Origin of the sequence: Paraburkholderia ferrariae NBRC 106233 (assembly GCF_000685035.1) — a bacterium.
Classification (GTDB): domain Bacteria; phylum Pseudomonadota; class Gammaproteobacteria; order Burkholderiales; family Burkholderiaceae; genus Paraburkholderia; species Paraburkholderia ferrariae.
The window spans coordinates 113413-225476 of the sequence record NZ_BAYB01000011.1; the positions used below are offsets into that span (position 1 = coordinate 113413).

Annotated in this window: 109 protein-coding genes, 1 tRNA gene, 1 pseudogene and 1 riboswitch (2 of these 112 only partly in view); of the genes and pseudogenes, 58 read left to right on the forward strand and 53 right to left on the reverse strand. The window is 66.0% G+C overall.

Annotated elements, in window-relative coordinates:
• Positions 1-703, forward strand: the 3' portion of a protein-coding gene (locus tag BFE01S_RS12785) for a CoxG family protein (RefSeq protein ID WP_028225844.1). The gene continues 41 nt to the left of window position 1, outside the view; only the last 703 of its 744 coding nucleotides appear in the window; its start codon lies beyond the left edge, outside the window; its stop codon occupies positions 701-703.
• Between the two features lie 69 nt (positions 704-772).
• On the opposite strand, the gene BFE01S_RS12790 is transcribed toward BFE01S_RS12785, so the two are convergent.
• Together BFE01S_RS12790 and BFE01S_RS44235 are read right to left on the reverse strand one after the other, a co-directional pair.
• Positions 773-1816, reverse strand: a complete 1044-nt coding sequence (locus tag BFE01S_RS12790; RefSeq protein WP_156966995.1) for a helix-turn-helix domain-containing protein — start codon at positions 1814-1816, stop codon at positions 773-775.
• A 111-nt stretch (positions 1817-1927) separates the two neighbouring features.
• Positions 1928-2068 (reverse strand): hypothetical protein, encoded by a 141-nt coding sequence (locus tag BFE01S_RS44235; RefSeq protein WP_156966996.1) that lies wholly within the window; start codon positions 2066-2068, stop codon positions 1928-1930.
• On the opposite strand from BFE01S_RS44235, the gene BFE01S_RS12795 reads away from it, so the two are divergent.
• Positions 2067-2705 carry a cysteine hydrolase family protein gene (locus BFE01S_RS12795; protein ID WP_028225846.1) on the forward strand — a complete coding sequence of 213 codons (639 nt, stop codon included), beginning with the start codon at positions 2067-2069 and terminating at the stop codon, positions 2703-2705. The genes BFE01S_RS44235 and BFE01S_RS12795 overlap by 2 nt on opposite strands.
• A gap of 1 nt (position 2706) precedes the next feature.
• Here the strand turns inward: BFE01S_RS12795 and BFE01S_RS12800 are convergent, their stop codons facing one another.
• Complete coding sequence (locus BFE01S_RS12800; protein ID WP_028225847.1) at positions 2707-3357, reverse strand: TetR family transcriptional regulator; 651 nt, start codon at positions 3355-3357, stop codon at positions 2707-2709.
• 433 nt (positions 3358-3790) lie between these two features.
• Here BFE01S_RS12800 and BFE01S_RS12810 point away from each other — a divergent pair, with 433 nt between their 5' ends.
• The 3 genes from BFE01S_RS12810 to BFE01S_RS12820 are packed head-to-tail and all read left to right on the forward strand — an operon-like array spanning position 3791 to position 9893.
• A complete protein-coding gene (locus tag BFE01S_RS12810; protein ID WP_028225849.1) occupies positions 3791-5065 on the forward strand; it encodes an efflux RND transporter periplasmic adaptor subunit in 1275 nt (424 codons plus the stop codon).
• A gap of 15 nt (positions 5066-5080) precedes the next feature.
• Positions 5081-8365, forward strand: a complete 3285-nt coding sequence (locus BFE01S_RS12815; protein ID WP_028225850.1) for an efflux RND transporter permease subunit — start codon at positions 5081-5083, stop codon at positions 8363-8365.
• Position 8366: 1 nt separating this feature from the next.
• The gene (locus tag BFE01S_RS12820) at positions 8367-9893 is read left to right on the forward strand and encodes an efflux transporter outer membrane subunit (RefSeq protein WP_028225851.1); all 1527 of its coding nucleotides are present in this window, start codon (positions 8367-8369) and stop codon (positions 9891-9893) included.
• 232 nt (positions 9894-10125) lie between these two features.
• On the opposite strand, the gene BFE01S_RS12825 is transcribed toward BFE01S_RS12820, so the two are convergent.
• The gene (locus tag BFE01S_RS12825; protein WP_028225852.1) at positions 10126-11550 is read right to left on the reverse strand and encodes a nucleobase:cation symporter-2 family protein; all 1425 of its coding nucleotides are present in this window, start codon (positions 11548-11550) and stop codon (positions 10126-10128) included.
• A gap of 527 nt (positions 11551-12077) precedes the next feature.
• Between BFE01S_RS12825 and BFE01S_RS12830 the strand changes: the two genes are divergently transcribed.
• The 3 genes from BFE01S_RS12830 (at position 12078) to fghA (ending at position 15654) form a co-directional block, all read left to right on the forward strand.
• Positions 12078-13553 carry a xylulokinase gene (locus tag BFE01S_RS12830; RefSeq protein WP_028225853.1) on the forward strand — a complete coding sequence of 492 codons (1476 nt, stop codon included), beginning with the start codon at positions 12078-12080 and terminating at the stop codon, positions 13551-13553.
• A 134-nt stretch (positions 13554-13687) separates the two neighbouring features.
• The gene (locus tag BFE01S_RS12835) at positions 13688-14794 is read left to right on the forward strand and encodes an S-(hydroxymethyl)glutathione dehydrogenase/class III alcohol dehydrogenase (RefSeq protein WP_028225854.1); all 1107 of its coding nucleotides are present in this window, start codon (positions 13688-13690) and stop codon (positions 14792-14794) included.
• A 14-nt stretch (positions 14795-14808) separates the two neighbouring features.
• The gene (fghA, locus tag BFE01S_RS12840) at positions 14809-15654 is read left to right on the forward strand and encodes an S-formylglutathione hydrolase (RefSeq protein WP_028225855.1); all 846 of its coding nucleotides are present in this window, start codon (positions 14809-14811) and stop codon (positions 15652-15654) included.
• A 93-nt stretch (positions 15655-15747) separates the two neighbouring features.
• Here fghA and BFE01S_RS12845 read toward each other — a convergent pair whose 3' ends face one another.
• Genes BFE01S_RS12845 through BFE01S_RS38455 form a run of 3 tightly spaced genes read right to left on the reverse strand, consistent with a single transcriptional unit; the run spans position 15748 to position 18468 of the window.
• Positions 15748-16536 carry a metal ABC transporter permease gene (locus BFE01S_RS12845; protein WP_028225856.1) on the reverse strand — a complete coding sequence of 263 codons (789 nt, stop codon included), beginning with the start codon at positions 16534-16536 and terminating at the stop codon, positions 15748-15750.
• Entirely contained in the window at positions 16529-17500 is a 972-nt protein-coding gene (locus BFE01S_RS12850; protein WP_245621097.1) for an ABC transporter ATP-binding protein, read from the reverse strand. Before BFE01S_RS12850 ends, BFE01S_RS12845 begins: the two co-directional genes overlap by 8 nt.
• Before the next feature lie 38 nt (positions 17501-17538).
• Positions 17539-18468: a metal ABC transporter solute-binding protein, Zn/Mn family gene (locus tag BFE01S_RS38455; protein ID WP_084169786.1), complete on the reverse strand. Its 930-nt coding sequence runs from the start codon at positions 18466-18468 to the stop codon at positions 17539-17541.
• Positions 18469-18807: 339 nt separating this feature from the next.
• On the opposite strand from BFE01S_RS38455, the gene BFE01S_RS12860 reads away from it, so the two are divergent.
• From BFE01S_RS12860 to BFE01S_RS12885, 6 genes are all read left to right on the forward strand, one after another.
• Positions 18808-19611 (forward strand): L-iditol 2-dehydrogenase, encoded by an 804-nt coding sequence (locus BFE01S_RS12860; RefSeq protein ID WP_028225858.1) that lies wholly within the window; start codon positions 18808-18810, stop codon positions 19609-19611.
• 102 nt (positions 19612-19713) lie between these two features.
• The gene (locus BFE01S_RS12865; RefSeq protein WP_042337601.1) at positions 19714-21039 is read left to right on the forward strand and encodes an ABC transporter substrate-binding protein; all 1326 of its coding nucleotides are present in this window, start codon (positions 19714-19716) and stop codon (positions 21037-21039) included.
• Positions 21040-21190: 151 nt separating this feature from the next.
• Positions 21191-22111, forward strand: coding sequence for a carbohydrate ABC transporter permease (locus BFE01S_RS12870; RefSeq protein WP_322787824.1), 921 nt, complete (start codon positions 21191-21193; stop codon positions 22109-22111).
• Positions 22108-22986 (forward strand): carbohydrate ABC transporter permease, encoded by an 879-nt coding sequence (locus BFE01S_RS12875; protein ID WP_028225861.1) that lies wholly within the window; start codon positions 22108-22110, stop codon positions 22984-22986. Before BFE01S_RS12870 ends, BFE01S_RS12875 begins: the two co-directional genes overlap by 4 nt.
• A complete protein-coding gene (locus BFE01S_RS12880) occupies positions 22983-23669 on the forward strand; it encodes an HAD family hydrolase (protein ID WP_028225862.1) in 687 nt (228 codons plus the stop codon). Before BFE01S_RS12875 ends, BFE01S_RS12880 begins: the two co-directional genes overlap by 4 nt.
• A 94-nt stretch (positions 23670-23763) precedes the next feature.
• Positions 23764-24873 carry an ABC transporter ATP-binding protein gene (locus BFE01S_RS12885; RefSeq protein WP_028225863.1) on the forward strand — a complete coding sequence of 370 codons (1110 nt, stop codon included), beginning with the start codon at positions 23764-23766 and terminating at the stop codon, positions 24871-24873.
• A 132-nt stretch (positions 24874-25005) separates the two neighbouring features.
• On the opposite strand, the gene BFE01S_RS12890 is transcribed toward BFE01S_RS12885, so the two are convergent.
• The 5 genes from BFE01S_RS12890 to mutL all read right to left on the reverse strand — a co-directional run bounded on the left by BFE01S_RS12890 (position 25006) and on the right by mutL (position 32513).
• Positions 25006-25953 (reverse strand): sugar-binding transcriptional regulator, encoded by a 948-nt coding sequence (locus tag BFE01S_RS12890; protein ID WP_028225864.1) that lies wholly within the window; start codon positions 25951-25953, stop codon positions 25006-25008.
• A 65-nt stretch (positions 25954-26018) separates the two neighbouring features.
• Positions 26019-27500, reverse strand: coding sequence for a xylulokinase (xylB, locus tag BFE01S_RS12895; protein WP_028225865.1), 1482 nt, complete (start codon positions 27498-27500; stop codon positions 26019-26021).
• A 235-nt stretch (positions 27501-27735) separates the two neighbouring features.
• The gene (dalD, locus tag BFE01S_RS12900; RefSeq protein WP_028225866.1) at positions 27736-29148 is read right to left on the reverse strand and encodes a D-arabinitol 4-dehydrogenase; all 1413 of its coding nucleotides are present in this window, start codon (positions 29146-29148) and stop codon (positions 27736-27738) included.
• A gap of 306 nt (positions 29149-29454) precedes the next feature.
• Entirely contained in the window at positions 29455-30459 is a 1005-nt protein-coding gene (miaA, locus tag BFE01S_RS12905; RefSeq protein ID WP_042337603.1) for a tRNA (adenosine(37)-N6)-dimethylallyltransferase MiaA, read from the reverse strand.
• A complete protein-coding gene (gene mutL, locus BFE01S_RS12910) occupies positions 30456-32513 on the reverse strand; it encodes a DNA mismatch repair endonuclease MutL (RefSeq protein WP_042337636.1) in 2058 nt (685 codons plus the stop codon). The genes miaA and mutL overlap by 4 nt, the downstream gene beginning before the upstream one ends.
• Before the next feature lie 251 nt (positions 32514-32764).
• On the opposite strand from mutL, the gene BFE01S_RS12915 reads away from it, so the two are divergent.
• Positions 32765-33454, forward strand: coding sequence for a DedA family protein (locus tag BFE01S_RS12915; RefSeq protein ID WP_028225869.1), 690 nt, complete (start codon positions 32765-32767; stop codon positions 33452-33454).
• A gap of 189 nt (positions 33455-33643) precedes the next feature.
• Here BFE01S_RS12915 and BFE01S_RS12920 read toward each other — a convergent pair whose 3' ends face one another.
• Positions 33644-34459: a mechanosensitive ion channel family protein gene (locus tag BFE01S_RS12920; protein ID WP_028225870.1), complete on the reverse strand. Its 816-nt coding sequence runs from the start codon at positions 34457-34459 to the stop codon at positions 33644-33646.
• A gap of 322 nt (positions 34460-34781) precedes the next feature.
• Between BFE01S_RS12920 and BFE01S_RS38460 the strand changes: the two are divergent.
• Positions 34782-35396: pseudogene (locus BFE01S_RS38460) on the forward strand (ParB-like protein); the annotation flags it as partial.
• Between the two features lie 267 nt (positions 35397-35663).
• Here the strand turns inward: BFE01S_RS38460 and BFE01S_RS12930 are convergent.
• Positions 35664-36581, reverse strand: coding sequence for a LysR family transcriptional regulator (locus tag BFE01S_RS12930; RefSeq protein ID WP_028225871.1), 918 nt, complete (start codon positions 36579-36581; stop codon positions 35664-35666).
• 130 nt (positions 36582-36711) lie between these two features.
• Between BFE01S_RS12930 and BFE01S_RS12935 the strand changes: the two genes are divergently transcribed.
• From BFE01S_RS12935 to BFE01S_RS12945, 3 genes are all read left to right on the forward strand, one after another.
• Positions 36712-37275 carry a cytochrome b gene (locus BFE01S_RS12935; protein ID WP_028225872.1) on the forward strand — a complete coding sequence of 188 codons (564 nt, stop codon included), beginning with the start codon at positions 36712-36714 and terminating at the stop codon, positions 37273-37275.
• A gap of 88 nt (positions 37276-37363) precedes the next feature.
• A complete protein-coding gene (locus BFE01S_RS12940) occupies positions 37364-37948 on the forward strand; it encodes a YceI family protein (RefSeq protein ID WP_028225873.1) in 585 nt (194 codons plus the stop codon).
• 87 nt (positions 37949-38035) lie between these two features.
• On the forward strand, positions 38036-38617 hold the full coding sequence (locus tag BFE01S_RS12945) for a YceI family protein (protein ID WP_028225874.1): 582 nt from the start codon (positions 38036-38038) through the stop codon (positions 38615-38617).
• A 142-nt stretch (positions 38618-38759) separates the two neighbouring features.
• On the opposite strand, the gene BFE01S_RS12950 is transcribed toward BFE01S_RS12945, so the two are convergent.
• The 3 genes from BFE01S_RS12950 to BFE01S_RS12960 form a co-directional block, all read right to left on the reverse strand.
• Positions 38760-39521 carry an SDR family oxidoreductase gene (locus BFE01S_RS12950; RefSeq protein WP_028225875.1) on the reverse strand — a complete coding sequence of 254 codons (762 nt, stop codon included), beginning with the start codon at positions 39519-39521 and terminating at the stop codon, positions 38760-38762.
• 80 nt (positions 39522-39601) lie between these two features.
• A complete protein-coding gene (locus BFE01S_RS12955; protein WP_028225876.1) occupies positions 39602-40495 on the reverse strand; it encodes an alpha/beta fold hydrolase in 894 nt (297 codons plus the stop codon).
• A gap of 26 nt (positions 40496-40521) precedes the next feature.
• On the reverse strand, positions 40522-41364 hold the full coding sequence (locus tag BFE01S_RS12960) for a DMT family transporter (protein ID WP_028225877.1): 843 nt from the start codon (positions 41362-41364) through the stop codon (positions 40522-40524).
• A gap of 135 nt (positions 41365-41499) precedes the next feature.
• Here BFE01S_RS12960 and gcvA point away from each other — a divergent pair, with 135 nt between their 5' ends.
• The 7 genes from gcvA (at position 41500) to BFE01S_RS44245 (ending at position 45689) form a co-directional block, all read left to right on the forward strand.
• A complete protein-coding gene (gene gcvA, locus BFE01S_RS12965; RefSeq protein ID WP_028225878.1) occupies positions 41500-42411 on the forward strand; it encodes a transcriptional regulator GcvA in 912 nt (303 codons plus the stop codon).
• A 378-nt stretch (positions 42412-42789) separates the two neighbouring features.
• Positions 42790-43458 (forward strand): hypothetical protein, encoded by a 669-nt coding sequence (locus tag BFE01S_RS45325; RefSeq protein WP_174464448.1) that lies wholly within the window; start codon positions 42790-42792, stop codon positions 43456-43458.
• A gap of 9 nt (positions 43459-43467) precedes the next feature.
• Positions 43468-43887, forward strand: coding sequence for a DUF4279 domain-containing protein (locus BFE01S_RS42960; protein ID WP_084169792.1), 420 nt, complete (start codon positions 43468-43470; stop codon positions 43885-43887).
• A gap of 65 nt (positions 43888-43952) precedes the next feature.
• Positions 43953-44222 (forward strand): hypothetical protein, encoded by a 270-nt coding sequence (locus BFE01S_RS44240; RefSeq protein WP_156966997.1) that lies wholly within the window; start codon positions 43953-43955, stop codon positions 44220-44222.
• Positions 44223-44256: 34 nt separating this feature from the next.
• A complete protein-coding gene (locus tag BFE01S_RS42965; protein WP_084169794.1) occupies positions 44257-44667 on the forward strand; it encodes a DUF4279 domain-containing protein in 411 nt (136 codons plus the stop codon).
• Positions 44668-44739: 72 nt separating this feature from the next.
• A complete protein-coding gene (locus BFE01S_RS46390; protein WP_322787825.1) occupies positions 44740-45468 on the forward strand; it encodes a DUF4279 domain-containing protein in 729 nt (242 codons plus the stop codon).
• A 65-nt stretch (positions 45469-45533) separates the two neighbouring features.
• Positions 45534-45689 (forward strand): hypothetical protein, encoded by a 156-nt coding sequence (locus BFE01S_RS44245; protein ID WP_156966998.1) that lies wholly within the window; start codon positions 45534-45536, stop codon positions 45687-45689.
• Positions 45690-46626: 937 nt separating this feature from the next.
• Here the strand turns inward: BFE01S_RS44245 and BFE01S_RS13000 are convergent.
• On the reverse strand, positions 46627-47403 hold the full coding sequence (locus BFE01S_RS13000; protein WP_028225881.1) for a hypothetical protein: 777 nt from the start codon (positions 47401-47403) through the stop codon (positions 46627-46629).
• A 669-nt stretch (positions 47404-48072) separates the two neighbouring features.
• Positions 48073-49524 carry an IS1182 family transposase gene (locus BFE01S_RS13005; protein ID WP_028225882.1) on the reverse strand — a complete coding sequence of 484 codons (1452 nt, stop codon included), beginning with the start codon at positions 49522-49524 and terminating at the stop codon, positions 48073-48075.
• Positions 49525-49923: 399 nt separating this feature from the next.
• Here BFE01S_RS13005 and BFE01S_RS13010 point away from each other — a divergent pair, with 399 nt between their 5' ends.
• The 3 genes from BFE01S_RS13010 to BFE01S_RS13020 all read left to right on the forward strand — a co-directional run bounded on the left by BFE01S_RS13010 (position 49924) and on the right by BFE01S_RS13020 (position 52600).
• Complete coding sequence (locus BFE01S_RS13010; protein WP_169742624.1) at positions 49924-50700, forward strand: transporter substrate-binding domain-containing protein; 777 nt, start codon at positions 49924-49926, stop codon at positions 50698-50700.
• A gap of 20 nt (positions 50701-50720) precedes the next feature.
• Entirely contained in the window at positions 50721-51380 is a 660-nt protein-coding gene (locus tag BFE01S_RS13015; RefSeq protein WP_028225884.1) for an amino acid ABC transporter permease, read from the forward strand.
• 164 nt (positions 51381-51544) lie between these two features.
• Complete coding sequence (locus tag BFE01S_RS13020) at positions 51545-52600, forward strand: porin (protein ID WP_052420869.1); 1056 nt, start codon at positions 51545-51547, stop codon at positions 52598-52600.
• 111 nt (positions 52601-52711) lie between these two features.
• Here the strand turns inward: BFE01S_RS13020 and dapB are convergent, their stop codons facing one another.
• Positions 52712-53515, reverse strand: coding sequence for a 4-hydroxy-tetrahydrodipicolinate reductase (dapB, locus tag BFE01S_RS13025; RefSeq protein WP_028225886.1), 804 nt, complete (start codon positions 53513-53515; stop codon positions 52712-52714).
• A 225-nt stretch (positions 53516-53740) separates the two neighbouring features.
• Between dapB and BFE01S_RS13030 the strand changes: the two genes are divergently transcribed.
• The 8 genes from BFE01S_RS13030 (at position 53741) to BFE01S_RS38485 (ending at position 61529) form a co-directional block, all read left to right on the forward strand.
• A complete protein-coding gene (locus BFE01S_RS13030) occupies positions 53741-54904 on the forward strand; it encodes an NAD(P)/FAD-dependent oxidoreductase (protein ID WP_028225887.1) in 1164 nt (387 codons plus the stop codon).
• A gap of 71 nt (positions 54905-54975) precedes the next feature.
• The gene (locus BFE01S_RS38480) at positions 54976-55236 is read left to right on the forward strand and encodes a 2Fe-2S iron-sulfur cluster-binding protein (RefSeq protein ID WP_042337606.1); all 261 of its coding nucleotides are present in this window, start codon (positions 54976-54978) and stop codon (positions 55234-55236) included.
• Positions 55233-56540, forward strand: coding sequence for a (2Fe-2S)-binding protein (locus BFE01S_RS13040; protein WP_028225888.1), 1308 nt, complete (start codon positions 55233-55235; stop codon positions 56538-56540). The genes BFE01S_RS38480 and BFE01S_RS13040 overlap by 4 nt, the downstream gene beginning before the upstream one ends.
• Before the next feature lie 19 nt (positions 56541-56559).
• Positions 56560-57930, forward strand: coding sequence for an aldehyde dehydrogenase family protein (locus BFE01S_RS13045; RefSeq protein ID WP_042337607.1), 1371 nt, complete (start codon positions 56560-56562; stop codon positions 57928-57930).
• A 92-nt stretch (positions 57931-58022) separates the two neighbouring features.
• Complete coding sequence (gene dapA / locus BFE01S_RS13050) at positions 58023-58928, forward strand: 4-hydroxy-tetrahydrodipicolinate synthase (RefSeq protein WP_028225890.1); 906 nt, start codon at positions 58023-58025, stop codon at positions 58926-58928.
• A gap of 26 nt (positions 58929-58954) precedes the next feature.
• Positions 58955-59683 (forward strand): aspartate/glutamate racemase family protein, encoded by a 729-nt coding sequence (locus BFE01S_RS13055; RefSeq protein WP_028225891.1) that lies wholly within the window; start codon positions 58955-58957, stop codon positions 59681-59683.
• 7 nt (positions 59684-59690) lie between these two features.
• Positions 59691-60512 carry an amino acid ABC transporter ATP-binding protein gene (locus BFE01S_RS13060; protein WP_042337608.1) on the forward strand — a complete coding sequence of 274 codons (822 nt, stop codon included), beginning with the start codon at positions 59691-59693 and terminating at the stop codon, positions 60510-60512.
• 78 nt (positions 60513-60590) lie between these two features.
• Complete coding sequence (locus BFE01S_RS38485; protein ID WP_042337643.1) at positions 60591-61529, forward strand: LysR family transcriptional regulator; 939 nt, start codon at positions 60591-60593, stop codon at positions 61527-61529.
• Here the strand turns inward: BFE01S_RS38485 and BFE01S_RS44250 are convergent.
• On the reverse strand, positions 61507-61803 hold the full coding sequence (locus BFE01S_RS44250) for a hypothetical protein (protein WP_156966999.1): 297 nt from the start codon (positions 61801-61803) through the stop codon (positions 61507-61509). The two genes, BFE01S_RS38485 and BFE01S_RS44250, sit on opposite strands and share 23 nt — an antisense overlap.
• Positions 61804-61840: 37 nt before the next feature.
• Between BFE01S_RS44250 and BFE01S_RS42980 the strand changes: the two genes are divergently transcribed.
• A complete protein-coding gene (locus BFE01S_RS42980) occupies positions 61841-62386 on the forward strand; it encodes a cache domain-containing protein (RefSeq protein WP_084169798.1) in 546 nt (181 codons plus the stop codon).
• 140 nt (positions 62387-62526) lie between these two features.
• Positions 62527-63486, forward strand: a complete 960-nt coding sequence (locus BFE01S_RS42985; protein WP_245621100.1) for a methyl-accepting chemotaxis protein — start codon at positions 62527-62529, stop codon at positions 63484-63486.
• A 618-nt stretch (positions 63487-64104) separates the two neighbouring features.
• Here the strand turns inward: BFE01S_RS42985 and BFE01S_RS13075 are convergent.
• The 9 genes from BFE01S_RS13075 to BFE01S_RS13115 form a co-directional block, all read right to left on the reverse strand.
• Positions 64105-64180, reverse strand: a tRNA-Lys gene (locus BFE01S_RS13075).
• A gap of 189 nt (positions 64181-64369) precedes the next feature.
• Positions 64370-65119, reverse strand: coding sequence for a tol-pal system protein YbgF (gene ybgF / locus BFE01S_RS13080; protein ID WP_028225893.1), 750 nt, complete (start codon positions 65117-65119; stop codon positions 64370-64372).
• A 21-nt stretch (positions 65120-65140) separates the two neighbouring features.
• Positions 65141-65650 carry a peptidoglycan-associated lipoprotein Pal gene (gene pal, locus BFE01S_RS13085; RefSeq protein WP_028225894.1) on the reverse strand — a complete coding sequence of 170 codons (510 nt, stop codon included), beginning with the start codon at positions 65648-65650 and terminating at the stop codon, positions 65141-65143.
• Positions 65651-65668: 18 nt separating this feature from the next.
• Positions 65669-66961 carry a Tol-Pal system beta propeller repeat protein TolB gene (gene tolB, locus BFE01S_RS13090; protein WP_028225895.1) on the reverse strand — a complete coding sequence of 431 codons (1293 nt, stop codon included), beginning with the start codon at positions 66959-66961 and terminating at the stop codon, positions 65669-65671.
• Between the two features lie 124 nt (positions 66962-67085).
• The gene (gene tolA, locus BFE01S_RS13095) at positions 67086-68111 is read right to left on the reverse strand and encodes a cell envelope integrity protein TolA (protein WP_028225896.1); all 1026 of its coding nucleotides are present in this window, start codon (positions 68109-68111) and stop codon (positions 67086-67088) included.
• Positions 68108-68554 (reverse strand): protein TolR, encoded by a 447-nt coding sequence (gene tolR, locus BFE01S_RS13100; RefSeq protein ID WP_028225897.1) that lies wholly within the window; start codon positions 68552-68554, stop codon positions 68108-68110. Before tolR ends, tolA begins: the two co-directional genes overlap by 4 nt.
• Positions 68555-68572: 18 nt before the next feature.
• Positions 68573-69250, reverse strand: coding sequence for a protein TolQ (tolQ, locus tag BFE01S_RS13105; protein WP_028225898.1), 678 nt, complete (start codon positions 69248-69250; stop codon positions 68573-68575).
• Between the two features lie 130 nt (positions 69251-69380).
• Complete coding sequence (gene ybgC / locus BFE01S_RS13110; protein WP_028225899.1) at positions 69381-69899, reverse strand: tol-pal system-associated acyl-CoA thioesterase; 519 nt, start codon at positions 69897-69899, stop codon at positions 69381-69383.
• Between the two features lie 88 nt (positions 69900-69987).
• Entirely contained in the window at positions 69988-70734 is a 747-nt protein-coding gene (locus BFE01S_RS13115) for an SDR family NAD(P)-dependent oxidoreductase (RefSeq protein ID WP_028225900.1), read from the reverse strand.
• A gap of 170 nt (positions 70735-70904) precedes the next feature.
• A riboswitch (ZMP/ZTP riboswitch) is annotated at positions 70905-71030 on the forward strand.
• Between the two features lie 160 nt (positions 71031-71190).
• Here BFE01S_RS13115 and glyA point away from each other — a divergent pair.
• From glyA to BFE01S_RS13150, 7 genes are all read left to right on the forward strand, one after another.
• Positions 71191-72438, forward strand: a complete 1248-nt coding sequence (glyA, locus tag BFE01S_RS13120; RefSeq protein ID WP_028225901.1) for a serine hydroxymethyltransferase — start codon at positions 71191-71193, stop codon at positions 72436-72438.
• Positions 72439-72456: 18 nt separating this feature from the next.
• Positions 72457-72939, forward strand: coding sequence for a transcriptional regulator NrdR (nrdR, locus tag BFE01S_RS13125; RefSeq protein WP_028225902.1), 483 nt, complete (start codon positions 72457-72459; stop codon positions 72937-72939).
• 166 nt (positions 72940-73105) lie between these two features.
• Positions 73106-73642, forward strand: coding sequence for a GspH/FimT family pseudopilin (locus BFE01S_RS13130; protein WP_028225903.1), 537 nt, complete (start codon positions 73106-73108; stop codon positions 73640-73642).
• A complete protein-coding gene (locus BFE01S_RS38495; RefSeq protein WP_169742626.1) occupies positions 73639-74061 on the forward strand; it encodes a type IV pilus modification PilV family protein in 423 nt (140 codons plus the stop codon). The genes BFE01S_RS13130 and BFE01S_RS38495 overlap by 4 nt, the downstream gene beginning before the upstream one ends.
• Complete coding sequence (locus BFE01S_RS13140; protein ID WP_028225904.1) at positions 74058-74855, forward strand: PilW family protein; 798 nt, start codon at positions 74058-74060, stop codon at positions 74853-74855. Before BFE01S_RS38495 ends, BFE01S_RS13140 begins: the two co-directional genes overlap by 4 nt.
• Positions 74852-75376 (forward strand): pilus assembly PilX family protein, encoded by a 525-nt coding sequence (locus tag BFE01S_RS13145; protein WP_042337609.1) that lies wholly within the window; start codon positions 74852-74854, stop codon positions 75374-75376. The genes BFE01S_RS13140 and BFE01S_RS13145 overlap by 4 nt, the downstream gene beginning before the upstream one ends.
• A 24-nt stretch (positions 75377-75400) precedes the next feature.
• Positions 75401-75829, forward strand: coding sequence for a type IV pilin protein (locus tag BFE01S_RS13150; protein WP_028225906.1), 429 nt, complete (start codon positions 75401-75403; stop codon positions 75827-75829).
• 20 nt (positions 75830-75849) lie between these two features.
• Here BFE01S_RS13150 and BFE01S_RS13155 read toward each other — a convergent pair whose 3' ends face one another.
• The 3 genes from BFE01S_RS13155 to BFE01S_RS13165 form a co-directional block, all read right to left on the reverse strand.
• On the reverse strand, positions 75850-76317 hold the full coding sequence (locus tag BFE01S_RS13155; protein WP_028225907.1) for a DUF3318 domain-containing protein: 468 nt from the start codon (positions 76315-76317) through the stop codon (positions 75850-75852).
• Between the two features lie 33 nt (positions 76318-76350).
• Positions 76351-76737, reverse strand: coding sequence for a phage holin family protein (locus tag BFE01S_RS13160; RefSeq protein ID WP_028225908.1), 387 nt, complete (start codon positions 76735-76737; stop codon positions 76351-76353).
• Positions 76738-76915: 178 nt separating this feature from the next.
• Positions 76916-77218 carry a DUF883 family protein gene (locus BFE01S_RS13165; protein WP_028225909.1) on the reverse strand — a complete coding sequence of 101 codons (303 nt, stop codon included), beginning with the start codon at positions 77216-77218 and terminating at the stop codon, positions 76916-76918.
• Between the two features lie 392 nt (positions 77219-77610).
• On the opposite strand from BFE01S_RS13165, the gene BFE01S_RS13170 reads away from it, so the two are divergent.
• Entirely contained in the window at positions 77611-78249 is a 639-nt protein-coding gene (locus BFE01S_RS13170; protein WP_028225910.1) for a peroxiredoxin, read from the forward strand.
• A gap of 129 nt (positions 78250-78378) precedes the next feature.
• Here BFE01S_RS13170 and BFE01S_RS13175 read toward each other — a convergent pair whose 3' ends face one another.
• Positions 78379-79569, reverse strand: coding sequence for an acyl-CoA dehydrogenase (locus BFE01S_RS13175; protein ID WP_028225911.1), 1191 nt, complete (start codon positions 79567-79569; stop codon positions 78379-78381).
• Between the two features lie 105 nt (positions 79570-79674).
• Here BFE01S_RS13175 and BFE01S_RS13180 point away from each other — a divergent pair, with 105 nt between their 5' ends.
• Positions 79675-80478 carry an IclR family transcriptional regulator gene (locus tag BFE01S_RS13180; protein WP_042337610.1) on the forward strand — a complete coding sequence of 268 codons (804 nt, stop codon included), beginning with the start codon at positions 79675-79677 and terminating at the stop codon, positions 80476-80478.
• Between the two features lie 119 nt (positions 80479-80597).
• Here the strand turns inward: BFE01S_RS13180 and BFE01S_RS13185 are convergent, their stop codons facing one another.
• A complete protein-coding gene (locus tag BFE01S_RS13185; protein WP_028225913.1) occupies positions 80598-81827 on the reverse strand; it encodes an argininosuccinate synthase in 1230 nt (409 codons plus the stop codon).
• A 130-nt stretch (positions 81828-81957) separates the two neighbouring features.
• Positions 81958-82887, reverse strand: coding sequence for an ornithine carbamoyltransferase (argF, locus tag BFE01S_RS13190; RefSeq protein ID WP_028225914.1), 930 nt, complete (start codon positions 82885-82887; stop codon positions 81958-81960).
• A 623-nt stretch (positions 82888-83510) separates the two neighbouring features.
• Here argF and BFE01S_RS13195 point away from each other — a divergent pair.
• Positions 83511-83861: a DUF3579 domain-containing protein gene (locus BFE01S_RS13195; protein ID WP_028225915.1), complete on the forward strand. Its 351-nt coding sequence runs from the start codon at positions 83511-83513 to the stop codon at positions 83859-83861.
• Between the two features lie 177 nt (positions 83862-84038).
• On the opposite strand, the gene rpsT is transcribed toward BFE01S_RS13195, so the two are convergent.
• Entirely contained in the window at positions 84039-84311 is a 273-nt protein-coding gene (rpsT, locus tag BFE01S_RS13200; protein WP_028225916.1) for a 30S ribosomal protein S20, read from the reverse strand.
• Positions 84312-84781: 470 nt separating this feature from the next.
• Here rpsT and murJ point away from each other — a divergent pair, with 470 nt between their 5' ends.
• Both murJ and BFE01S_RS13210 read left to right on the forward strand, forming a co-directional pair.
• Positions 84782-86332 carry a murein biosynthesis integral membrane protein MurJ gene (gene murJ, locus BFE01S_RS13205; RefSeq protein WP_028225917.1) on the forward strand — a complete coding sequence of 517 codons (1551 nt, stop codon included), beginning with the start codon at positions 84782-84784 and terminating at the stop codon, positions 86330-86332.
• Between the two features lie 5 nt (positions 86333-86337).
• Positions 86338-87183, forward strand: coding sequence for a SirB1 family protein (locus BFE01S_RS13210; RefSeq protein ID WP_042337646.1), 846 nt, complete (start codon positions 86338-86340; stop codon positions 87181-87183).
• Positions 87184-87266: 83 nt separating this feature from the next.
• Here the strand turns inward: BFE01S_RS13210 and BFE01S_RS13215 are convergent, their stop codons facing one another.
• The 5 genes from BFE01S_RS13215 to lpxK all read right to left on the reverse strand — a co-directional run bounded on the left by BFE01S_RS13215 (position 87267) and on the right by lpxK (position 91286).
• Positions 87267-88025, reverse strand: coding sequence for a 3-hydroxyacyl-CoA dehydrogenase (locus BFE01S_RS13215; protein ID WP_028225919.1), 759 nt, complete (start codon positions 88023-88025; stop codon positions 87267-87269).
• A 190-nt stretch (positions 88026-88215) separates the two neighbouring features.
• A complete protein-coding gene (adk, locus tag BFE01S_RS13220; protein WP_028225920.1) occupies positions 88216-88878 on the reverse strand; it encodes an adenylate kinase in 663 nt (220 codons plus the stop codon).
• Positions 88879-89161: 283 nt separating this feature from the next.
• A complete protein-coding gene (gene kdsB, locus BFE01S_RS13225) occupies positions 89162-89965 on the reverse strand; it encodes a 3-deoxy-manno-octulosonate cytidylyltransferase (protein ID WP_028225921.1) in 804 nt (267 codons plus the stop codon).
• Between the two features lie 120 nt (positions 89966-90085).
• Positions 90086-90289, reverse strand: a complete 204-nt coding sequence (locus tag BFE01S_RS13230) for a Trm112 family protein (protein WP_028225922.1) — start codon at positions 90287-90289, stop codon at positions 90086-90088.
• Positions 90270-91286 (reverse strand): tetraacyldisaccharide 4'-kinase, encoded by a 1017-nt coding sequence (gene lpxK, locus BFE01S_RS13235; protein WP_028225923.1) that lies wholly within the window; start codon positions 91284-91286, stop codon positions 90270-90272. Before lpxK ends, BFE01S_RS13230 begins: the two co-directional genes overlap by 20 nt.
• A 565-nt stretch (positions 91287-91851) precedes the next feature.
• Here lpxK and xseA point away from each other — a divergent pair.
• Complete coding sequence (xseA, locus tag BFE01S_RS13240; RefSeq protein WP_028225924.1) at positions 91852-93249, forward strand: exodeoxyribonuclease VII large subunit; 1398 nt, start codon at positions 91852-91854, stop codon at positions 93247-93249.
• A gap of 362 nt (positions 93250-93611) precedes the next feature.
• Entirely contained in the window at positions 93612-94190 is a 579-nt protein-coding gene (gene sodB / locus BFE01S_RS13245; protein WP_028225925.1) for a superoxide dismutase [Fe], read from the forward strand.
• A 119-nt stretch (positions 94191-94309) separates the two neighbouring features.
• Here sodB and BFE01S_RS13250 read toward each other — a convergent pair whose 3' ends face one another.
• On the reverse strand, positions 94310-94885 hold the full coding sequence (locus BFE01S_RS13250; RefSeq protein ID WP_028225926.1) for an isochorismatase family protein: 576 nt from the start codon (positions 94883-94885) through the stop codon (positions 94310-94312).
• A 64-nt stretch (positions 94886-94949) separates the two neighbouring features.
• Here BFE01S_RS13250 and BFE01S_RS13255 point away from each other — a divergent pair, with 64 nt between their 5' ends.
• The gene (locus tag BFE01S_RS13255) at positions 94950-95579 is read left to right on the forward strand and encodes a TetR/AcrR family transcriptional regulator (protein WP_042337611.1); all 630 of its coding nucleotides are present in this window, start codon (positions 94950-94952) and stop codon (positions 95577-95579) included.
• Between the two features lie 33 nt (positions 95580-95612).
• On the opposite strand, the gene clpP is transcribed toward BFE01S_RS13255, so the two are convergent.
• Positions 95613-96257 carry an ATP-dependent Clp endopeptidase proteolytic subunit ClpP gene (gene clpP / locus BFE01S_RS13260; RefSeq protein ID WP_028225928.1) on the reverse strand — a complete coding sequence of 215 codons (645 nt, stop codon included), beginning with the start codon at positions 96255-96257 and terminating at the stop codon, positions 95613-95615.
• Between the two features lie 276 nt (positions 96258-96533).
• Here clpP and BFE01S_RS38500 point away from each other — a divergent pair, with 276 nt between their 5' ends.
• Positions 96534-97538 carry a sigma-70 family RNA polymerase sigma factor gene (locus BFE01S_RS38500; protein WP_042337612.1) on the forward strand — a complete coding sequence of 335 codons (1005 nt, stop codon included), beginning with the start codon at positions 96534-96536 and terminating at the stop codon, positions 97536-97538.
• On the opposite strand, the gene BFE01S_RS13270 is transcribed toward BFE01S_RS38500, so the two are convergent.
• The 3 genes from BFE01S_RS13270 to BFE01S_RS13280 all read right to left on the reverse strand — a co-directional run bounded on the left by BFE01S_RS13270 (position 97535) and on the right by BFE01S_RS13280 (position 102129).
• Positions 97535-98809 (reverse strand): EAL domain-containing protein, encoded by a 1275-nt coding sequence (locus BFE01S_RS13270; RefSeq protein ID WP_028225929.1) that lies wholly within the window; start codon positions 98807-98809, stop codon positions 97535-97537. The genes BFE01S_RS38500 and BFE01S_RS13270 overlap by 4 nt on opposite strands.
• A gap of 253 nt (positions 98810-99062) precedes the next feature.
• Positions 99063-100511 (reverse strand): multidrug transporter subunit MdtD, encoded by a 1449-nt coding sequence (gene mdtD, locus BFE01S_RS13275; protein WP_028225930.1) that lies wholly within the window; start codon positions 100509-100511, stop codon positions 99063-99065.
• Between the two features lie 187 nt (positions 100512-100698).
• The gene (locus tag BFE01S_RS13280; protein ID WP_028225931.1) at positions 100699-102129 is read right to left on the reverse strand and encodes an aminotransferase-like domain-containing protein; all 1431 of its coding nucleotides are present in this window, start codon (positions 102127-102129) and stop codon (positions 100699-100701) included.
• Positions 102130-102288: 159 nt separating this feature from the next.
• Between BFE01S_RS13280 and BFE01S_RS38505 the strand changes: the two genes are divergently transcribed.
• On the forward strand, positions 102289-102642 hold the full coding sequence (locus BFE01S_RS38505; RefSeq protein WP_063834416.1) for a DUF2917 domain-containing protein: 354 nt from the start codon (positions 102289-102291) through the stop codon (positions 102640-102642).
• A gap of 27 nt (positions 102643-102669) precedes the next feature.
• Here BFE01S_RS38505 and BFE01S_RS13290 read toward each other — a convergent pair whose 3' ends face one another.
• Positions 102670-103896 carry a citrate synthase family protein gene (locus BFE01S_RS13290; RefSeq protein ID WP_028225932.1) on the reverse strand — a complete coding sequence of 409 codons (1227 nt, stop codon included), beginning with the start codon at positions 103894-103896 and terminating at the stop codon, positions 102670-102672.
• A gap of 135 nt (positions 103897-104031) precedes the next feature.
• Between BFE01S_RS13290 and BFE01S_RS13295 the strand changes: the two genes are divergently transcribed.
• A complete protein-coding gene (locus tag BFE01S_RS13295) occupies positions 104032-105471 on the forward strand; it encodes a CoA transferase (protein WP_028225933.1) in 1440 nt (479 codons plus the stop codon).
• A 78-nt stretch (positions 105472-105549) separates the two neighbouring features.
• Here BFE01S_RS13295 and BFE01S_RS13300 read toward each other — a convergent pair whose 3' ends face one another.
• A complete protein-coding gene (locus tag BFE01S_RS13300) occupies positions 105550-106296 on the reverse strand; it encodes a GntR family transcriptional regulator (RefSeq protein ID WP_028225934.1) in 747 nt (248 codons plus the stop codon).
• A 194-nt stretch (positions 106297-106490) separates the two neighbouring features.
• On the opposite strand from BFE01S_RS13300, the gene BFE01S_RS13305 reads away from it, so the two are divergent.
• Positions 106491-107336, forward strand: coding sequence for an aldo/keto reductase (locus BFE01S_RS13305; RefSeq protein ID WP_028225935.1), 846 nt, complete (start codon positions 106491-106493; stop codon positions 107334-107336).
• Between the two features lie 236 nt (positions 107337-107572).
• On the opposite strand, the gene BFE01S_RS42990 is transcribed toward BFE01S_RS13305, so the two are convergent.
• The 4 genes from BFE01S_RS42990 to BFE01S_RS13325 form a co-directional block, all read right to left on the reverse strand.
• Positions 107573-108568, reverse strand: a complete 996-nt coding sequence (locus BFE01S_RS42990; protein ID WP_028225936.1) for a hypothetical protein — start codon at positions 108566-108568, stop codon at positions 107573-107575.
• 500 nt (positions 108569-109068) lie between these two features.
• Positions 109069-111117 (reverse strand): dipeptide ABC transporter ATP-binding protein, encoded by a 2049-nt coding sequence (locus tag BFE01S_RS13315; RefSeq protein ID WP_042337613.1) that lies wholly within the window; start codon positions 111115-111117, stop codon positions 109069-109071.
• The gene (locus tag BFE01S_RS13320; RefSeq protein ID WP_028225938.1) at positions 111114-111995 is read right to left on the reverse strand and encodes an ABC transporter permease; all 882 of its coding nucleotides are present in this window, start codon (positions 111993-111995) and stop codon (positions 111114-111116) included. The genes BFE01S_RS13315 and BFE01S_RS13320 overlap by 4 nt, the downstream gene beginning before the upstream one ends.
• Positions 111992-112064: the final stretch of an ABC transporter permease gene (locus BFE01S_RS13325; protein WP_028225939.1), read on the reverse strand. Its footprint extends 959 nt past the window's final position; only the last 73 of its 1032 coding nucleotides appear in the window; the start codon falls outside the window, past its right edge; it ends in the stop codon at positions 111992-111994. The genes BFE01S_RS13320 and BFE01S_RS13325 overlap by 4 nt, the downstream gene beginning before the upstream one ends.

Sequence of the window (112064 nt, forward strand, 5' to 3'; positions counted from 1 at the left end):
CGCCGTCTGGGAGGCGCTGCAGGACAGCGCGCTCGTGCGCGCCAGCATGGAGCACTGCGAATCGTTCCGGCGCCTCGCGCCTGGCGAGTACGCGCTGACGCTCACCGTGCCGCTCGGCCCGTTGCGCGCCCGTTACGAAGTGCGTGCTCACATCGCCAACGATACGACGCAGCTTCCGTTTTTGCCGCGCCGCGTGCTGAGCTTTCGTGCGCGCGCCGACGGCATCGGCTCGCTGCGCGGCCAGATCGACGTCGCGCTGCGCGCCGACGACCATCCGGGCGGTCCGGCCGGTATCCGCAAGGGCACGAGCACGCGCATCGACTATTCGGTCTGGGCCACGCTCACGGGGCCGCTTGCCGAACTGCCTTCGCGCCAGCTCGAAAACGCGCTGCACGAAGTCGCCGACGACTTTTTCACCGAATTCTGCGCCGTGATCGAAGCGAAGCACGGCAAGGGGCCGAACCGCGTCGCGGGCAAGGAGCCGCGCCGCACGCACGTGTTCCTGCGGCCGATCAGCCTGTCGGGCGTTGCGCGGCGCGCGCATCTGCTGCCGCAGCATCATGGCGGCACGCTCTCCGGCCGGGCCACGAGCACGCTGCGGCATGAACCGGCGCCGCATGCCATGCCCAACTGGGCCTGGGCCGCGCTCATCTTCTTCGTCGCGCTGCTGCTCTACGCCGCGCGGTTCTTCACCGGCGGCTGACGGGCGCCGCTCTCTCTCCTTGGCGTTTCCCTCTGGGCGCGCGAAGCATCGCGCGCCTCGCCGCCTCGCTCACAGCCCGCGGAACTCGCGCCGCCACGACGACGGCGATGTCCTGAACGCCTCCAGAAAGTGCGCACGCAACGACGCCGGCGAGCCGAAGCCCGCGCGCTGGGCAATCGCATCGATCGGCTGATCCGTCGTTTCCAGCAGTTGCTGCGCCCGGGCGAGCCGCTCGCCGAGCAGCCATGCCGTGACCGTCGATCCGGTCGTCAGCCGGAACTGGCGCGTGAAGGTGCGCCGGCTCATCAGCGCGCGGCTTGCGAGCGAATCCAGCGTGTGCGGCGCGTCGAGGTGGGCGCGGATCCAGTCGAGCAGGCCCGAGAGCCGGTCGCCGCGGCCGCGCGGCGCGACCGGCTGCTGGACGTACTGTGCCTGATTGCCCTGGCGGTGCGGCGGCACCACAAGGCGCCGAGCGACGTAATTCGCCGCCGGCGTGCCGCACAGCCGCCGCAGCAGATGCAGGCAGCAGTCGAGTCCCGCGGCGGTGCCGGCGGAGGTCAGCAGATCGCCGTCATCGACGTAGAGCACGTCCGGGTCGAAGCGCACCTGCGGGAACTGGCGCGCGAAGGCGTCGGCCGCGGCCCAGTGCGTGGTGGCGGGGCGGCCGTCCAGCAGGCCCGCGTGGGCCAGCACGAAGGCGCCGAGACACAGGCCGACGAGAATCGCGCCGCGTGCGTGGGCTTCGCGCAGCGCCTGGATGAGCGCGGCGGGCGGCGGCTCTTCGGCGTCGCGCCAGCTCGGGACGACCACCACTTCGGCGTCGCGCAGCGCCTCGAGCCCATACGCGGCGCCGACCGTGAAGCCCGCGGTGGTGGTGAGCGGCCCCGGCTCGGCCGCGCACACGAGAAGTTCGAAGGGCGGCACGCCGCCCTCGCTGCGGTCCTCGCCGAACACGATGCAGGGCACCGAAAGATGAAACGGGATCATGCGGTCGAAGGCGACCACGGCGACGCGGCGCGGGGCAGCCGGCGCCGATATGGCGGGTGCCTCGGGCGCTGCAGGTGCTGTTGCCGGCTGGGCGCCAGGAGGGGAAGCAGGGGCAGGGGACGTCATCGCAAACCTCGTGATCTCGGGCGGCCACAGGGGCGGCTGCCGGGGCGACTACCGGGGCAGCCACAGGGGCGGCACGCATCGCACAGGCCATCGTACGGGAATGGCCCAATTCTAGCGAAAGTTGTCATCCGGGCCACTGTCGATGGCGGCCGCGGCGCGCAACAATGCCTTCCATCGCAGCCGCGCTTCTTTTTCCCGCGGCGTGGCGATCCCCTCAACACAACGTTCATGGTCCAGGAGATACACCGTCATGGCAACGAATCCGCGCCGCGCACTTATCGTGATCGACGTGCAGAACGAGTACGTCACCGGCGATCTGCCGATCGAATATCCGCCCGTCGAGATTTCGCTCGCCCACATCGGCCGGGCCATCGACGCCGCCCGCGCCGCCGGCGTGCCGGTGGTGGTCGTGCAGAACTTCGCGCCCGCCGGTGCGCCGATCTTCGCGCGCGGCACCGTGGGCGCCGAACTGCATGCCGTGGTGGCATCGCGCGCGCATGACCACTACGTCGAGAAGTCGCTGCCCAGTGCGTTCGCGGGCACGGACCTCGCCGCATGGCTTGCCGGACGCGGCATCGACACCATCGCGGTGGCCGGCTACATGACCCACAACTGCGACGCCTCGACGGTGTTCGAAGCGACCCACGCCGGGCTCAAGGTGGAGTTCCTGAAGGATGCGACGGGCTCGGTGCCCTACGAGAACGACGCCGGCTTTGCCAGCGCGGAGGAGATTCACCGCGTGTTCAGCGTGGTGATGCAGTCGCGCTTCGCCGCGGTGGTGAGCACGGACGCCTGGATTGCCGCGGTGCAGGCCGCGGCGCCGCTTGCGGGCGACAACATCTACGCGTCCAACCAGCGGGCGCGCGCAAAGGCGAACGCGCTGGCCTGACTCAGCCGGCCGCCTGGCCGCCCAGCTTGAGCGCCGGGCTGTAGCGCAGCATGTCGAGCATGGCCTCGACATGCCGCGCGGCGTAGGTGGCGACGTCGAACACGTCGGGCAGGATCGCCATGTCGTGCAGCATGCCGGTGACGAACGAGTGCGCCATGCGCGCGCCGCGCGCCGCGTCGAGATCGGCGGGCAACTGACCTTTGGACATGGCATTGCGCAGGCCTTCCTCGATGCTCGCGAGGCCCTCGCGCATATTGGACTGGTGGCGCGCCATCACCGGTCCCATCTCCTCCACGAACTCGCATTTCAGGAAGAGGATTTCGAACACGCGCCGCCGCCGGACGTCCGAGGCCGTATCGCGCAGGCACAGCACGCACAGGTCGCGGATGCGCCCGAGCGGGTCCGGCTCGGACGGATCGACCGTGGCCGCCTTGAGTTCGTCGAGCGGCAGCACCACGCGGTCGAACATCGCCGTGAAAACATCCCCCTTGTTCTCGAAGTGCCAGTAGATCGCGCCGCGCGTGACGCCGGCGGCCTGGGCAATATCGGCAAGGGTCGTGCGCGACACACCCTTCTCGAAGAAGACGTGTTCGGCGGCGTCGAGGATCTTGCTGCGCGTCTCCAGCGCTTCCTCTTTCGTGCGGCGGGCCATAGGTTCGGATGAGTGAGCTTGCGAGAGCTGTGGGGTTTTTGTAAGCATTTGCCGCAACGATCCCGGCGCCTGCTATGTGAGACGCGCAGATCCCACTTGGGCGCCTCTTCTGCGATGCATTTTCATTCTTTAACATGCATTCGCGAATGTATCTATAATAGCACCCCACCACCTGGGTATCTCAACTGTGGATGTTTGGTTAATATCCGTCACTGGCCCAAGTGGCCGTAACTGGCCATAACAATCCCGATGCACGATGCCGCCTGTCGCGGCGTCGCGTCAAATCTACCGGACGGATGCGCAAAGCGGATCTGCGCAGACAAGAAGTCAAGGTTATCCGTCAGGTATTGCCAGATGCTGGCGTGCGTTGACGTCCCGCGCGAGGCGGGCCGCCGCATGCTCTTTTTTGTCAGCTATAGACAGAGGTTGCTCCATGCGCGTCGAACGGGTTCCATTCCGCCTAATCAGCTTCGCGACGGCCGCCATCGTGCTCGCCGCATGCGGACAGAAGCAGTCAGCGCCGCCGCAACAAACGCCCGAAGTCGGCGTCGTTACGGTGCAGCCGACGGCCGTGCCGGTCGTCACCGAACTGCCGGGCCGCACCAACGCCTTCCTCGTCGCGCAGGTGCGCGCACGGGTGGACGGCATCGTGCTGCGCCGCGAATTCACCGAAGGCTCGATCGTCAAGGCGGGCCAGCGTCTCTACAAGATCGACCCGGCGCCGTACATCGCCGCGCTCAACAACGCCAGGGCCGCGCTTGCCAAGGCGCAGGCCAACCTCGTCACGCAGAACGCACTCGTTGCGCGCTACAAGGTGCTCGTGGCGGCCAACGCCGTCTCGAAGCAGGACTACGACAACGCCGTGGCCGCGCAAGGCCAGGCGCAGGCCGACGTGGATGCCGGCAAGGCCTCCGTCGATACGGCGCAGATCAACCTCGGCTACACGGACGTCATTTCGCCCGTGACGGGCCAGGTCGGCATCTCGCAGGTCACGCCTGGCGCCTACGTGCAGGCGAGCCAGGCCACGCTGATGTCCACCGTGCAGCAGCTCGATCCGATGTACGTCGATCTCACGCAGTCGAGCCTCGACGGCCTGCGGCTGCGCCGCGAAGTGCAGGAAGGGCGCCTGAAGACGAGCGGCCCGAACGCCGCGAAGGTCACGCTCGTGCTCGAAGACGGGCGCAGCTACGGCGAGCAGGGCAAGCTGCAGTTCACCGACGTGACGGTCGATCAGACCACGGGCTCGGTGACCGTGCGCGCGCTCTTCCCGAACCCCGACCGCGTGCTGCTGCCGGGCATGTTCGTGCGCGCGCGCATCGAGGAAGGCGTGAACGACCGCGCGTTCCTCGTGCCGCAAGTGGGCGTGCAGCACGACCAGAAGGGCCAGGCGACGGTGCTCGTCGTCGATCAGAACAACAAGGTGGAACTGCACCCGATCCAGACGTCGGGCACGCAGGGCCAGGACTGGATCGTCGATAGCGGCCTGAATCCGGGCGACCGCGTGATTGTTCAGGGCACCGAAAAGGTTCGCCCGGGCGCGCAAGTGAAGGCGATTGCCGCCAGTCTGCCGCCTCCGCCCCCGCCGGGCGCTCCGTCGGCGGACATGACGACGTCGGCCAGCGCAGGCGCGCAGGCCGGCGCAGGCGCCGCTTCCGGCGCCGGGGCACAACCGGCGTCCGCCGCGCCCGCTGCCTCCGCCGCGCAATAACAGGGAGCCTGTTTCATGGCAAAGTTCTTTATCGATCGCCCGATTTTTGCATGGGTGATCGCGATCATTCTGATGCTGGCGGGCGTGGCTTCGGTGTTCACGCTGCCGGTGGCGCAGTACCCGACCATTGCGCCTCCCGCCATCCAGATCTCGGCGACCTACCCGGGCGCATCCGCCAAGACGGTCGAAGACACGGTCACGCAGGTCATCGAGCAGCAGATGAGCGGCCTCGACCACCTGCTGTACCTCTCGTCGACGAGCGATGACTCGGGTACGGCCACGATCACGCTGACCTTCGCCGCGGGCACCAACCCCGACATCGCGCAGGTGCAGGTGCAGAACAAGCTGCAGCTCGCCACGCCGATCCTGCCGCAGGTGGTGCAGCAGCTCGGCATCAAGGTCACGAAGTCGAGCAGCAGCTTCCTGCTCGTGCTCGCGTTCGTGTCCGAAGACCACAGCATGTCGAAGTACGACCTCGCGAACTACGTGGCGTCGAACGTCGAAGACCCGGTCAGCCGGATCGACGGCGTGGGTACGGTCACGCTGTTCGGCTCGCAGTACGCGATGCGGATCTGGCTCGACCCGAACCGCCTGAACAACTACGGCCTGACACCGGTCGATGTCACCAGTGCGATCTCCGCGCAGAACGTGCAGATCGCGGGCGGCCAGTTGGGCGGCACGCCGTCGGTGGCGGGGCAGTCGTTCCAGGCGACCATCACGGAATCGACGCTGCTGCGCACGCCGGAAGAGTTCGGCAACATCCTGCTGAAGGTGAACCAGGACGGCTCGCAGGTGCGCCTGAAGGACGTGGCGCGCATCTCGCTGGGCGGCGAAACGTATAACTTCGACACGAAGTACAACGGCTCGCCGACGGCCGGCCTCGGCATCCAGCTCGCCACGGGCGCGAACGCGCTGCAGACCGCGAAGCTCGTGCGCGAGAAGATCGACCAGCTCTCGAAGTACTTCCCGCACGGTCTCGTCGTGAAGTACCCGTACGACACCACGCCGTTCGTGCGCCTGTCGATCGAGGAAGTGATCAAGACGCTGCTGGAAGGCATCGTGCTGGTGTTCCTCGTGATGTATCTGTTCCTGCAGAACCTGCGCGCGACGCTGATCCCGACCATCGCGGTGCCGGTGGTGCTGCTCGGCACCTTCGCGATCATGGCGGCGGTGGGCTTCTCGATCAACACGCTCTCGATGTTCGGGCTCGTGCTGGCGATCGGCCTGCTGGTGGACGACGCGATCGTGGTGGTGGAAAACGTCGAGCGGGTGATGGTGGAGGAGGGCCTCTCGCCGAAGGAGGCGACCCGCAAGGCGATGGGCCAGATCACCGGCGCGCTGGTGGGCGTGGCGCTCGTGCTCTCCGCCGTGTTCGTGCCGGTGGCGTTTTCGGGCGGCTCGGTGGGCGCCATCTACCGGCAGTTCTCGCTCACGATCGTGGCGGCGATGGTGCTGTCCGTGCTGGTCGCGCTGATCCTCACGCCGGCCCTGTGCGCGACGATCCTCAAGCCGATTCCGAAGGGCCACCACGAAGAGAAGAAGGGCTTCTTCGGCTGGTTCAACCGCACCTTCGAAACGAGCCGCGACAAGTACCACAGCGGCGTGTATCACGTGATCCGGCGCTCGGGGCGCTGGCTCATCATCTATCTCGCGGTGATCGTCGCGGTGGGTCTGCTGTTCGTGCGCCTGCCCAAGTCGTTCCTGCCCGACGAAGACCAGGGCACGATGTTCGTGCTCGTGCAGACGCCGTCCGGCTCGACCCAGGAAACCACGCAGCGCACGCTCGACAACATCGAACAGTATCTGCTCTCGCAGGAGAGCAGCATCGTCGAGTCGGTGTTCACGGTGAACGGCTTCAGCTTCGCGGGCCGCGGCCAGAATGCGGGCCTCGTGTTCGTGCGGATGAAGGACTACAAGGAGCGCCAGCACGACGACCAGAAGGTGCAGGCACTCGTGCGCCGCATGTTCGGCCGCTACGCGGGGTACAAGGACGCGCTCGTGATTCCGGTGAATCCGCCTTCGATTCCGGAACTGGGCACGGCCTCGGGCTTCGACTTCGAACTCGAAGACCGCGGCGGCCTCGGCCACGAAAAGCTGATGGAAGCGCGCAACATGCTGCTCGGCATGGCAGCGAAGGACCCGACGCTCGCGCTCGTGCGCCCGAACGGCCTGAACGACACGCCGCAGTACAAGGTCGACATCGACCGCGAGAAGGCGAATGCGCTCGGCGTGACGGCCGCGGCGATCGACCAGACGTTCTCGATCGCGTGGGCTTCGTCGTACGTGAACAACTTCCTCGACACCGACGGCCGGATCAAGAAGGTGTACGTGATGGCCGACGCGCCGTTCCGTATGAACCCCACGGATCTGGACATCTGGTACGTGCGCAACGGCGCGGGCGGGATGGTGCCGTTCAGCTCGTTCGCGACGGGCCAGTGGACCTACGGTTCGCCGAAGCTCGAACGCTACAACGGGATTTCGTCGATCGAAATCCAGGGGCAGGCGGGCCAGGGCAAATCGACGGGTCAGGCGATGACGGCCATGGAGCAGATCGCGGCGAAGCTGCCCGCGGGTATCGGCTACGAATGGACGGGTCTCTCGTTCCAGGAACGCCAGTCGGGTTCGCAGGCGCCGATTCTGTACGGCATCTCGATCCTCGTCGTGTTCCTGTGTCTGGCGGCGCTGTACGAAAGCTGGTCGATTCCGTTCGCGGTCATCATGGTGGTGCCGCTCGGCGTGCTCGGCGCGCTGCTCGCGGTGACGCTGCGGGGCCTCGAGAACGACGTGTTCTTCCAGGTGGGTCTGTTGACCACCGTGGGTCTTTCGGCGAAGAACGCGATTCTGATCGTGGAATTCGCGCGCGACCTGCAGGCCGGCGGCAAGATGGGGCCGGTCGAGGCGGCGCTCGAAGCCTCGCGTCTGCGGCTGCGCCCGATCCTGATGACGTCGATGGCGTTCATTCTGGGCGTGCTGCCGCTCGCGATCAGCAACGGCGCCGGCTCGGCGAGCCAGCACGCCATCGGCACGGGCGTGATCGGCGGGATGATTACCGCTACGTTCCTCGCGATTTTCATGATCCCGATGTTCTTCGTCGTGATCCGTGCGAAGTTCGCGGGCGAGAAGGAAGATCCGGCAACGGCGCTCGAGCACTATGAAGAGCACCACGCGCACGACCACGACGGCGAGAACGGCGGCAATGGTGGCTCGGGCGGCGGTGCCAATGGCAGCAATGGCGGCAATGCCGGTGGCGCTGGCGGCAGTGGCAGCAATGGCGATGGCCCGGGCAAGGAAGGACACTGAGATGCAAAAACTATCCGTAATTGCAGTGGCGACGCTCGTTCTCGCGGGCTGCACGATGGAGCCGTGGTATCACCGGCCCGCGGCGCCGGTGTCGCAGTCGTTCCCCGAAGGCGGCGTGTACGCGACGCAGCCGGGCCAGCCCGGCGGCGCGCCGAACGGCCGCAGCGCCAACGGCGCCGCGGCCACCGACATCGGCTGGCGCGACTTCTTCGTCGATCCCCGCCTGCAGAAGCTCGTGGAAATCGCGCTGAAGAACAACCGCGACCTGCGCGTTTCGGTGCTCAACGTCGAGGCGGCGCGCGCTCAGTACCAGATCACGCGCGCGCAGCTCATGCCGTCGATCAACGCCGTGGGCACGGAATCGCGCACGCGTTCGCCGACCGATCTCGCGCAGTTCCCGCAGAGCAACCCGTACAGCATCTATAACGTGGGTCTGCAGGCGTCGTGGGAAATCGACTTCTGGGGGCGCATCCGCAGCCTGAAGGACCAGGCGCTGGCGGAGTACCTCTCCACGGCGCAGGCGCGCAAGGCGGCGGAAATCTCGCTCGTCTCGCAGGTGGCCGAGCAGTACCTGACGATGCTGGCCGACGACGAACTGCTCAAGGTCACGCAGGAAACGCTGAAGACCGCGCAGGACTCGTACAACATCACGAAGGCGCAGTTCGACAACGGCACCGGCACCGAACTCGACCTGCGCCAGGCGCAGTCGGTGGTCGAGACGGCGCAGGCCAATCTGCAGGCCCAGATGCGCGCTCGCGCGCAGGCCGAAAACGCGCTCGTGCTGCTGATCGGCGAGCCGTTGCCGGCCGATCTGCCGCCGGGGCTGCCGCTCGGCTCGCAGGACCTCCTGACCGACATTCCGGAGGGCCTGCCGTCCGACCTGCTCACGCGGCGTCCGGACATCATGGAAGCCGAACAGACGCTGCTCGCGGCCAACGCCAACATCGGCGCGGCACGCGCGGCGTTCTTCCCGAAGATCTCGCTCACCGCGGCCTTCGGCACGGAGAGCCTGTCGCTCGGCGGCCTTTTCCATGCAGGCACGGCGGCGTGGAGCTTCGCGCCGCAGGTCGCCTTGCCGATCTTCCAGGGCGGCTCGAACATCGCGAACCTGCAGCTTGCGAACGTGCAGAAGCGCATCGAGATTGCGAACTACGAGAAGGCGATCCAGTCGGCGTTCCGCGAAGTGGCGGACGGGCTGGCCGCGCGCGGCACCTACGAGCAGCAGATCGCGGCGCTTCAGCGCAATACGTTCGCCAATCAGCGCTCCCTGGATCTTTCGGAACTGCGCTACAAGAACGGTGTGGACAGCTATCTTTCGGTGCTGACCGCGCAAACCAGTCTGTACTCGGCGCAGCAGACGCTGGTCCAGACGCAGCTGGCACGGCAGAACAACCTGGTCGATCTGTACCGGGCGCTGGGCGGCGGCTGGATCGAGCATGCGGGCGAGACGCCGCGTCCGGCCGATGCACCGGTCGATTACGGCGCGGCGAGCGCGCCGGTGGCAGCTTCCGCCGCGACGGCGGGCTGAGCGGCGCGGCAAGCTCAGCAAGCGCGGCAGGCGAACCGGGCCGCCAGGTTCAAACGGCACCCGGTTCGCGTCAGACACAAATGCCACGGTTCATCGCGAACCGTGGCGTTTTTTTATGCGTGCTTCCGCGCGCGTGGCTTGCCGCCAGAAACAAAAAAGGCGCCACGGTCTCCCGTGGCGCCAAACCAGCAAAAGGCCACGGCGTATTTGCCGTGACACCTCTCGCGTCAACTCAATGAGCGGCCGAGCGCGGCATTTCGTGGCTCTCGCCTTGCGCGCCGTCCTTCGGGGCCTGGCTTTCGAGGTCGTGGCCCGCGCGGCGGATATCGCGTTCGGCGGCCTTTTCGCTCTTCACGCCGTTGAAGATCAGGTTGAGGACCACCGCCGAAACCGAAGCGAGCAGGATGCCGCTATGCAGGATCGGGGCGAGGGCGGGCGGCAGCTTCGAGAAGAAGTGCGGCGCGACCACCGGCGTGAGACCGAAGCCGACGCTCACCGCGACGATGAACAGGTTGTGCTGGTTCTTCACGAAATCGACGCGCGAGAGCGCCTTGATGCCGTTGGCCGCCACCATGCCGAACATCACGATGCCGGCGCCGCCGAGCACGAAGGCGGGCACCGAAGCGACCATCTGCGCCATCTTCGGGAAGAGGCCGAGCAGCACGAGAATCAGGCCGCCCGTTGCACACACGAAACGGCTCTTCACACCCGTAATGCCGATCAGGCCCACGTTCTGCGAGAACGAGGTGTGCGGGAACGAATTGAAGATGCCGCCGATCATCGTGCCGAGACCGTCCACGCGCAGGCCGCGCACGAGCGTTTGCTGATCCACCGGACGATCGACCATGTCGCCGACTGCGAGGAACATGCCCGTCGATTCGATGAAGGTCACGAACATCACGATCACCATCGTCGCGATCGGCAGGATGTGGAAGGCCGGCACGCCGAAGTGCAGCGGCATCGGGAAGCCTACCCAATGCGCGTTCGACACGCCGTCGAGGTTCACGCGGCCGAGGCCGAACGCAATCGCGAAGCCCGCGACGATGCCGAGCAGCACCGAGATGTTCGAGATGAAGCCGCGGCCGAACTTGTTGATGAGGAGAATCAGCATCAGCACGAGGAGCGAGAGGCCGAGATAGACGGGGTTGCCGTAGTCGGGGTTGCCCACGCCGCCGGCGGCCCAGTTGATGCCCACCTCCATGAGCGACAACCCGATCACCGTAATCACCGTGCCCACCACGACGAGCGGGAAGAAGCGCAGCAGCTTGCCGATCAGCGGGGCGATGAGAATGCCTATCGCCCCGGCGGCAATCGTCGAGCCGAAGATATCCAGAATGCCGAGTGAGGGGTCCGTGCCGATGGCGATCATCGGACCGACCGAGGCGAACGTGCAGCCCATGATGACGGGCAGGCGAATGCCGAAGATCCACAGGCCGAGTGTCTGGATCAGCGTGGCGATGCCGCAGGCGAACAGGTCGGCGCTGATGAGGAACGCGATCTGGTCTTTCGGCAGCCACAGGGCGCTGCCGATGATGAGCGGCACGGCGACCGCGCCCGCATACATCACGAGGACGTGCTGGATGCCGAGGGTGAGCAGCTGGCCGGTGGGCAGCCGTTGGTCGACCGGGTGGACCGTGTCCCTCTCGTTGGGTTGCATGTGTCTCTCTCCGTTACTCTGGTATGGAATGTGGCCTCCAAGGTATGCGGAACGAAAAACGCCAACAAGACCACTGGGGACTATTTCGTGCTTTCCGGGGGTGATATGCGTGGACGCAGTCCAGTAGGTGGGACGAGGGCCGGATTCGTGCGCGGGGAGCGCCTGTGGTGTTCCGCGGGTGGGCAGGCCCTGGAGCCGCGCATGCGGCTCCAGGGCGCAAAACCCCGTGTTTCAGGCGTTTATCCGCTGTGGCTGCGGCTTGCGCGCGATGCTGTCGTGCCCGCAGGGGCCCAAAGGGTGCCCCGAAAAACGGCCCGATGCGCGCCGCGGGTTCGCTGCATCATATGGGCGCAGTCTTATGAACTATATTCCGCAATCTGCATGTGGGTCATTTTGCAGTGCGTCGCAGCCCACCGGGTTAACCCGCGAATGGCTGGATTTCGTGTCGTTTGAGGATCTGGCGCGATGCAGCACATGCGCCCGCTATGATGGTCGTCTTCCGGTCTTTCCCATACCTCTCGTACTCCATGAATCCTCTGCAAGCGCGCTTTCTCGGCATCGATCTGGGCACCGGTTCGCTCAAGGTCGCGATCATCGACGAGGCGGGCGTCGAACGCGCGGCCGCGAGCGTCCCGTATGCGCTCGATACCCCCCAGCCCGGCTGGGCCGAAATTCCCGTTGCGCGCTGGTGGGACGCGCTGTGCGCGGCCTGCGCGCATCTCGATGCCGGCGAACGCGCGGCGGTGCGGGCAATCGGCTTTTCCGGGCAGATGCATGGCGTCGTGCTGACGGACGAAGCGGGCCACGCGCTGCGGCCCGCCATGCTCTGGCCGGACACGCGTGCGCACGCGCTACTGGATGCCTGGCCCGAGCCGCAGCCCAATCCCGTCGCGCCCGGCATGGCCGGCCCGCTGCTGCGCTGGGTGAGCCTGAACGAAGCGGCTGTCGCGCAGCGCACGCGCTGGGCGCTGCAGCCCAAAGACTGGCTGCGCGTGGCGCTGGGCGGCGCCATCGTCGCCGATCCTTCCGATGCCTGCGCGACCGCGCTCGCCGCGCCCGATGGTGCCTGGGACCTTCAATGGATCGAGCGGCTCGGCTTGCCGACGCGCTGGTTCGCGCCGCTTGCGGCCTCGGGCGAGGCGAGCGGCACGCTCTCGTCCGCGGCAGCCGAAGCGCTTGGCCTGAACGCGGGCATCGTGCTCGCGGCGGGGGCGGGCGATACGCCGTGCGCCGCGCTCGGCAGCGGCCTCGCGCCCGATGGCGACGCGCTCATCACGACGGGCACGGGCGGCCAGATTCTCGTGACGGCGCGGGACCAGCCGCCGGCCCGGCGCGGCCTGCATCGCTACCGCTCGGCGAGCGGCGGCTGGTACACGATGGCCGCCATGCAGAATGTGGGTGTGGCGCTCGAAGCAGCGCGCGGCTGGTTGTCATACGATTGGCCCCGCGCGTATGAAGAGGCCTTCGGCGCCGAGCCTTCCGCCACCCTCGCGTTCCTGCCTTACCTGAGCGGCGAGCGCTCGCCCTGGCTCGACCCGGCGGCGCGCGGCGGCTGGCTGGGCGCGGGTTTGGGCGACACGCGCGGCACGCTCATGCGCGCGGCCTTCGAAGGCGTGGCGTTCGCCTTGCGGGCCGGGCTCGACGCGATACGCGAGAGCGGCGCCCCCATCGCGAGGCTCAAGCTCGCGGGCGGCGGCTCGGTCGATGCGCGCTGGCGGCAACTGCTGGCCGACGTGCTCGATGCCGAGCTCGACGCCATCGACTGTCCGAACGCCGCCGCGCGCGGCGCCGCGATGCTCGGCGCGCTGGCCTGCGGCCACTGGCAGGAGGCCGATCTCGCCGCGCTCGCGCCCACGGCCACGCGGGTGGCGTCGCCGCGACGGGCGGCCGCGCTTGCCGCGCCGCTTGCTGCACCGCTTGCTTCACCGCTTGCCTCACGTTATGCGCGCTTCATCGATCTTTACGGCCGCACGCGGACATGGTTCGCAGCGGCGCAGCCATGAAGCAGCCATGAAGCAGCCGTGCAGCCGCGAGGCGCGCACATAGACATACGACACACCGATACACCGATACACCGATACACCGATACACCGATACACCGATACACCGATACACCGACACACAAGGAGCAGAACACATGAAGACCAAAGCCGCCGTCGCATGGAAAGCAGGCGCCCCGCTGACGATCGAGGAAGTGGATCTCGAAGGCCCGCGCGCGGGCGAGGTGCTGATCGAGGTGAAGGCGACGGGCATCTGCCACACCGACTACTACACGCTCTCGGGCGCCGACCCCGAAGGCATTTTCCCGGCGATCCTCGGCCACGAAGGCGCGGGCATCGTCGTGGACGTGGGGCCGGGCGTCGGCACGCTCAAGAAGGGCGACCATGTCATTCCGCTCTACACGCCCGAATGCCGCCAGTGCAAGTTCTGCCTCTCGCGCAAGACGAATCTGTGCCAGGCCATCCGCGCGACCCAGGGCAAGGGGCTCATGCCCGACTCGACCTCGCGCTTCTCGCTCGACGGCAAACCGCTCTTTCACTACATGGGCACCTCGACGTTCTCGAACTACATCGTCGTGCCCGAGATCGCGGTGGCGAAGATCCGCGAGGACGCGCCCTTCGACAAGGTCTGCTACATCGGCTGCGGCGTGACCACCGGGGTGGGCGCCGTGGTGTACTCGGCGAAGATGGAGGCCGGCGCGAACGTGGTGGTGTTCGGGCTGGGCGGCATCGGCCTCAACGTGATCCAGGGCGCGAAGATGGTGGGCGCGGACAAGATCATCGGCGTCGATATCAATCCGAAGCGCGTCGAGCTGGCGAAGCAGTTCGGCATGACGCACTTCATCAACCCCAACGAAGTCGAGAACGTGGTCGATCGCATCGTGCAGCTCACCGACGGCGGCGCCGACTACTCGTTCGAGTGCGTGGGCAACGTCAAGCTCATGCGCCAGGCGCTCGAATGCACGCACAAGGGCTGGGGCCAGTCGTTCATCATCGGCGTGGCGGCCGCGGGCGAGGAAATCGGCACGCGTCCGTTCCAGCTCGTGACGGGGCGCCAGTGGAAGGGCTCGGCGTTCGGCGGCGCGCGCGGCCGCACCGACGTGCCGAAGATCGTCGACTGGTACATGGAAGGCAAGATCAATATCGACGCTCTCATCACGCACACGCTGCCGCTCGAAAAGATCAACGAGGGCTTCGACCTGATGAAGCAGGGCGAGTCGATCCGCTCGGTCGTGCTCTACTGATGCGGGGCGACGCCATGCTGACCCTGATCGAGGAACACGCATGCTTTGGCGGCGTGCAGCGCATCTATCGGCACGACGCCGCGACGCTCGGCCTGCCGATGCGCTTTTCGGTGTATCTGCCGCCGCAGGCGCGCACGCACGCGGTGCCGGGGCTCTTCTATCTGGCGGGGCTCACCTCGACCGAGGAGACCTTCCCGATCAAGGCGGGCGCGCAGCGCTACGCGGCGCAACACGGCATCGCGCTCGTCTCGCCCGACACCAGCCCGCGCGGCGCGAACCTGCCGGGCGAAGCCGATGCGTGGGACTTCGGCGTGGGCGCGGGTTTCTACGTCGATGCGACGCGCGAGCCGTGGTCGAAGCATTGGCGCATGTATTCGTACGTGCGCGACGAGTTGCGCGAGGCGATCACGCGCAACCTGCCGGTGGATGGCGAGCGGCTGGGCATCTTCGGGCACTCGATGGGCGGCCACGGTGCGCTCGTGCTCGCGCTGCGCAATCCGGAGATCTATCGCTCGGTCTCGGCGTTCGCGCCGATCGCCGCGCCCATGCGCTGCCCGTGGGGCGAGAAAGCATTCAGCGGCTATCTGGGCGAGGACCGCGAGGCGTGGCAGCGGTACGACGCGAGCGAGCTTGTCGGTAAAGCGGCGGCCAAGTTCGAGGAGGGCATCCTCGTCGATCAGGGCCTGGCCGATCAGTTCCTCGCGAACCAGTTGAACCCCGATGTGTTCGAAGCCGCCTGCAAGGCCGCCGGGCAGCCGCTTGCGCTGCGCCGTCACGAGGGCTACGACCACGGCTACTTCTTCATCCAGACCTTCGTCGAGGATCACATCGCGCATCATGCGCGGGTGCTGCTGAAGTAACGTGTCGTAACGCGTGCTTCGTCGCAAGGCAGAACGGCGTTGCGCCTCGCGGTGCAACGCCGTTTTTCTTGCCGGGAACGGGAACGCGCCGCCTCAGGTCTGGCGCCGACCCATCAGGCTCGCGCCGTACACGAGCGCCGAAAGCGCGGTGATCCAGAAGCTCGTGGGCCAGTCGGTGTAATAGGCGAGCGTCACGCCGAGCCACGCCTGCACGAGTGCCAGCGCGGCGGCGAGCACGAGGCCGCTCGACAGACGCGTCGTGAGATTCTGCGCGGCGGCGGCCGGCCCCACCATCAGCGTGAAGACGAGCAGCACGCCCACGATCTGCGTGCACGCGGCCACGGCGAGCGCGGCAATGGCGAGGAACAGCACCGAGACGAGCCGCAGCGACACGCCCTTGGCCTCCGCGAGCTCGGGCTGCAGCGAGGCGAACAGCAACGGCCGCATGATCGCGCCGAGGGCGATGAGGCTCGCGGCGGCGAGCACCGCCAGGGCGCCGAGGGTTTCGCGGTTCACGCCCAGCACGTTGCCGAACAGGAGCGACGTTACCTGGGTGGCATAGGCCGTGAAGAAGTGCAGGAAGAGCAGGCCGAAGCCGAGCGCGAGCGAGAGGATCACGCCGATGGCCACGTCGCGGCCCGCGAGTTTTTCGCCGAGCGCGCCCATCGAAATGCCCGCGGCGAGCGTGAAGCCGACCATCCCCCACATCGGCGAAACGCCGAGCAGCACGGCGCCCGTCGCGCCCGTGAAGCCGACGTGCGAGAGCGCGTGGCCCGCGAAGGTTTGCCCGCGCAGCACGAGGAAATAGCCGACGATGCCCGCGAGCACCGCAACGATGCCCGACGCCGCGAAGGCGTTCACCATGAAATCGTATTCAAGCATCGTGCGTGTGGTCGTGTGCGTTGCCGCCGCGCGCCGGGGCGTGGTCGTGGCGATGGTCGTGCGCGTGCTCATGTCCATGCTCGTGCGCATGATCGTGCTCGTGGCCGTGGTCGTGCTTCTCCACTTCCACGTCGCCCGACATCACGAAGATGCGCCCGTTCATGCGCATGACTTCGATCGGCGAGCCATAGAGCCGGGAGAGCACCGGGCCCGTGATGACCTCGTCGACGCTGCCGAGCGCGGCCACGCCGTTGCCGAGGTACAGCACGCGGTCGAGCGCATTGAGGAGCGGATTGAGTTCGTGCGCCGAGAACAGCACGGCGATGCCGAGCTCGCGCTGCACGCGCCGCACGAGTTCGACCACGCCGCGCTGATGGTGCGGATCGAGGCTGATGAGCGGCTCGTCGAGCAGCAGCAGTTTGGGGTTGCCCAGCAGGCACTGCGCGAGCAGGAGGCGCTGGCGCTCGCCGCCCGAGAGCTCGGAGAGCGGCCGGTCGGCGAGCTGCGTGGCGCCCACGAGGTCGAGCACGCGCGCGACGTCGGCGCGCGTGGCCGCGTTCGTATGCGGCAGGCCCCAGCGGTGGCCGTCGGCGGCCATGGCCACGAAATCGCGCCCGCGCACGCGGCGGCTGGCCAGCGCGGTGCGCGTTTGCGGCATATAGCCGATCGACGGATTGCCGCGCGCCACCGGCTCGCCCAGCACGCGGATCGCGCCGTGCGAAGCCGGCACGAGACCGAGAATCGCGCGCATGAGCGTGGTCTTGCCCGCTCCGTTCGGTCCCAGCACGCCGATGAACTCGCCCTGGTCGATGGCGAAATTCGCATCGCGCAGGATGGTGCGATCGCCGAGCGCGAGCGACACGCCCGCAAGCGTGAGCACCGGCTGCGCATGGCCGTGCTGATGCGGGTGCGCGACCGGGTGCGCGCCGGCGGGCCGGCCGGCCGGGGGAACTGCCATGGTCATCGGGTCATCCTTGCTGCCTCAAACTCGTCTCCATCCCGTCAGCCGTGGGCCGAAGCGGCGAGCGCCGCATCGAGCGCGTCGAGCTGCCTGAGCATCCACTGCTGGTACGTTGCGCCCGGCGGCTCCGTTTCGGTCACGCTCATCGACGGCACCTTCGACTGCTTCGCCAGCCCCAGCATGCGCCGCGTGAGCGCTTCGGTGGCCTGGCTGTTGTAGATCAGCACGCGCACGCGCCGCTCGCGCAGGTCGCGTTCGAAGGCGGCGATGTCGGAGGCGCTCGCTTCCGTATCGTTCATCGTGGCCATCTGGAAGCGCATGTTGCGCATGTCGAGTCCGATCGCGTCCGACATGTAGCCGAACACCGGCTCGGTCGCCGTTACCGGCTGGCCCTGGTAGCGCGCGCGCAGCGCCGCAACCTTGTCGTCGATCGGCTTGAGCGAGCCGAGGAACGTGGCCAGGTTCGCATCGTACACGCTCTTGTTCGCGGGGTCTGCCGCGGCGAGCGCCGCGCTCACCGCGCGTGCGACGGCCGGCATGGTGTGCGGGTCGTACCAGAGGTGCGGATTGTCGCCGGCCTTCTTGCCGACGAGGTCCGCCGCGACGATCGTCACGCGCTGGCTGCCCTCGGTGGCGCCGAGCAGCTTGCTCATCCACGGGTCGTAGTCGGCGCCGTTATAGACCACGACGCGTGCGTGCTGCAGCGCGCGGGCCGTCTTCGGGCTGGCTTCGAAGAGGTGCGGGTCCTGGTCGGGGTTGCTCATGATGCTCGTGACATCCACGTGCGAGCCGCCGATCTGCTTGACCACGTCGCCGTAGAAGTTCTCGGCGGCGACGACGGGGATGGCCGCGTCCGCGGCGAAGGCCGCGTGGGCGAAGCCGAATGCGGCGGCCAGCGTGGCCGCGAGGCGGGCGACGGTGCGCGCGGACCTCTGCGTCAGGCGCGCGCGCGCCGGGTTCAGCGTGATCATGAGTTCTATCCTTGATAGGGAAGGGAACGGCGGGAGCATGCCAGCCCCAGGGCGGGCCTGCCCCGGGTGAGGCAAAGGCGCAATGATATAACGTATCGAAAATGATGGCGAGTCGGGCCAGCATCCCCCGTGTACCTGCGCGGACCCCTGTGCGCCTGCGGATCTGACAGGAGCTTGCGCGCTGCACCATCGAAATCTCCTCAAATCGCGTTTGCCCGCCTTGACATGCGCCCATGCGTGTCCGATCATTCGACCACTGATAGAGCAAATGCTCACGCGTTGGGCGTTCGCTCACCTGACTCAGCGCGCGACGGCACGAACGATATGGGAGACAACCCTGTGGCACATTCCGCGAATCCGGCGGCAGGACGTTTGCAGGACAAGGTGGCTGTGCTGACCGGCGCGGCGAGCGGCATCGGCGAAGCGGTGGCGCGCCGCTATCTGGAAGAGGGCGCGCGCTGCGTGCTCGTCGATGTGAAGCCCGCGGCCGCCATCGCGCCGCAACTCGCCGGCGACTACCCGGGCCGCGTGCACGCGCTCAGCGCCGACGTGACCCGCCGCGAAGACATCGAGCGCATCGTCGCGCAGACGGTCGAGCAGTTCGGCCGCATCGACATTCTCTTCAACAACGCGGCGCTGTTCGACATGCGCCCGATCCTCGACGAATCCTGGGACGTGTACGACCGCCTCTTCGCCGTCAACGTGAAGGGCATGTTCTTCCTCATGCAGGCCGTTGCGCGCCGGATGGTCGAGCAGGGCCAGGGCGGCAAGATCATCAACATGTCGTCGCAGGCCGGGCGCCGCGGCGAAGCCCTCGTGTCCCATTACTGCGCGACCAAGGCGGCGGTGCTGAGCTACACGCAGTCGGCGGCGCTCGCGCTCGCGCACCACAAGATCAACGTGAACGGCATTGCGCCGGGCGTGGTGGATACGCCGATGTGGGCGGAGGTGGATGCGCTCTTCGCGCGCTACGAAAACCGGCCGCTCGGCGAAAAGAAGCGCCTCGTGGGCGAGGCGGTGCCGCTCGGACGCATGGGGCTGCCCGGCGACCTGACCGGCGCGGCGCTGTTCCTCGCCTCGGCGGATGCCGACTACATCACCGCGCAGACGCTCAATGTCGATGGCGGCAACTGGATGAGCTAGGCGGCAACGCATCTCGACCGGCAGTGCATGGAATTAAACGCGACGCAACAACGAAGCCATAAACCACGCAGCAAACAACGCAACAAACACAGGAGACAAGTCATGAAACCAGCCTTCCGCACCGCATTGCGCATGCTCGGCGCGGGCGCCATCGCCGCCGCGGGCGCAAGCGCCGTTCACGCGCAGAGCGTGACCATCGCGATGTTGAACAACCCGGACATGATCGAGCTGAAGAAGCTCTCGCCGGCCTTCGAAAAGGCCAATCCGGGCATCAAGCTGAACTGGGTGATTCTCGAAGAGAACGTGCTGCGCCAGCGCGCCACCACGGACATCACGACCAACAGCGGCCAGTTCGACGTGATGATGATCGGCACCTACGAGGCGCCGCAGTGGGGCAAGCGCGGCTGGATCGTGCCGATGACGAACCTGCCCGCGAGCTATGACCTCGACGACGTCGTGAAGACGGCGCGCGACGGCCTCTCGTACAACGGCACGCTCTACGCGCTGCCGTTCTACGTCGAAAGCTCGATGACCTACTACCGCAAGGACCTGTTCGCGGCCAAGGGCCTCACGATGCCCGAGCAGCCGACCTACGACCAGATCCGCGAATTCGCCGACAAGCTCACCGACAAGGCGAGCGGCACCTACGGCATCTGCCTGCGCGGCAAGGCCGGCTGGGGCGAAAACATGGCCTACGTGACCACCCTGGCCAACACCTTCGGCGGGCGCTGGTTCGACGAGAAGTGGCACGCGCAGCTCACCACGCCCGAGTGGAAGAAGGCCGTGAACTTCTACGTTGACATGCTCAAGAAGGACGGCCCTCCGGGAGCGAGCTCGAACGGCTTCAACGAGAACCTCACGCTGATGTCCTCGGGCAAGTGCGCGATGTGGATCGACGCGACGGTGGCGGCAGGCATTCTGTACAACAAGCAGCAGTCGCAGGTGGCCGACAAGATCGGCTTCGCCGCCGCGCCGATCGAAGTCACGCCGAACGGCTCGCACTGGCTGTGGTCGTGGGCGCTGGCCGTGCCGAAGTCGTCGAAGTCGCAGGACGCCGCGAAGAAGTTCATCGAATGGGCGACCTCGAAGGAATACATCGAGATGGTGGCGAAGGACGAGGGCTGGGGTTCCGTGCCGTCGGGTACGCGCACCTCGACCTATCAGCGTCCCGAGTACAAGGCCGCGGCTCCGTTCTCGGACTTCGTGCTGAAGGCCATCACGACGGCGGACCCGAACCATCCGACCGCCAAACCGGTGCCGTACACGGGTATCCAGTTCGTTGGCATTCCTGAATTCCAGTCGTTCGGCACTGTGGTCGGCCAGAACATTGCCGGCGCGCTGGCGGGGCAGATGAGCGTCGATCAGGCGCTCGCGGCGGGCAATGCCGCTGCCGACCGCGCCGTGATCCAGGCCGGCTACCAGAAGTAAGCAGCAGGCAGTACGTGCAGTAACGCGACGCGACAGCCGAGCCGCCCGCCCCGCTCACCCGGGCGGCCGGCCCGCGTCACACGAAGTAGCGCTGCTCCCCGCGGCGCACAAGCAAAGGGTGGTCACGATCATGCGTCATCTCCATCTCCCCATGCCAGTTCTCCATCGAGCCCGCAATCCCCAGTCCCAGCAGGTCGAGTCGCGAAAATCGGCCTCGCGCTGGCTGGTCTCGCCCTCCGTCGCCATCCTGCTGCTGTGGATGACGATTCCGCTCGCGATGACCATCTGGTATTCGTTCACGCGCTATAACCTGCTCAATCCCGACCTGAAGGGATTTGCCGGTATCGACAACTACAAATTCCTCGCGACCGACCCGTCGTTCCTGCCTTCGATTGCGCACACGCTAGAACTGATCGTGGCGGTGCTCGTGATCACCGTGGTGGGCGGCGTGCTGATGGCCGTGCTGTTCGACCGCAAGTTCTACGGCCAGGGCGTGGCGCGGCTCTTCGCGATCGCGCCGTTCTTCGTGATGCCGACGGTTTCCGCGCTGATCTGGAAGAACATGATCCTGCACCCGGTGTACGGGCTCGTGGCCATCGCCATGCGCGCCGTGGGTCTCACGCCGATCGACTGGTTCGCCCAATATCCGCTCACCGCCGTCATCATGATCGTGGCGTGGCAATGGCTGCCGTTCGCATTCCTGATCTTGTTCACGGCAATCCAGTCGCTCGACCAGGAGCAGAAGGAAGCCGCGAAAATCGACGGTGCGGGCGCCATCGCCATGTTCTTCTACATCACGCTGCCGCACCTGCGCCGTGCGATTGCCGTGGTGGTGATGATGGAAACCATCTTCCTGCTGTCGATCTTCGCCGAGATCTACACCACGACCGGCGGCGGGCCCGGCAACGCGACCACCAACCTCACTTACCTGATCTACTCGATGGGCCTGCAGCAGTTCGACGTGGGCATCGCTTCCGCGGGCGGCATTCTGGCTGTCGTGCTGGCGAACATCGTGTCGTTCTTCCTCGTGCGCATGCTCGCGCGCAACCTCAAAGGGGAGTACGAAAAATGAGCCAAATCACCGCTTCTCCCGCACGCGCGCCCGAGTCGCCGCACGCGGTCAACCGTTCTTCGCCGCTGCAGTTCATCGGCCGCGTGTTGCCGGGCGTGCTCGCGTGGATCATCGCGCTCGCGCTGTTCTTCCCGATCTTCTGGATGGCGATCACGGCGTTCAAGACCGAGCAGCAGGCGTATGTGCCGTCGATCTTCTTCATGCCGACGCTCGACAGCTTCCGTGAAGTGTTCGCGCGCAGCAACTACTTCGCGTTCGCATGGAACTCGGTGCTGATCTCGGCCGGCGTGACGGTGGTGTGCCTGATCTTCGCCGTGCCCGCGGCTTACGCGATGGCGTTCTTCCCGAACCAGCGCACGCAGAAAGTGCTGCTGTGGATGCTCTCGACGAAGATGATGCCTTCGGTGGGCGTGCTCGTGCCGATCTATCTGCTGTGGAAGAACACGGGGCTGCTCGACACGGTGAGCGGACTCATCATCGTCTATACGCTCATCAACCTGCCGATTGCGGTGTGGATGACCTACACGTACTTCAACGAGATTCCGCGCGACATTCTCGAAGCGGGCCGCATGGACGGCGCCGCAACGTGGCAGGAGATCGTCTACCTGCTGATGCCGATGGCGGTGCCGGGGCTCGCCTCGACCGCGCTCCTGCTCGTGATCCTTTCGTGGAACGAAGCGTTCTGGAGCATCAACCTTTCGAGTTCGAACGCCGCGCCGCTGACCGTGTTCATCGCCTCGTATTCGAGTCCCGAAGGGCTCTTCTGGGCCAAGCTTTCCGCGGCGTCGCTGCTGGCGGTGGCGCCGGTGCTGATCGTCGGCTGGCTCTCGCAGAAGCAGCTCGTTCGCGGCCTCACCTTCGGGGCGGTCAAATGACGCGGATTGCGGCACTGATCTGCGATTGCGACGGCGTGCTGATCGACAGCGAAGCGGTGGCGGCACGCGTGCTCGTGCGCGAACTCGAAGCGCGCTGGCCCGGCGCCGAGGTCGCGCCGGTCGTGATGCCGCTCCTCGGCCAGCGCATCGAGCACGTGCTGGGCGGCGCCGGCGAAGCCCTCGGGCGCACGCTCACGGCGGCCGATGTGGCCGCGATCGGCGTGGCGGCCGAGCGCGAGGCCCAGGACGCGCCGCTCTTTCCCGGCGTGGCGGCGGCGCTCGCGGCCATCGCGCTTACCCAGGCGTGCGCGAGCAACAGCTATACGGCCGTGGTGCGGGCGGTGCTCGCGCGCAACGGACTCGACCGGTTCTTCGGCGACCGCGTGTATTGCGCCGATCAGGTGGCGAGGCCCAAGCCCGCGCCGGATGTCTATCTCGCCGCGGCGCACGGCATGGGCGTGGTGCCCGACGCGTGCATCGTCGTCGAGGACAGCGTGGCGGGCGTGAGCGCCGCGCGTGCGGCGGGCATGACCGTGCTGGGCTTCGTGGGCGGCACCCATGTAGGTCACGCGCACGACGAGGCGCTGCGCGAAGCCGGTGCGGCGGAAATTTTCGGCGAGATGAGCGCGCTGCCCGCACGGGTGGCGTACTGGATGCAAAAGGCGCAAGCCACGTCGCACTGAGCGGCGCCTGGCTTGAGCGGTAATGGATGGTAGCGGGCGGTGACCGGCAAATACCGGCGGGTGCCCCCACATGAGCAATGAACGGAGACACATCATGGCAAGCGTGATCCTGCGAGACGTGGCGAAGCGTTACGACGACAACGAAGTGCTGCGCAATGTGAACCTCGACATCGGGGACGGCGAGTTCGTCGTGTTCGTCGGCCCGAGCGGCTGCGGCAAGACGACGCTCATGCGGATGATCGCGGGGCTCGAGGACATCAGCGCCGGCGACCTCTCCATCGACGGCACGCGCATGAACGACGTGCCACCCGCCAAGCGTGGCATTGCGATGGTGTTCCAGTCGTATGCGCTGTATCCGCATATGTCGCTCTACGACAACATGGCGTTCGGCCTGAAGCTCGCGGGCGCGAAGAAGCCCGAGATCGACGCGGCGGTGAAGAACGCGGCGAAGATCCTGCATATCGACCATCTGCTCGACCGCAAGCCCAAGCAGCTTTCGGGCGGCCAGCGCCAGCGCGTGGCGATCGGGCGCGCGATCACGCGCAAGCCCAAGGTCTTTCTCTTCGACGAACCGCTCTCGAATCTGGACGCCGCGCTGCGCGTGAAGATGCGTCTCGAATTCGCGCGCCTGCACGACGAACTCAAGACCACCATGATCTACGTGACGCACGATCAGGTGGAGGCCATGACGCTCGCGGACAAGATCGTCGTGCTTTCGGCGGGGAACGTGGAACAGGTCGGGAGTCCGAACCGTCTCTATCATGCGCCGGCCAACCGCTTCGTGGCGGGCTTTATCGGCTCGCCGAAGATGAACTTCCTCGACGGTCTGGTGCAGGAGGTCGCGAGCGACGGCATCGTGGTGCGCTACGCGACGGGCGAAACGCAGAAGGTGGCGGTGGAGCCGCGCGGCGCGCGCGAGGGCGACCAGGTGACGGTGGGCATTCGCCCCGAACACATGCACGTGGGCACCGGCGAATACGGCGTGAGCGTGAAGGCCATGGCCGTGGAGTCGCTCGGCGATGCGGCGTATCTCTATGCGGAGTCGTCGGTGGCGCCCGATGGGGTGATCGCGCGGATTCCGCCGCTCGAACGACACGAGCGCGGCGAACTGATGAGGCTGGGCGCGACGCCCGAGCACTGCCACCTGTTCGATGCGAACGGGCTGGCCTTCGAGCGGCGCTTCGCGCAGGAACTGGCGGCCTGAGCGCCCCGACCGGTCGTTGTGGATCTGAGCGCCGCCGCAGGGGCGGCGCCGTACCGAGTTTGACTGTGGTTGCCCTTCTTCGCCCGCTTTATGCGGGCCTTTTTTTGTCCTGGGGTTGCAGCGAACCCGACGCTAGACTTCGAGCGCCGCCTTCGCGCAGGCCTCGTCGGTGACGAGCCCGGATAGCCACCCGCCCTTGAGCGCAGCGATCACCGCATCGCGCTTTCTCGCGCCGCCCGCAAAGCCGATGGTCGGGCGCCTCGGCGGCGAGTCGAGATGCACGCTCGTCACGCGCCGCCCCGTGGGCGAATCCACGCGGCGGCCCGCGGCGTCGATGGGCAGTCCGAGCATTTCGGCGATGGCGCCGAGCCCCATCAACTCGCGCACTTCGGCGGCCGTAATGAAGCCGTCTTCATGCAGCGGGCAATGCTCGCCGATATTGCCGATCCCGACGAACGCCACGTCGGCGTCGCCCGAGAGCGATTCGACAATGCGATAGAGCCGGTGATTGCACCACTGCGCGCGTTCGGCCTCGTTGTCGGCAATGAGCGGCGCGGGCAGCAGGAAGTGCTTGCCGCCCGTCTTCTCGGAGATATGCAGCGCCACGTCGTAGCGATTCGACGAACCGTCCTGCGCAATTGCGCCCACCATCGAAACGAGCCGGTGCTGCGGGCGGTCGAGCTGCGCGATCTGATCGACGGCCGCCTTGAGGGTCCGGCCGCTGCTCACCGCGACCACCATCGGCCGCTCTTCGGCGAGGTAGCGCTCCATCACCTGGGCGCCGGCCACGGCGAGCTTGCGATCGACCTCCTCGGGCGTGTCGTTGTCGACGGGGACGACCTCGCACACCGAAAGTCCATAGCGCTTCGAAAGCCGGTCCGCGAGCGCGAGGCAGTCCGCCAGTTGATGATCGACCCGCACGCGGATCAGGTTTTTTTCGACGGCGAAGGCAACGAGCCGCTGCGCAACGGGCCGCGAGACCTGCAGCTTCTCGGCGATTTCGTTCTGCGTATTGCCGGCCACGTAGTAGAGCCACGCGGCGCGGGTGGCGAGATCGAGTTTTTCGGTGGACTTGGGCACGGTGTTCTCAGGCGTCGAGGCGAAGGGGCACAGTGAGGCGGGTGCGGCGGCGCATGCGGCGAGGCTCAGGCCAGCCGCTCGCGCGAGCGCTCGAAGAGCGGCCTCACGTGGCGGTAGAGCGCGCGGTACGACTCCAGCCGCTCGCGCAGCGCGGCGTGACGTGCGGCGTTCGGCGTGTATTCGGCCACGACGGGCGGCTTCGTCAGCACCTCGCCCGGGGCGCCGCCCGCGGCGAGCCAGCCCAGCCGCGCCGCGCCGAGCGCCGCGCCCGTTTCGCCGCCGCCGTGCTGGCGCGTGGGCGTGTCGAACGCATCGGCCACGAGTTGCGCCCAGTAGGCGCTGCGCGCGCCGCCGCCGAGCATCGAGAGCGCGCCGACTTCGGTGCCCGCTGCCGCGAGCGCGTCGAGCCCGTCGGTGAGCGCGAGCGTCACGCCCTCGAGCACCGCGTAGCCGAGCAGCGCGCGGTCGGTGGCGTGCGTCATGCCGAAGAACACGCCTTGCGCGTAGGGGTCGTTATGCGGCGTGCGCTCGCCCGAAAGATAAGGCAGGAAGAGCGGCGCGTCGGCAAGCGCCGCGGCCGGGAGCTTTTCGACTTCGGGGAGCAGCGTGGGCTCGTCGGTGCCGGTGAGCTTGCAGACCCAGCGCAGGCAGCTCGCGGCCGAAAGCACGACGCTCATCTGGTGCCAGCGGTCGGGAATCGCGTGGCAAAACGCGTGCACGGCCGAGGCGGGATTCGGCCGGAAGCGGTCGCCCACCACGCACAGCACGCCGGAGGTGCCGAGCGAGACGAAGCCGTCGCCGGGCTGCGTCGCGCCGATGCCGATGGCGCTCGTGGCATTGTCGCCGCCGCCCGCGGCCACGATCACGTCCTCGCGCAGGCCGAATTCGCGCGCGATCTCGGGCAGGAGCGTGCCGGAGGGCGCGCTGCCTTCGGCGAGCGCGGGCATCTGCGCGCGCGTCATGTTGCAGGCGTCGAGCAGCGCGTCGGACCAGTCGCGCTTCGCGACGTCGAGCCACAGCGTGCCCGCCGCATCCGAAGGATCGGACACCTTGCCGCCCGTGAGGCGTAGGCGCAGATAGTCCTTCGGCAGCAGCACGCAGGCCGTGTCGCGGAAGAGGTGCGGTTCGTGGCGCGCGACCCAGAGGAGCTTGGGCGCGGTGAAGCCCGGCATCGCCAGATTGCCGGCGATGCGATGCAGTTGCGGCGCGCGCGCGGTGAGTTCGGCGCATTCGTCCACGGCGCGCATGTCGTTCCAGAGGATCGCGGGGCGCAGCACGTTGTCGTGCTTGTCGAGCAGGACGGCGCCGTGCATCTGCCCCGAGAGGCCGATGCCGCGCACCTGTGCGAACTCGGCGGGATGTTTGTCGCGCAGCGCGGCGAGCGCGCGGCGCGTACCGTCCCACCAGTCGGCGGGATTCTGCTCGGCCCAGCGCGCATGGGGACGCGAGACCACGAACGGCGAGCCGGCAGTGCCGATCACCCGGCCATCGGGCGCGAGCAGCAGGACTTTTACTTCGGAGGTGCCGAGGTCGATGCCAAGATACATGGGCGCGGGCTATGTCGTGGAGAAGGATGCGCTACTTTAGCCGTGCCGGCGCCGCCGCGCCATGCGCGGCGACCCGGGGCGCGAAAGCGCGTTGCCGCGCGGTCGTCGGGCAGCGCGGTTAGAGACGATGGCCGCGTTTTACCGTCAAGCCACAAGCGGCAGGAGACGCGCTTCGCGGGGTGTGCAATGTGGAGCGTCGGAGCGTTGTCTCTGCACGCCGATTCAGGACGCCGCTTCAGGACGCAACCGGGCAGCCGCGCGCTGCCAGCCAGCCATCGACGCGGGCCAGTGCCTCGCGCAGCGCGAGCGCGAGCGCCGGGTTGCCCGCCAGGCCGCCCCACAGCAGCTTGTCGGCGCAGAAGACCGCGAGCGGGTCCTGCGCTTCGAGCATGCGGTGCGTCGCGGCTTCGTCCATCACGCCATCCTGGTAGCGGTAGGGCAGCGTGCCTTGTTGCCAGCGTGCGAGAAAGCGCAGGAAGAGCGCGGGCAGCATGGCCGTGGCGGCCGGCGTGGCGCCTGCCGCAATGCGCTGCGCGAGCGTGGGCGCAATGAAGCCGGGGATCTTCGAGAAGCCGTCGGCGGCCACGCGCTGGTTCGTGTCCTGGATATACGGATTGCTGAAGCGGTCCAGCACCACGTCGCGGTATTTCGCGAGATCGAGCGGGCTGGGCGTGAGGCACGGAATCACGTCTTCGGTCACGTACTCGCGCGCGAAACTGCGGATGTCGGCGTCGTTCGTGCCTTCGTGAATGTAGTCGAGGCCGATCAGCGTGCCGGCCCACGCAATGCAGCTATGCGTGGCGTTGAGGATGCGGATCTTGGCCTCTTCGTAAGGCATCACCGACTCCACCATCTCCGCGCCCGCGCGCTCCCATGCGGGACGCCCCGCGCAGAAGTGATCTTCGATCACCCATTGGATGAACGATTCGCCCATTACCGGGCAGGCGTCGTCGAAGCCGGTCGCGGCTTTCACGCGCTCGCGCACGTCGGGCGTGGGGCGCGGCGTGATGCGGTCCACCATCGAGTCGGGGCAGGCCGTGTTCGCGTCGAACCAGTCGCGCAGTTCGGTGGCGCCGCGCAGCGCGAGGAACTCGCGCATGCCCGCGTGAAAGCGCTTGCCGTTGCTGCGCAGGTTGTCGCAGGTCTGCAGCGTGACGGGGCCGCCGTTGCGCGCGCGGCGCGCTTCGAGAATGGCCGCGAGCGCGCCGTAAATGGTCGTGCGTCCGCCGTTCAGGTCGGCGGCAATGTCGGGGTTCGCGGTGTCGAGGCGGTCGTGCTCGTCGAGGTAATAGCCGCCCTCGGTCACGGTGAACGAAATGATCTTGCAGGCCGGGTCGGCGCCCGCCTCGATCAGGCCCGCGAGGTCGGCGGACCACGGCAGCACGCGCGTGATCGAGCGGATCGTCTCGTAGTGGCGCTCGCCCTGCGGCGTCACCGTTTCGAGCGTATAGACGCCTTGCTGGGCGGCGAGGGCGTCGAGCACGGCGTTCATGTCCGGGCGGATATTGCCGACCGTGAGCGACCAGGGCGCTTCGCCAGGCGCGCGCGCGAGGTTGACGCGGTGCAGATACCACGCCTGGTGCGCGCGGTGAAACGAACCGGCACCGATGTGCAGGATCACGTTTGCGCCGCTTTGTTCGCTAGTCATGTGTGTCTCCAGAGAGGCGGAGTGCGCGCATTGCCTGCGCGTCTGTCTGTGATGGATGGTGATTCGGGATCTCGGTAGAGCAATTGCTCTTGCAATGAACGAATGATCGTATCGAGCTAAACGAAAGTCAAGAAGGGTTTAGGCAAGTTTCCGTGGCGCAGCGCGGCGCGCCCGCGCCTGCGCCATGCGCGCGAGCGGGTGCGCGGCGGGCGGTTGCGCCGATGTTGTGGTGCACAAGAGAGATTGCCTTGCCGGCGGTGGGTCGGTGGGGCGCCGGGCAAAAGAAAGAGAGGGCGGCGGCCGCGGTCAGCCGCCGATGCGCTCCACGGCCGCGAGCGCCTGCGCGGTCGCATCGGGCGCGCAGCAATCCACGACGATGCGCTCCGGCATCGCGCGCAGCCACGTGAGCTGGCGCTTGCAGAGCTGGCGCGTGGCGAAGATTCCCTTGTCGCGCAGGGTGTCGTAGTCGATGGCGCCGTCGAGGTATTCCCAGACCTGGCGGTAGCCCACGCAGCGCATCGAGGGGAGGTTCGGGTTCAGGTCGCCGCGCGCGCGCAGGGCCTTCACCTCGTCGATGAGGCCGGCGGCCAGCATCGCGTCGAAACGCTGCGCGATGCGTGCGTGCAGCACGCTGCGCTCGGACGGCTCCAGCGCGACCGGCACGAAGCGGTAGCGCGCGGCTTCGTCGTCGCGCGGCGAGGGCGCGGCCAGCAGTGCCGACATCGGCCGGCCCGTGAGCCGGTAGATTTCCAGGGCGCGCTGGATGCGCTGCGAGTCGTTCGGGGCGAGACGCGCGGCCGTTTCGGGATCGACCGCGGCGAGGCGCGCGTGCAGCGCGGGCCAGCCGTCGCGGGCCGCTTCGGCGTCGAGCGCCGCGCGGACTTCGGCGTCGGCGCCCGGCAGGTCGTTCAGGCCCTGGGTGAGCGCGCGGTAGTAGAGCATCGTGCCGCCCACCAGCAGCGGCACGTTGCCCCGCGCCACGATCTCGCCCGTCACGCGCAGCGCGTCGGCGCGAAAGCTCGCGGCGGAGTAGGCGTCGGCGGGATCGACGATATCGATCAGGTGATGGACCGCGGCGGTGCGTTCTCCGGCCGACGGCTTGGCCGTGCCGATATCCATCTCGCGATAGACGAGCGCCGAATCCACGCTGACGATTTCCACCGCGCGCCCGCGCGCAGCCGATTGCGCGGCATAGGCGAGCGCCGCCGCCGTTTTGCCGGAGGCGGTCGGGCCGAGCAGGCAGGCGACGGGCAGCGCGTCGGTGCCGGCGTTGCCGCCGGAGGGGACGGCCTCGTTCGTGGACCGCGTCATTGACCGCGCATGAAGAGGCGATCGAGGTCGCCGAGCGTGAGCTGATACCACGTGGGCCGGCCGTGATTGCACTGGTCGGCGCGCTCCGTGGCTTCCATCTGGCGCAGGAGCGCGTTCATCTCGTCGAGCGTGAGGCGCCGGTTTGCGCGCACGGCGTGATGGCACGCGAGCGTGCCGAGCATTTCGTGCTGGCGCTCGGTCAGCACGCGCGAGCCGCCGTAGGCGTGGAGGTCGGCGAGCACGGCGCGGGCGAGTGCCGTGAGGTCGGCATCCTTGAGCAGGGCCGGCACGGCGCGGATCGCGATGGAAGTGGGCGAGAGCACGGCGAGGTCGAAACCGAGGGCTTCGAGCGTGGCTTTCTCTTCTTCGACGGTGCCCGTTTCCACGGGATCGGCCGTCATCGAAACCGGAATCAGCAGCGGCTGCACGGCGAGCGAGCGTTCGGCGAGCGCGTCCTTGAACTGCTCGTAGAGGATGCGTTCGTGCGCGGCGTGCATATCGACGATCACGAGGCCGCGCGCGTTCTGCGCGAGCACGTAGATGCCGTGGACCTGGCCGAGCGCGAAGCCGAGCGGGTGATCGTCGCCCGCTTCGAAGGCGGGCTGCGGGGCGTAGGGCGCGGCATCGGCGGCGCTGTCTTCTGCCTGCAGCACCGTCGAGCCCTGCGCGGTGCCGGCGCCCACGTCCTTGCGGCCGAAGAGGGCGTCGTAGAGGGCGAGCGGCTGCGCGACGGGCAGCGAGCCCTGGATCATGCGCGACTGGCGCCAGGTGTTGCTGGCGCCGCCGCCTGCGCCGCTGCCGCCGCCCGCCAGAAAGCCCGGCGACGAACGCGCGCCGCCACCGGTACTGCCGGTGCTGCCGGCCGAACCCGAGCCGCCGAAGCTGGTGGCCACGCGCGCGGTGCCGAAGCCGCCGGCTCCGCCAAACCCGCCTGCGCTGCCGGACGCGCCCGACGACAACCCGGCTGAAGCCCCCGAGCCGGGCACACCCGCACCCGGCGCGGGCCGCGGCTCGATGAGCGCGGCGTGGCCGCCCGAGGTGGTTTCGGGCGATGCCCCGGCGTGTCGCGCGAGCGCGCGCTGCACGGCATGAAACACGAACTGGTGGATCGAGCGCGAGTCGCGAAAGCGCACTTCGATCTTCGACGGGTGCACGTTCACGTCCACCGCTTCGGGCGGCAGATCGAGGAACAGCACGTAGGACGGATAGCGGTCGCCATGCAGCACGTCTTCGTAGGCGGCGCGCACCGCGTGCGTGAGCAGCTTGTCGCGCACGAAACGGCCGTTGACGAAGAAGTATTGCTGGTCGGCGCGGTTGCGGCTCGCGGTGGGCAGGCCGGCGCAGCCGTACACGGCGAGCGGGCCGGCGCGCTCGTCGAGCGGCAGGTGGGCGGTGGCGAAGGTCTCGCCGAGTATCTTCGAAACGCGTGTGGCCGGATCGCTCGCGTTCCAGTGCTCGACGGCGCGGCCGTTGTGCAGCACCGAAATCGCGACGTCGGGCCGCGCGAGTGCGCTGCGGCGAATCATTTCGAGGCAGTGGCCGAGCTCTGTCTGCTCGCTCTTGAGGAACTTGCGCCGCGCGGGCGTGTTGAAGTACAGCTCGCGTACTTCGATGGTCGTGCCCTGGCCGCCCGCGGCGGGCGAGAGCGTGCCCGTGTTCGCGTCGATCTTGACGGCGTGCGGCGCGTCGGCGGGCCGGCTCGTGATCGACAGTTCGGCCACCGAGGCGATCGAAGCCAGCGCTTCGCCGCGAAACCCGAGCGTCGCGACGCTTTCGAGTTCGGCGAGCGAGCGGATCTTGCTGGTGGCGTGGCGCATCAGCGCGAGCGGCAATTCGCGCTCGGGAATGCCGCAGCCGTCGTCGGCGATGGAGATGCGTTTGACGCCGCCCTCGTCGAGCAGGATGCGCAGCGTGGCCGCGCCGGCATCGAGCGCGTTTTCGAGCAGTTCCTTGACGACCGAAGCGGGCCGCTCGACCACTTCGCCGGCGGCGATCTGGCTGATGAGCTGGTCGGGCAGGGGCTGGATCGCGCGGACCGGCTGCGCGGCGCGCATCGCGCCGGCAGGCGCCGCGGCCGGTGCTGCGGCGTCGTCGTCGCCGGCCGAAGGTGGGCCGGCAGGATCGGTGTGCGCGGTGGGATCGATGTGCGAAGACATGCGCGCCATTATAGCGATTCGGCATGCGTGGCCTGGGCCGCCCTGGCGCAGGGGATTTTCTCGTGGCGCCGGGGCACTTTCGGTATGATGGCGCGGTCAATTTTCCTTCTCGCCCATCCGCCTGCCATCCGCATAAATAAGGGACGCCTTTGGACACGCTGCTGCAGTTCGCCAACCTTGTCTTGCACATCGACAAGTTTCTCGGAGTCTTCATCCAACAGTACGGGGCCTGGGTCTATGCCGTGCTGTTCCTGATTGTGTTCTGCGAAACCGGCCTCGTGGTGCTGCCGTTTCTGCCGGGCGACTCGCTGCTCTTCATCGGCGGCGCGTTCGCGGCCACGCACGAGATGAACCTCGGCGCGCTCCTCGCGCTGCTCATCGTGGCGGCGGTCACGGGCAATACCGTCAACTATCTGATTGGCCGGCGCATCGGCCCGGCCGTCTTCAACACGCATATTCCCGGGCTCGAACGCTTCCTCGACCGCGCCGCGCTGCAAAAGACCCATAACTTCTATGCGCGCCACGGCGGCAAGACCATCGTGCTCGCGCGTTTCATTCCGGTCGTGCGCACGTTCGCGCCGTTCGTCGCGGGTGTATCGCAGATGAGCATGCAGCGCTTCCAGTTGTTCAACGTGGCGGGCGCGCTGCTGTGGGTGCTGCTGCTCGTGCTGCTCGGCTACTTCTTCGGCAACATTCCGTTCATTCGCCAGTACCTGAACGTGATCGTGCTGGTGGGCATCGGCGCGGCGATCGTGCCGATCGTCATTGGCGGCGTGTGGAAGATGCTGAAAAAAGGCTCGCGCGGTAGCGGCGTGCGCGGCACCAACGGCAACCGCTGATCGGCGGTCCGGCTGGTCCGGCAGACCGCAGCCGCCGGCTACAGGGTCAAGAAAAAACGGCATCGCGAGCGTGGGCTCGCGATGCCGTTTTGCTTTGGGGCGGCGCGGCAGCGGCGTGATCGCGGTTGCCGCTGCGGGCCGCAGGTATGTGCGTCAGGGGCGTGCGTCGGATACGGGCACGCAAGTGCCTCAGGTCCCCGCGCGGCGGATCAGCGAGGGCGTTTCGGGCGTCGGGTAGCCGGCCGCCTTGAACGTTTCGATGATGGTGCGGTTCGTGTCGAAGTACACCTGCCAGTAGTTGTCGTTGCTCGTGTAGGGCCGCACGCACAGCAGCGGGCCCTCGGGCGTAAACGACAGCACCTCGACGTCGGGCGCGGGCTCCGTCACCACGTTGGGGATCTTCGCAATGGCTTCGCGCAGGCGCGCGGCTGCATCGACGGGATCGACGCCGTTGGCGATCTTCGCGGTCAGCTCCACGCGTCGCACGGGCGTTGCGCTGTAGTTCGTGATGGTGTCCGAAAAGATCTTGTTGTTGCCGACGATGTTGACCACGTTGTCGGGCGAGATGATGGTCGTGCCGAAGATGCCGAGTTCCTTCACGGTCCCGATCACGCCCCCCGCCGAAACGAAGTCGCCCACCTTGAACGGGCGCAGCACCTGCATGAACACGCCCGCCGCGAAGTGCGCGAGCAGGCCGCCCCAGGCCGTGCCGATGGCGAGGCCCAGGCCCGCGAGCAGCGCGGCGAACGAGGTGGTCTGCACGCCGAACACCTGCAGTATCGCGAGCACCAGCAGCAGGTTCAGCACCGCGGCGAGGATCGAACTGAGGTAGTGCGCGAGCGTCGCATCGACGCGCTCGTTGCGGCTGAGCACCTTGCGCAGCACGCCCGCCACCAGGTTGATGGCCCAGCGGCCGATGATCCATAGCACGATCGCCGCAACGACCTTGGTCCCGAAGTCGATGCCCCGGGTCATGATGAAGGTGCGGATGGTTTCGAGATCCAAGATGCCCTCGCTTGAGTCGGTGATTGAGTCGGTTTGATTCGAGGAATTCTGCCGATACGACCGGGGGGCGAAACGGGGGAAACGGGCGAAGCGGGCGGAGGGCAGGAAGGCGGTTCCTGCGGTCCCCGTCCCTCGTTGCATTCGTATGTGCTTCGCATAGACCGCGAGGGCGCCACTATCGAGCCACTCCCGACGGCGACAGCCTGCGAGCCCGACGCAACGTACCGCCTCAGCGAGAAAACCGTGGCGGCGGATGCGCCGCGCAGGGTGATTCGACGGTATCGTTTCGCCTGCGACCTTCATACGACAACGAGGCCCGGTCATGATACTGCCGAACATCGATCTGCATCTGATTACTGTACAACTGGAGGAACTGCGGCCTACCCAGATCACCGTGGGCTTTCGCGAGGTGAACGCCAAGCGCGCGCACTGGACGGCACTCGACAAGGCCCACCGGGCGGCCGCCATCGAATCGCATTGGTTTCCGGCCGTGCTGGGGCCCAAGGGGCGCTACTACATCGTCGATCACCACCACCTGGGCCTGGCCTGGCTCAAGGAAGGCGTGCAGGCCGTGAAGGTCACGGTGCTCAAGGACCTCTCGTGGCTCGCGCCGACCATCTTCTGGCGCATGATGGAGCACAGCCAGTGGGTGCATCCGTTCGATGCGGCCGGCGAGCGCTGCGAGTACGACGACCTGCCGAAGGATCTGGTGGGACTCGACGACGACCCCTATCGCAGCCTTGCGGGCGAGCTGCGCGTGGCGGGCGGCTACGCGAAGGACACCACGCCGTTCAGCGAATTTCTCTGGGCCGACTATCTGCGCCGGAAGATCCCGGCCGCGCGTCTGCGCAAGAATTTCGACGCGGCGCTCGCCGATGCGCTCATGCATGCGCACGATCCCGACGCGCGTTATCTGCCGGGCTGGTCGGGCGTCGTGCCGCCGGCCAACGGCGCGCCGGCTCCGGGTGCGCCGGCGCCCAAGGGGGCTGGCAAGAGCAAGAAGGCTTGATTGAGTGCCGCTGCGCTGGCGTTGTCGCGGGGGTGTTGCCCGTGGCCGTGGCCTAAGAGGCGCATGGGGTGTGCTATGTGGCGTGGGCCGCGGCGACGCGTAAAGGGTTGCCAGGCCGGGTTGCCAGGCCGGGCTGCCCGGCCGGGTCGCGAGGCGATAACGACGCCGGAACCGTCCGACGGCATCCCCCGGCACCTAGCGCGCGTCCGGCGCGGGCATGGCGGCCGGCGTGCCGGCCGAAAGATAGTGGCTGAGCCACTCGCTGGCGGGGCCCCGGGCAGCGTCGGTGCGATGGATCAGCGAGACGTTGTAGTTCACCGAGCGGCGGTCCGCCAGCGCGATCTGCACGAGCCGGCCGGCCTCCAGATCGGCTTCCACGAGGTGCCGCGGCATCGATCCCCAGCCGAGGCCCGCGAGCAGCAGCCGGTGCTTGGCGCCGAGGTCGCCCAGCTTCCAGGCGCGGTTGCTGTAGACGCCGAAGGTCTGCCCTTCGGTGAGGCGGCTGCGGTCGGTGAGCACGAGCTGCGTGTGCTCGCGCGCGTCGGAGATGCGCACCGGATGGCCGGCCCCGGCGAGCGGATGAGCCGGCGCGGCCACCAGCACGAGTTCCACGGTGCCGATGAGCTGCGCCTCGATGATATGCGGCCAGTTCTGGTTCGGCCCGCTGATGCCGATGGCGCAGTCGCCGTCCAGCACCAGCTTGAGCACGCCGCCGAGCGCTTCCATGGTGAGGTTCAGCGCCACGGTGGGAAACGCCACCGCAAACGCCTGCAGCGCCTCGACGAGCCGCTGCGAGGGGAACATCACGTCCACGGCCACCGACACTTCCCCTTCCAGCCCGCGCTGCAGCCCGGCTGCCTTGGCGTTCAGCTGGCCCATCAGCAGATCGAGGCGGCGGGCGTCGGCGAGGATCGCGCGGCCGGCGGCGGTCAGCTCCGGCTTGCGCTTGCCGCGCTCGAACAGGGCGACGCCGAGAAGCGCCTCCAGATTGGCGATCGTGTAGCTCACCACCGACTGCGCACGGTCGAGCTGGCGCGCGGCGGCCGAGAAGCTGCCGGTTTCGGCGACGGCGATCAGGGCGCGCAGTTGTTCGAGGCTGGGCGAGCGGTCCATGGGCGAGATAGCGGGGATAGCGGAGGTAGAGGCGAACTATCGAGAAACTCGATGGTAACGATCCATTTTAGACGATTGTTTGAATAGGCATCGGCGGGTACAGTGCGCCATCCCGACGATCCGCTTGACGATGCCCCATCCCGCTTCCGCCCCGCGCCGCTACACCGGCGTTGCCATGCTGCTGCACTGGCTGATCGCCGCACTGATCGTGTGGGGCTTCGCGCTGGGCTGGGTGATGACCGACATTCCGGGCATCACGCCCACCAAGCTGCGCTACTTCTCGTGGCACAAGTGGATCGGCGTGACGGTGCTGGCGCTCGTGCTCGTGCGCATTCTCTGGCGCGCCACCCATGCGGCGCCGGCGCTGCCGGCCTCGATGCATGCGTGGGAGCGCCTCGCCGCGCACGCCGGGCATGGCGTGCTTTACGTGCTGATGGTGGCGATTCCCGTCACGGGCTATCTGTACAGTTCGGCGGCGGGCATTCAGGTGGTGTATCTCGGCATCTGGCCGCTGCCCACGCTGATCGGCCCCGACGACGCGCTCAAGCACATCCTGCGCAACGTGCACGTCACGCTCAACTACACGCTGCTCGCCGTCGTGGCGCTGCACGTGCTCGGGGCGCTCAAGCATCAACTGCTCGATCGCCAGAACATCCTTGCGCGCATGCTGCCGTTCGGCACGCCGCGCGATTAATCCGGACGTAGCGCCGCTGGACGTATCCGCGCGGGATGCCCCCGCGCCCGGACACCCCGGCGACCCCATTCACTCTGAACCGACCGCCATGATTCAACGACTCGTCCACACTGCTTCCGCTGCCGCCCTCGGTGCGGCGCTTGCCGCAGGCGCGGCCTTCAGCCTGACCTTCAGCGCGGGCGCGGATGCTGCCGACAGCGCGAAGAATTCCGTTACCGCCGTGTTCAAGCAGATGAACGTGCCGGTGGAAGGGCACTTCAATCGCTTCACCGCCGACGTGCGCTTCGATCCGGCCAACGTCGCGGCGGCCAGCGCGAAGATCGACGTCGATGTCGCGAGTTTCGACATCGGCGCGCCCGAGTACAACAAGGAAGTTGCGGGCGACGAATGGTTCGACGCCGCGCACTTCCCGCACGCCACCTTCGTCTCGACGCAGATCAAGCCGGGCGCCAACGGCGCGTACTCGGTTGCGGGCAAGCTCACCATCAAGGGCAAGACCACGGACGTCGTTGTGCCCGTGCAGTACCACAAGGACGGCGCCAACCAGGTGTTCGACGGCGCGCTGCCCGTCAAGCGCCTTGCCTACGGCATCGGCACGGGCGACTGGAAGGACACCTCCGTCGTGGCCGACGACGTGCAGATCAAGTTTCACATCGTAGCCGCTGCGCACTGACGCGCCGGCACGGACCCCTTGCATCGATCAGGTCGATTACCTCGATCCCCTCGATTCCCTTCGTTTCATCCGCCCAGGACACACGCCATGAAGACCACGCTCATCGCGGCAGCCGCGCTTGCCGCTGCCCTCGCCACGCCCGCTTTCGCGGCAGCGACCACCTATAACCTCGATCCTACGCACACCTATCCAAGCTTCGAGGCCGACCACTTCGGCGGCGTCTCGGTGTGGCGCGGCAAGTTCACGAAGACCACGGGTTCCGTCGTGCTCGACCGCGAAGCGAAGACCGGCACGGTGGACGTGACCATCGACGCATCGTCGATCGACACGGGCAATGCGGCGCTCGACAAGCACGTGCGCTCGGCCGAGTTCCTCGATATCGACAAGTACCCGACGGCCACCTACAAGGGCACCTCGATCCGCTTCGACGGCGACAAGCCCGTGGAAGTGATCGGCACCTTCACGCTGCACGGGGTGACGAAGCCGCTGAACCTGAAGATCGACTCGTTCAAGTGCTTCCAGAACCCGATGCTCAAGCGCGAAGTGTGCGGTGCCGACGCGACCGCCGAATTCAACCGTTCCGACTACGGCGTGAACTGGGGCGAGAGCTACGGCTTCAAGATGGCGACGAAGCTGCAGATCCAGGTGGAAGGCATCAAGGCGGACTGATCGCCGGGGGGCGTCGGGGGCAGTCGATGGCCCCGACAACCGCCATGGCGGGATTCGCGTTTGCCGTACCCGGAGCGCCGTGCTTTTGCACGGCGTTTTGCTTGCGCTCGGAGGCTGGGATTTTCGCGCGGCGCCTCGCGGCTCACTTGCCGCCTGTCACGTCGAGGAACGTGCCGGTGATGAAGGAGGCCTCGGCGCTCGCCAGCCACAGGATCGCGCGCGCCACCTCTTCAGGCTGGCCGCCTCGGCCCATGGGGATCGAGTCCTTGACGCGATCCACCCGTCCCGGCTCGCCGCCGCTGGCATGCATCTCCGTGTAGATGTGCCCGGGGCGAACGCAGTTCACGCGTATGCCGTCGCGGGCGACTTCCTTTGCAAAACCGGTCGTGAACGTCTCGACGGCGCCCTTGGACGCAGCGTAGTCCACATATTCGTTCGGACTGCCAAGCCTTGCCGATGCGGACGAGATATTGATTACGACGCCGCCGCGCCCGTTATGGCGATACGACATGCGCTTCGCCGCCTGCTGGGCGCAGAGCATCGGGCCGATGGCGTTGACCGCGAAGATACGCTGCATCCGCTCGAACCCGAGATCCTCCAGGCGGGACTGCTGCGCGATGATCGCGGCGTTGTTCACGAGAACGTCGATGCGGCCGAACGTCCGGTCGATTGCAGCGAAGAGTTGCCGGACCTGCTCCGGATCCGCGCTATCCGCGCGCACGGGTAGCGCACGGCGCCCCAGCGCTTCGACATCGGCCGCCACCGCGAGGGCGGCCGATTCGCTGGAGACGAAGCTCAGCGCGACATCGTAGCCTTGTGCGGCGGCAAGACGCGCCGTCGCGGCGCCTACGCCTCGGGCGCCGCCCGTGACCAGAATGAGCGGAGCCTGCGGGACGGTATTCATTGAGCGAACCTTTGTGGTGGGGTGGAGTTGTCGGTGCGGCGCCGATGGCTGCAGGCGCAGTGTGTCAGTGTGTCAGTGTGTCAGCGGGTCCATGCGTTGAGGTCGAGCACGGCGTCGGCGAAGGCTTGCGGCGCTTCTTGCGGCAGGTTGTGCCCGGCATTCGCCACGATGCGGTTCTCGTGGCGGCCCGTGAAGCGTGTCGCGTTGGCCTGTCCGCCGCCCGGAGGCAAGACGCCGTCGGCCTCGCCTTCGAGCGTGATCGCAGGCACCGTGATCGGGGGAGCGGCCGCGAGGCGGCGCTCGATATCGTCGAACTGCGGGTCGCCCTCGACCAGTCCAAAACGATGCCGATAGGAATGGACGACCACGTCGACGAAATCGGGGTTGTCGAACGCCGCGGCCGAGCGGGCGTAGAGGTCGTCGGCGAAGCGCCATGTCGGCGACCAGAGCGACCACAGAAGGCGGCAGAACGCGCGCCGGTTCTCAGCCAGTCCGGCGCGGCCGCGTTCACCGTGCAGATAGTACTGGTACCACAGCCGGTATTCCTTTTCGGGGTCGGCGGGCAGCGCCGCGCCGGCGATATCCTGGATGTTGTAGCCGTTCACCGAAACCAGCCCGCGTACGCTCGACGGATGGAGTGCCGCCACAATGCACGCCGCGCGGCCGCCCCAGTCGTAGCCGGCGAGCAGGGGCCGCTCGATCCGCAGGGCGTCGAGCAGTCCGGCGAGGTCGGCACCCAGCGCCGCCTGCTGGCCGGAGCGAGGTGTCGAGGGCGAAAGGAAGCGGGTGGGTCCGTATCCCCGCAGGTAGGGCGCGATGACGCGGGCGCCTTGGGCGGTCAGGCGCGGCGTCACTTCTTCGTAGGCGTGGATGTCGTACGGGAAACCGTGCAGCAGGACGACGGGCCAGCCGTCTGCATCGCCTTGCTCGTCGTAGGCGATATCAAGCAGATGCGTCGCAATGTGTTTAAGCATGGTGTGCTTCCTCGCAAGAAGTCATGTCAAAGCCCGAGGCAAATCGCGCCGGCCGCGACGACCATGCAGGCAATCCAGCGCGCGCCACTGACCGTTTCCCCCAGAAAGGTGCGCCCGATCAGCACGGCGAATACCACGCTGGTCTCGCGCAGTGCGGATACCGCGCCCATCGCCCCCGACTGCAGCGCCCAGATGACGATGCCATAGGCCGCAATCGACACCAGCCCGCCCGCGAGCGACGTGCCCACCGACAACGGTTCGGCTCGTAGCGGCGCCCACAGCGGCGCGAGCCCGCGCCGCGCGACGAACAGCACCGGCATCAGCCAGTAGGAGAGGAACATCCACGCGGTGTAGCCGAGGGCCTGGCCATCGGACCGGCGTACGCCGATGCCGTCGATCACGGTATACATCGCAATCGTCGCGCCCGTCGCCAGCGCGGCCAGCGCACCCGCGCGCGACACGCGACGTCCCCGCAGCGCGATTGCGACGATGCCGCCCGAGATCATCGCGATCCCGAGGGCGTGCAAGGGGCCGATCGCCTCATGGGCGAAGACCGCCGCGCCGAGCGTGACGAGGAGCGGCGACGAACCTCGCGCAATGGGATAGGCCTGCGCCAGATCGTTGCGGCGATACGAGCGCACGAGGCTCACGTTGTAGAGAATATGCACGAGTCCTGACGCGGCGATGCAGGGCCAGGCAGCCCTCGCGGGCCACGGCGTGGACAGCACGAGAAGCGTGGAGACCGCCGCAATGGCGATGCTCATCCACGTCATGGACCAGAAGCGGTCGCGGTTGCCGTGCAGCATCGCGTTCCAGCTCGCGTGGAGGAGGGCGGCAAGCAGCACGACACCACCGGTATAGCTGAGCATGAGGTTCAGGGCCGCCGGCCGGGGGGGGGGCGCGACGCGGCAGATCGCATCAGGGGATTGCAGGAAGGATATCTATCTTGTGACGGGCCGACAAACCAGATAAATTGGCCATTCATGTGAGATAAACTCTTCTGAATGAAACGCGCATTGCCTCCGCTCAACGCTTTGCGGGCCTTCGAGGCCGCGGGCCGGCTCGGCAGCTTCAAGGAAGCCGCCGCAGAGCTGCACGTGACGCACGGCGCGGTGAGCCAGCATGTGCGCCTGCTCGAGGCGTGGCTAGGGGCTGCCCTCTTTGAACGGTACAACCGGCGCGTCGAACTGACCCCGGCGGCGAAGGCGTATCTGGAGGAAATCGGCCCGCTGTTCGAACAGCTTTCGCTGGCCACGGCGAGATACGGCTTGCTCGAAACGGTTGCCCGGAGACTGACCGTGAACGCGCCGGCCACATTCACGCTGCGCTGGCTGGTGCCGAGGCTGGCGACATTCCGCGCCGCGCATCCCGACGTGGAGGTCACCGTCGAGACCTCGAACGGGCCGCTGGAGAGCCTGCAGGAGAGCTACGACATCATCATCCGGGGCGGTCCGGATACGTTCTACGGCTACGCGATGCGGCCTTTCCTCTCCGAGGAGAGACTGCCGGTCTGCAGCCCGGCGCTGCTGGCGCGCATGCCGCTTCGGTCGCCGGACGACATCCGGCAGCACACGCTGCTGCACACCTCCAGTCTGCCGCGGCTTTGGCCCGACTGGCTGGCCCGCGCGCAGATTCCCGCCTTGAGGCCGGCGGCCGCATTGACCTTCGACCACTTCTATCTGACCTTGCAGGCCGCCATCGATGGAATCGGCATCGCAATGGGGCCTACCGCGCTGGTATCGGACGATCTCGCCGCCGGCCGGCTGGTCGCGCCGTTCGCGGCGCCGCGCTTGCCGTCGCGCAGTTATTGCACCTATGTGCCGGACGGCAAGACTGACGACGAACGGGTGGTGCTGTTCAGGTCGTGGCTGGAGCGCGAGGGCGCGGGGTCATGTTTCGCAAGCCAGCGATGGTGAGAGCAACGGCCACCTTGAGGAGAAACAGCGTGACTACCCGAAGACTGCCGAACGTATCGAATCTTGTATCGCGCCCGCGGTTGCTCTGAGGTTGTCGAAGGCGTATCCAGTGATAGCGAAGCCTAAAAGACTTTAACGTTGCAGCTAACGTCGGGATGCCGAAATAACCGTTGCGAAGGAAACTAAGCGGACTCCCCGCTTCGGCGGGGTTTTTCGAGATGGCGTCATGCTGCACAATCGGGCCAGTCCAATTGACGGCGAGGCGCGATGTTGTCACTTTCCCCCAGGTCTGGTCACAGCGTCCGTGAAGGGCGGCACGGACACTTCTTCTGGTCAGGCATTCGCAAGTCGCAGTACCTTCACATCGAGTCCCCCTGGATGTTTGACGTGGACCGGTGGTTTCATTTTGCATGGCCGGCGTGCGTACCGCGCGAAGCGCATGACGACATCGTGCAGGGCATGCAGGAAGCGAGCGCAGCGTGGCTAAAACACGCTGAATCCACGCTGCTGTCCCATCCATCGCACGAACTGCGCGACATGCTGGGCCGAAGTGGTAACCGCTTTCACATGAAAACGATGGACAACCGCCAGGTTGCGAAAGCCCTGTACAACGAGGTAAAGGACGGCAACCTGCTCTTTGTGCCCGAGCGGGACCTTATTCGCAAGTGTGTGGAGGCAATACGGAAGCAGCGGGAAAAAGGTACCCGACAGGCTCCTGCGGGCGCACAGGAGCCGACCGGCGCGGACGTGGCAAAGGTGCTCCATGACAACAGTCCGCGCGCGCCGCAGAACCTCAGCAATGTACGGCCGTTCGAATATATGCCGGACGCGATGAGCGACGATGCTGAGGAACTCGCGGCGAGCACCAATAACCCACGCTATGCCGCCAGGATGCTTGGATACGATCAAAACACGTTCAGCGACATGCTTCACGCTATGAAGCAGTACAACAAATTGCGCGGCGACAATAACGTAATCTGGCATGACGATGGAGACGTGGAATTTAACGGCGTGATTATCGATAATATGCACAGTTGGGCACCCTAAAGGAATGTTATGGTAACGACCCATCAACTTGCACATGCTTCTTTCACTATCTATCAGGACGTGGAACGGCCCGAATTCTGGACAAACTATTTTGGCGTTGAACCGGACATGCAGAGTGTTCGGGGGCAATTCCGCACTACACCATCTGGGCGCATTAGTAAGTACCCCGCTCGAATTGGTGTATGGAGTGTGGATAGCAAGAGGCATGTTCAGAGTAATATTCTTGCGCCTCACCTTCGCTATCTTGTCGAACACCTGGCATTGCCCCGATCAGACCTGCCCGAATTGCTCAAACACACTGGCGCACAGATGCGTTTCTTCTGTTATTGGAACAACGAGAGCGGCGATCGCGTACCTGATGTGCCCGACGATATTCGCACCATGGTGGAAGCAATGGGTGGGACGGTCGAGATTGATGAATATCGATAGAGCCTCGCTCGAATACACAAGCCGATCCTCGCGATGCGGACGCACAAGAGCCGGCCGACGCGGACGTGGCAAAGGTGCTCCATGACAACAGTCCGCGCGCGCCGCAGCACCTCAGCAATGCCCAGCCGTTCGAATATATGCCGGACGCGATGAGCGGCAATGCTGAGCAAATAGCTGGAACGACGAATGAAAAGTACGCCAGGAAAATGTTCGGCTACGATAGTTCAACATTCCGGGACATGATTCATAGATTCAAGGACGATAATGGTTTTGGTCCAAATGATGACCTCGAATTTGAAAAAACGGCGATTTGTATTTTAAGGGGGAATTATTGATAATTTCCATGCCTACAACAATTGAGAGATATGTATGGCAAAAGAACGGCTTGCATCGGCGAGTTTTACCATAACAGGAGATTATGTCGTACCTGAATGGTGGACACAGTATTTCGGCGTAACACCAGATAAAGCCGCAATGAAGGGCGAACCGCTCCGCGACCCGACCGGACAAAACCGCGATTTGAAGCGACGAACGGGTATTTGGTCAATCAAAAGCGAAAAGGCCGTCGATAGTGACAAGCTGGAACCACATCTTCGCTATCTGGTTCAACGCTTGGGCTTGCCACGGCCCGACCTGAAAGTGCACATTGAAAGTGTCAGGGCAAAAGTTAGATTTTTTTGCTACTGGGTCAATGAAAGCGGCGACCGCGTGCCAGATGTGCCCGCTGATATCCACGCAATGATGGAAGCGATGGGTGGCACGGTCGAGATTGATGAATGATCGATAGAGCCTCGCTCGAATACACAAGCCGATCCTCGCGATGCGGACGCACAAGAGCCGACCGGCGCGGACGTGGCAAAGGTGCTCCATGACAACAGTCCGCGCGCGCCGCAGAACCTCAGCAATGCCCAGCCGTTCGAATACACGCCGGACGCGATGAGCGACGATACCGAAGAACTTGCCGCGAGCACGAACAATCCAGACTATGCAGCGAAGATGCTTGGGTATGACCGCAAGACGTTCAGAACAATCTTGCACACGTTCAAGCCAGACAATTGCTTGGGCCCACAGCCGATAACGTCATCTGGCATGACAACGGTGACGTGTATTTTAAGGGTAGCTACATCGGAAATTTTCACGAGTGGGCGGACTGAGATAACTCCAATGAAAGACTACCAACTTGCGCATGCGACCTTTTACATCTCCGGAGACTCATTGGAGCCAGCTTTCTGGTCGGCGTACTTTAACGTCCAGCCAGATTGGGCGATTACCAAGGGCCAGCCGTTCATAACACCGTCGGGACGACCGAGCCGCGTTCCGGGCCGCGTTGGCCTTTGGCGGATAGGCAGTGAAGTCGCCGTCCGTAGCAACTCGCTAGAGCCGCATTTGCGCTACCTCGTTGAGCGCCTTGGTCTGCCGCGTGCCGATCTTCGGCAGATACTTGTAGACAATGGCGCTCGAATGCGCTTCTTCTGCTATTGGGACAACGAGAGCGGCGATCGCGTACCTGATGTGCCCGACGATATTCGCACCATGATGGAAGCAATGGGTGGCACGGTCGAGATTGATGAATATCGATAGAGCCTCGATCGAATACACAAGCCGATCCTCGCGATGCGAACGCACAAGAGCCGACCGGCGCGGACGTGGCAAAGGTGCTCCATGACAACAGTCCGCGCGCGCCGCAGCACCTCAGCGATGTACGGCCGTTCGAATACACGCCGGACGCGATGAGCGACGATACCGAAGAACTTGCCGCGAGCACGAACAATCCGGACTACGTAGCGAAGATGCTTCGGTAACGGTGACGTGTATTTTAAGGGTAGCTACATCGGAAATTTTCATGACTGGGCGGACTGAGGTAACTCCAATGAAAGACCGCCAACTTGCGCACGCGACCTTCTACATCTCTGGAGACTCATTGGAGCCAGCTTTCTGGTCGGCGTACTTTAACGTCCAGCCAGATGTGGCGATTACCAAGGGCCAGCCGTTCATAACACCGTCGGGACGACCGAGCCGCGTTCCGGGCCGCATTGGCCTTTGGCGGATAGGCAGTGAAGTCGCCGTCCGTAGCAACTCGCTAGAGCCGCATTTGCGCTACCTCGTTGAGCGCCTTGGTCTGCCGTGTGCCGATCTTCGGCAGATACTGGCAGACACCGGCTTGCGCCAGTGAGTACCAGATGATCCAGGTTTCTCCTCACACCCCTGCGCTATTCCTAACGTCTCAGCAGCCCACCGCCCGGTGCACCGTCCGACCCTCTCGGGCCGCCCGTTGCCGGGATTTCCACCCATTCGCGCATGGCGGGGTTATTCCAGTCACCTGGAAACCCGTTTCCGTGTCGCCCGACTTCCCACTCCACAAACTGGATTGGGTCGAAGGGGGCGTTGCAGCCCCCAGCGCCCTGCGTAACGTGGCGAGCCCAATTACGGGCACCACGCTTCAGCGGTCAGTTCCAGTTGATTGGCGGTCGACTGGAACTGAAGTGCGCAAACGTGTCTGGGGTTGGCAGCCCCGGCACATTCAAGAGAGTGTGTGGACCACCGACCCTTTCACAGATCGCATAGCTAGCGAACAACCTGCGCAGGGCTGGCAGCCCCGCATCGATCAAATCCTGGCTGGGGTTACCGTGCAGGACCTTGTTGAAAAAGGCAGAGAAGGGATCATGGGTTGACATTGGATGACTCAATCGGACTGTTGTGGCCCATCGCAATGTCGAACACCCACGTGTAAATATTCGATCAACGGCGGCCGGGGACGGCGTCCGTTCCGGCCTGATCGGGAAACGCAATCCGGAAAGCTTCCCGACGCTCGGCCAGCGTGAGACCATTGAAGACCGGGTGGTCCGGCAGAAACCGAATGTAGGCGAGAAAAGAACGCTCCGACAGTTGTGGGCCACTGGCTGGCCGCAGCCGTTTCCAGTCGCGCCGCAGCTCGGCGACAAGCTTGCCGACCTGCCGCCGGACGAGACGAAAGCCCGGCTCGGCGTAGAGCCGGTCGAGGAGGATTTCGGCGTCAGCGTCCCGCGAGACGCCGTCGATTTCGATCTGCCGGCGCCGATCCGGGGGCAATGAGGCGATCCGGTGAATTCGGCCGACATATTGGTTGTAGTAACGATGAGTCATCCGCCATGACCAGGTCTTGCCGTCGTGGACCAGTTCGTGCCGCTGATCCGGCGATTTCAGCCGCGAGTGTGAATCGCACAGATCCTGGAGCTGCTCACGGTGGGTCACGAGGCCAAGGCCCGCGCTGACCAGCAACACCCAGTCGACAGATAGCTGGCCATTCTCGCTCCGGGTAGCGAGTCGTACGCCATGAAGGTAGCTGCTGGCCTCACCGGCCAGCCGGTGCTTGTGCTTTGTCTGGCGACTGAGATCGGTACCGTACGCATCGGCGAATTTTTTTGTTAGCCGATCGAAGCCCGAGAGATCGGTCCGTCCCGCTGCGTAGAAGACGTGCTGATGAACGACGGCCTGCTGGAGGCGCTGCATGAAACGAATCTTGTCGGGATGGAGCATGATGCTACGCCGAGGATGATTTGCGTGATTATAAATTCGGATAACTGATTAATTGAGATTTAAATTTATTTTTACAATTATCGATACGTGTTATGGGTGATGTTCGATACCTTAAAAATCCCAGCTTCGCTGGGCGAATGCGCAATGAGATATGTGCAATGAGCATTGCACATAGGGAACATGGAGCATCAGTGAAGCAGACGTCAGCGGGGACGACATAAAGAGACATCATATGCATCACGAGGGTTTGCGGTCGTAAAAATGAGTCGCCGAAGGCGACATAATTATTAGAGGTTCCGATTTTTGAATTGTTGTAAAAAAACAGAAAAAGCATAAACGGAATTTGTGATTTCTGAGGCTGGAAGACTCTCGAAAATTCAATTCCTGAGCTATGCGGGCTGGCAATTATCGAGCAGATCGAGCCCCTCGGCTGAGCCTGTAAAAGTCTCGTCATGGATATGTCAACGCGTGTGCAAACCACTGACGCGCACAGTGTCGAAAGACCGGGCAGGTGCAGTTCGGTGACGGACTTCCGGATTCGGCCGAGGATGTGTAAAAACGCCTTGGGATTCCATGCGCTGATCGGCGCAAGTGTGTTTGTGCAGCGCGGGCCGCTTCAGCGGTTGTTCGAACCAACTCGCGAGTTCGGGGGAGTAGCGGCGCGTGCGATCACGCGCGCGCCAGCCTCGTAGCGCTCATCGCTTTCTCGAATCCGAGAACCCTGATGACCCGTTTGAGGTTGTACGCCAGTACATGTAGGCTCATTTCAGTTGCGACGTGCCCAAGACCGCGCGTCTGGAAGTGGGTCGAACCCATCCAGTGCTTGAGTGTGCCGAACACATGTTCGACCGTTCGGCGTCGTATCGTCATGGCGTTGAGTCGGCTGTCGAGCCTTGACTGCATCGCTTCAAGCACCGCTTCGTGCTCCCACCGCCTGATACGCCGGTAATCAGAAGGCGTGCATTGATTCTTGATCGGGCATCGCGGACAGGCGCTACTCCAGTAGGTCCGCAGGGTCATCGGGTTGTCGCGCTCGACGGAGCTGAACCGGTAAATCGCCCGTTGGCCCGCCGGACACAGATACTGGTCGTCCTCGGGGATATAGACGAAGTCGGCCCGGTCGAACCGACCGTCAGCCCTGGCACCCGATGTGAGCGATTTCGGCACCATTGCAGCAATGCCAGCGTCATCACATGCCTTGATCTCCGGGGCACTGAAGTACCCACGATCTGCCAGTGCCTCGATCTTCTTCTTGCCCATGGCCTCACGCGCAGCCTTGGCCATCGGACTCAACTGCGTGCGGTCGTTACCGATGTTCGTGACTTCATGCGTCACGATGAGATGGTGTTTGGTGTCGACTGCGACCTGAACGTTATAGCCGACCACGCCGGTGCCTTTGGCCTGCGAGATCATCGAGCGTGAATCGGGATCGGTGAGCGAGACCTGTTTCTCCGGCAGGTCTTTCAACAGTTCTGCGGCACGATCCAGATCACGCATCTGCTCGCGCAGCGTCTCGATCTTTTCCCGTAGTCGCTCTGTCTTCGCCTCCACCTCGGCTGGTTGCGTGCGATCTGCCGTCTCCAGCGCATCCAGGTAGCGCTCGATACTTTGCTCGATCTGCTCCTGGCGTTTTGCGATCTTGTTGGGCGTGAAGTTATTGTCGCGGCTGTTGACCGCCTTAAACTTGCTGCTGTCGATCGCCACGACCGCTTCCGTGAACAGCTTCAGGTCCCGGCAGATCATCACGAAGCGCCGGCACACGTTGCGGATGCCGTCACCATTGCTACGCCTGAACTCGGCAATGGTCTTGAAGTCTGGCGCAAGCCGGCCAGTCAGCCACATCAGTTCGACATTGCGCTGGCACTCCCGCTCCAGACGCCGACTCGATTGCACACGATTGAGATAGCCGTAGATGTAGATCTTGAGCAGCACCGCGGGGTGGTAAGACGGACGCCCCGTGGTCGCCGGTGTGGCGCCTTCAAACCCCAGGGTAACCAGCTCAAGTTCGTCTACGAATGCGTCGACGATCCGGATCGGGTTGTCTGCGGCGATGAAGTCATCGAGACACTCCGGCAGCAGCGTTGACTGATTGCGGTCCGCACCTTCGACAAATCGCCCCATCTTCGCCTCGCGCGCCAACAGGTTGATTCAGTCTAGGCGATCACCGGCGTTTTTACACACCCTCGGCCAAGAACGGGCGCTCGACATAAGTCGGCTAAACCTTGCGCAGGTGGCTTTATGACGGCGCTAGAAATCACCCCTTGCAATGGCCTGGACGCGGCTGGCAGTCTGCCTTGGAGGGGCGCCTATAAAAAAACGCCTAAGAGCACGAAGCAATATAGCATTTTCAACTTTTTTTGTGCCGGTTCTACTTGCCGCACGTCGTAGCCCCATGTGGAGGTCTCACCGGGCGCAGCGCATACAAAGAGGATTCGGACAACGCGAGGACAAATGAAAACACTCAATCGAAGGGAATTTCTGGGCTGCAGTGCCGCACTGCTAGCATCGGCGGCCTGTTCGGTGACGGCGACGGCATATGCTCAGTCGGGTTCGACGCTCGACGCGATTCGCAAGGCGAAGGTGCTCAAGATCGGCGCAGTCGCCGATGGCGAGCCGAATTTTCACAAGGACCACACGACGGGCGAATGGAGTGGGATCTACATCGATTTCGCGAAACGTCTCGCATCGTCCATGAATGTCCAGCTTCGGCTTTACGAAACCACATGGGGCAATGCGATTCTCGATCTGCAGTCCGCGAAGATCGACCTTTTTCTCGGCCTGAATCCGACTCCGCAACGCATGGCCGTGATCGACTTCACGGATCCGCTCTACGACAACGCCTATAGCCTGATTGCCAACAAGAGTTTTACCGGCCGCACGTGGGGCGACCTGAACCAGTCGGGTGTCACGATTGCGGTTGACGTCGGCTCGTCGTACGACAACCTCGTGACGAGCCTCTGCCCGAAGGCGAAGATCCTGCGATTCGAAACGTCGAATGCCGCCACGCTGGCCGTGCAGACGCGCCGCGCCGACGTGCAGCCTCTCGTTATCACGCTCGCTGCCGGCACCATCAAAAAGAATCCCGATATCGGCAAGCTGGTGATTCCACAACCCGTGAAGCTCACTTCGTCGTGTGCCGGCGTTCGCAAGGAGCCGGACAAGGCATGGCTGAATTATCTGAACGCATGGCTTAAGACGATGCATCAGGGCGACACGGTCAAAAACATCGTCTTCTCCAACATGGATCGACTGATGGGCGTGAAGCCCGCGGAAATTCCGGCAATCGTCCAGTTTTAGGCAGCAACCCGGGAGTTATCGTGTACCACTGGAATTTCGATTTTCTGTATTCGTTCAAGTCTCTGCTGCTTGCAGGGACATGGTTTACCGTCAAATACACGGTGCTATGTGTAGCGCTCGGGTTGGCGATCGGACTGGTTTCGGCATTGGCACGTCTTACAGGAAAGTGGTTCCTGACGATCCCGATGAATATCTATGTCGAAGTCTTCCGCTGTACGCCCGTGCTGGTGCAACTGATCTGGTTCTATTACGCACTACCCGTACTTGTCGGCGTGGATATCTCCGCCGAGCTGGCATCGGTGCTCGCCCTGTCGTTGTATGGCGGAGCATTCTATTCGGAGATCATTCGCGGCGGAATACTGTCGATCGAACGTGGACAAACCGAAGCTGGCCAGGCATTGGGTATGCGGGCGTTGCAGATCATGTGGCGAATCGTGCTGCCGCAGGTGTTCCGTCGCATGACCGCACCGCTGATGAACCAGTCGATCATGCAACTGAAGAACACGTCGCTCCTGTCGGTTCTCGCCGTACCTGATCTGGTCTATCAGGGGCAGTCCATTGCACACGAAACTTATCGTCCGCTCGAATCATACACAGTGATAGCGCTTATCTATCTGGCGGTCCTGCTGCCTGCCACGATGCTCTCGCGCAATATCGAGCGACGCGCCGCCGCTCGGTAATTACCCCAGTTCGCACCGATGCCGATGCGCGTTGCCTGGATTCGGGCAACCGCCGCACCGGCACTCCCGAAGCTTTCACGTAGCAGGAACCCACCGTAAAACAACCGGGGAAGTAGCTTTATTACTAAGGATAACGTATGAAAACACATCGAATTGCCGCATTGATGATCTGTGTGCCGGGCGTGGTCATGGCGCAAAGTAGCCTTACGCTGTACGGAGAAATAGACGAAGGCATTTCGTACATCAACAATGCTGGCGGCGGCGCGGTCGTCAAGATGCGCAGCGGCGCGTGGGATGGCAGCCGATGGGGACTGCTCGGGAGTGAAGACCTGGGCGGCGGCTACCGGACGATCTTCAGGCTCGAAAACGGATTCGATGCGACCTCGGGCGCGCTGGGCAACGGCGGCCGCGAGTTCGGCCGCCAGTCATATGTCGGCATGGAAACGCCGTACGGTAGTATCACGGCGGGACGGCAATACGATACGATCGTCGAAAACCTTGGCCCGATCCTAAGCAACGGGCGCGCCTCGTCGCCGATCTACGACCTGGACAATGCGGGCAATGACTGGGCGACCAACAACATGATCAAGTACAAGAGTCCGAAGTACTGGGGCCTTTCGTTCTCGACGATGTATGCGTTCGGCGGCGAGGCGGGGCATCTGTCGACGAACAGTGCATTCGGGGCGGGTGTGAACTACGCGCGTGGGCCGCTTTCTGCCGGCATCAACTACACGTCCATCCGCGACCCATATCAGGTGTGGTGGAACGGTACGGGCGCATCTAATATTGGCACATTCGGACCTTATTTGCCGAATGCCCGTGCGCTGAACATTTCCGCAGTTGGGGCCGCATACCAGATCGGTGCTTTCGTCGCACGTACCGGCATGACTCACTCAGTGTTGACGGATTCAATTAACGGCAGCAACGCGCAGTTCAATACGTACCTGATTCAGGGCGACTATATGGTGAGGCCGAATCTTCGGCTTGCGGCCACGGCCGATATCACGAACGCCAACATTGGCACACTCGGAAAGAATCCGAAATACCGACAATACAATTTGCTTGCCGACTATATTCTTTCGAAGCGTACCGACCTCTATGCGTGGCTCATCTACGGCACGGCGGCCGGCGGCGCAACGCAGGCCCAGATCGGCCAGCTTGCCGCGTCGTCGACTCCCCGGCAGGTGAACGTTCATGTCGGTATCCGCCACCGCTTCTGATATTGCGGCAGATCCGGGGCGACTGCGTGGCGCCGGCCTGGACGGGTCACGCAGTATCGGCACTTCGGTTGCGAATATGCGTGCGGTATTGCGCTGGTGGATCCGCGGCCGTTAAGCACTTACAGCGATATCGGCCACGCTATATAGCCCTGCTTTCCGGTTGCGAAGAAAGCGGGCAGCCTGAAGGCTTCCGTACGCATAGACCGCGCGATCGTCGCAGATGTGGCGGATCTCGATGCGTTCGAGATCACCGATCAACAGCGCGGTGTGCTCGCTGACGAGATTCCCTCCCCGCACCGAAGCGATGCCGACCGTCCCCTGCTTGCGCGGACCAGCCTGCGCATCGCGCCCGTACACGACGATGTCGCCCCGGGGATAGCCCCGCGCGGCGGCGACCACTTCGCTGAACCACAACGCGCTGCCGGATGGCGCATCGACCTTGCCGCGGTTATGCGATTCGACGATCTCGACGTCGTAATCGCGAAGCAACGCAGCGGCCATTTCCAGCATGCGCGCCATCACGAAAACGGTCGGACTGAGATTGGCAGCATGTACGATGGGGATGTGTGCCGAGGCCGCCTGGATTTTCGCCAGCGTTTCGGCATCCTGCCCGGTTGTTCCGATCACCATCGCAGTGCCGTGACGCAAGCACGGTTCGAGATAGTGGCACGTCGCGTCGGGAGTGGAAAAGTCGATGAGACAGTCGATCTTGTCGAGCGCTCGCTCAATGTCGTCGTCGATCTCCACATCGGTTTCCCAGTTCAGAAACGCCGTCGCGGATGTGCCCATGGCACGCGTGCCCTGTCGTGACAGCGCAGCACCGAATTCGAGGTCCGGTGCGTCCTGTAATGCGCGGATCACCATTTTCCCCATACGTCCGGTCGCCCCGGCTACTCCAATTCGCCACATTTCCATTCGCTATTCCTGGTACAGGGTACCGTTGTCTATGTGATGCATCTCGATGCCGCCTACGCTTGTTGAGACAGTGCAGTTGTATAAACGATGCCGATCGAGAGTAGCACGCGCCTTGTTGCGGCTAGATATAAAAAAGTCGTCAATGTTCCGCGTTTCATTTATATCGAGGAATGTTTTACGTCCAGATAAGCTGCACTTATTCCAATTTTGTGTGTTTCACAGAGCATGACGAATCGTTCTGGTTCAGGCAACGAGGTGGTGATCGTAGGCGCAGGTATCGTAGGCGCGGCCGCTGCTTACTATCTCGCGGACGCCGGATTCGGCGTCACGGTGATCGATGCAGAAACACCGGCCGCGGGCGCGTCCGGCGCATCGGATGGTGCGGTGTCGGTGGCAAGCAAGAAGCCGGGAGCGATGATGACGATTGCTCGCGCGGCGCGAAACCTGTACGGAACCCTCGAACGTGAGGGCGTCCTGGCGGGCCTCTTCCATACGCGCCCAACTTTCATGTTCGCGCGCACCGCAGAAGAAATGGCGCTGCTCGCGCTGCATGGTGAGGATCTCGCGAGCACCGGCGAAACGGTGTGCCGCCTCGACCGCGCGGAATTAGTCGCGCACGTGCCGGGGCTTGGCCGCTGCGTCGTTGCCGGTATTGCCGTTCCGGGGGACGGACATGCGATCGGTTACCAGATCGTCAACCGGATGTTGCGTCTTTCTCATGCGCGCGTGGTTCGCCATGCGCCGGTGCGGCGCGTGCGTGTCGAAGACGGCCATGCGGTCGGCGTCGAGACGACGGCCGGCTTTTTCGGCGCCGATGCGGTGCTGATTGCGGCGGGATCGGGTTCGGCGGCGCTTGCCGGATTCGGCGACATTCTGCGCCCGCGCAAAGGCCAGATCATCATTACCGATCGCGCGATGGACAACGTCCCGGCGCTCCAAGGCCCGCTGATGTCGGCCGCGTATCTCGCGGCAAAGCGTTCGTCCAGCAGCGTGCGCAATCCCGTCAGCCTCGTGATCGATCCTCTGCGTACGGGGCAATTTCTGATCGGCGGCACGCGTGAAGACGGTATCGGCGATCACGAAACCACGGTGCGCCACGTTTCTGCGATTCTCGGTGAGGCACTTGACGTGTATCCGGCGCTGCGCCGGCAACGCGTGATCCGGACGTTTTCCGGAATACGGACAGCCACAAAGGACGGCTTGCCGATCGTCGGCGCGCATCCATCCGTGAGCGGTCTGTCGATTGCGACGGGCTTCGAGGGAGACGGCATCTGTCTGGGACCGCTGATGGGCCGCGTTGCCACGGATATCGTGCTCGGCCGGACGCCTTCGATCGATATCGGGCCGCTTTCTCCGGCGCGGTTCGGCGAGTCGGCGCCTCTTCACTGAGCGGGGCGCATCCCGGATAGAGCGTGCATAGGGATGCACCCTTGGAACATGAAGCAAACGGATTATAAAGGATGACTGAATTTATCTGGAAAGGTGAACCCGTGACGTTTCTCGAAGGAGAGACGATCGCGTCGGCGCTCAGGCGCGCCGGGCACGAGTGCCTCGGCCGCTCGGCGAATGGTCAATCCGCCCGTTATTTTTGCGGCATCGGCCAGTGCCAGGGCTGCCTTGTCTCGACCGGCGACGGCGCACCTGTGGAAGCGTGTATCACGCGTGCGATGCCGCAAAGGATCGTGGAGCCTGCCTTCGAATCCATGATGGAGCGCACATGAACGGACCGGACGTTCTGGTGGTCGGCGGTGGACCTGCCGGCGTGGCTGCCGCAATCGAACTCGCGAAGCAGAACCTGTCCGTGCTTATGGTCGAGCAGCGCAGCACGCCTGGCGGAGCCATTCATCGCGCACGTCACGACGGCGGCCCGGGCGCGGCACCCGCGGGGCGTCGCCACAAGCGGAACTGGTCGCGGCTCCTCGCGGCGCTCGACACACACGCCGCGAAGATCGACGTGCTGACCGAAACGGTGTTCGCAGGGATCGACGGCGAAGGGCAATGTCTGCTCGACGTTCACGCGCAGCGACGCGTCCGTACGGTGCGTCCGGCCGCGATCATCTTCGCCGTTGGCGCCACCGAAGAGATCCTGCCGCGTTCCGGCTGGGAGTTGCCTGGCGTGGTGACGGCCGGCGGTCTGCAGGTGCAGATCAAGGAAATCGGCGTGCCGACCACGGGACGCATCGTCATCGTCGGGACCGGCCCGCTGCCGCTTGCACTGGCAAGCCAGCTCGCCGCGCTCGGCAATCCGCCGGTCGCGCTGATCGAAAGTGCGAACCCGCGCAGGAATGCGATCGCGAGTCCGCTCGCCGCGCTGAAGCTTCTAGCGCGCCTGCCGCTGCTCGCCGAGGGGGCCGGTTATCTGTGCCGGCTCGCCCGGCACAGGGTCCCGCGCCTGCGCGGCTACACCGTGACGCAGATCGTCCGCTCCGGCAACGGGATGCGCGTGACGGCGGTACGCGACGACACCCCTGCCGTCGAGTTCGACGCCGACCTCGTCGTGCTGCACGACGGACTGAGGCCGAACGACCGTGCGTTGCCGCAAGGCAGCCTGCACGGCATCAGGATCGCCCGCGCGGGGGACTGCCGGGAGATTCTCGGCGCAGACGCGGCGATCGGTGACGGGCGTATCGCCGCTCGCCGCATTGCCGCCGAGCTGCGCGGGAAAACGGCGCTCGCGGCCGAACCGGGTTGGCGACGGCGCGCCCGCATGTTCCAGTCGGCGCTCGCCTGCCTCTATCGTACGGAGCCGCCGCCGATCACGCCGGACACGATCGTCTGCCGTTGCGAAGGCGTGACCTACGCGCAACTGATCGACGACGGCAGTACGACTTCAGCGCGGGAGATGCGGTTGCTCTCGCGCGTCGGGATGGGGCCGTGCCAAGGCCGCTTCTGCGCACGGGCCGCGAGCCGCGTGGCGCTGGAAGCGGGTTGCGACTTTCCTCCCCATGAAATAGACGGTGCGTCGCCGAGGTGGCCGATCAGGCCGGTCTCGGTGGAGGCCCTCGCATCCGCCAACGAGCTTTGAACACCTTGAGCCAATCATCATGAACATTTCCGGATTCGACATCAGCAATCCCTTCAACCAGGTGGTCGTCGGCAGACTGACCGCCGCGACACCCGAGGACATCGCCGACGCGGTCACGCGCGCGCGGCGCGCATGGAAGGCGTACCGCCATTCGACGCCAGCCGAACGCAAGGCACTGCTGTTCTCGCTCGCCGATCAGGTGAGCCGCCACGCGGATGAATTCGCGCGGACCATTTCCAGCGAAATGGGTAAGACCATTCGCGAGGCGCGCAACGAAGTCCGACGCGCGCAGAACACGCTGCGGCTTTCCGCCGAGGCAGGCACCGTGCTGCATGGCGAGGTGCTGGCGTGCGCGGTGGTGCCCGGCTCGCCAGACAAACAGGCGACGCTCACCTATGAGCCAGCCGGCGTCGTCGCGGCTATCACGCCGTTCAACTATCCGCTGAACCTGCTGTGTCACAAACTCGGCCCGGCACTGGCGGCCGGCAACGCTGTCATCGCGAAGCCCTCGCCCAAGGCGCCGCTTGCCGCGCAGATGCTCGGCGAGCTTGCACGCGAAGCGGGCTTGCCGGATGGGTTGTTCCAGGTGCTGCACGGCGGCGCGGACGTCGCGATGATGCTCGCGCGTAGCGACATCGACCTGCTGAGCTTCACGGGCGGTCCCACGGCGGGCCTCGCGCTGAAAAATGCGGCGGGGCTCGTGCGCTGTCTGATGGAGCTGGGCTGCAACGATCCGCTCGTCGTGATGCCGGATGCGGACCTCGAACGCGCGGCGGATACGGCGATCGGACATCGCTTCGAAATCGCGGGGCAAAGCTGCGCGGCGGTGAAGAAGCTGTATCTGCACAGCGCCATTCGTCCCGCCATGCTCGAACTGCTCGAATCGCGCGTGCTCGCCGTGCGCTTCGGAGACCCGTCGAATGTGGAGACCGACATGGGCACGCTGATCGACGAAGCGGCGGCGGCCGAGGTCGAGCGCCGCGTGCGCCGCGCGATTGACGACGGCGCGAAGTGCCTTGTCGGCGGAACGCGCAACGCGACGCTGTTCGCACCGACGCTGCTCGATACCGTATCCGCCGATACCGATCTCGTCCGCACGGAGACGTTCGGCCCGGTGATTGCCGTGCGTCCATTCGATTCAATCGACGAGGTGATCGGCGAGATCAACGACAGTCCGTACGGTCTGCAGGCGGGCGTCTTCACGAACGATCACGGGCTCGTGCGGCGCGTCGCTCGCGAACTGCGCGTGGGCGGCGTGATGATCAACGAAGGGCCTGACTTCCGCGCGGAAAACGTGCCGTTCGGCGGCGTGAAGTCGAGCGGTCTCGGGCGCGAAGGCGTTCACGTGACGCTGCGCGAAATGAGCGAATTGAAAGTCGTGATCGACTGATCTGTGCGAACAGGCAACATCGACCTGAGTGCGAGGCAGACGGCCCGCGCAAGCCATCAAGGCGGCTACGCCGCCACATCCGGAGTGAATGAATGGACAAGCCAGACTGGAAAGCGACGCTGAGCGGTGTGTTCACCGCGCTCGTCACCCCCTTCAAGCATGGTGAAGTAGACGTCGACGCGTTCGATCGTCACGTGCAGCGCCAACTCGACCTCGGTGTGCACGGGATCGTTCCCGTCGGCACGACCGGCGAAGCCGCCACGCTGACCGATGCGGAAACCGCAACCGTGATCCGTATCGCGGTCGAACGCGCACGCGGCCGCGCGTTCGTCCTCGCGGGCGCGGGGGCCAACGACACAGCCGTGGCGATCTCGAAGGCGCGGCGCGCCGTCGAGATCGGCGCGGACGGCTTGCTGGTCGTCACGCCTTACTACAACAAGCCCACGCAAGAGGGACTCTTCGAGCATTTCTCCGCTGTTGCATCGGCCGTGTCGAAGCCGGTCATCCTTTACAGCGTGCCTGGCCGCACCGGCGTCGAACTCGCGGCCGATACGGCGGCCCGGCTCGCGGCGGCACATTCGAACATCGTGGGCATCAAGGAGGCCGGCGGGCGCGTCGAGCGCGTGACCGAGCTGCGCCTCGCGTGCGGCAAATCGTTCGTCATACACTGCGGCGACGACGCGCTCGCTTTGCCGTTCTACGCGCTCGGCGCCGATGGCCTGACGAGCGTCGCATCGAACCTGATTCCGCACGAGTTGCTGGAAATGTACTCGGCGTGGCGCCAGGGAGACCTGACAGAGGCGCTGCGGCTGCACGACCGCGTGTTCGACCTCGTGAAGCATCTTTTCATCGAGAGCAATCCGGTTCCCGTCAAGGCGGCACTGGCGGCCTCCGGGCTCATGTCGCCCGACGTGCGCCTGCCGCTGGCCAGACTCGCCGCGAAGTCGGAGACGGCTTTGCTGCAATGTCTGGACCGTCACAGCGACATCGTCGGCTGACGCCCGCCGCGGCAAGGAGGCAGGCCATGTCTATCGCACCGTCACTGCGGCGTCCCGTCGTGCATGACCTTACGCTAGGCGTATTGATGCTCGATACGCGTTTCCCGCGCTTTCCGGGCGAGATCGGCAACGGCAGGACGTGGCCGGTGCCGTTGCAGTTCAAGGTCGTGCGTGGCGCGACGCCGGAGCGCGTCGTCGATCGCGCGGGCGAGGGGCTGCTCGAACCGTTCATCGAAGCGGCTCGAGAACTCGTCGATCTCGGCGTGCACGGCATTACGACGAGCTGCGGCTTTCTCGCGTTGTTCCAGCGCGAACTGAGCGAGGCGCTGCCGGTGCCGGTCGCGACGAGCGCATTATTGCAGACACCGCTCGTCGAAGCGATGCTGCCGCGCGGGCGCCGCGTGGGCATTCTCACGTTCAATGCCGATGCGCTGACCGCAAGGCATCTCGCCGCGGCCGGCGTCGATCCGTCGACGCCGATCGAAGGCATGCCAGCGGACAGCCTGTTTCGGCGCGTGTTCTCCGACTCGGGGCTCGACGACGCTCCCGACTTCGCGGTATTGAAAGCGGAAATGGTGCGGGCAGCCTGCCTGCTCGTGAAGCGTCGCCCCGAAGTCGGCGCGATTCTCTGCGAATGCACGAACATGCCGCCGTTCGCCGCCGCCGTCAATGCGGCGACGGGTTTGCCGGTCTTCGACGTCGTCACGCTGATCCGCTGGTTTGTGCTCGGGCTCCAGCCCCGCCGCCCCTTCTGATGTCTACATGGCCGACCGCCGCACGCGGCGAGGCCGAAGGAATCCAACTGTGTCTGAAACGATAATCGAAATCAGGAACCTGAAGAAGTCATTCGGGGATCATCACGTACTGCGGGACATTTCGCTGTCGCTCGGCAAAGGCAGCGTGACGACGCTGCTCGGTCCTTCGGGCTCGGGCAAATCGACGCTATTGCGCTGCATTAACCTGCTGACGATTCCCGACGCCGGCAGCGTGCGCGTCGGCGAACGCGAGATTGCGTTCGGCGCGGGCCAACTCCGCGTGCGTTCCTCGCAGTTGAGCGCGTTTCGCGCGACGACGGGAATGGTCTTCCAGCACTTCAACCTGTTCCCGCATATGAACGCCGTGGAAAACGTCATGGAGGGCCTCGTGACCGTGCGCAAGGAGCCGAAGGCCATCGCGCACGACAAGGCGATGGCACTGCTCGAACGCGTCGGGCTCGCCGATCGCGCGAGCCGCTATCCGGACAACCTGTCGGGCGGCCAGAAGCAACGGGTTGCGATCGCAAGGGCGCTCGCGATGGAACCCGCGGTCATGCTGCTCGACGAGGCGACTTCGGCGCTCGATCCGGAACTGGTGGGCGAGGTGCTGTCCGTGATCCGACAACTGGCCGAAGCGGGCATGACGATGGTGCTCGTCACGCACGAGATCGGATTTGCCCGCGAGGTTTCTGACGCGGTAGTATTCATGCGCGATGGCCTGGTGGTAGAAAAGGGAGCGCCGGGCGTCGTCATTGACAACCCTGTCGAGGCGGCCACGCGTTCGTTTCTCGCGCGCTTCTCCGCGGCATCGCGATCGCCGGGCGCGTGAGCGGCCGCAACGGACGCCACCGCATGGCATGCGGCTCCCATCCATATCCCATACTTGAGCGGATTGCGGAACGACGCGATGCGAGAAGTCAGCCTCACCCTTACCCAGACGTTTTTCCTCGTGGCGCGGGAGGGCTCCTATTCCGCCGCCGCGCGGACCCTGAATATTTCGTATCAGTCCGCGGCAAACCATATCCGGCGTCTGGAGCAGCTCGTCGGCGAACGCCTCGTGATCGCCGAGCGCGGCGCGAAGTCCATCCGGCTCACCGCGCGCGGCACCAGCCTGTTTCAACTGCTCGAACCGGAATTCGAGGTGATGCTCGAACGTCTGGGCAATCTGATCGACAAGGAACGCCCGATCATCCGCATCGGTATGCCGCAGGCGATTTTCTACTATCTGCTGCCGCCGGTGCTGAAGGCATTCTGCGAGTTGTATCCGGACGTCGAGATAATTGGCTACGAGCGCGACACCGTGCTCTCCGATCTGATTCGCGAGGGAAAGCTCGATGTCTGCATGAGCGAGCGTTATTTCGGTGACCCCGTTGTGCCGCAGCACGTCATTTGCAGTTACGAACCGGCGCTCGTCTTTCCGGCCGGATGGGAAGGCCCGTCGAGCGAGCAGGATATTCCGCGCTGGGCGCTCGACAGGCCGCTGGTGACTTACGAGCCCGGACAACTGCTGCGCAACGTCGCCATGGACCTGCTCGACGTGGCGGGCCGGCAGCCGCGCGTCGTCGTGTCGACATCCGGTAGTTCCAGTGTGAAACGCTGCGTCGAGGAAGGACTCGGCTTCGCGGTGATTCCGGGCTGGTGTGTCGACGGCGACGACATCGACCTCAAGTTCATGCGCCTGTCTTCCGTGCCGAAAATCCCCATCTATTTCGGCGAGGCGCTGTTTCTGCGTACCAATCCCTACGTGCGGACGTTGCAGAAGCTGTGCGCAGAAGCGATTCTCGACAAGATTTACGAACTCGCCTCGGGTACTTCGATTCGCTCTACGCACGATTCGCACGAATGAGTCGCGCCTTGGCGCCGAACATAAATTTCCGCATAAGCATTGGTGAGAAAAATATGTCGCGCGCCGATTCCTGTTCTTTTTTAAATGGAGCCCGGTGAATGTCGGCATTCGCGATGCGAATGCCCCTCGATGTCGCCGAAAACGATTCGGATTCCATGGGGACTTGAATGCTATCGACGATCCGCGCAAAAGTGCTCTTCATTGCCATTGCGACGGTCATGGCTGCGACCGCCGTCACGGCGGTCATTGCATACGGCGTTGCCAGCCGCTTCAACGACGCTTCGATGGCGCGTCACCTCGCGTAGCTTTTATTGAGCGATGCGAAGAATATCGAAGACTGGCTCGCATCGAAACAGACGCTCGTCGTATCGCTTCAGGCGACCGCGCTGTCCGCCGACCCGGTTCCCTATTTCCAGCTGATGACGAATTCCGGCGGGTTCCGCAACATCTACGCCGGCTACTCCGACAAGACGATCCGGCAGGCGCACGAAACCGGCGTGCACATCGATCCGACCGTGCGGCCATGGTATCGGGCCGCGTCCTTGGCGGGCAAGGCGATTGTGATGTCGCCGTACGAATCGTTCCCGAGCCATCAGATCGTCGTATCGTTCCCGACACCGCTTTACCGTGAAGGCCAGTTTCAGGGCGTGCTCTCCGCCGACGTTGCCATGACGTCCGTCGTCGACAACGTGCGATCCATTCACCCGACGCCTTCGAGCTACGCCGTACTGGTCGACGGCCAGAACCGGATCGTGGCGTACGAGAACCCGCAATTGATGCTCAAGGCCGCGACCGAACTCGATCCGGCGCTGGACCAGGAGCGGCTCGCTGCGCTGGTCCAGCGCCGCAGCCCTTGAGGGCGCGCATCGGTGGACGCGATGTGCTGGTCCTCGTACGGTCGATCGCCGGGACGGACTGGCAACTGGTGCTCGTGCTAGACGAACGCGAGGCGCGCAACGGCCTGACGAGCCTGCTCGGCGTTTCCGCATTGGCGGCGGTGGGCGTTTCGCTGCTCTCGGCGCTCATCGTGACATTGCTGCTCAAGGGACCATTCAGGCGATTTTCCGAGGTCGGTGATGCCTTGGAGCAGATCGGGCACGGCCAGGGCGATCTCACGCTGCGCCTGCCGATTGTCGGCGCGGACGAGGTCACGCGAATCGCGACGCTGTTCAACGACTTCGTCTCGCGAATCCAGACGATGTTATTGCGAGTCCGGCAGACGAGCACGGAGGTCAGTGAATCCTCCAGGAAAATCGCCGCCGGCAATCTCGATCTCTCCATGCGCACCGAACAGACCACGGGCGCATTGCAGGAAACATTCGCGTCGATCGAGGACATCAACCGTACGGTGGCCGCGCTCGCGGACGACGCACGGGCCGTGGACGAGCGCGTAGTGGAGGCGTCGGCCATGGCGGGCAAGGGCGGCGAAATCGCATCGAAGGCCGTATTGGTGATGGGCGAAATCGAGGCAGCGTCGGGACGGATCAACGATATCACGTCGGTCATTGACGGCATCGCGTTCCAGACGAATATCCTGGCGCTGAATGCCGCCGTCGAGGCCGCCCGCGCTGGAGAACACGGCCGCGGGTTCGCGGTGGTGGCCGCAAAGGTTCGCGTGCTCGCGGGACGGAGCGCGCAGGCGGCTAGGGAGATCAAGGCGTTGATCGAATCGACCCGGGATTGCGTTCGCGAAGGGTCGGTGTTCGTGCACGATGCAAGCAATTCGATGCTGGCAACGGCGAAACAGATTCTGGCGGTCGCGGTGTTGATCGAGGCGTTCAATCACGCGTCGAGCGACCAAGCCGGCCGTGTCGGCGACATCGCGGCCATGGTTCACCAGCTCGAGGACGCGACCCAGCGGAACACGGCGCTCGTCGAGGAATCCGCAGCCGCCACCGCGTCGCTGAACGACCAGGTGTCGGCGATGAACGGCGAACTCACGCATTTCGTTCTGTGATATCGAGATGGGGGGCACCTTGACGAACGGAACGGTGAACTGCGCGAGGACGGCCAATCATGGCAGTCCCGTATTGGTCATGACGACCTGCGGGATGCCGCTCGGACGTATTGGCTACCCAAGCGGTATTTCGCAAAATCGACACCGCGCGGAGCCGCCAGCGGTCGCCATGCGAGGTCATTTTTCTTCCAGCACGCAATGCGGGTTAGTTCTTGCTTCGGGTAGCGTTTGGTCGGGACGATCTCGCGGGCGTACCTGTCCAGTGCATCACCCAACGTGGTGCGCTCGGCTTCGGAACGATCAACAAAGATGTTGAGGGAAATTTCGGCCTCGACGCGCTGGGCCTAATCGCGAGCCTGCTGTTTGGTGTCAAACGTACGGTAGATCGGTTTGTGCCCGCGCTTGCGGACTTCGGCACGCCAGCAGGCGCCGCGTTGACTGATGTATGCCATCCAGATTCCCATGCGAGGTTGAGTTCGCTTGGTCTGAATTGTTCCGTTCCGGCAGATTTCCGGCAAAGGCCAGTTTTTGACGCCGAAGCATGTACGACAGACGAAAAAAAAGCACCACGATTTCTCGTAAGTGCTTGATTTTCCTGCCCGTGAAGGCAGATGTCTTTGGTAGGCCGTACGGGATTCGAACCTGTGACCAACGGATTAAAAGTCCGCTGCTCTACCAACTGAGCTAACGACCCAAAAGAAGCGGGATTATAGCCGCATGTCACAATCGGCGTCAACCCTAAGGTCTCGGCGGCAAAGGATAAAAGCAAAAGGTAAAACAAAGGCCCGGGATACGCCGTATCCCGGGCCTTCCTTTCACATGCGAGAGGCGCGCCTTGCGTCATGCAACCGCATGCGCGACGACGACTTGAATCCCGCGGCGCTTACTTGAGCTGTGACAGCTTGCTCTGCGCCGTCTGGGCGACATCCGAACTGCCGTACTGCGAAACGATCTGCTCAAGGGTGCGTTTGGCCGCGGCCTTCTGCCCCTGCTCGATCTGATTGTTCGCGATGGCGAGCAACGCTTCAGGCGCCCGCGGATGCTGCGGGTAGTTCTTCACCACGTTTTGCCACGTCGCGGTGGAACCCTTGTAGTCCTTCAGCGCATACAGCGCGTTGCCGAGCCAGTACTGCGCGGTCGGCTGATAAGGACTCTGCGGGAACTTCGCGATGAAGCTGCGGAACGAGGCGGCTGCGCCCTTGAAGTCGCCGTCGCGGAACTGCTGCGAAGCGGCGTTGAACGCGTCCGTCTCACCCGGCTGCACGGTGCCCTGCACGCCATCCACGGTTTGCTGTTGCGGCTCGAACTTCTTCAGACGCGTATCCAGATCCGTGTAGTAGTCCTTCTGTTGCTTCTGCAGGGTGGCCAGTTGATTCGCCATGTCCTCGTCCTGCCCGCGCAAGGTCGCGACCTGCTGGTTCAGCTGGTCGATCTTGTTGGACTGATCGAGGATCGTGCGTTGCGCAGCGGACAGCTGGGTATTGAGGCTGTCCGTCTTTGCCCGCAGGTCGAGAATCGCCTGGCGCGCCTGATCGTCGTCGAAGAGGCCTGCGTGGGCCGGCATCGAGACGAGCGCGATGCCGGCAAGGCAGGCTGCTGCGGCTACCCGCAGCGGGGAGAAACGGTGCGACATACGCCCCTTCAAATACGTCGATTACTGTTGATACACGAGGTCAGCACGGCGGTTCTGCGCCCACGATGCTTCGTCGTGGCCGAGCGCAACCGGCTTTTCCTTACCGAGGCTGACAGCTTCCATCTGCGAATCCGGCACGCCCATCAGCGACAGGGCACGGCGGACAGCTTCAGCACGCTTCTGGCCCAGCGCCAGGTTGTACTCGCTCGTACCGCGCTCGTCGGTGTTGCCCTGGATCAGGACGTGACGTTCCGGGTGCGTCTTCAGGTACTGGGCGTGAGCCTGCAGCAGCGACTGGTAGTCGTCCTTGACGGCGTAGCTGTCGAAGTCGAAGTACACGCTGCGCTTGGCGAGCGGGCTGTTCGGATTGTTCAGCTCATCCACGCTTACCTGGGCAACCGCGTTCGGGTTCGGCTGCGTGTTCATTGCGCCGCTGGCATTCGGATTTTCTTCCTTGACACCAGACTTGCACGCTGCCAGCGTACCGATCATCAAGACGGCCAGAGCCAGGCGGACTTTTTTGGACATCATTTTTACTCTCCTGAAGTGTTATTGCATGAAAGGGCCCCAGGACGGCTCGCGTACGCTGCCGCCCTGAACGGACAGGATTTGCCGCGTCCGACCGTCGGTCGATACTGCAGCCAGCACGCCACGGCCGTTCACCTGAGTGGCGTAAAGAATGTACTGACCGTTCGCCGCGAAGCTGGGCGATTCGTCATGTGTCGTGTCGGTCAGCGCCGTAGCGACGCCGGACTGCAGATCCTGAATGTACAGCTTAAATCCGCCGCCTGTCCGTGAGATGTACGCGAGTTCCTTGCCATCCGGGCTCACGCGCGGGCTCGTGTTGTAGTTGCCGGTGAACGTCACGCGCTGTGCGGCGCCGGCATTTTCGCCCTGGGCCGGCATCTTGTAGATCTGCGGCTGGCCGCCGCGATCGCTCGTGAAGTAAATCCACTGGCCGTCAGGAGAGTAGGTGGGTTCGGTGTCGATCGTCGTGCCTTGCGAGAGGCGGCGCAGACCGCTGCCGTCGGCATTGACGGCGAAGATCTGCGTGTTGCCCGTGCGCGACAGCGCGACCGCGAGCGTGCGGCCGTCCGGCGACCAGGCGGGCGCCGAATTGTTGCCCTTCTGGTCGGAGACGATCACGCGGCGGCCGGTAGGCAGGTCATGCACGTAGACGATCGGCTTTTTCTTTTCGAAAGAAACGTAGGCGACCTTGGTCCCGTCCGGCGACCAGGCCGGCGAGATGATCGGTTCGGGGCTCGACAGCGCGATATGCGCATCCTGGCCGTCGGAGTCCGAAATCTGAAGCTGGTAGCGGTTGCCCGTCTTGATGACGTAGGACAGGCGCGTCGCGAACACGCCGCGGTCGCCCAGCAGGGTCTTGTAGATGTAGTCGGCAACCTTGTGCGCGCTCATGCGCAGGCCGCTTGCCGGGCTCACGAGCACGAGGCCGCCGAGGCTTTGGCCCTTGACCGTGTCGTAGAGCTTGAAGCGCACTTCGTACTGGCCGTTGGCGAGCCGGTTCACGCTGCCGCCCACGAAGGCGTTGGCACCCTTGGCCTTCCAGGCGCCGAGATCCACCGAATCGGTTTCCGAAACGGGCGTGCTGCCCGCGTCGATGTTGGTGAACTTGCCGCTGCGCGCCAGATCCGCACGGATGATGGCGCTGACCTGCTCCGGCGAATTCGCCTCGTTGGCAAAATTGGCCGTCGCGATCGGAAACTGGGTCGAGCCCACCCCGGTCACGAGGACGTTAAGTTGCGCGTGCGCCGCACCGCCGGCCGCGATCAGGCAAGACGCGACGAGGGTACGCAGACCAAGCTTCGTCATCAGACTCATGCTGTGATGTTTCCCGAAAAAGCAATTTTGTAACATCGTGCAACAGCAAAGAGACCCGCAAACGCTCGAATCGTTCCGCGGCACCGCTGCTGCACGCCTGAGTTCCCATGCCCCTGGGCCGTCCTCAACCTGCTGCCGGACGTAATGTAATGGTAAAGCTGGCCGGCGCCTTGCCGTTCGTATCGAGCGGCATCGGATCCGAGCGTTGCACGGCGCGCAAGGCGGCGTCGTCCCACTGCGCGTTGCCGCTGCTGCGCGTGACGGACGACGAAAGCAGGGCGCCGTCCGGCGCGCAACGCACCGACACCACCGTTTCGAGGCCCTCGGTCGCGCCCGCCCAGATGATGTTCGGCCGCACGCGGCGCTGCACCTTTTCCGCGTAGCCCGGCGATGCCGCCGTGCCGCCCGCGCCGCTGCCGTTGCCGCTCTTCGCAAGGCCGTTGCCGCTCGAACTGTCGCCGCCGCCCATGTTGCCCTGCATCTGGGCAATGCGCGCGCGGCGCTCGGCGTCGAGCTTCTTCGCCTGGGCTTCGGCCTGTGCCCTGGCTTTGGCTGCCTTGTCGGCGTCAGCCTTCTTCTGCGCGTCCAGCTGTGCCTGCTTTTGCTGGTCCTCCAGCTGTTGCTGCTTCTTCTGCGCTTCGAGCTGCTGTTGCTTGAGCTTGTCGGCCGCGGCCTGCTGCTCCCGCTGCTCCTGTTCCTGCTGCTGCTTGAGCTTCGCTGCCTTCTGCTGGGCTGCGAGCTGCGCGGCCTGCTGGGCGGCAAGCTGCTGCTGGCGTTTGGCCTCGGCTTCCTGTTGCTGCTGCAGGAGGCGTTGCTGCAAGAGGCGCTGCTGCGCGAGCTGGGCTTCGCGCGCGGCTTCCTCCTGCTTGCGCTTTTGCTGCTGCAGCGCAATGTCGGCGTCTTCCGTCGGCGGCGGCGGGGCCGGCGCCACGGGGGCGGGCGGCGGCGGCGCCGGACGCGGCGTCGAGAGATCGGGCACGTCGGTCCACAGTTCGGCTTCCGCGCCTGCCGGCGTGCTGTTTTGCCAGTGGATGCCGTGGTACAGGAAGAATCCGAGCAGCACGTGCATCAGCAGCGCGAGCAGCAGAGCACGCAGCGTGCCCCGTTCGCGCGGCGGCTGAAGCGGATAGCTGGAATTCTTGCGGGTCATTGCGATTTGACGAGCAGTCCGACACGTTTGACACCACGCGCCTTCAGGTCGGACATCACGTTCATGACCGTCTCGTACTTGACGGACTTGTCGGCGGCGATCACGACCGGCTGGTCGGGATGGCTCTGCTCGCGGTCGGCGACAAAGCCGTTGAGATCGGCACGCGTCATGTCTTCCTGCTGGGTGGCGCCGGAATCGTCCTTATAGCGTACGCTCAGATTGCCGTCCGGGCGAATGTTCACCACGACAGGCGGCGTTTGCTGCTGTTGCGACGCCCCGCCCACGGTGGGCAGATTGACGATCGAAGGCGCGACGAGCGGCGCCGTCACCATGAAGATCACGAGCAGCACCAGCATCACGTCGATGTACGGCACGACGTTGATGTCGGCCATCGCGCGGCGCGAGCGGCTGCCGCGCATGCTCGAACGAACTGAGCCAGCCATCTTCGACTCCTTTGAAGCTTAGTGGGCCTGACGCTGCAGGATGTTCGAGAATTCTTCGATGAAAGTTTCGAAGCGGATCGCGAGGCGGTCGATGTCGTGCGCGTAGCTGTTGTACGCGACCACCGCCGGAATGGCGGCGAACAGGCCGATTGCGGTTGCCGTCAGCGCTTCGGCAATGCCGGGCGCGACGTTCGCGAGCGTCGCCTGCTGCACGTTCGCCAGACCGCGGAACGCATTCATGATCCCCCAGACCGTGCCGAAGAGACCGATATACGGGCTCACCGAACCCACCGATGCGAGGAACGAGAGGTTCGCCTCGAGCGCATCCATCTCGCGCTGGAACGCGGCGCGCATGGCGCGGCGTGCGCCATCGAGCACGAGGCTCGGATCGTTCAGGCGCTTTTCCTTGGCCTTCAGGAATTCGCGCATGCCCGATTCGAAAATGCGCTCGAGCGCGCCGATCGTATGACGATTGTTCGCCGCGCTCTGATACAGCGCCTGCAGATCGCCGCCCGACCAGAAGTCGCGCTCGAAGCGCTCGGTCTGTGCGCGGGCGCGGCGGATCGCAAACCACTTGCGGAAGATGAAGGTCCAGGAGATCAGGGAGAGCAACAGGAGCAGTCCCATGACTGCCTGTGCCAGCAAGCTCGCATTAAGAACGAGTGAAATGATCGAAAGATCTTGTGTCGTGTTCATAGAGGTTCGTTGTAACGTCCCCAAAGGGGCGAGCGGCTGCAAGGCGTTGCGAGGGTAACCGAAGGCAAACGGAAATCCCCGGCGCCAGCGCGGCCGAACCCTGCTTGGTCCTGGATTGACCGGCGCGAGTTCACTGGCGTTGTATCAACGGAAATGACTGCTTGGCCGTTGACACGGCCTTTGCGTCTTTATCCGGTCCACGGCGCAATGCGTCGTGCACCTGGTCCGGCATGGCGGCGGGGCGCATCGTGGCGCCCTCGACGCAGGCAACGCGAATGCTGCCCGTCGCGAGCAGCGTTTCGCCACGCCACGCTTCCTGCAGGAAATCGACCGACGCGCGGCCGAGTTTCTCGATCTTGCTGACGATCGTGACGACGTCGTCGAGGCGTGCGGGCGCCCGGTAGTCGAGCGCCGTGCGGCGCACCACGAAGAGCGCGCCGGCTTCCTCGGCGAGGCGGCGCTGATCGACGCCGCACGCGCGCAGCCATTCGGTTCGCGCGCGTTCGAAGAACTTCAGGTAATTCGCGTAGAACACGATGCCGCCGGCGTCGGTGTCCTCGTAATACACGCGAATGGGCCACGTGAAACCCGGCTCGGGCGGACGCGGGGCCTCGCCCGTCTGGCTGGTGGTTCTTTCCATGCCGCGCATTCTACCGGAACGCGCCGGTGTACTGACTTTCGTTCGCCTGACGTACACGAGCGGGCTGAAAGCTTCAGCCGCGATTTCAGCCGGACTTTTAGCCGCGATGGACGGTGAGGCCGCCGAACGACTGGGCGATGGGCATCAGCTCGATCATGTTGATGTTCACGTGCGCGGGGCGGGTGGCGATCCAGTAGATCGAGTCGGCGATGTCTTCGGGCGAGAGCGGCTCGACGTCCTTGTACACGGTGGCGGCCCTGGCGTCGTCGCCGCGGTAGCGCACGTTCGAGAATTCGGTGCCGCCGCACAGGCCCGGCTCGACGTCCGTCACGCGCAGCGCGGTGCCGGTCAGGTCGGCGCGCAGGTTCAGGCTGAACTGCCGCACGAAGGCCTTGGTGGCGCCGTACACGTTGCCGCCCGGGTAGGGCCAGCGGCCGGCCGCCGAGCCCAGGTTGAAGATGTGGCCGCGGTTGCGCTCGACCATGCCCGGCAGGAAAGCGCGGGTCACCTGCACGAGGCCGGTGCAGTTGGTGTCGATCATGGTTTCCCATTCGTCGAGATCGGCCTTGTGGGCGGGCTCGACGCCGAGTGCGAGGCCGGCGTTGTTGACGAGCACGTCGACGGCGGCGAATTCGGGCGGCAGGGCGGCCGGCGCGGCTTCCACGGCGGCGCGGTCGCGCACGTCGAGCTCGAACGGCAGCAGGGCGTCGCCCAGTTCGGTGGCGAGGGCGTCGAGACGGTCCTTGCGGCGGGCCGTTGCGACGACGCGATGGCCGCCCTTCACGAAGGCGCGGGCGATGGCGGTGCCGAAGCCGGCTGAGGCGCCGGTGACGAAGACGATCATGGTTGCTCCGGGGTCGGTGGAAAGCGAAGAAAGCGTCAAGCCTACTTCCATTGCGGCACCGCGGCAAGAAACCGGCGAAAGTCCAGGGGACAGAACGGCCGCAGCCCGGCCAGACGGGCTTTGCGGCGGCCGGTTGCCTATTCCTGGCGCATCCAATACACTAACGCGCTCAATCCCTGCGTGACTGGCGATAGGGTCCCTGAATGGCCGACATAGCGGCCGGCCCGGGGGCTCAAGGTGGAGCGACCCACCGTGAAGCGCAGGGTGCCGTTTTGCCGTTCGCCTGGGCAGCCGAGATCTGCGCGCTCGTAACAGCGCTCTGCGGGCTGTCCTGCCTCGCGTGTGCGGCACCCCCTTCCGCCACGTCAAGGCTGGCCCTCCTGCCAGCAGCGCCGCGTACCTGCTACGTGTCCCGCGCGCGACCCGGTCAACCTGAACACACTTAACGGAATCCGTATGTTTGACAGAGCCGAAAGCACCATCGCCAAAGTCGATCCCGAACTCTTCAAGGCAATCGAACTCGAGAACCGCCGTCAGGAAGAGCACATCGAGCTGATCGCCTCCGAAAACTACACGAGCCCGGCCGTGATGGCCGCGCAGGGTTCGCAGCTCACCAACAAATACGCCGAAGGCTATCCCGGTAAGCGCTATTACGGCGGCTGCGAATACGTGGATGTCGTCGAGCAGCTCGCGATCGACCGCGTGAAGGAGCTGTTCGGCGCCGAAGCCGCGAACGTCCAGCCGAACTCGGGTTCGCAGGCGAACCAGGGCGTGTTCTTCGCCATGCTCAAGCCGGGCGACACGATCATGGGCATGAGCCTCGCGCACGGCGGCCACCTCACGCACGGCTCGCCCGTCAACATGTCGGGCAAGTGGTTCAACGTGGTGAGCTACGGCCTGAACGAAGCCGAGGACATCGACTACGAAGCCGCGGAAAAGCTCGCCCAGGAACACAAGCCGAAGCTGATCGTGGCGGGCGCCTCGGCGTTCGCGCTGCGCATCGACTTCGAGCGCTTCTCGAAGATAGCGAAGAGCGTGGGCGCGTACTTCATGGTCGACATGGCGCACTACGCCGGCCTCGTGGCCGCGGGCGTCTACCCGAACCCGGTGCCGCACGCCGACTTCGTCACCACGACCACGCACAAGAGCCTGCGCGGCCCGCGCGGCGGCGTGATCCTGATGAAGGCCGAATTCGAGAAGCAGATCAATTCGGCGATCTTCCCGGGCATCCAGGGCGGTCCGCTCATGCACGTGATCGCCGGCAAGGCTGTCGCGTTCAAGGAAGCGCTCGCGCCGGAATTCAAGACCTACCAGCAGCAAGTGGTCGAGAACGCGCGCGTGCTGGCCGAAACGCTGGTCAAGCGCGGTCTGCGCATCGTCTCGGGCCGCACGGAAAGCCACGTGATGCTCGTGGATCTGCGCGCGAAGCAGATTACCGGCAAGGCCGCTGAAGCCGCGCTGGGCGCCGCGCACATCACGGTCAACAAGAACGCGATCCCGAACGATCCGGAAAAGCCTTTCGTCACGAGCGGCGTCCGCCTCGGCTCGCCGGCCATGACCACGCGCGGCTTCGGCGTGAAGGAAGCCGAGCAGGTGGGCAACCTGATTGCCGATGTGCTCGACAATCCGGAAGACGCAGCGACGATCGAGCGCGTGCGCGCGCAGGTCGCCGAGCTGACGAAGCGTTTCCCGGTTTATCGCTGAACCGGCGGCCGATCCTTCATGCGCTGCCCCTTCTGCCGGCACGAAGACACGCAAGTGGTGGATTCGCGTGTGTCCGAGGACGGCGCCGCGATCCGGCGCCGCCGCCGCTGCCCGGCCTGCGACAAGCGTTTCACGACGTACGAGCGGGTCGAGCTGGCGATGCCGGCGATCGTCAAGAAGGATGGCAGCCGCACTGAATTCGACCGCCGCAAGATCGCGGCCAGCATGCAACTGGCGCTGCGCAAGCGCCCGGTTTCGGCTGACGCGATCGACGAGGCGGTCGCCCGCATCGAGTATCAACTGCTCGGCAGCGGCGAGCGCGAAGTGCGCAGCGAGCGCCTGGGCGAACTCGTGATGTCCGAGTTGCGCGAGCTCGACAAAGTCGCGTTCGTGCGTTTCGCCTCCGTCTACCGGCGCTTCGAAGACGTATCCGAGTTCGAGGACGTGCTCGAAGAGTTCCGCCGCACCGGCAATGCCGGCACACCGCCGCGCAAGCGCTGAGTTCATCCGCATTTTCTTCTTCCTTCCTCGTGTTTCGCTGCCGCCGTTCGTGATGCGTTGATTGTCGCGAACTGCCGGGCCGTGCGACATCTGGCCGTTCGGCCAATTGTTCCGCTTGCGCGATGCCGCTAGATTGACAGCAACGCCTTTAAATTGAGGATTGCTGATGAAATGCCACGGCTTCACGCTGATCGAAACGGTGGTCGTGCTGGTCTTGCTGGCGATGTGCGCGACTGCTACGACGCCGGTATTCATTGCCTGGCGCGTGCGCGACGAGGTGGATGCGCGGGCGAATGCGTTGCTCGGCACGCTCGCCTACGCCCGCAACGAGGCGATCCGGCGCAAGGTGCGCATCACCGTCTGCCGGATCGATGCCGCTCGCAACTGTCTTGCCTCCGGCGCGTCCTGCCCTTCCGGCTTCACAGACTGGTCGTGCGGCTGGGCCGTGGTGGCCGAAGACCCGGGCGTGCAGCGCCTGTTGCGCGCACAACCCGCGCTCGACGACGTGGCCATTGTGTCCACCTTGACGGCCATGACTTTCTCGCCGCCCGCGGGCCAGGCTATCGGCGTGCTGCGCAGCTTCGATTTCGCGCCGCGCGCAGCGAGCGCGGCCATGCGCGGGAACGTGTGGCGCCGCTGCATCCGCATTGCCGCGGCGGGCCGCGCGCGGATCAGTGATGGCGCGTGCGGAGCGGCGTCGTGAGGCGCCGCCGCGGTGCAACGCTGCTGGAGGTCGTGCTGGCGATGGCCGTCATGGCGATCTGCGTGCTGGGCCAACTGGCCACGCAAATTTCACTCTCGCGGCAGGCCCAGGCCGCGAGCGCGCGCGAGCGCGCGGCGTTTGCGGCGGATGCGATTGCGGAGGCTTCGCTTGCGCCTTCGCCCGGTGCCGCGGACCAGTGGAAGGCGCGAGTGCCGGCCATCGTGCCGCAGGGGGCCATTGCGCTTTCGGGCGCGGGCGGGGACGCGACCGTCGTGACCGTCGCGACCATTACCTGGGCGGCCACGCAAAGCGCAGCCTCGCCGGATTCCGCGCAATCGGATGTGGGCGACGATAGCTCGTGCGAGGCCGTGTCCGGCGCCAGAGGACGAGCCTGTTTTTCGATGGCGTTCTCGAAATGACGAGCCATCGATCTCACGCGACCGGCCGCTGCGGGCACACGCTGCTGGAACTGGTTATCGCCGTTGCGCTCGGCCTCGCGGTGACAGCGGGCGCAATAGCCGCCTATCGTTCGCAGCGCCAGGCATTCGTCCTTGCATCGGATAACGCCCGCATTCATGAAGCCGGCATGAATGCGCTGATGCTGGTTGGCGAACAGATCCAGATGGCAGGCTTCGTGCCGGCCGATTCGACGCAAGCGCTGGCTGAGAGCGCCATCTTTGGCTGCGCCGGCGGCCGGCCGACCGGCGCGGACGCCAGTCTCGCGTGCGAGGCGTTGTCGAGCCACTCCGACGGCATTGCGGTTCGCTATACCGGCGACGGCGTTTCAACCTGGCCTTCATCGAACGGACAGGTGACCGACTGCCTCGGGCAGGCGGTGGGGGCAGCCGGCGTCACCGTGGTGAATCGCTATCACGCCAAGCCCAGCAGTTCGACCGGCGAGCCCGAACTGTACTGCGAAGGTTCGGGCAAGGCGGGTACGGCGCAGCCGCTTGTGGAAGGTGTCGAAAAGCTGCGCCTGCGCTACTGGCTCGCTGGCGCGAGTCAACCGGCGGACGCATCGTCGCTCGCGCGCGATCAGTGGACTGCGGTGATCGCAGTCGATCTCTGCGTTCAGGTGCGCGGGGCGGCACTGGCGCGCCGGGTGAGCTATGTCGATTGCGACGGAGCGACGGTATCGGCAACCGATGGCCGGGCGCGTCAGATCTTTTGGCGGCACATCGCGCTACGCAACGCGCTGGAGGTCGCCACATGAAGCCACTGACAAGACTACTGCGGCGCCCGCGAATTCGAGGCATTGCGCTGCCTGTCGTGCTCGTCATCGCCTCGATGATGCTGGTCACTTCGTCCGCATGGTTCGAAGCGGCGTTGTTTGAGGCGCGCAACGCACGCCTCATTGCCGACGACCTGCTGGCGTTCCACGCGGCCGACGCAGCGCTCATGCTCTGCACCCGCGCGCTGGCCAGTGGCGCCATGCTGGCGCCGGCGGCCCCAGCGCAGGCAGGGGAGCCGGACGGCTGGCGGCAGCAAGCGACCTTCGACACACGCGCCGTCGCTGCCATTGGCCAGTGGCCCGGGTCGGTCAGGCCGCCGCAGTGCCTCATTGAATCCTGGCGCCTGGATAGCAGGCCCGCGGCGCGCGCGTTCGTCGTCACGGCGCGCGGCTTTGGGGCGTCGGAGAGCACGCAGCGCTGGCTACAGATCCAGCTGGTCCTCGACGAAACCGAGGCGCGTGTCGAGCGGCACTGGCGCCGCATCGCCGCGAGGCCTTTCTAACGAGGGAGCAGGGGAGGCGATCCAATGAGAGCAGTGCATCACGCATTCACGCTGCTGGAGATGGCGATGGCGCTTGCTGCGATGGCGATCGTCGCGGCTTTTGCGATGCCGTCCTGGCACGCGCAAGTTGCGCGCAGCCACAGGGTTGAAGCCGTCACGGCGCTGTATCGTGCCGCGCAGTTCGTCGATACGCAGACGTCGGTTCCGGCGGCGTTGCCCACGGGCATCGACCAGGCTCCCCCGACAGGGCCGCCCGTCTACCACCTGCGCCTCCTGGCCGCGGACGAATCGAACGGCGGTTACGCGATTGAGGCGCTCCCGGAGTTCGCGGGACCGATGCGCGACGATACCTGCGGGACCTTCACGCTCGACGCGACCGGTGCGCGCGGCAACCGGCCAGTTGGCGCCGATGCCGCCGCATCGCTCACGGAGAACTGCTGGCGCGGACGCTGAGAGAGTGCGAAGGGCGGGTGTTAGTAGCCCGCGTCGGCGGTATCGTCCGGTGCAGCGGCGCGTGCCTTGCGGCCATCGGAACGCCGGATCTGCTGCCACACGCGCCAGGCCTCCCACGCGGTGAACGCAAGGCCGCCCCATTTGATGAGCGGGCGCGCGGCAGAAACGAGGCTGCTGCGCAGCGGTTTTGCAACGATCAGCGAGGCGATCGAACTCAGCAGGGGATATTGCTTGAGCAGGCTGCCGATTCCCGCGCCCGCCGCCGCGACGCCGCGCGCCCGACCAAAGCCCGGCACGAGAAACTTCAGCCAGCTGAAATGCGTGACCGTTTCGCGCAACTCGACGATCGTTTCGGTCAGCTCGGCGCGCTCGACGCTCGCCCGCACGATCAGCAACTCCTTGCGCAGCGCTCGCAACTGCGGCGTGGAGAGCTCGTGGGGACGCGGGCGGTTAGGGCGGAAAGCGGTGTCCTGTTTCGGTCTGTTCATGGCGTCGGCTGGGTGGGAAAGCAGTTCCGTGGCTCAGTGCTTGCGAAGGATTTCGCGGTCCTTTTCGAACTCTTCCAGCGTGGCATGGAAAACGAGCGGAGCGTTGCGCAACCCGCTGCGCGCCTTCAGCGCACAGACGAGCGCGGCGAGCGCATACACGAGGGTGATGCCGGCCAGCGCCTGCCAGCGCCACGTGTCCCAGAAGGCAATGGCAATCAGCACGGTGAGTGCGATCAATGCCATGGTGGCGAGCATCATCGCCGCGAGGCCGAGAAACAGGACGGCCATCAGCCGTTCTTTCTCTTCTGCGAGCTCGATGCCGATCAGTTCCAGCCGGGTCTGCAGAATCGCAAAAGCGGAGCCCAGCAGACGGCGCAGCGGTCCGTGTTCGTGTCGTGGCGATTGGGTGTCTGTCGTCATGGCGGGAGCGGGTTGCGCATGCGGATGCGCGAGGAAGGGCAAGACGGCACGGCACGCCGGACGCCGCACGGCGCAGGCAAGCGCCCATGCGACGGCGCCCCCGTGCACATGCGGCCGCAGCCGCCGGGGGCGCCGCGCGGGGCGGCCGAAGCGTCCCGGTGGGCCGTAAGCGTGGTGCTTACTTGCGGTTGATCAGGAGGCCGATCAGGACGCCCACGCCCGCTGCAATGCCGATCGACTGCCACGGATGTTCGTGGACATAGTCGTCGGTGGCACGGGCCGCCTTCTTGCCTTTCTCGATCACCACGACCTGAACGTCGGCCGCTTTCTCCTTCGCCTGCTTCAGGCGCGAGAGGGCCGTTTCGCGCAGCTCCGAAGCACGTTCGCCGGTGGCGCTCGCTGCCTGCTTGAGCAGGTCCTCTGCATCCGCGAGGACGGTTTTGATATCCGACATCAGCCTCTCCTTGTTGACTTCTGACATTGACTGGCTCCCTTCGTGTTACGCCACGCGTGAATCGTAACAAAGAAACGGGTGCTGGCGAACGCGACGCGCTACCCAGGCTTGCGGAGACGCACGTCCTGTTCCCGTGGGCGGCCCAGCACGTCGACGCGGAACTGGGCCGGACCCGGGCGGGAGCGTCGCCGCCGCATGTCGCGGCGCACAATAAATCATGGAGTCGATCTGACCCGAGAAGTTTCCGTGATCGGGTCCAACATTACCAAAACTCATAACGGTGTGAGGCGATGTTCGTTCGTGACGCAGCGCAGCTCCCGTATGCTTGGGCGTTCGAGGTGTCTACGGTTCGAGGGCCGGCCCGCTGGCGGGCGGCCTTCTCTCCTCCATCCCACTCTCACCGATCAGGAAACTCCACCATGAGTCTACGTCTTGGCGATATCGCCCCCGACTTCGAGCAGGAATCGAGTGTTGGCCGCATCCAGTTCCACGAATGGCTCGGCGACAGCTGGGGCGTGCTCTTTTCGCACCCCGCCGACTTCACGCCGGTCTGCACGACGGAGCTGGGTCTCACGGCCAGGCTCAAGGACGAGTTCGAGAAGCGCAATGTGAAGACGATTGCGCTTTCGGTGGACAGCGCCGAATCGCACAAGGAATGGATCAAGGATATCAACGAGACGCAGGCCGCGAACGTTGGCTTTCCGATTCTCGCGGACGGCGACCGCAAGGTCTCGACGCTCTACGACATGATTCATCCGAACGCGAACGAGACGTTCACGGTGCGTTCGCTTTTCGTGATCGACCCGAAGAAGAAGGTGCGCCTCATCATCACCTATCCCGCGAGCACGGGCCGCAACTTCGACGAAGTGCTGCGCGTGATCGATTCGCTTCAGCTCACCGACAACTATCAGGTGGCGACGCCCGGCAACTGGAAGCACGGCGACGACGTGGTGATCGTGCCGTCGCTGAAGGACGAAGAGGTGATCAAGCAGAAGTTCCCGAAAGGCTACAAGGCGCTGCGTCCGTATCTGCGCCTTACGCCGCAGCCGGACAAGTAAGTCGCCGCTCGAGGCCATTCGAGGCCGCTCAAGGCCGCCAGGGCCGGTTCTAGCCTTCTCGGACAAAAAACGCCGCACGAAACCGTGCGGCGTTTTTTTCATGCCCCGGCTGCGCTTTCTGCGCGCCGCTCAGAAGAACGCCTGAATGCCCGTCTGCGCGCGGCCGAGGATCAGCGCGTGGATGTCGTGCGTGCCTTCGTAGGTGTTGACCACTTCGAGGTTCACGAGGTGGCGCGCCACGCCGAACTCGTCGGAGATGCCGTTGCCGCCCAGCATGTCGCGCGCGAGGCGGGCGATGTCGAGCGACTTGCCGCACGAGTTGCGCTTCATCATCGAGGTGATTTCCACGGCCGCCGTGCCTTCGTCCTTCATGCGGCCAAGGCGCAGGCAGCCTTGCAGGCCGAGCGTGATTTCGGTCTGCATGTCGGCGAGCTTCTTCTGGATCAGCTGGTTCGCCGCGAGGGGGCGGCCGAACTGCTTGCGGTCCAGCACGTACTGGCGCGCGGTGTGCCAGCACGATTCGGCGGCGCCGAGCGCGCCCCAGGCGATGCCGTAGCGCGCCGAGTTCAGGCAGGTGAACGGACCGCGCAAGCCCTTCACGCCCGGCATGATGTTCTCTTCCGGCACGAACACCTCGTCCAGCACGATCTCGCCCGTAATCGAGGCGCGCAGGCCCACCTTGCCGTGGATCGCCGGCGCCGAGAGGCCCTTCCAGCCTTTTTCGAGAATGAAGCCGCGAATGTCGTCCTTGCCGTTCTCTTCGAGCTTCGCCCACACGACGAACACGTCGGCGATCGGCGAATTCGTGATCCACATTTTCGCGCCCGAGAGCGAGTAGCCGCCGTTCACCTTCTTCGCGCGCGTGACCATGCTGCCCGGGTCCGAGCCGTGGTTCGGCTCGGTCAGGCCGAAACAGCCGATCCATTCTCCGCTCGCGAGCTTCGGCAGGTACTTCTGCTTTTGTTCTTCGGAGCCGAATTCGTAGATCGGCACCATGACGAGCGAGGACTGCACCGACATCATCGACCGATAGCCCGAATCGATGCGCTCCACTTCGCGCGCGATCAGGCCGTAGCTCACGTAGTTCAGGCCGGGGCCGCCGTACTGTTCGGGAATGGTCGGTCCGAGCAGGCCCACTTCACCCATTTCGCGGAAGATCGCCGCATCGGTTTTCTCGTGGCGGAAGGCTTCCAGCACGCGCGGCGCGAGCTTGTCCTGCGCGTACGCGGCGGCGGCGTCGCGCACCATGCGTTCTTCTTCGGTGAGCTGCTGGTCGAGCAGCAGCGGATCTTCCCAATGGAACTGGGCGTGTTCGGCCATGGTGTCTCTCCTTCTTCCTGATAAGGGTAATCTGCGCTTGACTGAAGTTTCGCTATGCGGAACAATGTTTTGCAAATTGACTCCAGTGTATCACCGAAAGCGCCTATGTCCGCATCTGGATTCCCCTTATCCGCCTCCCTGCCCGGCGGCGATATCGACGAGCGCAAGTTCGTTGTCGCGCTCGCACGCGGTCTCGAACTGCTGCGGGCCTTCCGGCCCGGCGAAACGCTGCTCGGCAACCGTGATTTCGTCGAGCGCACGGGCCTGCCCAAGGCCACCGTGAACCGGCTCGCGTACACGCTCACCGTGCTCGGCTGCCTGCGCTTCGACGAAGCCCTCGGCAAGTACGCGCTCGATGCCGGCGTGCTCTCGCTCGGCTTCACCATGCTCTCGGGCACCGACATTCTCGAGCTCGCCCGGCCGCACCTGCGGGCGTTCGCGCGCGAGGTGGGGGCGGCGGTGTCGCTCGGCTGCCGCGATGGCCTCGACATGATCTATCTGGAGACGATACGCAGCGAGACTGCGCTCACGCTCGGGCTTGCCTCGGGCTCGCGCCTGTCCATGCTGACGAGTTCGATGGGGCGTGCGTATCTGGCCGTGCAGCCGCCCGAGACGCGCGCGGCGTTGATGGCGGAGCTGGAAAAGGCGGCGGGGGCTGAGGGCCCGGCACAGGTGCAGGCCACGCAGCACGAGATCGGGGTGTTCGCACGGGAAGGCTGCTGCTACTCGTTTCGCGACTGGCACGACGACGTGAACGCCGTGGCGGTGCCGTTTCGCGAGCCGAGGGAGCGCCGCTGGCTCGTGCTCAGCTGCAGCGGCCCGGCTTCGTCGATGGGGCCGGACGTGTTTCGCGAGCGCGTTGCGCCGTTGCTCAAGTCGCTTGCGCGGCGGCTTGGGGAGACGGGGTGAGCTTTCGGGCTTCGGGCCATGGCGGCCTGAACCGCGAGCGAGGGCAAAAAAAATGCCGGGACGATCGTCCCGGCATTGTTACGTGTGGCGCTGAAACCGCCACGGGCGTCGCGCCGCGCTTACTTGCCGCGCTGGCGGCGTGCGTTTTCGGCGATGCGCATGCGCAGCGCGTTGAGCTTGATGAAACCGCCGGCGTCGGCCTGGTTGTAGGCGCCGCCGTCGTCGTCGAAGGTCGCGATGGTCTTGTCGAACAACGTGTCCTTCGAGTCGCGCGAGACGACCGAGACGCTGCCCTTGTAGAGCTTCACGCGGACCCAGCCGTTGACGTTCTGCTGCGTGTGGTCGATCAGCACCTGGATCGCCTTGCGCTCGGGGCTCCACCAGTAGCCGTTGTAAATCAGCGAGGCGTAGCGGGCGAGCAGGTCGTCCTTCAGGTGCGCGACTTCGCGGTCGAGCGTGATCGATTCGATGCCGCGGTGGGCCTTCAGCATGATCGTGCCGCCCGGCGTTTCATAGCAGCCGCGCGACTTCATGCCCACATAGCGGTTTTCAACCAGATCCAGGCGGCCGATGCCGTGCTTGCTGCCGAGGCGGTTCAGTTCGGTCAGCGCTTCGGCCGGCGTGACGCGCTTGCCGTTGATGGCCACCGGGTCGCCGTGCGCGTATTCGATATCGACGTACTCGGGCGCGTCCGGTGCCTGTTCCGGCGAGACCGTCCAGCGCCACATGTCTTCCTCGGCTTCCGCCTTCGGGTCTTCGAGGTGGCGGCCTTCGAACGAGATGTGCAGCAGGTTCGCGTCCATCGAGTACGGCGCGCCGCCCTGGCGGTGCTTCATGTCGATGGGGATGCCGGCGTTTTCCGCGTAGGCGAGCAGCTTCTCGCGCGACAGCAGATCCCACTCGCGCCACGGCGCGATCACCTTGATGCCCGGTTCGAGCGCGTAGTAGCCCAGCTCGAAGCGCACCTGGTCGTTGCCCTTGCCGGTCGCGCCGTGCGAGACGGCTTGCGCGCCGGCGGCGCGGGCGATTTCGATCTGACGCTTGGCGATCAGCGGACGCGCGATGGACGTGCCGAGCAGATACTCGCCTTCGTACAGCGCGTTGGCGCGGAACATCGGGAACACGAAGTCACGGACGAACTCTTCGCGCAGGTCGTCGATGAAGATGTTCTCTTCCTTGATGCCGAGTTGCAGGGCCTTCTTGCGCGCCGGTTCGAGCTCTTCGCCCTGGCCGATGTCGGCCGTGAAGGTCACGACTTCGGCGTCGTAGTTGTCCTGCAGCCACTTCAGGATGACGGAGGTGTCGAGGCCGCCGGAGTAGGCGAGCACGACTTTCTTGATATCGCTCATGGTGAATCCGTAACGGGAGAGATCTGTGCGCGCCGGCGGCCCGAACGCGCGGGAAAACAATATTTTGACACCAAACGGGCCGCGGACCGCGCTTTTGCCGCAGCGGCCCGCCTGGCCGCGGGCGTCGCGCTCAGTGGTTCAGGCGCCCGAGCAGCAGGAATTCCATTAGCGCCTTCTGGACGTGCAGGCGGTTTTCCGCCTCGTCCCAGACCACGCTTTGCGGACCGTCGATCACGTCCGCGCTCACTTCCTCCCCGCGGTGGGCGGGCAGGCAGTGCATGAAGAGCGCGTCCGGCCGGGCGCGCGCCATCATTTCCGCGTCGACGCACCAGTCGGCGAATGCCTTCTTGCGCACTTCGTTCTCGGCCTCGAAGCCCATGCTCGTCCAGACGTCGGTGGTGACGAGGTCGGCGCCGTCACAGGCGGCGTTCGGATCGTCGAGCACGGCGATGAACGGCTGGCTCTCCGGCGCGACCAGCGACGGATCGAGCGGGTAGCCCGGCGGCGTCGAGATGCGCAGCTTGAAGTCGAGAATCTGCGCCGCCTCGATCCACGTGTAGAGCATGTTGTTCGCGTCGCCGACCCAGGCGACGGTCTTGCCGCGGATCGGGCCGCGATGCTCGTAGTACGTGAAGATGTCGGCCAGCACCTGGCAGGGGTGGTATTCGTTCGTGAGACCGTTGATGACCGGCACGCGCGAGCTTTCGGCAAACCGCTGGATGATGTCCTGGCCGAACGTGCGGATCATGATGATGTCCACCATCCGCGAAATGACCTGCGCCGAATCCTCGATCGGCTCGCCGCGGCCGAGCTGCGTGTCGCGCGTGTTCATGAACACCGCGTGGCCGCCGAGCTGGAAGATGCCGGCTTCGAACGAGAGTCGCGTGCGCGTGGAGTTCTTCTCGAAGATCATCGCGAGCGTGCGGTCGTGCAGCGGATGATACGTCTCGTAGTTCTTGAATTTGCGCTTGAGGATGCGGGCACGCTCCAGCACATATTCATAATCGTCAAGAGAGAAATCCTTGAACTGCAGGTAATGGCGTATGGTCCGGGAGGTCATGAAGCAAAAACGGCGCCGGATCCGGCCTCGAAACTGCAGGATTGGGCCGGCGACGCCGCTGCGGTTGGTGGTAAGTCAATGCAGCATAAAGGATTTTGCGGGATTTGACGAGTCGCGCTAAAAGTCGGGCGCGGGGGCGGGGCGAGCGGGAAACAGGCGGCAGGAAGGCCGCGGGAAGGCCGCCCAGGGCAGCGGCGGCAGGCGCTCCGGGGTCTTGTGTGCGGTGCGGAAAGACCCCTGGTACGCTATAATCGCGAAGTTTTCTCTCAGGCACGACAGCGAGTCCGGCGGCCCCGAAAAGAGCCATGGATAGCCAGCGAGCACCATGGATGAACCCGTGGGACGTCGCAGCGGCTCGCGGAAGCGAGCCTGTACGCCGGCCGGCTGTGCGCTGCAAATTCGACGATCTCGATGCGGCGTGGCGCCGGTCCGGGTGTGCGGACGGCCGCTCCCTGTCCAACGGACTGTATTCGCGCGCGCGGTTGCCAGGCGGCCAGCCCGGCAACTTCTGCCCCGCAGGCAATGCGCGGGTGGCGCGGGCGTGACACCGTTTCGTGCCGCTGTTTCGTGCCGCTGTCATGTAGCGTGCTGCGGCGCAGCGTGCAGTCACACAGGTACCGTACATGGCCGACGAAGCCCCAACCGAATTCTTCATCCAAGGCATCACCTCGAACGGGAAGAAGTTTCGTCCCAGCGACTGGTCCGAGCGCCTCGCGGGCGTGATGGCGAGCTTCGGCCCGAAGGCATCGGCGAATGCGCGGGGGCCCAACGCCTACCTGCGGTACTCGCTCTACGTCCGGCCGACGATGATCGGCGACCTCAAATGCGTGATCCTGGATTCGCGTTTGAAAGACATCGAACCCATGGCATTCAACTTCGTGATGAATTTCGCCAAGGACAACGACCTTGTCGTGACCGAGGCCTGCGAATTGCCGCACGATCACGCCACGCAGCAGGGCGGCAGCGGGAGTTGAGTCTCGCGCACGGCTGCGAATCGACCCGCTGCGGCGGGTTTTTTTGCGCCCGTCTTTTTCCGGGGCGCGGCCGCGGCCCTGACTCAAACCAGCGATAAAAACAAAAAACCCGCCGAAGCGGGTTTTTCGTGATGCGGCAGAAACTGCGGACGGCCCGCCTGAGCAGGCCAGCCGGAGTTACTGTGCGCCGGCCATTGCCTTGATGGCAGCCGACAGGCGGCTCTTCTGGCGAGCAGCCTTGTTCTTGTGAACGATCTTCTTGTCGGCGATGATGTCGAGCGTCTTTGCCGAGTTCTTGAGGACTTCGGCGGCTGCAGCCTTGTCGCCGGCGTCGATAGCCTTGCGAACGGCCTTGATAGCGGTGCGGAACTTCGAGCGCAGCGCCGAGTTGTGCGAGTTTGCTTTCGCGGCCTGACGGGCGCGCTTGCGTGCTTGTGCGGAGTTTGCCATGACGATTCCTTATGTTTCCGGAGCCTGAGCCTGCCGTCTGCCATTGCTTGCAGCCGGACCGGATCACGCTCTTTGCCTGGATTTGAACTTCCGGGAACGATTGCCCGAAAGCGCAAAACGGTATTGCCGGCGGTATTTGCGCAGTTGCCACATCAGTGTCAACTGCCGCCGCCGGCCGCGCCTTTTGTGCCGAAACAGAACCGGGCGCACCGCAGTGCAGCCGTTTTCCGCTTCCTTTCCAAGACGCGTCCAAGTCCTTTCGAGACCCGGAACCGCTAATTATAGCAACAGAATCATGAGCATGGCAATCGTGACGAGAGCGGGGCGCCAGTTCGGGCCGACTCGAAAAGGGCTCGATCGATCCGGCGGACTGCATGACGAAATGCGCGACGAAATGCGCGATGCCATGCACTCGCGAGATCTGCACCGAGCGCCGGAGTGCCGCGCGGCACCCGTATAATAAGCGCCCCATGAATCTATTCCGAGCCCTGCTGACGGTCAGCGGCTTCACGCTGCTGTCGCGCGTGACCGGACTGGCCCGCGAAACGCTGATTGCGCGCGCATTCGGCGCGAGCCAGTTCACCGACGCCTTCTACGTCGCGTTCCGCATTCCCAACCTGCTGCGCCGGATCTCGGCGGAGGGCGCGTTCTCGCAAGCCTTCGTGCCGATCCTCGCGGAGTTCAAGAACCAGAAGGGCCACGACGCCACGCGCGATCTCGTCGATGCGACCTCGACCGTGCTCGCCTGGGTACTCGCGTTCCTCTCGGTGCTCGGCATCTTCGGCGCCGCGCTCGTGGTGACGGTGGTCGCCTCGGGCCTGAAGAGCGACGGCGAAGCGTATCCGCTCGCCGTCACGATGACGCGCATCATGTTTCCGTACATCGTATTTATTTCGCTGACGTCGCTCGCGTCCGGCGTGCTGAATACGTACAAGCAGTTCTCGCTGCCCGCGTTCGCGCCGGTGCTGCTCAACGTGTCGTTCATCGTCGCGGCCGTGGCGTTCGCGCCGCACATGAAGCAGCCGGTCTATGCGCTCGCGTGGGCCGTGATCGTGGGCGGCGTGCTGCAGTTCCTCGTGCAGTTGCCGGGGCTCAAACGCATCGACATGATGCCGCGCATCGGCTGGAATCCGGTGAAGGCGCTCGCGCACCGGGGCGTGAAGCGCGTGCTCGCGAAGATGGTGCCGGCGATGTTCGCGGTCTCGGTCGCGCAGATCAGCCTCATCATCAATACCAATATCGCATCGCGGCTCGGCCCGGGCGCGGTGTCGTGGATCAACTACGCCGACCGCCTCATGGAGTTCCCCACCGCGCTGCTCGGCGTGGCGCTCGGCACGATTCTCCTGCCGAGCCTCTCGAAGGCGCACGTCGATGCCGATCCGCACGAGTATTCGGCGCTGCTCGACTGGGGCCTGCGCGTGACCTTCCTGCTCGCGGCGCCTTCGGCGGTCGCGCTGTTCTTCTTCGCCGAGCCGCTCACGGCCACGCTCTTTCACTACGGCAAGTTCGACGCGAATTCGGTGGTGATGACGGGCCGTGCGCTCGCCGCCTACGGGGTGGGCCTCGTGGGCCTCATTCTCATCAAGATCCTCGCGCCCGGCTTCTACGCGCGCCAGGACATCAAGACGCCGGTGAAGATCGGCGTCGTCGTGCTCATTGCCACGCAGATCAGCAACTATGTTTTCGTGCCGATCTTCTCGCACGCGGGCCTCACGCTCTCCGTCGGGCTCGGCGCCTGCATGAACGCGCTGCTGCTCTTCATCGGGCTGCGCCGGCGGGGCATCTATATGCCGTCGTCGGGCTGGGCGACGTTTTTCGTGCAGCTGATCGGGGCATGCCTCGTGCTGGCCGGTGCGATGCACTGGTGTGCGATCAGCTACGACTGGATCGGCCTGCGCCACGAGCCGTTCGCGCGCATTGCGCTGCTCGGCGCATGCCTCGTGCTGTTTGCCGCACTATATTTCGGTATGCTGTGGCTGATGGGCTTCAAGTACGCTTACTTCAAGAGGCGGGCGAAGTGACCACGATGAATACGCGGGTGCTCGACTATTTCGGCACGCTCGTCGCCGACGACGACAGCCTGCCGCTCACCGAGGCTGCGCTCGCCATCGCGCAGGATGCGTACCCCGATCTCGATCTGCAAGGCACGCTCGCCGAAATCGACGAACTGGCGCTGCGCGTGCGCCGCCGGGTGCCCGAAGGCGCAGACCTGCGCGAGCAGATCGCGACCCTGAACCGCTGCTTTTTCCGCGAGTTCGGTTTCTCCGCCAACCTCAACGACTACTACGATCCCGACAACAGCCATCTGAACGCGGTGCTGCGGCGCCGTCGCGGCATTCCCATCTCGCTCGCGGTGCTTTATCTGGAGATGGCGGGGCAACTGGGTTTGCCGGTGAAGGGCGTGTCGTTTCCCGGGCATTTCCTGTTGCGCGTTTCGCTGCCCGAAGGCGATGCGATGCTCGACCCCACCACGGGGCGCGCGCTTTCGGAATCCGACATGGTGGAGATGCTGGAGCCTTACGTGGCGAACGCGGGCGATTCGGTGGCGCGGGCGCTGCGCATGCTGCTCGAACCGGCTACGCGCCGCGAGATCGTCGCGCGCATGCTGCGCAATCTGAAGTCGATCTATCTGCAGACGGAACGCTGGCAGCGTCTGCTTGCAATCCAGCAGCGGCTCGTGATCTTGCTGCCGTACAGCATCGAGGAAGTGCGCGACCGCGGCTTCGCTTACGCGCGGCTCGATTACCTGCGCCCGGCGCTCGAAGATCTCGAACATTATCTGGACGAACGCCCCGACGCCGAAGATGCCGTGGTCGTCGAATCGCAATTGCAGGAGCTGCGCCAGCGCACGCTCGATAACGAGCAGGATTGAGCGCCGGATTCGGACACAACAGCCCGGACACAAAAAACCCGCGACGTATATCGCGGGTTTTTTAACGTCTTGCGCAGCCGCGCTTACTTCGGCTGCATGCGGATCGCGCCGTCGAGGCGGATCACTTCGCCGTTGAGCATGGGGTTCTCGACGATCTGCTTGACCAGCATCGCGTACTCGGCGGGCTTGCCGAGGCGCGGCGGGAACGGAACCATCGCGCCGAGCGCATCCTGCACTTCCTTGGGCATGCCGAGCAGCATGGGCGTTTCGAAGATGCCGGGGGCGATCGTCATCACGCGGATGCCGCTGCGCGACAGGTCGCGCGCGACCGGCAGCGTCATGCCGACCACGCCGCCCTTCGAAGCCGCATAGGCGGCCTGGCCGATCTGCCCGTCGTAGGCCGCCACCGAAGCCGTATTGACGATCACGCCGCGCTCGCCGCCTTCGAGGGGCGCCGTCTGTGCGATGGCGGTCGCCGCGAGGCGGATCATGTTGAACGTGCCGATCAGGTTGACCGTGACGGTCTTCGCAAACACGTCGAGCGGATGCGGGCCGTCCTTGCCCACCGTCTTCACCGCGGGTGCGATGCCCGCGCAGTTCACGAGGCCGCGCAGCGTGCCGAGCGCCGTGGCGGCAGCCACGGCTTGCGCGCCGTCTTCCTCGCTCGCGACGTTGCATTTCACGAATATGCCGCCCAGTTCCTTCGCGAGCGCCTGGCCGGCTTCCTCATTGAGGTCGGCGATGACGGGCTTGCCGCCTTCGGCCGCAACGAGGCGTGCGGTGGCCGCACCGAGGCCCGAGGCGCCGCCGGTGATGAGGAATACGTTGTCGCGGATCTGCATGTTGTCTCTGCTCCATTTGTTATGGTGGTCGTGCGGGCGGCATGCACGAAAAGCAAAACGGGCCGCCCGGCGTCGCGCTTGTGGCGCGGCGCCAGCCGGCCCGCAGGCAAACCAGCAAATCCGGGGCAGGGGCCGGCAAAGAGGGGAGCCGGCCTCGCCGGCATGCTCCGGCAGGCCGGCGAAGGATGGCTTACTTGAGCGCGCCGAGGGCGCGCGCGCGAATTTCTTCGACGGTGCCAAGACCCGAGATCGTGCGGTACTGCGGCGCCTTCAGGCCGTTTTCTTCACCGCGCTTCGCCCAGTCGCTGTAGTAGGCGATGAGCGGCCTGGTCTGGGCGACATACACGTCGAGACGCTTGCGCACGGTCTCTTCCTTGTCGTCGTCGCGTTGCACGAGCGGCTCGCCCGTCACGTCGTCCTTCATGTCCTCTTTCGGCGGATTGAACTTGACGTGGTAGGTGCGGCCCGAAGCCGGGTGCATGCGGCGCCCGCTCATGCGCGTGATGATCTCGTCGAACGGCACGTCGATTTCGAGCACGTAGTCGATCGCCACGCCCGCCTGCTTCATCGCCTCGGCCTGCGGCAGCGTGCGCGGGAAGCCGTCGAACAGGTAGCCGTTCTTGCAGTCGGGTTCCTGCAGGCGCTCTTTCACGAGATTGATGATGAGTTCGTCGGTCACGAGTTCGCCCGCGTCCATGAAGCGCTTCGCTTCGAGGCCCAGCGGCGTGCCGGCCTTCACGGCCGCGCGCAGCATGTCGCCCGTCGAGATTTGCGGAATGCCGAACTCTTCCTTGATGAAGCTTGCCTGGGTTCCCTTGCCCGCGCCGGGGGCGCCCAACAGGATCAAACGCATGTGAACAATCTCCGATCTGTGTGAATTCTTGCGGCGCGGCGAGTCCTCGTGGACCTCATCGGCGGCGTCGTGCGTCTCCTTCCCCGTTCGCGCACACGACCGCTGCGGCATGCGCCGGCGGGGTGGCGACCCGACCCGCGCAGGCAGCGTCGCGTGACGGACACGGGGACGGCGCAGCGGGGCGAGATCGGCGAAAAAAGGGGGAAACCCCGACGCACAAAGGCTTTAGACGGCTCGCGCAAACAATTGATTATGCCATGGGTTTTTTAAGCCATTACCGGAATTAAGCCCGGTATAACGCCTGCACGCGGGCGAGGTCGGCGGGGGTATCGACACCCGGCGCGGGCGCTTCGGCGGTCACGAGGACCGCGATGCGCTCGCCGTGCCACATGGCGCGAAGCTGTTCGAGCGCTTCCACCTGTTCGATGGGCGAGTGCGCGAGCGCCGGGTAGCTGCGCAGGAATTTGGCGCGATAGGCGTACAGGCCGATGTGCCGGTAAACCGTCGCGGGAGCCGGCGGGGCGGGCATTGCGGCCAGATCGAGGCGCGCGGGCGACCAGTGCGGCTGCCACGCGTCGCGGGCCCAGGGAATGGGCGCGCGCGAAAAGTAGAGCGCCACGCCGCGCGCGTCGAGCACCACCTTCACGACGTTGGGGTTGAGGATTTCGTCCGGGGCCGTGATCGGGTGGGCGGCGGTGGCGATGGCGCAATCGGGGTGCGCGGCCAGGTGCGACGCAACGTCGCACACGAGCGCGGGATCGATCAGCGGCTCGTCGCCCTGCACGTTGACGACGATCGTGTCGTCGCTCCAGCCGTAGTGCGTGGCGACTTCGGCGAGGCGGTCGGTGCCCGAGGGATGGTCGGCGCGCGTGAGCATCGCTTCGAAGCCGTGCTCGCGCGCGGCGTCGAGCACCGCGGGAGCGTCCGTGGCGATCAGCACCCGTTGCGCGCCCGAGGCCTGGGCGCGCTCGGCCACGCGCACCACCATCGGCTTGCCGCCGATGTCGGCGAGCGGTTTGTTCGGCAGCCGCGTGGACGCGAGGCGCGCGGGCACGACGGCGATGAAGGGTTGCACGGGTGCGGTCATGGCTCTTTCGGGAAGGGCTTCAAAACGAAAGCGCGCCGCAGGCGGCGCGCACGGACGAAAACACCCGGACGCAGCGACAGGCCGGGCGAGAGTGGCTCGCCCGCGGCCGGCGCGGCGGGTTCAGGCGGCGCTGGGGCCGCTCGGGTCGACCACCGTGCCTTCCACGGTCTGGCGCGCCTCGTCCACGAGCATCACGGGGATGCCGTCGCGGATGGGATAGGCGAGCTTGTCGGCGTTGCAGATCAGCTCCTGCGCGGCGCGGTCGTAGCTGAGCGGGCCCTTGCAGATCGGGCAGACCAGGATTTCAAGCAGACGGGCGTCCACGGAGTTTCTCCACAACCAGAGTAATGAGGCGATGATCGAGCGCGGCTTCCACCGGGACCACCCAGATGCGCGCGTCGTTCCAGGCCCCCAATTTTACTGCATCCTTTTCCGTGACCAGGATCGCGTCGGCCTTCACGTCGACGAACGGGTTGGTCGCGAAGGCGTAGTGATCGGGCAGCGGCAGCGTCTGGGGCGCCAGTCCCGCGCCGCGCAGCGTCGCAAAGAAGCGCTCCGGCGAACCGATGCCGGCCGCCGCCGCCACGCGCTGCCCGGCAAACTGCGAGAGCGGGCGGCGCAAGGCGGGGTTGGACAGATGCCAGGCGTCGGCGGGTTCGAGCTTGAGCGCGAAGGTGTCGGGCCAGGGCGGGAGCGCGCGCTCGAACGGATTGTTCACGAGCGTGGCGTCGCGGTGGCGCGACAGCGGCTCGCGCAGCGGCCCGGCGGGCAGCAGCAAGCCGTTGCCGCCCAGGCGATGGTCGAACACCACGAGTTCGAAGTCGCGCGCGAGACGGTAGTGCTGGAGGCCGTCGTCGCTCACGATCACGTCCACGTCCTCGTGGGCGGCGCGCAGCGCCTGCGCGGCGGCGACGCGGTTGGGCGACACCCACACGGGCGCGCCCGTGCGGCGCGCGATGAGGAGCGGCTCGTCGCCGGCGACGCGGGCGGGCGTGGCGGCCGTGACCGGCGTCGGGCGTTCGACCTTCGCGCCGTAGCCGCGCGAGACCACGCCCGGCGTGAAGCCCGCGGTGCGCAGTTCCTCGACGAGTGCGATCACCGTGGGCGTCTTGCCGGTGCCGCCCACCGTCACGTTGCCGACCACCACCACCGGCACGCCCACCTCCACGGTCTTGAGCCAGCCCAGCGCAAAGGCAGCGCGGCGCGCGCCGCTCACGGCGGCGAAGACGGCGGCAAGCGGCGTGAGCGCCCAGGCAAGCGGGCCGCGCTGCTGCCATTCGTGCGCGAGCCGGCTTTCGATCCGGGAGGCGAGGCCGCTCATCGGCATGCGTTCGCGAGACGCCTGCGCGAGGCGCCGCGTGCGGGCGCCGCTCGGGAAGGCAGGACGGGCAGGGCGGCGGGCAGGTCTGGCATCGGGCGGTTCTCCGGAACGGGGGGCCTGGCCGGAACAGGCGCGGGGCCGCAGGCGGGCCGTCCCAGGCGGGCTGCCCCAGACGGTGCGCAAAGCGACCAGGAACCCGGCACTCTAGCGCGGGTGGCGGGCACGCCGCAAGCTACCTGCCGGGACGCTGCTGCGTCGCCGGCGCGTGCATCGGCGAGCAGGGGCCTGTGGATAACTTTGTGGAGAAGTGGCCTTCTCGTTGGCCGGAAGGCCCGCTCGCACGGCATTCCATCGGCGTGACACCTTGTTATATCAATAAAAAGTACTTTTAAATCAATGGGATGCTGAAAATTTTCAGCGTCTTCGACGCATTGCCGCCCGCTTTTGTCTCCAGCGCGCCCGATGTGGAAACCTCGGCGCGCCCGCCGGCGCATGCAGTTCGCGCTGGACGCCGGGCCGCCGAACGGTCTATCGTCTGTCCGGCCTGGTTTTTCGCACGCTCAGCATGAATTCCGATCGCTTTTCTCCTTCTCCCTTCGCATCCGGCGCAGCAGGTGGCGCCGGCGGCGACGTCGTCGTGCCGGTTTCGGCGCTCAACCGCGCCATCGCCTCGATGCTCGAGCGCACGTTCCCGCTCGCGTGGATTTCGGGCGAAGTGTCGAACTTCACGCGCGCCGCGAGCGGCCACTGGTATTTCTCGATCAAGGACGCCCAGGCGCAGATTCGCTGCGTGATGTTCCGCGGGCGCGCGCAGTACGCCGAGTTCACGCCGCGCGAGGGCGACCGCATCGAGGTGCGCGCGCTCGTCACGATGTACGAGCCGCGCGGCGAACTGCAGCTCAACGTCGAGGCGGTCCGGCGCACGGGCCAGGGGCGCCTGTACGAAGCGTTCCTGCGCCTGAAGGCGCAACTGGAGGCCGAAGGGCTCTTCGATCCGGCGCGCAAGCGCGCGCTGCCGACCCATCCGCGTGCCATCGGCGTGATTACGTCGATGCAGGCCGCCGCGCTGCGCGACGTGCTGACCACGCTGTGCCGCCGCGCGCCGCACGTGCCGGTGATCGTCTATCCGGCGCCGGTGCAGGGCGCGGGTTCCGCCGAAAAGCTCACGGCCATGCTCGAAGCCGCGAACGCGCGCGCCGAGGTGGACGTGATCGTGCTGTGCCGCGGCGGCGGTTCGATCGAGGACCTGTGGTCCTTCAACGACGAGGCGCTCGCGCGCGCGATTGCGGCGAGCGGGATCCCCGTGGTGAGCGGCGTGGGCCATGAAACCGATTTCACCATCGCCGACTTCGCCGCCGACGTGCGCGCCCCCACGCCCACCGGCGCCGCCGAACTCGTGAGCCCGCAGCGCGTGCTGCTGCTGCGCGAGCTCGACCAGCGCCACGCGGCGCTGGCGCGCGGCTTCGGCCGGCTCATGGAGCGTCGCGCGCAGCAGCTCGACTGGCTGGCGCGGCGGCTCGTCTCGCCCGCCGAGCGGCTCGCGCAGCAGCGTGCGCATTTGCGCCAGCTGGCGATCCGGCTCGCGTCGGCGGGCTCGCGCGCGGCGGCGGACGCCCGCGCGCGCTTCAATGTCGTGCAGATGCGCTGGCAGCGCGCGCGGCCCGACGCGGCGGCGCAGACCGCCCGGGTGGAGGCACTGGGCCGCCGGCTGGACGGCGCCTTCGCGCGCCGGCGCGAGCGCGAGGCCGCACGGGTTTCCGGACTGGGCGCGCGGCTCGAAGTGCTGAGCCCGCAGCGCACCTTCGAGCGCGGCTATGCGGCGCTCATCGATGCGCAAAGCGGCGCGGCCATCCGCTCGCCCGCGGTGCTCAAGCCCGGCAAGCGGCTCACCGTGCATCTCGCAGAGGGCGGCGCCGACGTCGCGCTGGCCGACGTGCAGCCGAGGCTTGCCGACGGGTTCTGAACCTCTGCGGCGCGAGTTCGCGACTTGCCAGGGCGCCGGCCGCCACTCAAGTCACACGAGGGTCACCCGAGGCACGCCCCATGCGCACTCGATGCGGCATGCGCCGTCGCGCCGGCGTTCGCGCTGCTGAAACAGCGTTGCGCGAGCGTTGAACGGCGTATCCGCCCATGCAGCATTCACGTCCTCGCGGCGGTGCCGAAACGGTGCCGCCGCGAAGCCTGAAAGGCATGCGCAAACCCTTGTGCGAAGCATATCCGGCATAAAGTCCGCGCGTTTGCGGGGTTATTCCAACTCGCCTACAATCGGGTGCTCATGCCGGTTGTCACGCAGAACTCCCCATAACACGACGAAGGAACCGCATCATGTCATTTACGCTCCCGCCGCTGCCGTTCGCGAAGAACGCCCTCGTTCCGAACATGTCGGAAGAGACGCTCGATTACCACTACGGCAAGCATCATCAAGCCTACGTCACGAACCTCAACAATCTGATCCCGGGCACCGAGTTCGAGAAGCTCTCGCTCGAAGAGATCATTAAGAAGTCGTCGGGTGGCGTGTTCAACAACGCAGCCCAGGTCTGGAATCACACCTTCTTCTGGAACAGCCTCTCGCCGCAGGGCGGCGGTGCGCCCACGGGCGCGCTGGCCGACGCGATCAACGCGAAGTGGGGTTCGTTCGACGCGTTCAAGGAAGCGTTCTCGAAGGCCGCAGTCGGCAACTTCGGTTCGGGCTGGACCTGGCTCGTGAAGAAGGCGGACGGCTCGCTCGACATCGTTTCGACCAGCAACGCCGCCACGCCGATCACGACCGACGCCAAGCCGCTCGTCACGATCGACGTGTGGGAACACGCTTACTACATCGACTACCGCAACGCGCGTCCGAAGTTCGTCGAAGCGTACTGGAACATCGTGAACTGGGACTTCGCTGCGAAGAACTTCGCCTGAGGATTTCGCGCAAGGCGTCTTCCGCACGGATCGCGCCGCGCGTGCCGCTTGCGGGCGGCACGCGAAAAAAGCCCTCGATTTCGCCATCGAGGGCTTTTTTCGTTTTTACCGCCGCCGTGTCATGCCAGCGCTTCGATCACCTGCTGCGCCGTGCGCACGTGGCCCATGTGCCTGAAGAGCTTTTCGAACGTGAACTGATGCATGTCGGCCGCGAGGCCCGACGTGGCGTCTTCGACGAACACGAGGCGAAAACTGCGGTCGTAGGCGGCGCGCGCCGTCGATTCGACGCCGAAGTTCGTGGCGACTCCGCCCAGCACGATCGTATCCACACCGCGGCGGCGCAGTTGCAGTTCGAGATCCGTGCCGTAGAAGGCGCCCCACTGGCGCTTCGCAACGACGATGTCGCCCGGCTGCACGCCGGCTTCGGGCACGAGTTCCGAAGCGATGGCCGGCGCGGGCGGCGCGTCCGGCGCGCGCGCGGGTGCGTCCGCCGACGGGAAATTCAGCTCGTTGAGCAGCACGCGCACCCAGACGATGGCGGCGCCTTTGGCGCGCATCGCATCGGCGAGGTGCTTCGCGCGCGCGACCACCTCCGGGCCGCCGTACGGCCCGAGCGAGCGGCCGACAATGCCGTGCTGGAGGTCGATCATCACGAGCGCCGTGCGGTGCGCATCGATGGAAAGGGCTTGCGTCATGGGTCACCTGTATGTGAGGATGGGCTCAGATAATGATACGCCAAATGTGAGGGAGATTTCAGATATGGCGGCTGCCGCAATGGACGATCCCACCGCTTCGCGGCGCGTGCCGCGCCAGGAGCGCGCCGCGCGCACGGTCGAAGCGCTGCTCGACGCAGCGGGCGAGGCGTTCGCCGAACGCGGCTTCGAAAGCGCGACCATGACCCAGATTGCGCAGCAGGCGGGGGTGTCGATCGGCGCGGCGTATCAGTATTTCCCGAACAAGGACGCGCTCGCGTTCGCGCTGCGCAAACGCTACGGCGACGAAATCGACGCGCGCTGGAGCACGCTGGTCGAGTCCGGCGAGAGCAGCGGCGAACAACTGCCGCTCGCCGAACTGGTCGAGCGGCTCTTCGACATGATGGTCGAGCTGATGGCCGACTGTCCCGCGTATCTGCCGCTGCTTTCGGTGTCGCTGGGATTCCGGCGCGACGCCGCGGCGCGCAACCGCCTGCGCGAGCGTTTCTCGGCGCTCTTCCAGCGCTACGACGCCGCGCTCGCACCCGACGAGGCCTACCGCATCGCCGAGGTGATGCTGCAGATCGTGAAGAGCCTCAATCCGCTCTACGCGGCGGCCAGGCCGAAGGAGCGCCGCCTGCTCGTGGCCGAGTACAAGGGCGTGCTTTCGGCGTGGCTCGCCGCGCGGCTCGGCTGAGGCGATGCCGGTGGAGCGGCAGGCGCTTTCGCGTTAGCGCGGCAACTGCTCGTCGCGCGAACCGATCACCCGGTCGATCAGCCCATACTGCGCGGCCGCATCGGCCGACATGTAGTGATCGCGGTCGGTGTCCTTCGCGATCTGCTCGATGCTCTTGCCCGTGCGTTCTGCCATGACGGCGTTCAGGCGCTCGCGCTGGTACAGCACCTCGCGCGCCTGGATCTCGATGTCGGCGGCCGTGCCCTGGCCGCCGCCCGAAGGCTGATGGATCATGATGCGCGCATTCGGCAGCGCATAGCGCTTGCCGCGCGCCCCCGCCGTAAGCAGAAACGTGCCCATGCTGGCCGCGAAGCCCGTGCACAGCGTCGATACCTCGGGCTTGATGAACTGTATCGTGTCGTAGATGGCGAGGCCGTCGTACACCGAGCCGCCCGGCGAATTGATATAGAGGCTGATGTCCTTTTCCGGATTCTCCGCTTCGAGAAAGAGCAGTTGCGCGACGACGAGGCTCGCCGTCTGCTCGTTGACCGGCCCGACGAGGAACACGATCCGCTCGCGCAGGAGACGCGAATAGATGTCGTAGGCACGCTCGCCGCGCCCCGAGGTCTCGATGACGGTAGGCACGAGATTGAGCGCGCTCGGGCGCGTTGAAGCATGATGCGTGTCGTAAGGGTGCATGGCGGTCCTCTTGGTGTCAGGTGCGGTGTCGGGCGCGGTGTCGGGCGCGGTGGCAGGCGCAGTGGCAGGATATGGCGCGCGCTTTGCGCGGCGTCCCGGTCAAGACGCTGGCGCGCGGCGCTTCGTGACGGGAATATTTTTTCGGCCAGGTGTCACATCGGCGCGGCGCCGCACGTCTCACGCGTGCGGGCGGCCGGACAGGCGAGACGCCGGTAACAGGCGCCGCCGCATTGGCGCGAAAGACGAATCGCGAATCGAAGCGAAGGAGCAAGGCGAATGACGCAGAGTGCAGACGAATCCCGCGAGGACGGCGCCAGTCGCGCCGCCGTTTTCGACGCGTTGCGCGCGAGGCTGCTCGCGCTGGCGGCACGGGTGCTGGGCAGCCGCGCCGAGGCCGAGGATGTGGTGCAGGACGCGTGGCTGCGCTGGCGCGAAGCCGATACCCCCAGCGTGAAGGTGCCGCAGGCGTGGCTCGCCACGGTGACGGTGCGCCTCGCGATCGACCGGCTGCGGCGGCAGCGCCGCGAGCGCGAAGGCGACGCCCTCGCGCGCCTGACGCAGCCCTGGCTCGACGACGTGGCCTCCTCGGCCGAGGAGGCCGGCCTGCGGGCGGCACGCCTCGCCGACGCGTGGCTCGTGATGCTTGCGCGGCTCGGCCCGGTCGAGCAGGCCGCGTTCGTGCTGCGCGAAGCCTTCGAGTGCGATTACACGGAGATTGCCGCGCTGGTGGGCTGCACGCCGGCTCATTGCCGGCAGATCGTCCACCGGGCGAAGGCGCGGCTCGCGCGCGAGCAGGCGGCGCAGAGAGCGGCGCGCACGCGGGAAGCACCGGTGGAGCCGGCGCGGCATGCGCAGGCCGTCGAGCGGTTGCGCGAGGTGCTGGAGGCGCAGGACCGGGCCGGGCTGATGGATCTGCTCGGGCTCGCGGCAACGGGGGCGCGGCAGGCGGACGAGCCGGCGACGGCGGCACTCGACGTGCCGATGGCAGCCTTGGCGCAAGGAGCGCTGCGCGCGGAAGCCCTGACGCTCGACGGCGAGCCGGGTGTCGTGCTGGTGGCCGAAGACGGCGAACTGGCGATGTGGCTCCAGCTGCGCATCGTGGCCGATGGCGACGGCGCGCCCGTGATCCGCGTCGAAATGCACACGGATTCGCCCGCGCTCAAGGCGGCCAACCGGGCCTTCGGCGGTGCGGCCGTGCGCCGGTTGCTCGCGAACGTGGCGCTAGAGGCAGGTTCGCTGGCGGCGCACCAGGGGCTGTTCGCCCAGGCAAACAGCCCCTAATCCCGCTGCGCCGTCACTTCCCAGTTGATGTCCACGCACAGCACATGCAGCCCTTGCGGCGTTTGCGCCGCAATCGAGGCGGTCACGCACAGGTGCGCTTCGTTGATCGACAGATAAGGCGGCGTGAGCTGCACGTGGCCCGGCGCACGCATCGCGCCGATGAAATAGGGGCGCCGCTCCCAGCTCGCGCCTTCCGAATGCAGCAGCGGGCGGAAGCGCTTGGCGCGCTGCGACGTGCGGCCGTCGGGCACCACGTTGTCGCCGATCTGCCGGCCCGAGGCGTCCAGCAGAAAGCAGCGCGCCGTTTCGTCGAGGCCGAGCAGCGGCAGCGTGGCATCGCTCATCGCCGCGCCGGCCGCGAGTTGCGCGGCCGCGGTTTCCATCGCGCGCGCGTAGGGCGCGAGCCGTGCCGTCTGGGTCCGCTCGCGTTCGGACACGCGCTCGCGCAGCCGCGCCGAGAGATCGTCCATCAGCCGCGCCGCCGTGGCGGGGGGCACCGGCTCCACCTCCGGCCGCGCGAAGTAGCCGCCCTGCACGAAATCGGCGTTGCTTTCCAGCGCGATCAGCGCGTCGCGCTCGGTCGAAAGCCCGCCCACCAGCACGAGCTGGCCGGACTCGTGCAGCATCGAAACGAGGCCCGGCAGCACGCGCTCGATATGCGCATGGCGGCTCGCCTGGGTGAGCAGGCTGCGGTCGAGCGTGACGATGTCGGGGCGCAACTGCCACACGCGGTCGATGTTCGAATGCTTCGCGCCGAAGCCGTCCAGCGCGATCACGAAACCGCTCTTGCGCAGGCCGTCGATGATCTCGGCGAAGCGCGAATTCTCGCCGCCCGCCTGTTCCGACACTTCGAGCACCACGCGCTGCGGCTGCAGCCCCAGCGCCTTGATGCCGGCGAGCAGGGCGTCGCCGTAGCTCGTGTCCATGAGCGCGGCCGGGTGCAGGCTCAGGAAGAGCCATTCGTCATGCGAATCGAACGCGTTGAAGTTGCCGAGGTGCAGCGACTCGGCGAGGCGGCCGAGTTCGAGCAGATCGCCGCGGCGCGCGGCCTGCGTGAAAACGTCCTGCGACGGCACCTGCTGGCCGTGCTCGTCGTGCGCGCGCAGCGTGGCGTGATAGCCGATCGCGCGGCGGTGAGCCACCGAGAACACCGGCTGAAACACGCTGAAAACGGTGTAGCCGCCGTACAGCACGGTGCGGCGGGCGCCTTCGACGCCCGCGACGGGGCGCGACTGGAAGCCGGGAGGATCGAGGTCGATCATGCTGGTCATATCGGTGGGGCGCGCACGGTAGGGAGGGCGACGCAGAAGCGTCAAGTTTACAGTACAGGATAGGTCAGCAAAAAGTATGCGCGTTTGCCGACGTGGGCTGCCCGTGCAGGCAGGCCGTGCGCGGCCCGCATTGCGCGGCGCCGCGGTGCGTGCGGTGGCCAGGCGCGCACCGCACGGTCGCTGTCTGCACCGCCTCGGTGCGTGCGCGCTACGACCTTCCGGCCCGCTACGCCTTCTGCAGGCGCCACGCGCGCTACGTCCGCTCGGACGGGTCGGTCTTTTTGGCGGTGCGTTTCAGATCGGAGGCGAGCTGCGCGAAGATCCACGACGAGGCGGCCGTGATGATGCCCACGCAGATAAAGGTCGCATGGAAGGCCGGAATCACGTTCGAGGCCGTGAGATGGCGGCCGATGATGCCGGTGAAGGTGGTGAGGAGCGCCCCCGCCACGGTCACGCCGAGGCTCATCGAGAGCATCTGCACGAGCGAGAAGAGGCTGTTGCCGCTGCTCGCGCCGCCGGTGCCGAGATCCTTGAGCGTGAGCGTGTTCATGGCCGTGAACTGCATGGAATTCACGCCGCCGAAAATCGCGAGTTGCACGATGCGCAGCCACAGCGGCTCGGCGGGCGTCGAGAGCGCGAAGCTCGCCATTGCCGCGCCCACCAGCACGGTGTTCGTCACGAGCACGCGGCGGTAGCCGTAGCGCATGATGAGGTGCGTGGCGAGACGCTTGGAGAACATGCCCGCGGCGGCCGTGGGCAGCATCATGAGGCCGGCTTCGAACGGCGTATAGCCGAGCGCCACCTGCAGGAGCAGCGGAATCAGATACGGCATGGCGCCGCTGCCGATGCGCGCGAACAGGTTGCCGAGCAGCCCCACGCTGAACGTGTGGATCTTGAAGAGATCGAGCGAGAAGATCGGGTGCGGCGTGCGCACGGCGTGCAGCCCGTAGGCGACGAACGCCGCGAGCGAGAGGATCAGCAGCACGAGCACGGTGGCCTGCTGGATGCCGAGTTCGGTGCGGCCGTCGAGCGCGAACGAGATCGTCACCATGCCGGTGACGAGCAGCAGGTAGCCGGGCAGGTCGAAGGGCGCGGTGTCGGGGTTGCGGCTGTCGGGCATGAAGATGAAGGTGGCGATGCAGCCCACCACGCCCACCGGCACGTTGATGAGGAAGATCCAGTGCCACGAGGCGATCTGCACGAGCCAGCCGCCCAGCGTCGGGCCGATCAGCGGGCCGATGAGGCCCGGAATCGCGACGAACGCGAGCGCGGGCAGATAGCGTTCGGCGGGAAAGGTGCGCAGCACGGCCAGCCGGCCGACCGGCAGCAGCATCGCGCCGCCCACGCCCTGCACGATGCGCGAGAGCACGAGCTGCGTGAGCGTGGGCGCGCTCGCGCACAGCACCGAGCCGATCGTGAAGACAAGGATCGCGCCGAGAAACACGCGGCGTGTGCCGAGCTTGTCGGCGAGCCAGCCGGAGACCGGGATCATCACGGCCATCGTCAGCGAATAGGCGATCACCACCGACTGCATGCTGAGCGGGCGCTCGCCAAGACTGGTTGCCATCGCGGGCAGCGCCGTGTTGACGATGGTGGAGTCGAGCGTCTGCATGAAGAAGCCGGTGGCGACGAGCCACAGCATCACGGACAACGAGCGGGGCGACGGAGTGGCGGCGGTCGGCTGACTGGCGGGGGCGGACATGGGGCGGCGGCGGGGCGCTCAGGCGGTTGGCTGGCAGCCGCCATTGTAGGGAAAACGACGGCGGGACGCAGTTGCGGCGGACCGGGCGCCGTGCGGGTGCCCTGAATTTGAGGAGCCGGCGATCGACCTGCGATCGACCTGCGATCGACCAGCTATCGATCCGAGGTCGACCCGGATTGCCCGCCGGCTACGCCTCGAGCCTGGCCGCCGCCGCGAAAAACGCCTGGGCCCGCGGATCAAGCGTGAGCGCCACGTTGATGCGGATCCAGGGGCACGCCTCGCCATGCGGCCGGAAGTGGCTGCCCGGCGACACCGTCACGCCGAAGCGCTCGGCGCACGCGGCGAGCCGCGCCGAATCCTCGACGTGCGGCACGCGCGCCCACGCGAACTTGCCGCCGAACCGGCCGCCCATTTCGCCGCCGGGCGCCCGCGCGAACACCTCCCAGCCGTGCTCTTCCAGGGTGCGCGTGGCGCTGCCGAGCGCTTCCGTCATGCGCCGCCGCAGCCGTTCGAGGTACTTGCGATACGCGCCGCGTTCGAGCAGCGTCGCGGCCACGGCCTGGGTGAAGCGCGAGCCGCTGATCGAGGTGAGCGCCTTGATGGCGGCGAGGTCGCGTATGACGGCGGCGTTGGCGGCCACATAGCCCACCCGCAGCGACGAAGAGAGCGTTTTCGAGAGCCCCCCCACGTACATCACGTGCTCGAACTGGTCGAGCGCGGCGAGGCGGTCGGACGGGTCGGTCTGGAAGTCGGCGTAGATGTCGTCTTCGACGATCGTGAAGCGGTGCTCGCGCGCGAGCTGCAGCAGCCGGAAGGCGACGGGCGGCGCGATCGTCGTGCCGGTGGGGTTGTGGAACACCGTGTTGACGAAGAACACGCGCGGCCGGTGCTCGGCGAGCATCGCGTGCAGATGTTCGAGGTCCGGGCCGTTCACGGTGCGCGGGATGCCGACGAGCTTCACGCCGTGCAGCTTCAGGAGGCCGTACAGGTTGTAGTAGCCGGGATCTTCGACGAACGCGGTGTCGCCGGGCCTGAGCAGGTAGCGCATCAGCAGGTCGAAGCCCTCGCTCGCGCCTTCGGTGATGAGGATCTGCTGCGCGTCGGCGGCGATGCCGAGCGGCGCGAGCCGGTTGCGCAGATGCTCGCGCAGTGTCGCGTCGCCGAGCGGCGAGCCGTAATCGACGAGACTCGTCGGGTCGGTGCGCGAGACGTGGCGGATCGCCTGGCCGAGCGCGTCGAGATCGCGCCAGGCCTGCGGGATCGATCCGCTGTCGAGCTGCAGCGCCTCGCCGGGCCGGTTGAGCGCGGAGAGCAGATGGCCGGATTCGTCGGCGGCGCTCGTGAGGTCGCAACTGCCCATGCCGGACATGCCGGCGCTGGCGTGCTCGCTCACGTAGAAGCCCGAACCCTGGCGCGAGTCGAGATAGCCGAGCGAGACGAGGCGGTCGTAGGCCTCGATCACTGGAAAGCGGCTGATGCGGTAGTCGGCCGCGAACTGGCGGATCGAGGGCAGGCGCGCGCCCGGATGCGCTGCGCGCGAGCGGATCCACGTCTGCACGCCGGAGACGATCTGGTCGGTGAGGGGAACGCTGCTCGCGCGGTCGAGTTCGAGTTTCATGCTGGCCTCGCGGCTGGGAACGGTCATCACCGGTACGAGGCAACTGTCCGGTTTTTCGACTACACAGTTCCGCACAAACTGTTCGGAACTGTGCATGGGTTTGCGTGACGCTGCCCGCAATAATGCGCTTACTGGCAAAGGCGTTCAAGGAGCACTGCGATGCGTGAAATCCGCATATTCGAACTGGAGCATCAGGAACCCGTGCAGACCTGGCGGCTGGCCCAGCCGCTTCAACTGCATGTGAGCGAGGGCGAACTCTGGCTGACGATGGAGGGCGATTGCGGCGATTACTGGCTGCGCAAGGGCGAGTCGTTCGAGCTTGCGGGCGGCACGGCCGTGCATCTCAGCGCGGGGCGGGCGGGCGCACGCTTCGTGATGGCGCTCGGCGGAGCAACGGCCGCGGCGCGCACGGTGGAGGCGCGTGGCTTCGCGGCCGCGCTGGCCGCCATGGCGCGCGAGTGGGCAGCGCGCGCGGGCTGGCGCACGCGGGCGGCGGCCCAGGTTCGGGCCTGAGCGGCGCGTTTTAGCTGGCGGTGCGTTTCAGTCGGCGATTCCCCATTCCCCCACATAGCGCGCGCGAGGCCGGATCAGACGCCCGTCGGCGTTCTGCTCCAGCGCGTGCGCGATCCAGCCCGTCACCCGTCCCACTGCGAACAGCGTGAACGCCGCGCCGCGCGGTAGCTCGAGCACGTGCTCGATCGCCGTCAACGCGAAATCCACCGTGGGCCGTGCCCCGGTGGTTTCGGCCACGGCCCGGGCGAGCGCATCGATTTCGCCCATCGACGAGCGCGCGCTCGCGCGCTGCGCGAGCTGGTCGAGCAGCAGCCGCGCGCGCGGGTCGCCCTCCGGATAGAGCGGATGCCCGAAGCCCGATAGCCGCGCGGCCACGCCGTGTTCATCGGGGGCGAGGCGTTGCGCGAGGTAGCGATGCAGGTCGCCTGCGCGCGCCGCCTCCTCGAAGAGCGCGGTCACGCGCACGATATCGCCGCCGTGGCGCGGTCCCGCGAGCGCGGCGAGTCCCCCGGCGGCCGCGCCGAACAGGTGCGTGCCCGTGGACGTGATGCAGCGCACCGTGAAGGTCGAAGCATTGAGTTCGTGATCGGCGCACAGCACGAGTGCCGCGCGCAGCAGTTCGGCCTGCGCGCGCGACTTCACCCCCCAGGCCTGGGCCAACTGGCGGTGCAGCGGCTCGTTCGAGGGCGCCGCGGAAATCATGGCGGCCGCGAGGAGCCGCATGAGCATCGCGCCCGTATCGATCTGGGCATCGCGGCCCTGGGCCCAGACACGCGGCATCTGCGCGGCGGCCGAGGGCAGCAGCACGAGCGCGCGTTCGAGCGGCGTATGCGCGCTCCACAGCTTGAGCCAGGCGGCCCATTGCGCCGCCGTGACGGGTGCGGCAGGGGCTTCGGCGATGCGCCGCGGTGCGCACTCCCATAACAGCGCGGCTACGTCTTCCAGCGTGGCGTGCCGGGCAAGCTCGACGGCGTCGTGGCCGCGATAGCGCAGCTTGCCGTCGGCGATGAGCGTGATCGACGATTCCAGTACCGGCACGCCCCAGTCCAGCACCTTCTGCGCCACCTTGCCCGCGCGCTTGCCGTCGGCCTTGCGGCGCGCGAGGCGGCGCACCTCGGCGGCGGCGTAGCGGTTCTGCCGCCCCTCGGCCGCGGGGACCGAAGAGAGCAGCCCGCGGCTCACGTAGGCGTAGAGCGTGGCGCGGCTGATGCCGAGGGCTTCGGCGGCCTCGGTCGCGGTCATATAGCTGGGCATGGTGGCTCGCTGCAGGAAAGCGGAGAAATCAATCTATATTGATTATCTTAATCAAGATTGATTGCCGGCGGGCGACGAATCTAGACTCGATAGCGTTTTCCCGAAGATAGCCGCACGAGAACAGGACCGACCGCCATGACGCCACGCGATGCCCTCGAACACCTCTGGATGCTGGCCGACTGCGATCCGGCCGCGCTCGACCTGCTGCACATGGAGGGCGACGATCCGGTCCTGCCGTCGGTCTTTCGCGTGGGCGCGCTGGCTGCGGCAACGACCGGCGCGGCCGGCCTTGCCGCGGCGCAGATTTATGGTCTGCGCAGCGGGCGCGCGCAACGCGTGAGCGTCGACGTGCGCCGCGCGCTCGCGGCCTTTCGCAGCGAACGCTATCTGGAGGTGGAAGGTGGGCCGCCCATCGAGCTGCGTCATCCGGTGACGGGCTACTTCAGGACGCGCGACGGCCGCTGGATCCAGCTGCACGCGAACTTCGCGCACCACCTGGAAGGCATCTTGCGCGTGCTCGGCTGTACGGGCGAACGCGAAGCCGTTGCGCGGGCCATACTCGGATGGGACGGGGCCGAACTCGACAGCGCGCTCGCCCAGGCGGGGCTGTGCGCGGCGCTCATCCGCTCGCCGCGCGAGTGGTCGGCGCTCGAACAGGCAAAAGCCATCGCGAACCTGCCGCTCTTCGAAATCGAGCGCATCGGCGACGCGCCGCCCGAAGCACCGGGCACGCGCGCCGGCAACGGCAACGGCGCCGTAACGCGTCCCGCGGCACGCCCGCTCGAAGGCGTGCGCGTGCTCGACCTCACGCGCATCATCGCGGGCCCTGTGGCCGGCCGCACGCTGGCCTCGCACGGCGCCGACGTGCTGCTCGTGAACGGTCCGCATCTGCCCAATATCGCGCCGCTCGTGATCGACAACGGCCGCGGCAAGCGCTCCGCCACGCTCGATTTGCGCGAGCGCGAAGCCTGCGAAACGCTGCGCGGGCTCGCGCGCGGCGCCGATGTGTTTCTGCAGTCGTACCGTCCCGGTGCGCTCGCCGCGCGCGGCTTTGCGCCCGAGGAGATGGCGCGTCTCGCACCGGGCATCGTGTGCGTTTCGGTCAGCGCGTACGGGCATCAAGGGCCGTGGCGGGAGCGGCGCGGCTTCGACAGCCTCGTGCAGTCGGCAAGTGGTATCGTCTGGACCGAGAGCGTGGAGGCTTCGCGCGGCAGCGGCGTCGAGCCGTTCGCGAAGCCGCGGCCGCTGCCCTGCCAGGCGCTCGATCATGCGACGGGCTATCTCGCCGCGTTCGGCGCGATGGTGGCGCTCGCGCGCCGCGCGACCGAAGGCGGAAGCTGGCACGTGCGGGTTTCGCTCGCGCAGACGGGCCGCTGGCTGCAGACGATGGGGCAGGTGGAGAACGGCCAGCACGTCGCCGATCCGCAGGCGGGGGACGTGGCCGACTGTCTCGAATCGATGGACTCGCCGTTCGGGCGCCTGCGCGTGGCGGCCAGTGCCGAAGCGCTGGAACTCACGCCGCCGTATTTCGCGCGGCCGCCCGTGCCCATCGGCACCGACGCGCCCGCGTGGTGAGCGCGGGGTGCGCGCCGAATGAGCACGCAACGAGCACGAAACTAGAACGCAACGGGCGCCAGATAAGCGGGGCGCAGCCTACTTGCGCAGTTCCGCGACGAAATCGTAGTAGTCGTTGCGGCAGTAGGTGTCGGTGAGTTCGATGGCGCGCTGGTCGGCGGTGTAGCCCACGCGCGTGATGAGCAGGAGCGCCTCGTTGGGCGCGATGCGCATTTGACGGGCGATTTCCTCGCTCGCGTTGACCGCGCGAAAGTGCTGGAGCGCGCGCACGATCGCGAGACCGCGCTGTTCGAGAAAGCTGTAGAGCGAATCGCCGATTGCGCCGGGATCGGGAATCAGCGCCGCCGGAAAGGTGGAATTCTCCACCGCCATCACGATGCCGTCCGCCAGCCGCAGGCGTTTTAGCCGTGTCACGGCCGCGGCGGGCGAGAGGCCCAGCTGGATCACTTCGTCGCGGCTCGCCGGCTGGATTTCGCGCGAGAGCCAGCGCGAGCTGGGCGTGAAGCCGCGCTGGCGCAGCATTTCGCTAAAGCTCGTGAGGCGCGAGAGCGGATCTTCGTAGCGCGGCGTGATGAAGCTGCCGGCGCCCTGCGTGCGGCGGATGAGCCCTTGCTCGACGAGCAGCGCGATCGCCTTGCGCGCCGTGATGCGCGAGACGCCCAGCGCGTCGGCCAGCACGCGCTCGGAGGGCAGCGCCTCGCCGGCGTTCCAGCGGTTCTCGTGAATGGCGCCGCTCAGCTTGCGGGCGAGCTGGAGATAGAGCGGCGTATCGTTGTCCGGGTCCGGGCGCAGGTCGCGCCAGCGGTCTTCCGAGGGAGCGTTCATGGGAAGCGGGCAGGGGAGGCGAACGGCAATTTTATGACATAGGCGCGCAAAGGCGCTAATGGGCGAGTTACGGATGGGCCCATGATGTTACGCGACGCGAGGCGATACACTGATTCTCCTGCCATTTTCGCGACGATTGTTGCCGCTGCCGGGCGCGCTGCGCGCGCGGGCAGCGGCCGAAGGAGCCTGCCATCATGATCCACGAACTTCCCCGTATCGCGCTGCCCGGCGGCGAGCGCATTCCCAGGCTGGGCCAGGGCACCTGGGAGATGGGGGAGCGCAGCGCGCGCCGGGCCGAAGAGATCGCGGCGCTGCGCGAAGGCATCGCGCTCGGCATGACGCTGATCGATACCGCCGAAATGTACGGCGAGGGCGCCACGGAGCGGCTGGTCGGCGAGGCCTTGCAGGGTTTGCGCGACGAGGTCTTTCTCGTGAGCAAGGTGTATCCGCACAACGCGAGCCGCCGCGGCGTGCAGATGGCTTGCGAGGCGAGCCTGAAGCGCCTCGGCACGGACCGGCTCGACCTCTATCTGCTGCACTGGCGCGGCGGCGTGCCGCTCGAAGAGACCGTACAAGGTTTCGAGGCGCTCGTGCGCGCGGGCAAGATCCGCCACTGGGGCGTGAGCAATTTCGATACCGACGACATGGAGGAACTCTTCGCCGTGCCGGGCGGCGATGGGTGCGCGACCAACCAGATTCTCTACAACGTGGCGCGCCGCGGCCCGGAATTCGACCTGCTGCCCTGGAGCGCGGAGCACGGCATGCCGGTGATGGCTTATAGCCCCGTCGATCATGCCCGGCTCCCGAAGCGCTCGCCGCTCGACGACATCGCGCAGGCGCGCGGCGTATCGGTGTATCAGGTGGCGATGGCGTGGGTGCTGCGCCAGCCGGCTGTGTGCGCGATCCCGAAGGCGGCGCGCATCGAGCACGTGCGCGACAACCGCGCGGCGCTCGATCTCGCGCTGGGCGACGACGAGCTTGCGGCGCTCGACGCGTACTTCAAGCCGCCGCGCGGCAAGCGTGCGCTCGAAATGTTGTGAGGGGGGAGGGCGGTATCGCATGAGAATCCGCGGCCGCCGGATACGGGCGCGCAGCGCGCTCGTTTCAAAGACGATGGCGCGTGGCGAGCAGGCAGCGGGGGAACCCTGCGTCCGGCCCACGGCGGCGGCAACCGGCCGGGGGACCGGGATGCCGCCGCCGCTGCCTTGACTGGCGCGATCGGCTATCGCGCCAATTCGGCGTGACCGAGGCTGCGCGCGCGCACCGCCGTGCGAGGTCAGTGACCCTTGCCGCCGCCATTGCCGCCACCGTGGCCGCCGCTGCCGAACCCGCCGCCCGGGCCGCCAGAGGAACCACCTTTGCCGAATCCACCGCCAAAGCCTCCGCCAAACCCGCCGCCGAAGCCTCCACCAAATCCACCGCCCGAGGGGCCGCCGGGGCCGCTGGCTCCGGCGCCGCCGCAGCCGCAGCCGCCGCTGGAGCCGCCGCCACCGCTGCCGCCGCTGCCACCGCTGCCACCGCTGCCACCGCTGCCGCCGCTGCCGCCGCTGCCACCGCTGCCACCGCTGCCACCGCTACCACCGCTACCACCGCTACCACCGCTACCACCGCTACCACCGCTACCACCGCTACCACCGCTACCACCGCTGCCGCCGCTACCGCCGCTACCGCCGCTGCCGCCGCTGCCGCCGCTACCACCGCTACCACCGCTACCACCGCTACCACCGCTACCACCGCTACCACCGCTACCGCCGCTACCACCGCCACCCGAGCTACCACCACCGCTGCTGCCGGAGCCGCCGGAGCCGGCGCCACCTGTGCCCGAGCTGCTGCCGCCTGCTGCCCCGCGGCCTGTGCCGGAGGTGCCTGCCGTGCCGCTCGTGCCCACGCCGCCGCCGCCGTTATTGGCGCTGGCCGTGCTCATGCCGCCACCGCCGGGGCGGTTGGCGCAGCCGCCATTGCGTCCGTTGCAGTCGTTGTTGAACTGGAATACGGTGGCGACGTCGTCGGCGAGACTGGCCTGGCGGGAACTCTGGCCGGAAGCCGGGCTGCTGCCGGTGGAGTCGGCCTGGGCGACCTGTGCCGTGGGAGGGGTACCCGCCGCGCTGCTGGCGGGCAGGGCCGCCGTGGCATCGATGACCCCCGCCGCGACGGCGTCGTTGTCGCCGGCACGGGCTGCGAGCGCGGGCAGCAGAATGCCCGCACCGATCGCACTCACTGCGAGTCCCCGGGCAATCCAATAGCAGTACTGATGAATCATCGTATTTTTCATAATCCTCTCCCGGGAGGCAGCGGCGTGACATCCCCGTTGCCTCGCGCGCGCCTTATGTCTGGCAGCGTGCGGTAGCGTACCCACGCCAACCCCCCACAGGTCTCCGCCGTATGCGGCCGGCCTGCGCACGCGTGCCGGCCCGGGCGGTATGCAGGACATCCGGCCGATGAATCGGAGAGAGGCCGGAATAGGCAGGACTACTTGCTGGTTGTCGGAGCCCGCGGGGGCGGGTCGGCAGAAAACAAGCGCATCGTGCGACCGGACTCCCGCTGGCTGGGCGTGACGACCCGCGATATCACGCCGGCGCAGCGGCCGGATGCCTGAGCACGATAGAGCGAGTTCCATGCCATCGCCCGCCAGGCACTGTCAGGGCGACACTTGACAATGTTTGTAGCGGGTACTGGCAGAAAAAACGGCTGAAAACGTTTCGACAATGAAACGCCTGGGCGGCCCGAGCGCGTTTTTCGTTGCACGGGCGCACACAGGCGCACGCTGTGCCGTCACTCGCGCGCGGCGTTCGCGGTTTCCTGCAGCACGCGCAGTTCGGCAACGGGGATGTGGCAGCGGATGCGATGCCCGTCGCCGGCCTGGGCGAACGGAGGGGCTTCGGTGTCGCAGATCGCACCGATATGGCGAGGACATTGTCTGCCGAAAACACAGCCCGAAACGCCTGCGCGCGCACTGTTTTCAGCGCGTTCGGGCAGCGCCTGCGCGGCGAGCAGCGTTTCTGTATACGGATGGCTCGGCCGCTCGAACAGCGCTTGCGTGGGGCCCGCCTCGACCACCTGGCCCGCGTAGAGCACCATCACGCGATCGGCGAGATAGCGCACCACGTCGAGGTCGTGCGAGATGAAGAGGTAGCTCACGCGGCGCTCGCGCTGCAGCCCCGCGAGCAGGTTCAGGATCGCGGCCTGCACGGAGACGTCGAGCGCGGAAGTCGGTTCGTCGCAGATCACCACGCGCGGCTCGCCCGCAAACGCCTGGGCGATCGCCACGCGTTGCTTGAGTCCGCCCGAAAGCTGGCGCGCGCGTGCCGCGAGATAGCGCGCGGGCACGCGCACGGCGTCGAGCAGCGTTGTCAGCCTCGCTTCGTCGCGGGCCGCCGCGCGGGTCGTACGTGCGAGCGCGCGGCCGATCAGGCGTTTGACCGGCAACGCACGGTTGAGCGACGCGTCGGGATGCTGGAAGACGAGCCGCAGGGCTTCGCGCTGTTTGGCGCTGCGCCGCCCCACGCGAGCGGGGAGCGCTTCGCCGTCGAGTTCGATGCGTCCGCCCGAATCGGGCGCGTAGAGGCCCAGCAGCAGCTTTGCAAGCGTGGTCTTGCCGCTGCCCGACTCGCCGACGAGGCCGAGCGTTTCCCCGGCGCGCAGTTCGATCGAAACGCCGTCGAGGGCGCGCACGGCCTGGGCGCCGTGCCCGAACGTGCGCGATACGTCGATCGCGCGAAGCACCACCTCGGGGTCGGCGGGGGCGGGGCTGGCGTGCGTTCTGGCCGTTTCGGCGGCCGGCAGGTCGATGGCGCGTTCGTGATAGTGGCAGCGCGACATTTGCTCGCCGTGCGGCGCATTCATGCGATGCGGCGGCGGCGACTGTTCGACGCAGCGCGCGTCGGCGAGGCGGCAGCGCGGCGCATACACGCAGCCGCGCCCGAGCGTGCCGGGCGCGGGCAGTTCGCCGGGAATCGTGTCGAGCGGCCCTTCGTCCTTGTTGCGTCCGCGCGTGGGCAGGCAGCGCAGCAGCCCCACCGTGTAGGGGTGGCGTGCGCGCGCGAAGACGTCCGCGGTGGCGCCTTCCTCGACGAGGCGTCCCGCATACAGCACGCCGACGCGCTCGCACATCCTGCCGATCACGGCCAGATCGTGGCTGATGAGCAGCACGGCGGTGCCCAGTTCCTCGCGCAGTTGCGCGACCAGCGCGAGCACTTCGGCTTCGACGGTGGCGTCGAGACCGGTCGTCGGTTCGTCGAGGATCAGGAGCGCCGGGTTGGAAGCCAGCGCCATGGCGATCACCACGCGCTGCTGCATGCCGCCCGACAGTTGATGAGGATAGCTTGACATCACGCGCGCCGGATCCGCAATGCGCACGCGCCGGAGCATCTCGGGCGTGCGCGCGAGCGCCTCGGCGGCGTTGTGGCCGGCGGCCTCGAAGGCTTCGCTCAACTGGCGTGCGATGGTAAGCGAAGGATTGAGCGCGCTCGCGGGGTCCTGGTAGACCATCGAGACGGCATTCGCACGCAGCGTGCGCAGTCCGTCGGCATCGAGGCCGAGCACGTCCTCGCCCGCAATCGCGATGCGTCCGGCCTTCACGCGCCCATTGCGCGGCAGATAGCGCAACGCGGCGAGCGCCACCGTCGATTTGCCGCAGCCCGATTCGCCGACAAGGCCGTACGCCTCGCCGCGCCGGATGCGCAGCGACACGTCGGTGAGCACGTCGCGCTCGCGGCCCTTCACGCGATACGCCACGGTGAGGCCGACGAGTGCGAGGGCATCGTCCGCCGCACCGCGTCTTGCGTCGAAGGTGGCAAGCGGGGGGGCGTGTTGCGGGCTCATGATTCGAGCGCCTCGCGCAAGCTGTCGGCGATCAGGTTCACGGCGATCACGAGCGAAGCAATGGCGAGGGCATCGAAGGCCACGGTCCACCATGCGCCGCCCGCAAGGAGTGCATACGATTCGGCGAGCGCGAGCCCCCAGTCAGCCGATGGCGGCTGGATGCCGAAGCCGAGGAACGAGAGCGTCGCGACCGCGAAGATCGCGTAGCCGAGCCGCACGGTGGCCTCCACGACGATGGGCGGCCACACGTTCGGCAGGATTTCCGCGAACATCACGTAAGGCGCGCGCTCGCCGCGCAACTGCGCCGCGGCCACGTAGTCGAGATGCCGCTCCGCGAGCACGGCGGCGCGCACGGTGCGTGCGATCAGCGGCGCGAAGGTGATGGCGATCACGAGCACGACCGCGAGATTCGATGCGCCCACGGCCGCCAGCACCAGCAGCGCGACGATCACGAGCGGCAGCGCGAGCACGGCGTCGAGCGTGCGCGCGGCGAGGTGGCCCGCGAAGCCTTCGAAGTAGCCGGTCACGAGGCCGAGCGCGGCGCCGGCCAAGGTGCCGGCCAGCGTGGCGAGCGGCGCGATGGTGAGGATGTCGCGCGCGCCCGCGATCACGCGCGAACACACGTCGCGGCCCAACTGGTCGGTGCCGCACCAGTGCGTGTGGTCGGGCGGCATGAGCGAGTTGAGCGGGTCCGAGGCATACGGATCGAACGGTGCGAACCACGTGCCGGCGAGGGCGCAGGCGATCCACCACAGCACGATCAGCGCGCCGACGATGAAGGCGGGGGAGCGCAGCAATTCGTGCAGGAGACCGAAGCGTCCCGCTTCGCGAGCGTCGGGGGACGGGGGCGTGTCAGGCGCGGCCGTGACGTCGTTCATGCGCCTCCCGGGGTGCGCAGTCGCGGATCGAGCAGCGCGTGCAGCAGATCCGCGCCGAGATTCGCGAGC

Bases quoted from the DNA above. Each gene is read 5' to 3' on its own strand.
- BFE01S_RS12790 (WP_156966995.1), bottom strand. From the start codon at position 1,816: ATGACGTCCCCTGCCCCTGCTTCCCCTCCTGGCGCCCAGCCGGCAACA.
- BFE01S_RS12795 (WP_028225846.1), top strand. From the start codon at position 2,067: ATGGCAACGAATCCGCGCCGCGCACTTATCGTGATCGACGTGCAGAAC.
- BFE01S_RS44235 (WP_156966996.1), bottom strand. From the start codon at position 2,068: ATGACGGTGTATCTCCTGGACCATGAACGTTGTGTTGAGGGGATCGCC.
- BFE01S_RS12800 (WP_028225847.1), bottom strand. From the start codon at position 3,357: ATGGCCCGCCGCACGAAAGAGGAAGCGCTGGAGACGCGCAGCAAGATC.
- BFE01S_RS12810 (WP_028225849.1), top strand. From the start codon at position 3,791: ATGCGCGTCGAACGGGTTCCATTCCGCCTAATCAGCTTCGCGACGGCC.
- BFE01S_RS12815 (WP_028225850.1), top strand. From the start codon at position 5,081: ATGGCAAAGTTCTTTATCGATCGCCCGATTTTTGCATGGGTGATCGCG.
- BFE01S_RS12820 (WP_028225851.1), top strand. From the start codon at position 8,367: ATGCAAAAACTATCCGTAATTGCAGTGGCGACGCTCGTTCTCGCGGGC.
- BFE01S_RS12825 (WP_028225852.1), bottom strand. From the start codon at position 11,550: ATGCAACCCAACGAGAGGGACACGGTCCACCCGGTCGACCAACGGCTG.
- BFE01S_RS12830 (WP_028225853.1), top strand. From the start codon at position 12,078: ATGAATCCTCTGCAAGCGCGCTTTCTCGGCATCGATCTGGGCACCGGT.
- BFE01S_RS12835 (WP_028225854.1), top strand. From the start codon at position 13,688: ATGAAGACCAAAGCCGCCGTCGCATGGAAAGCAGGCGCCCCGCTGACG.
- fghA (WP_028225855.1), top strand. From the start codon at position 14,809: ATGCTGACCCTGATCGAGGAACACGCATGCTTTGGCGGCGTGCAGCGC.
- BFE01S_RS12845 (WP_028225856.1), bottom strand. From the start codon at position 16,536: ATGCTTGAATACGATTTCATGGTGAACGCCTTCGCGGCGTCGGGCATC.
- BFE01S_RS12850 (WP_245621097.1), bottom strand. From the start codon at position 17,500: ATGACCATGGCAGTTCCCCCGGCCGGCCGGCCCGCCGGCGCGCACCCG.
- BFE01S_RS38455 (WP_084169786.1), bottom strand. From the start codon at position 18,468: ATGATCACGCTGAACCCGGCGCGCGCGCGCCTGACGCAGAGGTCCGCG.
- BFE01S_RS12865 (WP_042337601.1), top strand. From the start codon at position 19,714: ATGAAACCAGCCTTCCGCACCGCATTGCGCATGCTCGGCGCGGGCGCC.
- BFE01S_RS12870 (WP_322787824.1), top strand. From the start codon at position 21,191: ATGCCAGTTCTCCATCGAGCCCGCAATCCCCAGTCCCAGCAGGTCGAG.
- BFE01S_RS12875 (WP_028225861.1), top strand. From the start codon at position 22,108: ATGAGCCAAATCACCGCTTCTCCCGCACGCGCGCCCGAGTCGCCGCAC.
- BFE01S_RS12880 (WP_028225862.1), top strand. From the start codon at position 22,983: ATGACGCGGATTGCGGCACTGATCTGCGATTGCGACGGCGTGCTGATC.
- BFE01S_RS12885 (WP_028225863.1), top strand. From the start codon at position 23,764: ATGGCAAGCGTGATCCTGCGAGACGTGGCGAAGCGTTACGACGACAAC.
- xylB (WP_028225865.1), bottom strand. From the start codon at position 27,500: ATGTATCTTGGCATCGACCTCGGCACCTCCGAAGTAAAAGTCCTGCTG.
- dalD (WP_028225866.1), bottom strand. From the start codon at position 29,148: ATGACTAGCGAACAAAGCGGCGCAAACGTGATCCTGCACATCGGTGCC.
- miaA (WP_042337603.1), bottom strand. From the start codon at position 30,459: ATGACGCGGTCCACGAACGAGGCCGTCCCCTCCGGCGGCAACGCCGGC.
- mutL (WP_042337636.1), bottom strand. From the start codon at position 32,513: ATGCGCGCCGCGCAGCCGGTCCGCGCGATCCAGCCCCTGCCCGACCAG.
- BFE01S_RS12930 (WP_028225871.1), bottom strand. From the start codon at position 36,581: ATGGACCGCTCGCCCAGCCTCGAACAACTGCGCGCCCTGATCGCCGTC.
- BFE01S_RS12935 (WP_028225872.1), top strand. From the start codon at position 36,712: ATGCCCCATCCCGCTTCCGCCCCGCGCCGCTACACCGGCGTTGCCATG.
- BFE01S_RS12940 (WP_028225873.1), top strand. From the start codon at position 37,364: ATGATTCAACGACTCGTCCACACTGCTTCCGCTGCCGCCCTCGGTGCG.
- BFE01S_RS12945 (WP_028225874.1), top strand. From the start codon at position 38,036: ATGAAGACCACGCTCATCGCGGCAGCCGCGCTTGCCGCTGCCCTCGCC.
- BFE01S_RS12950 (WP_028225875.1), bottom strand. From the start codon at position 39,521: ATGAATACCGTCCCGCAGGCTCCGCTCATTCTGGTCACGGGCGGCGCC.
- BFE01S_RS12955 (WP_028225876.1), bottom strand. From the start codon at position 40,495: ATGCTTAAACACATTGCGACGCATCTGCTTGATATCGCCTACGACGAG.
- BFE01S_RS12960 (WP_028225877.1), bottom strand. From the start codon at position 41,364: ATGCTCAGCTATACCGGTGGTGTCGTGCTGCTTGCCGCCCTCCTCCAC.
- gcvA (WP_028225878.1), top strand. From the start codon at position 41,500: ATGAAACGCGCATTGCCTCCGCTCAACGCTTTGCGGGCCTTCGAGGCC.
- BFE01S_RS45325 (WP_174464448.1), top strand. From the start codon at position 42,790: ATGTTTGACGTGGACCGGTGGTTTCATTTTGCATGGCCGGCGTGCGTA.
- BFE01S_RS42960 (WP_084169792.1), top strand. From the start codon at position 43,468: ATGGTAACGACCCATCAACTTGCACATGCTTCTTTCACTATCTATCAG.
- BFE01S_RS42965 (WP_084169794.1), top strand. From the start codon at position 44,257: ATGGCAAAAGAACGGCTTGCATCGGCGAGTTTTACCATAACAGGAGAT.
- BFE01S_RS13000 (WP_028225881.1), bottom strand. From the start codon at position 47,403: ATGCTCCATCCCGACAAGATTCGTTTCATGCAGCGCCTCCAGCAGGCC.
- BFE01S_RS13005 (WP_028225882.1), bottom strand. From the start codon at position 49,524: ATGGGGCGATTTGTCGAAGGTGCGGACCGCAATCAGTCAACGCTGCTG.
- BFE01S_RS13020 (WP_052420869.1), top strand. From the start codon at position 51,545: ATGATCTGTGTGCCGGGCGTGGTCATGGCGCAAAGTAGCCTTACGCTG.
- dapB (WP_028225886.1), bottom strand. From the start codon at position 53,515: ATGGAAATGTGGCGAATTGGAGTAGCCGGGGCGACCGGACGTATGGGG.
- BFE01S_RS13030 (WP_028225887.1), top strand. From the start codon at position 53,741: ATGACGAATCGTTCTGGTTCAGGCAACGAGGTGGTGATCGTAGGCGCA.
- BFE01S_RS38480 (WP_042337606.1), top strand. From the start codon at position 54,976: ATGACTGAATTTATCTGGAAAGGTGAACCCGTGACGTTTCTCGAAGGA.
- BFE01S_RS13040 (WP_028225888.1), top strand. From the start codon at position 55,233: ATGAACGGACCGGACGTTCTGGTGGTCGGCGGTGGACCTGCCGGCGTG.
- BFE01S_RS13045 (WP_042337607.1), top strand. From the start codon at position 56,560: ATGAACATTTCCGGATTCGACATCAGCAATCCCTTCAACCAGGTGGTC.
- dapA (WP_028225890.1), top strand. From the start codon at position 58,023: ATGGACAAGCCAGACTGGAAAGCGACGCTGAGCGGTGTGTTCACCGCG.
- BFE01S_RS13055 (WP_028225891.1), top strand. From the start codon at position 58,955: ATGTCTATCGCACCGTCACTGCGGCGTCCCGTCGTGCATGACCTTACG.
- BFE01S_RS13060 (WP_042337608.1), top strand. From the start codon at position 59,691: ATGGCCGACCGCCGCACGCGGCGAGGCCGAAGGAATCCAACTGTGTCT.
- BFE01S_RS38485 (WP_042337643.1), top strand. From the start codon at position 60,591: ATGCGAGAAGTCAGCCTCACCCTTACCCAGACGTTTTTCCTCGTGGCG.
- ybgF (WP_028225893.1), bottom strand. From the start codon at position 65,119: ATGTCGCACCGTTTCTCCCCGCTGCGGGTAGCCGCAGCAGCCTGCCTT.
- pal (WP_028225894.1), bottom strand. From the start codon at position 65,650: ATGATGTCCAAAAAAGTCCGCCTGGCTCTGGCCGTCTTGATGATCGGT.
- tolB (WP_028225895.1), bottom strand. From the start codon at position 66,961: ATGAGTCTGATGACGAAGCTTGGTCTGCGTACCCTCGTCGCGTCTTGC.
- tolA (WP_028225896.1), bottom strand. From the start codon at position 68,111: ATGACCCGCAAGAATTCCAGCTATCCGCTTCAGCCGCCGCGCGAACGG.
- tolR (WP_028225897.1), bottom strand. From the start codon at position 68,554: ATGGCTGGCTCAGTTCGTTCGAGCATGCGCGGCAGCCGCTCGCGCCGC.
- tolQ (WP_028225898.1), bottom strand. From the start codon at position 69,250: ATGAACACGACACAAGATCTTTCGATCATTTCACTCGTTCTTAATGCG.
- ybgC (WP_028225899.1), bottom strand. From the start codon at position 69,899: ATGCGCGGCATGGAAAGAACCACCAGCCAGACGGGCGAGGCCCCGCGT.
- BFE01S_RS13115 (WP_028225900.1), bottom strand. From the start codon at position 70,734: ATGATCGTCTTCGTCACCGGCGCCTCAGCCGGCTTCGGCACCGCCATC.
- glyA (WP_028225901.1), top strand. From the start codon at position 71,191: ATGTTTGACAGAGCCGAAAGCACCATCGCCAAAGTCGATCCCGAACTC.
- nrdR (WP_028225902.1), top strand. From the start codon at position 72,457: ATGCGCTGCCCCTTCTGCCGGCACGAAGACACGCAAGTGGTGGATTCG.
- BFE01S_RS13130 (WP_028225903.1), top strand. From the start codon at position 73,106: ATGAAATGCCACGGCTTCACGCTGATCGAAACGGTGGTCGTGCTGGTC.
- BFE01S_RS13140 (WP_028225904.1), top strand. From the start codon at position 74,058: ATGACGAGCCATCGATCTCACGCGACCGGCCGCTGCGGGCACACGCTG.
- BFE01S_RS13145 (WP_042337609.1), top strand. From the start codon at position 74,852: ATGAAGCCACTGACAAGACTACTGCGGCGCCCGCGAATTCGAGGCATT.
- BFE01S_RS13150 (WP_028225906.1), top strand. From the start codon at position 75,401: ATGAGAGCAGTGCATCACGCATTCACGCTGCTGGAGATGGCGATGGCG.
- BFE01S_RS13155 (WP_028225907.1), bottom strand. From the start codon at position 76,317: ATGAACAGACCGAAACAGGACACCGCTTTCCGCCCTAACCGCCCGCGT.
- BFE01S_RS13160 (WP_028225908.1), bottom strand. From the start codon at position 76,737: ATGACGACAGACACCCAATCGCCACGACACGAACACGGACCGCTGCGC.
- BFE01S_RS13165 (WP_028225909.1), bottom strand. From the start codon at position 77,218: ATGTCAGAAGTCAACAAGGAGAGGCTGATGTCGGATATCAAAACCGTC.
- BFE01S_RS13170 (WP_028225910.1), top strand. From the start codon at position 77,611: ATGAGTCTACGTCTTGGCGATATCGCCCCCGACTTCGAGCAGGAATCG.
- BFE01S_RS13175 (WP_028225911.1), bottom strand. From the start codon at position 79,569: ATGGCCGAACACGCCCAGTTCCATTGGGAAGATCCGCTGCTGCTCGAC.
- BFE01S_RS13180 (WP_042337610.1), top strand. From the start codon at position 79,675: ATGTCCGCATCTGGATTCCCCTTATCCGCCTCCCTGCCCGGCGGCGAT.
- BFE01S_RS13185 (WP_028225913.1), bottom strand. From the start codon at position 81,827: ATGAGCGATATCAAGAAAGTCGTGCTCGCCTACTCCGGCGGCCTCGAC.
- argF (WP_028225914.1), bottom strand. From the start codon at position 82,887: ATGACCTCCCGGACCATACGCCATTACCTGCAGTTCAAGGATTTCTCT.
- BFE01S_RS13195 (WP_028225915.1), top strand. From the start codon at position 83,511: ATGGCCGACGAAGCCCCAACCGAATTCTTCATCCAAGGCATCACCTCG.
- rpsT (WP_028225916.1), bottom strand. From the start codon at position 84,311: ATGGCAAACTCCGCACAAGCACGCAAGCGCGCCCGTCAGGCCGCGAAA.
- murJ (WP_028225917.1), top strand. From the start codon at position 84,782: ATGAATCTATTCCGAGCCCTGCTGACGGTCAGCGGCTTCACGCTGCTG.
- BFE01S_RS13210 (WP_042337646.1), top strand. From the start codon at position 86,338: ATGAATACGCGGGTGCTCGACTATTTCGGCACGCTCGTCGCCGACGAC.
- BFE01S_RS13215 (WP_028225919.1), bottom strand. From the start codon at position 88,025: ATGCAGATCCGCGACAACGTATTCCTCATCACCGGCGGCGCCTCGGGC.
- adk (WP_028225920.1), bottom strand. From the start codon at position 88,878: ATGCGTTTGATCCTGTTGGGCGCCCCCGGCGCGGGCAAGGGAACCCAG.
- kdsB (WP_028225921.1), bottom strand. From the start codon at position 89,965: ATGACCGCACCCGTGCAACCCTTCATCGCCGTCGTGCCCGCGCGCCTC.
- lpxK (WP_028225923.1), bottom strand. From the start codon at position 91,286: ATGAGCGGCCTCGCCTCCCGGATCGAAAGCCGGCTCGCGCACGAATGG.
- xseA (WP_028225924.1), top strand. From the start codon at position 91,852: ATGAATTCCGATCGCTTTTCTCCTTCTCCCTTCGCATCCGGCGCAGCA.
- sodB (WP_028225925.1), top strand. From the start codon at position 93,612: ATGTCATTTACGCTCCCGCCGCTGCCGTTCGCGAAGAACGCCCTCGTT.
- BFE01S_RS13250 (WP_028225926.1), bottom strand. From the start codon at position 94,885: ATGACGCAAGCCCTTTCCATCGATGCGCACCGCACGGCGCTCGTGATG.
- BFE01S_RS13255 (WP_042337611.1), top strand. From the start codon at position 94,950: ATGGCGGCTGCCGCAATGGACGATCCCACCGCTTCGCGGCGCGTGCCG.
- clpP (WP_028225928.1), bottom strand. From the start codon at position 96,257: ATGCACCCTTACGACACGCATCATGCTTCAACGCGCCCGAGCGCGCTC.
- BFE01S_RS38500 (WP_042337612.1), top strand. From the start codon at position 96,534: ATGACGCAGAGTGCAGACGAATCCCGCGAGGACGGCGCCAGTCGCGCC.
- BFE01S_RS13270 (WP_028225929.1), bottom strand. From the start codon at position 98,809: ATGACCAGCATGATCGACCTCGATCCTCCCGGCTTCCAGTCGCGCCCC.
- mdtD (WP_028225930.1), bottom strand. From the start codon at position 100,511: ATGTCCGCCCCCGCCAGTCAGCCGACCGCCGCCACTCCGTCGCCCCGC.
- BFE01S_RS13280 (WP_028225931.1), bottom strand. From the start codon at position 102,129: ATGAAACTCGAACTCGACCGCGCGAGCAGCGTTCCCCTCACCGACCAG.
- BFE01S_RS38505 (WP_063834416.1), top strand. From the start codon at position 102,289: ATGCGTGAAATCCGCATATTCGAACTGGAGCATCAGGAACCCGTGCAG.
- BFE01S_RS13290 (WP_028225932.1), bottom strand. From the start codon at position 103,896: ATGCCCAGCTATATGACCGCGACCGAGGCCGCCGAAGCCCTCGGCATC.
- BFE01S_RS13295 (WP_028225933.1), top strand. From the start codon at position 104,032: ATGACGCCACGCGATGCCCTCGAACACCTCTGGATGCTGGCCGACTGC.
- BFE01S_RS13300 (WP_028225934.1), bottom strand. From the start codon at position 106,296: ATGAACGCTCCCTCGGAAGACCGCTGGCGCGACCTGCGCCCGGACCCG.
- BFE01S_RS13305 (WP_028225935.1), top strand. From the start codon at position 106,491: ATGATCCACGAACTTCCCCGTATCGCGCTGCCCGGCGGCGAGCGCATT.
- BFE01S_RS42990 (WP_028225936.1), bottom strand. From the start codon at position 108,568: ATGAAAAATACGATGATTCATCAGTACTGCTATTGGATTGCCCGGGGA.
- BFE01S_RS13315 (WP_042337613.1), bottom strand. From the start codon at position 111,117: ATGAGCCCGCAACACGCCCCCCCGCTTGCCACCTTCGACGCAAGACGC.
- BFE01S_RS13320 (WP_028225938.1), bottom strand. From the start codon at position 111,995: ATGAACGACGTCACGGCCGCGCCTGACACGCCCCCGTCCCCCGACGCT.